The following is a 115,343-nucleotide window of genomic DNA, read 5'->3' as shown; positions in this document are numbered from 1 at the left end:
ATCCTCCTGTATACCAGCCCCTTCATTTCCCACTATAAGGGCGGCTTTTTCAGGGAAGGTTATTTCATGATATGGTTTGGCGTTTTCCAAAGTGGAAGCAAACACTGTCAGCCCTTGATGCTTCAACAGTGGGATCCATTCATACAGCTCCCCTTGAATAATAGGCAGGTGAAACAGAGAACCCTGCGTTGCCCGTATGACTTTTTCATTGAAGGGGTCGACGGAACCTTTTCCAATGATGACGCCATCAAATCCTGCCGCATCTGCTGTTCTTATCAGCGTACCCAGATTTCCCGGATCCTGGACAGCATCAATAAGTAAGACATGGTGAAAAGAGCGCGTTTCAAAATCCTTCATTTCCACAACTGCTGCTATTCCTTGTGGTGTTTCCGTTTCAGAAAGTGCAGCGAAGACCTCATTAGAAACTCGTGTAATCCTTTCTCCTTCTATCCAGTCAGGAAGATCAGCCTCTTCTTTGACAATCACTTCTTTGATTTCCCATTTACTTTGGATTGCTTCTTCCACCAAATGGTAGCCTTCAACAAGGAACGATTGCAATTTTTCTCGTTCGCGTTTCTTTTTTAATTTTATCCATTGTTTAACTCGTGTATTCTGTAGGGATGTTAGCATTACTTTACCTCTTTTTCTTAGCTTCTTTGACTATCATACATATTTTAAGGAAGAAAGGTCAAACTAACCAAAGAAAAAGTTAAAAAAAGGAGTGCTATCCAATGAACTTGAACTTACGTGAAGCTATTTTGTCTAATATTTCAGGAAATAACAGAGAGCAACTGGAAGCAACCATTGTGGATGCCATTCAAAAAGGAGAAGAAAAAATGCTCCCAGGTCTAGGTGTGTTGTTTGAATTAATTTGGCAGGAATCCAGCGAAAGTGAAAAAGATGAGATGCTTGAAGCCTTGGAACAGAGTGTCCAGCAGCAATAATCAGAACAAAAGCGCAAACACTTTGCTCACCCCCGACCAGCTTAAGCCAAGCCTCGCCGTGACGTTTTTTGTACTTTTAGATAAATCAAGTTGGTTTAAAGTATAAGTAAAACTAAGGCTTTCGCAATAAATTCCCGGCGATAAGCCAAGTTTTTCTAATCACAGCGAGGATTGACTTAAAACCTCGAGCGGTAGGCGCTGGCCGCTGAAAACCGCACATCCTTAAAAAAGACTTTGTATTTTTCTGCGAAGTACTTTCAATGAAGTAGTTATAGTGTGGCGACATCAGCACTTGCATGTCCTATGCGTCGGAGCTGGAGGCCATCCGCATAAATTCCTGAATAAGTACAAAAAAGCTCTGCCACGAATGGCAGAGCTTTTATAGTTAGTTGAAAGTAATTTGTTTGACAGTATCGGCATCCAGCTTTTTAATGACCTCTACAATCAATTTGACCGCATTTTCAAAATCATCACGGTGAAGCATAGCTGCATGTGAGTGAATGTAGCGGGTTGCAATGGTAATAGATAAGGCCGGTACTCCATTTGCAGTCAGATGGATAGCTCCTGAATCCGTACCACCGCCTGCAATAGCATCAAACTGATAAGGGATTTCTTTTTCATCAGCCGTATCTACTACAAAATCACGCAGTCCTTTATGGGAAACCATAGAAGCATCATAAAGAATGATCTGTGGACCTTCTCCCATTTTACTGGATGCGTCTTTGTCTGACACTCCTGGGGTGTCTCCTGCAATCCCTACATCAACACCAAAAGCGATGTCAGGGTTGATGGCATGAGCAGAGGTACGTGCACCACGTAAACCTACTTCTTCTTGTACGGTTCCTACGCCGTAAACGACGTTTGGATGCTTTTCATTTTTCAACTGCTTCAATACTTCAATTGCAATAGCGCAACCAATACGGTTGTCCCATGCTTTAGCAAGCAGCATCTTTTCATTTTTCATCTGGGTGAATTCAAAATAAGGAACGATTGAGTCTCCAGGACGTACCCCGAATTCCTTTGCTTCTTCTCTGCTGGAAGCACCGATATCAATGAACATATCTTTAATTTCAACTGGCTTCTTACGAGCTTCAGCCGGTAAAATATGAGGTGGTTTAGAACCGATCACACCAGTGACAGTACCCTCGCGAGTCACGATCGTCACACGCTGTGCAAGCATTACCTGGCTCCACCAGCCTCCTACTGTTTGAAAAGAAATAAATCCATTGTCATCAATACGGGTAACCATAAAACCAACTTCATCCAAATGGCCGGCTACCATAACTTTTGGACCGTTTGCTTCGCCTGACTTTTTCGCAATCAGGCTCCCTAAATTATCGGTATATACTTCATCAGCGAAAGGTGTAATATATTGTTTCATTACATCTCTAGCTTCTTTTTCATGACCAGGAATGGACTTTGCGTCGGTCAAGTCCTTCAACATGGTCAATGTTTCATCTGTTTTTGCCATATGTAATTGCCCCCTCCAAAAATTTTGACTATTTTATTATATCGTTTTTTTCTGTAATAAACAAAATATTTAAAAAAACGCTTTCAATACCCTTCATCCTGCCTCTGGTGATTTCGTGCATTCTTCTTATGATAGGCAGACTGAATGGCTTGTTCTGAAAAGCCCAAACCTGCTCCAAGACTTAAAAATGTTGAGAACATCTGTTGAAAGTTTTGTTTATCAGGAACAGATTTGAATTTGATTATATTCTCGTAAACCTGATGAAATCCTTCAGTCAAATCATACACTCTTTCAATTGATTGTTTCTCATAACGAAGATCTTTTTCTAACCCCAGAGAAAGCATGAAGTGAAGACCGTCTACATACTCTTCCAGAATAACCCCTTCCGGACTTGCTGATTTTTGACTCCAGAATTTGAAGCACCTTGTTTCATTAGCCAGCTCTCCGACCTCTACCAGGAGTGCCAGCACTTTATTTTCGAATAAATCAGCTTCTTCCAGTTTGTGATTTGCTTCAATATAACGATCCAACTGTAATTGTGTGTGAAATAGTTCGTCCCAATTCATCGTAGATTCATCCTTTTTAATAAATTTCTATCATAAATGTATCATTTCATGAAACGTTTGAGTATTTTCAAACGTAAACAAGTTAATTAATTCCTATTTCAGGAGGAAACCCTTATGATTGTCATTTTATTCCGGCTGCTAATATTGCTTGCAATCATTTCCATTTTTTATACCATTTACTCCTATATGTCGAGTCCGGGGAGAAAGCTGGAGCTGGCAAAACAGAGCAAAACGTTCTACATTTATGATGACCCGGATAATACAAAACAAAATTTCCTGATGACCTATAAAGGGGTCCTATTCGAAGGAGAAAAATATTTAGGCACAACTGAAAATGCCTTTGAGGTGGTTAATATCAATGTTTCGGCAAGGCAGCCGAATCAATTGAAGGGGATCGAACGTGACGACATTTATTTTCTTGAAAAAGAAATCCTGATCCGCTATCCTTACGCCGTAATTGAGTGGAAATATCCCCTTAATCGTCTGTTTATTCATCCACCAAAAGAAGAAAGCGAACACCCTTCCTAAAGGGCTGATGTTCGCTTTCCTCGTTTTAGCCATTCAGCTGGAAGAATTCATTCAAGGTGAGACTGTATTGTTTTTTGCGGAACAAATAAGTAATGATGGCAAGCATAAAAAGAAATAAGATCATCAAAGGCAGGGAGATTCTAGACAACCATTGACCGACAGTGGTATATACAAAGGCCAAGGGGATATTGGATAGGAAGGAAGCCTTTACGTAATCTTTGAAATCTACACAAATCTCAATCAGACAAAGGGATAAGAGATGAAAATGTATGAATGGCACTAAACGCAATACAGCCACCTGGCTAACCGTCAGCGAACTTTCCTGTTTCCATACTTTGTTTTTTAGTCGCTGTAATCGTTTCAGTATACTGGGTACACTCTTTATTATCCGGTAAAACACGGTGCTGGACAATGTGATTCCGACAATAGAATAAACCGTCCCTGCTACGGCTCCGAATAATACCCCTCCCGTAATGCAGATCAGCACCACCGGTAAAAAGAACAACGGCCGCAACACGTGAAACATAATGAATAATAACGGGGCGTACCAGCCACTCACCTCCATTACATCTACAAAGCCAAGCGTAAACTGTTCCATGCGTATCCCCCCTATCCTATACTATGACAAGATTAGGGTTGATATAACTCCAGGACAAGGTATCCGACAATTATCGCTTCTAACACCACCAGTAAAGGAAAACCGAATTTAAATGCTGCATGCTTTGTCTTATGGCGAAAATGCCGCATCCCAAGACTGCCACCAAGCGCCCCTCCAAGAAGCGCAACACCCCATAACTGTTTTTCCGGAATTCTCTGCTTTTGTCTACGAGCTCGGTTCTTGTCGAAGCCCATCATGACAAATGCCAGCACATTGACTGTACATGCATAAACTATAATATAAGTAATCAGATTCATGACTGCTCTTCTACCCCTTCTCCTTTAAGAAAAACTTTGTTCCCTATATGAAAGAGGCCACTCCCGGCGTACGGAAATGGCCTCTTAATTTCAAGCGATATTACTTAAGTGCTGTTTTTGCTTTTTCAGCAAGGCTGGCAAAACCTTTTTCATCAGTAACAGCAAGGTCAGCAAGAATCTTACGGTTTACTTCGATACCTGCAAGCTTAAGACCGTGCATCATACGGCTGTAAGAAATATCGTTCATACGAGCTGCAGCGTTGATACGAGCGATCCATAGCTTACGGAAGTCGCGCTTTTTCTGACGACGGTCACGGTATGCATATTGACCTGACTTCATCACTTGCTGTTTTGCAGTTTTGAATAATGAATGTTTTGAACCATAGTAACCTTTTGCTAATTTAAGGACACGTTTACGACGTTGGCGTGTCACTGTTCCACCTTTTACACGTGGCATGATAAATCCCTCCTATTTTGGATCCTATATCTCAGTTGTCTTATTTTTTTGGCAGCATTTGAGCGATACGTTTCAAGTCTCCCTTAGATACAAGGGTAGCCTTACGCAATTTACGCTTTTGTTTAGTAGACTTGTTAGCGAACAAGTGGCTTGTGAACGCATGGGAGCGTTTCACCTTTCCACTACCTGTCTTTTTAAATCGTTTTTGAGAACCTTTATGGGTTTTCATTTTTGGCATGAGTTGTTCCTCCTTCTGCTTAATTCAATGTGTGCTTATTTTTCAGCCAATGGAGCCAGCATCAAGAACATGCTTCGGCCTTCCATCTTCGGCTTCGTTTCGACTTGTGCAACATCTTTGCACTCTTCAGCCATACGCTCAAGAACTTTTTGACCAAGCTCTTTATGCGTAATGGCGCGTCCACGGAAACGTACAGAAGCTTTCACTTTATCGCCTTTTTCCAGGAATTTGCGAGCATTACGCAACTTCGTGTTGAAGTCATGCTCTTCAATACCAGGGCTCAAGCGAACTTCTTTGACCTTGATGGTCGTTTGCTTTTTACGCGCTTCTTTATCTTTCTTCTGCTGCTCAAAACGGTATTTACCGTAATCCATGATGCGGCAGACCGGTGGTTTTGCATTAGGAGCAACCAATACCAAATCAAGATTGGCATTTTGAGCAATCTCAAGTGCTTCCTGACGTGATTTTACTCCTAGTTGATCACCGTTGTTATCAATGAGACGTACTTCACGTGCTCGGATTTTCTCATTAACGTTCATGTTATCTTTGCTAATAACCAGCCACCTCCAAATTATTTTAGGAAATATAGAGATCTGTCATCGACAAGTGCTTTTAAACCAATAAAAAAAGTGTCGGCACATCACGATGCACCCACACGTATCCCATTCGAATTCAAAAGGATTAATGACCTGCCAACTGCTTTACGCGTCGATCAGGTGAGAAGCGGGTGCTTCTACTTGTCTCAGATCCGTTCTTTTGTTGTTCACCTAAAATATAATAGCACGGGATGGGTAACATGTCAACCATCCACCAGGTATCCATCAGACTGACTATATAAGAATATCGGAAACAGCAGTAAAAATCAACTGCAATTATAAACTGTCTCCTCAAGAAAGGGCCCTTGTTATTAAACAAAAATGACTTTGATTCCACCTGAGGGATGCTATAAAAACACTCCAACCTATATGCTGATTGGAGTGTTTTTATATGCTATTTCTTATTTATCCATGGCAATAACTTCGTCAATGATCCCATATTCCTTTGCTTCGGAAGCGCTCATGAAATAATCCCGATCAGTGTCTACAGCAACTTTTTCTATTGGCTGCCCTGTTCTTTCGGCAATTATTTCATTAAGGTGGCTTCGGAGCTTCAGGATTCGTTTTGCTGTGATTTCGAGGTCGGTTGCCTGCCCTCTTGCACCTCCTAGAGGCTGGTGGATCATAATTTCACTGTTGGGGAGGGCATATCTTTTCCCTTTTGTACCAGCTAGTAAAAGCATCGCACCGAAAGATGCGGCCATGCCGGTACATATCGTCCGTACATCCGGTTTAATGTAATGCATTGTGTCAAAAATTGCAAAGCCGGAGGTAGTAGAACCTCCAGGACTATTAATATATAAAGAAACATCTTTATCAGGATCATCCGCTGCTAAAAATAACAGCTGGGCTACAATACTATTTGCCATATTGTCATTAATTTCATCACTAACCATAATAATGCGGTCTTTCAGTAATCGTGAAAATATATCGTAGGAACGTTCCCCTTTGCTCGATTGTTCGATAACGTAAGGGATAGTATTCATAACCATTTCCTCCTTCATTCATGTCATTTATGACGCTAATGAGAGGACATTGGAAGGAGACTTATGAAAAGCTTTGTAAGGATGAGCGGAATGGGTAAAGATTTTTGAAACCACCCCGATAAGATCCGTAGGGTCCTGCAGTGTAATCGATCGGCTCAAAGCAGGGTATAAGATTTCATTAGCCTCCTCCGGCCAGCAAGATTCCTTATTGTTATCCGGAAGCCGTTTAATATTTACACGTGCACGATTCAACAGGGATTTGACCCCTGTCTCTGACATATCCATAACATCAGCGATTTCTGCTATTTTATATTGAAAAGCTTCCTTAAGAACAAATGAAACAAGCTGCTTAGGGGTAAGCTGCTTTGACAACTCTTCTACTAAATCGGAGCATATTTCGCCATTACTATTATCGGCCTTTTCCGGCAATTCACCATGAGAAAGGAGCGATTCTTTCTCATGTTTTCGCATGCGGTCGATCCATAGATGATACGCAATTTTCTTTAGCAGCGAAGCACTCCAATCCTCTTGATTCTCGTAATGTTTCAGTGCTCTTACTATTGTTTCTTGTGCGATATCTTCCCCATCCCACTTATCCTTTGTCAGAAAGTGACAATATTGATTCAGCTTTGGAACTAGTTCTTCTAACGGATCAGGCTTCCGTTTATGTTCCATTTTTGTGCTTGGGCCCATGCGCACATGCATCACTCCTTTTATCCTCTCAACCTTATAACGGATAAACACCGAAAAAAGATACGGGTGAAACAAAACTTTTCCACCTCGACTAATAATGTGGCCGTGTGCAGTTTCTTTAAGATTATGTATTGTTAGTGCTTATTATATCCCAATAATTAAAGAAATGGCTTCATCAATTCAGTTAATGCCGAATATCTTCATTAACTCTGGTATAACAAAAAACGAGTATAAAACCTTAGCGGTTTCATACTCATTTATAAATTCGATTGCTATTGTTCCCTTAGGTTCTGAACTACACCTGCTACTTTCTATTTAACAGCTTTTGCTCAATTTCATTTTTTATTTCCGCTTTGAAGGTATCTAATGGCTTAGTCTCTGAGTCTTTCTCTCCGTAACGGCGTACGTTTACAGAGTTGTTTTCGATTTCTTTGTCTCCGATAACAAGCGCAAATGGCACTTTTTGAATCTGTGCCTCACGGATTTTGTAGCCAATTTTTTCATCGCGCTCGTCAACTTCTACCCTTACCCCTTCCTCACGTAGTTCATCTTCCAGTTTCTTAGCATGATCCAGATGAGCATCGGCAGAGACAGGTATGATTTTTGCCTGTACCGGAGCAAGCCATGTAGGGAATGCTCCTTTATATTCTTCGATCAAGAATGCGACAAAGCGTTCCATGGTAGAAACAACACCACGGTGTATAACGACGGGGCGATGATCTTTTCCATCTTCTCCTACATAAGTAAGATCAAACCGCTCAGGCAGGTGGAAGTCCAGCTGTACAGTGGAGAGTGTCTCATCTTTTCCTAGAGCAGTCTTCACCTGTACATCCAGCTTAGGACCATAGAAGGCCGCTTCTCCTTCAGCTTCCACATACTCTACACCAAGGTCTTCCATTGTTTCTTTCAACATGGCTTGCGCTTTGTTCCACATCTCATCATTGTCGACATACTTTTCTTTGTCTTCAGGGTCACGATAGGATAAACGGAAATAATAATCGTTGATCCCAAAATCCTCATAGACTGCCTGCACGAGGCGTACGACACGGATGAATTCATCTTTCAACTGATCAGGACGGCTGAAGATGTGAGCATCATTTAATGTCATGGCACGGACACGCTGCAAGCCAGCTAATGCACCGGACATTTCGTGGCGGTGCATGGTTCCTAATTCTGCAATACGAACCGGAAGATTACGGTAACTGTGCAATTGATTTTTATAAACCATCATATGGTGAGGACAGTTCATCGGGCGAAGTACAAGGTCTTCGTTATCCATCTCCATAATTGGGAACATATCATCTTTATAATGATCCCAGTGGCCGCTTGTCTTATATAAATCGACACTTCCTAATACTGGAGTATAGACATGGTCGTAACCGAGACGTTCTTCTAAATCAACGATATAACGTTCGATTGTACGACGGATGGTTGCACCCTTCGGAAGCCAAAGCGGCAGCCCCTGTCCAACTTTCTGATTGACCGTAAAGATTTCAAGCTCTTTTCCAAGCTTACGGTGATCTCGTTCCTTTGCTTCTTCCAGGAGACGCAAGTATTCATCCAGCTGTCCCTGCTTTTCAAATGCAGTACCATAGATGCGTTGAAGCATTTTGTTATCACTGTCACCACGCCAGTAAGCACCGGAAATACTGAGTAGCTTGAATATCTTGATTTTGCTTGTCTTCGGAACATGGACACCACGGCATAAATCGAAAAATTCACCTTGTTTATAAATTGTAATCGGCTGATCTTCTGGAATATCATCGATTAGTTCAATCTTCAGCTCATCCCCGACTTCCCGGTACATTTCTTTCGCTTTTTCCCGACTGACTTCTAATCGTTCGATTTCAAGGTTCTCATCGACGATTCGCTTCATTTCTTTCTCAATTTTAGGAAGATCCTCCGGTGTCAATGATTCTTCCATATCAATATCATAATAAAAGCCGCTTTCGATAACAGGACCAACACCAAGTTTGACATTTCCATACAACCGTTTGAGCGCCTGGGCCATCAAATGGGCTGTAGAATGGCGAAGAACCTCCAGGCCTTCAGGATTTTTATATGTTACGATTTCAATAGCTCCATCCTCTTCAATCGGACGGCGTAAATCATACATTTCCCCATTCAGCTTGATGGCAAGGGCTTGTTTTTTCAGTCCTGAAGAAATATCACCTGCAATATCCTCCCCTGTCGTACCCTTCGAAAATCCTTTGACATTACCGTCCGGGAAAGTGATTTGAATTTGTTCAGACATGGCCTTTCACTCCTATCTTTTTGTGTAAATAAAAAACGCCCATCCCTCTGCTCTATTGGCAAAGGGACAAGCGTTAGCTCGTGGTTCCACCCTAATTCCCGCTAAAATCATGCGGCTCTTTGACATCTTTAACGCAGACCATACGCTTTCTGTTACTGTGGTTTTCACAGAAAGGGTTCAGAGGTGGTGAACGGAAGTTCGTATGCAGGAAGCTTTCAGCCGGTGGCTTCCCTCTCTTATGCATCGGTGACTTGCGTCCGTGTCCTCATCGTTACCTTGATGTTATAGGATATGTACGTATTATAGCGATAGTGCAAAGAGAAATCAAGCCCATTTTCAATGAACATGAGACGGATGATCGAATGGAAACGCATGAACAGGTTTACAAATCACTCTTTCTTGAAAGATATTTATGATCGTTTGAATCTTCGGTTCAGCTGGATCCCCATATACAAATATTCTTTTCGGCGCGTATACCAGGGCTGCCGTGATACTATGATCGTCGACTTCCCCCGAAAATATACGTAGTGGTTCTTTTTTTAATAATGATTTTATTTCCATTTTCGACAGCAGCTTGCCATCTTCTAAATAATAATGAAGTTGGCTGCGTTGCAGTAAATAGAGCTCTTCCACTTTGGATGGTTTATCTTGCATGTAGTGCCGCAGAGATTCCACCCATAGCAAGTAATCTTCCTCCCGTTTGAATTCATCAAGTGCTGCACCGATATAGCTAAGTAATAGCGTGCGTACATGCTGGAAGCAAAAAGGCATCATTTCATTAAAATTAACCACACTTTTAAATTGAATTCTTTTTCGAATGAAAACTTGTATACTATCTTCAAGTGAAGGCAGTCTGACGCCCAGTTTTTTTCTCTGTTCTGTATTATTCAGCCAATCACAAATTTCCCTTATCCTATGAATTTCTTCATCGTCCTGATAATAGAATTTTTGACGGATCAGCTTATTTTGCCATAATGGGAGGCGATATTTGAAAACTAATGCTGAGAGGATATTGACCAGAATATCTTTCTCGCCCTCCCCCCACTCTTCTCCGATGAGAGAGACCTGGTTACCACCCTGGTCATCACCTTCCCACTGGACCTGGAACTTCGCCCCCTCCTGCATGATGGCATCACAAAAAGTAATCGTCTCTTGCCTCGAAATAAAAAAGAAACGTATCATATTGGCCCCGTTCCCCCTAACAACAATCAATCTATTCTATCTATATGGACAAGGGGATGAAAAAATGCCCACACAGTTCGATAACTGCATGGGCATTTTTTAAAATATATCCTATTAACTTCTACGGTTCTCGCCATATAAGGGTATGACTTCGCTGACTTGCTTAATCCGTTCAATGATCCTGGATGCCTTAACGCTTTCCACATCTCCCCGGTTTGTTGTGGTAAACACCTCTTGCAGTTCTTTTAAATTATAATTGGAGCTGAAAAAGACTGGAAGACGCTCCATCATTCTGTATTGGAGTATGGAGCCGAGTATTTCATCACGGAACCAGGCAGACTGTGACTCCGCACCAATATCATCAAGCATTAAAACTGGCACGGTCTTAAATGCCTGGATTTTCTCATTCAATGTATCATCCTTTATCGATGATTTCATTTCCCTGACAAATTCAGGCATATAAATGATCATCGAAGGTATGTTCTTTTCACTCAGCCTATTGGCAACAGCACCTAGAAAATACGTCTTCCCTACACCGAATGGGCCGTGAAAATAAAGGCCTTTTTGCGGTAGTTCCTCTTGAATATCTTCTAAATATCCAATCATTTTTGCTATAGCATCCGACCGATCGTCATCGGACAAATCGATGCGTTCCAGGTTTGCCTCTAAAATTTCTTTAGGCATATAGAGGCTCTTCACAAGCGACTGCTGTTTTTCCTGATGCTCCTGCCGCAATTTTCGAGGACATTTATCATAAGAAAGGTGCAATTGCTGTCCTTCTACATCAAGATTCGGTGTATATCCAGAAAGAATATTGATACACCCCTCTAACGAAGGACATTTTTCACATTTTTTTGATTGACTATGATATTCATAAAGCTTCATCAGTTGTTTTTCTAACGATTGTTCATCCAATTCAGGATGTTTGCGTAAGAGTCTGGAGACCTCCGCGGAGGATAACAACTCTTGTTTTATCTTGGTAAAATGCCCTTTAAAATTTTTATTTTCACGCATCCATTTCTTTAAAGAGGATTGGATCGGTTCCATCTTCCATCACACCCTGTTTATCAATTTCCGTTATTGGTAATCCGCTTAATACGGGCTGCAATTTCTTCTTTATCAACTTTTTGAGAACCCTTTTTTACTTCTTTCTGTTCTGTATCATTTTCCCGCTCTTTGAACCAATCCGGAATAATTTCTTTCGATTGTTTTTTACCTCGTCCTTTATTATTTTTACCCCATTGCTGATATTTTTGGTGTTCTGCTTTAGCCATTGTCATTGCCTGGCGCACCGTAGTGACATTCTTTCTCGCCCAATGGCTGGCGATCTTCTCCAAATAAGCTTTGGAGAGTTTCATATCCGTTTTCAATAATACGTAGTGGACGAGGACGTTCATTACCCCAGGTGATAATCCCTGTTCTGTCATAACATCGCGAATCAATTTCAAATCCTGGGCAGAAGCTTCATTACCTGAAGATAAGTCCTCGAGCAATTCCCTGGGAGACTTTCTTTCCAGCATAGCGATAAACTGATCTTCCTTTGTAGCATTCCCATCTACCTTTGGATCTTCGATGACTTTTTCCTTTTTTTCTATGGTTTTAAGAGAGGTTACTACGCCTTTTTTTGGCGAAAGGTCATGACAAGCTTCTTTCAATTCCTCCACGATCAATTGATTCTCTTCATTCAAAGCCCAGCCAATAGCTTTTTCCAGCTCCTGGGAAGAAAGGTCGTATAAAGAAGCAAGCTGCATCATAATCCGTTTATGGCGTACAGTCAATATCTTCTCAGCGGGATACATCTTTTCTTTGAGTGACTGGTATATCCAGGTAAAATCAATCCGGTCATTTTCAAGGTATGGGCCAGAAGCTGTTTGCAGCTTTACAATATTAGTTTCTTTTTCTGGCATTCTTGCAGTGAAAGCTGGACCGGATTTCTGGTAGCCATGAAAAATTTCATCGAACGATGCAGTAACATTTTCACATTGTTCCAAAGGATATTTCTCTTTAAGGAAACGATCACGTAAGCGACTATATTTGTCAGCTCCCAATTCGTGGTTCAGCAATAAGGACAACATGTCATCATAAAAAAATTGTTCTGGTGAAAATGGAGGCTGCAATTCATAAATATAGCAGGTACGTGCTTCCTCTTCTGTGGAAAACGTCTGCATAAGACCGATTGCTTCCAACTTTCTGCGTGCTTTATAGATATGATCCAAAGGGAGTGCCAAATAATTCATCAGTGTGTGGTGCGAATGGATTTCAGGCTTTGAGGATAAATCATGCTCACTCAACAATGTTTGGTAAAGCGTAATTGCTTGCATACCTATGATGGGTTGATATAAATGAGATAAAGACATGCCAAAATCTCTCGGAACCACGCCATTCAACTGCACACTATATCCATCTACAGGCAATATCTTACCGATTGATTGATTCATCTCTCCACCCCCGTTTTTCCGTACTTAGAAGAAAAAAGAGCCCGGTTGTATCTCCGGACATCAATCCTCACGTTTAATTAAATCTTTCAACTCATCTAAAAAAACATTTATATCTTTGAACTGACGATACACCGATGCGAAACGGACATAAGCAACATCATCTACCTTAGAGAGTCGCTCCATCACCATTTCCCCAATATCCTCACTCAACACTTCAGCGTTACCCTGATTTCTTAATTCTTTTTCTACTTCCAAGGCAATTTTCTCGATTTCTTCTAATGCGACAGGCCTTTTTTCACAAGCTTTAATCAACCCGCGCATCAGTTTCTCACGACTGAATTCTTCCCTTGCCCCCTCTTTTTTAACAACTATCAACGGGACCTCTTCAATCCGTTCAAAGGTAGTAAAACGAAAGCCACATTGTTCACATTCCCTGCGTCTGCGAATCGCTCTTCCTTCCTCTATCGGACGTGAATCCAGTACTTTTGTATTCTTGAATTGACAATTTGGGCATCTCAATTACTATCATCTCCACCGCTATACAACAAGCATTTATTCTATTGATTCAATTTATTAGCCATCGAAGATTCAATATAAGTCAAACGTTTTTTCAACTTTTCATTTAATTGGATAATCAGATTACGGCTAAAGCCGAAGTCTACCGGACCGCCTGATTCCGTGGTCACAGAAAAGTCCACCGCTGTACGGAACGGTTTTACCATTACGATACTAGCTACGATAAATGCTTTCTTTTTGTCTGTATAATTAACACTTATCTCCCCATGCTCTTTTGAAGTAGAAAGGATTGTGAATGTTTCACTATCGAAAATTTCCTCCACAGCTTGCAAGGCTTTATCTTTAGTAGTCTTAAAATAGTGTGTCTGTAATGCTTCATCCTCGTGATGTTCTCTTGTCTCCGAATGGCTGGTGAAATATTTCGAAACAAACTTTTTCATGGTAATCTCCTTCTCTATTGACCTTTCCCGAACGTATACTTATTTCATTTTAACATGTTTTTTGGTCGAGCATAAACGGCGACAGCAAAAAATGTCGGATATTAAGTAGTAAACCATATAAAAAAGCCACCGGACACGTAGGTCTGTGGCTTTCCCATTTTATTACAAAGCTTTGGATTGTTTGACTTCAACTGGACCCATTCCTCTGGGTACTTCAACGCTCTCGTTTGTTTGGGCTTCTAATGCTTCGACAATATAATCGGCTGCTACATTAGGGTCAATACGATCCCCACAGGTATAAACATCAATACTAGCATAGCCATGTTCAGGAAAGCTGTGTATCGTCAAGTGTGATTCTGATATAATCACTACCCCGCTTACTCCATGGGGTGCGAATTTGTGAAAAGCTACCTCTCTCACTTCAGCTCCAGCCCTTAGTGCAGCATCTACAAATACTTTTTCAATATAGTTAATATCGTTCAATTTATCCATATTGCAGTTCCATAATTCTGCAATAACATGTCTTCCCATTGTATCCATAATATGAAATCCCCCTTTTAACGGTTAAAAATCGACTTCCAAATACTTCGGAAATAACTACCACGGGGGAAAGTTAGTCCAGAGAGGTCCTAACCCTTTGAGTAGCCATCTGATTACTAGAATTCAGAAGTTCAAAAAAATTATATACGGTTTGCCCCTATTTTGCAAGATAATTATTTAAAGGCAGGAGACAAACCAATTGTTGATTCATATTATAAATGACTTGCGGAGGATTTGGCTAATTTTATGATACCCTTGCTTCTTTCTTTTGAAGCAATTTGCTTCCGACATGCTTAGCAAGATCGACAACACGGCAGGAATAACCCCATTCATTATCGTACCAGGCCAGCACTTTGACTTTTCTGTCACCCATCACTATTGTAGACAAACCGTCGATAATAGAGGAGTATTCAGATGTCGTATAATCAATGGAAACCAGTGGTTCATCACTGTAATGCAATATGCCCTTCAAATCACGATCAGCTGCATTCTTGAACGTTTCATTGATCAATTCAGCAGTTACATCTTGTTCTAAATCGACTACCAAATCGACAAGTGAAACATTTGGTGTTGGTACACGTAAAGCCATCCCATGCAATTTTCCATTCATATGGGGAATCACTTCTCCAAGCGCCTTGGCAGCCCCAGTTGAGGTAGGGATGATCGATTGCGTACACCCACGGGCTCTACGCAAATCTTTATGTGGGTTATCGACATTTTTCTGATCGCCGGTAAATGCATGGACGGTTGTCATCAATCCATTTTCAATACCAAATTCATCATCGAGCACTTTCACTACTGGAGCAAGGCAGTTTGTTGTACAGGATGCATTAGAGATGACATCATGTTCGGCGGCATTATATTCTTCATCATTTACCCCCATGACAATCGTAGCATCTACATGCTTGCCTGGTGCAGTAATAATTACTTTTTTAGCACCAGCTTCCAAGTGCAGTCCTGCGTCTTCTTTTGTTTTGAATTTTCCTGTAGCTTCAATCACTACATCTATGTCAAGTTCATTCCACGGCAATTCACGAGGATCGCGTGTAGAGCAAAGTTTGATTTCTTTCCCATCTATTTCCAAGCTATCTTGAAGCGCTTTCACTTCTTTCCCAAAGCGCCCATGTACACTATCATATTTGATCATGTGAGCAAGTGTATCTGAAGGATAGCTCGCATTGATGGCAACGACATCTAAAGTTTCATCCATCACTGCTCTGCGGAGTACCATCCTTCCAATTCTGCCTAGACCATTAATAGCGATGCGCGTTTGTTTCATAATAAGAGCCTCCCATATATATGATATACTTTTAATTACGATTAATCACAAATAGTATAACACATTGTAAGCAATTGTGGTCAATAAAGTTCGTGTTTTCATTAAAAAACGACGCTTTAATAGCGTCGTTCCCTAAAATTCTACTATATATTCATGAAATTACATTCCATTTTCTCAGGATGGCATTAAGCTGCTGATAGGATTCATGTTTTGTTCCATTATTGTCGATGACCTCATCAGCCATTTCCGCTTTCTGCTTGACAGGCAACTGGGCATTTATTCGTTGAATAGCTTCTTCTTGCTTAGATCCGTCTCTTTTCATCAGTCGTTCCAACTGGACATTCTCGTCTGCATACACCACTAACGTCTTATCTACCAAATGAGTCAGTTCACTCTCAAATAGCAAAGGTATATCCATTACTACAGCCGGCACTTCCTGGTTACAAAAATGATCCCTGCGTTCGATCATTCGCTTACGCACCGCAGGATGGACAATATTGTTCAATCGTTTCCTTTTTTCTTCCTCTTTAAAAACGATGGATCCTAATTTTTTGCGATCGATTGACCCATCTTCCCGCAAGATGGATTCACCGAATTCCGTGACAATTTCATGATAGGCTTTTTCTCCAGGAATGACGACTTCCCTGGATATCTTATCCGCATCGATTACTGGTATATCGTAGTCATCAAACATTAATGAAACGGTACTTTTTCCACTGGCTATACTTCCTGTAAGTCCAATTACTAGTGTCACCGAATTCCTCCTTATACTAACTTCGACATCCCTAAGAGTATTAACATGACCCCTGGTACAACAACAGCTTTATCCACCCATTTACTCCCGCTGAAACGATTGCCGATTTTAAGACCGGCATAAAGCAAGAAACTCGTCATAAAACCGATGGATAAAGCGGTGGCTATAGCGGGAAGGTCCATGAAAGCAGCACTGATTCCTGCTCCTAACGTGTCTAATGACAACGCCAAAGCCAACAGTACTGCCTCCCATCCCTTGATTGAACCTGAATTGTCCATATCTGCCAATACCGGATCCTTCAATATATCTGCCGGGGCGGACCAGGTGGACATACTATCTTCTTCTGAAGATTTTGAAGGCATGATCAATTGAATTAAGAACCATGCCCCAAGTCCGATCAAAATAAAAGCACCTAAGTTTGCCGCTAAATGTTCTGGCAGAAGACGACCCAATAAATTCCCAGCCGTAATAGCTCCATAAAAAATCATAGATGATAAAGCGGCAATCAGTGCTAATGGCAGCAAGGATAAGCGAATCTGCTTCAGCCCGTAAACCACTCCTAGTCCCAGGCTATCCATACTGACAGCCATCACAAGTAAAAATAAGGTAGTGTAGACTCCCATGGTACGATCTCCTTCGCTATCTGGATATGAGATAGTATATGGGAATCTCTTCTGAGTGTGTTACTGCTGGCAGTTTCTGCAATAATGAGTACCCCTGTTGCTTACCTTTATTTTTTCAATCGGTGTCCCACAATATTTACATGGCTCCTCTTCTTTACCATATACGAACAAACGTTGCTGGAACATTCCAATTTGACCCTGACTGTTTACATAGGAACGGATAGTAGTGCCCCCCTGTTGGATCGCCTCCTCAATTGTTTCGATGGCTGCTTGCCTGACCTTTTCTACTTGCTTCCGGCTAAGCAGATTGGCTTTACGTTCCGGGTGGACACCTGCTCTGAATAATGTTTCATCAACATAAATATTTCCCAGACCTGCAACAATACTTTGATCTAACAATACTGCCTTTATGGTACGCTGCGTTTTTTGTAATCGATTATAAAAATAGTCAGCGGTAAATGAATCATCAAACGGATCCGGCCCTAACAAAGAGAGCGGTTTCTGGTTGATTTCTTTCCCCTTTTTAAAAATATGCATGGTACCGAATTTCCGCACATCGTTATAACGCAGCTCGGTACCATCATCTAATTGAAAAATCACATGCGTATGCTTTTTCATTGGTTCTGCAGCAGGGTAAACGCCGTATTTCCCTTCCATTCGCAGATGGGAGACCATAGAAATATCGTCAAATTCAAGAATTAAAAATTTTCCCTTTCGATTAATCTCCTGTACAGTTTGTCCGATCAGTTCCTGTCTGAACGCCTCTGGTTCTAATGGCAGTTTGATGATATTATCCCATAACACAGTGACATCCGTTATCTTTTTATTCAAAACCAATTGGCGTAATGTTTGTCGTACTGTTTCGACCTCTGGCAGTTCTGGCATTTGATTCTTCCCCTTTATTATTTTGCATCGTACCAGGTCGGCCCGTAGGAGGAATCGACCTTTAATGGTACATCAAGTTCTACAGTGTTCTCCATTACCTCAGCCACTATTTTCTGCAATTGCTTAATTTCATCTTCCGGAGCTTCCAATATCAATTCATCGTGCACCTGCAGTAATAAGTTGGCTTCTAATTTCTCTTCTTTCAATCTATGGTGCAAGTCAATCATTGCTTTTTTGATGACATCCGCCGCGCTTCCTTGAATCGGTGTATTCATTGCGGTTCGTTCTGCTGCATTTCTTCGATTGAAATTCCGGCTGGCCAAGTCTGGTAAGAACCTTTTTCTGTGCATGAATGTGGTGACATAGCCAGTCTGTTTGGCTTCACGCACCGTTTCTTCCATATATGTTTTAACACCTGGATAACTTTCTAAATACCGGTCAATAAACGCTCTTGCTTCTTTCCTCGTAATTCCCAGACTTTGGGACAAACCGAATTCACTGATCCCATAGACAATGCCAAAATTGACGGCCTTTGCCTGTCTTCTCATTTCACTTGTCACTTCATCAGCTTTAACTTCGAATACTTCCATTGCTGTCTGGGTATGAATATCCCTGTCTTCTTTAAAAGCCGCAATCAACTTCTCATCTTTCGCAATATGAGCTAATACCCGAAGCTCAATTTGCGAATAATCACTCGCGAACATAACCCAGCCTGGTTTAGAGGGTATGAAGGCCTGGCGTATTTTGCGCCCTTCTTCTAAACGGATAGGTATATTCTGGAGGTTAGGATCGGTAGAACTCAACCTGCCCGTTTGGGTCAAAGCCTGGTTAAAACGAGTATGGATTTTTTGCGTATCCTTATCCACTACTTTGAGAAGTCCTTCGATATAGGTCGATTGCAACTTTCCCAGTTGACGATAAGCAAGCAGCTTAGGGATGATTTCATGTTTTTCCTGTAATTGTTCCAGGACATCTGCGGAAGTGGAATAACCTGTTTTGGTTTTCTTGATGACAGGTAGTCCCAGCTTTTCAAACAAAATCGGGCCGAGTTGTTTAGGTGAATTCAGATTGAACTTTTCACCTGCCAGCTCGTAGACCTGATCTTCAATTTCCTTAAGGCGCCCCTGAAGCTCTTCTCCCATTTGCTTCAAGCGGTCCACATCAACCTGGACTCCAAGATGTTCCATTTTCCCTAAAATCAATGCTAACGGCATTTCTAATTCTTTATACAGCTCCAGCTGAGTGTTTTGTTTTAACTGTTCTTCTACTATATCTTTCAATTTATATAGGAGGTAAGCTTTTCTGGCCATATGCTCTGCCAGCGCCTCATCATCAGGGCGCTTGATTTTGGCCCCTCTTCCGTAGACTTCTTCGTCATATTGTACTGATGTTTCTCCCATTCTATGGGCAATGGAAGGAATATCATGGTTGTTTTCCGATGGGTTGATTAAATAGGAAGCCAGCAAGAGGTCAAAATCAACCCCCTTTAATTCCACACCTTTTCGCAATAATGCTACCACTGTTTTCTTGGCATCAAATACCCACTTTTTCTTTTGTTCATTCTTTGCCCACTCGCAAAAAACTTTAGAATCAGCAGCTATTTCAACTGGTATGAAATACTTCTTGTCTTTATTAACTACTGTAATTCCTTCGATATCAGCATGATGGTAATTTTCATGAAGCATTTCTACAAAAACTGATTCCGTGCCTGTAAACATATCGGGTGTTATATCTGTAACATGCTCCACGTTTATCTCGGGTAACTCTTCAGCTGCGTCTTCCGCATCCTGATCAGAACCAGACACTCTTCCAAGCAAAGATTGGAAACCAAGATCTTTAAAAGCATTGCTCACATCGCGATTGCTGTAACCCTCATAATTCAGATCTTCAAGTCTGATGGTTACTGGCGAATCTCTCTTAATCGTGACTAACTGTTTACTCATGAAAGCATCGTCTTTATGTGTTTCAAGTTTTTCCTTTAGCTTGCCCTTAACATCATTGATATTTTCGTAAAGACTCTCTAAGGTATCGTATTGTTTCAGTAATTTCACTGCAGTTTTTTCTCCAACACCAGGCACACCGGGGATGTTATCGGAACTATCTCCCATTAATGCTTTTAGATCAATGATCTGATCCGGCCGTATTCCCATCTTTTCCTTCATGAAAGATGGGGTGTATTTTTCTACATTGGTAATACCCTTTTTCGTCAAGGTCACATCCGTATGTTCAGAGACCAGCTGGAGAAGATCTTTATCTCCTGAAATCACATTGGTCTCCCACCCTTGTTTTTCCGCTGAACCGCTTAATGTACCGATGATGTCATCTGCTTCATATTTTTCAAGTTGGTAGTGAGGGATCTGGAAGGCGTCCAGCAGTTCTTTCAAGACAGGGAACTGCTCAGAAAGTTCAGGAGGTGTTTTTTGCCGCCCTCCCTTATATTCTTCATATGTTTTATGACGAAATGTAGTCTTGCCTGCATCGAAAGCCACCAAAATATGGTTCGGCTTATCTTCTTCTAATATGCGGAGCAGCATAGTGGTGAAGCCATAAACCGCGTTTGTATAAACCCCTTTATCATTGTTCAACAAAGGCAAAGCAAAAAACGCCCGATAGGCGATACTATTTCCATCAATCAGTACTAGCTTGTCTGCCATAATTCCACTCCTTCAAAAGTTATTCTTTTTCAAGTCCCAGCTTTTGATATGTTAGTTAGTATGTCTGATTTTCTAAGTAAAAAGCTTGTTCACTTAAGATTGATATGGTTTTAAAAAAGTATTCTCCATTCTCAATGCCTTACAAATAATGAACTGCCTTCTCTATTCTACCATGTTTGAAACAGAGAAGAAAAAAGACGCTTTTATGACAAGTATTTTCCATAATCGTATGTGGATATTTAGTTATCGTTTTGACCAGCTTACTCAAGCATTAATAAAAGAAAAAAACGGCAGCTATTACAGCTGCCGTAAAAAGAGAAACACCCTGGATGAAGGGGTCAGTATTTATCATATCAATGGTATATAAAGGAAAAATTAAGCGATTGTTAATTTTGTGTTAAGTCTTTAGGTAGTGTCACGTGAAAAGTAGTCCCTTGACCAGCTTCACTTTCTACTTCCAGCGAACCATGGTGAGCTTCTACAATATGCTTTGCGATTGCCAGTCCCAATCCGGTCCCACCGGAATTACGACTTCGTGCTTTATCCACTCGATAAAACCTTTCAAAAATTCGAGGTATTTCCTCTTCAGGAATACCAATCCCTGTATCTGCTATAGACACGTTTACATAGTCTTCCTCGTTAGAAAGCGAAACATTGACTTCGCCTCCCTCGGAGCTGTAATTTACCGCATTTGTCAACAAATTGAGAAAAAGCTGTTTCAACCTGGCAGAATCCCCCCGAATGAATGTTGTTTCAGAGATATCGCTGAGAATACGAATGTTTTTCTTCTCAGCATTTTGGTCAATGATAATAATTAAATCCTGCATCAGCTGCTTCAAATTCACATTTTCAAAATTCAACTCAAAATCTGCTTTCTCTAATTTAGACAACTCCAATAAATCTTTAATAAGAGATTGCAAACGTGTACTTTCTTTATGAATGATCGTCAGAAACTGCTCAGCTAAAGCCGGGTCGTTCATAGCTCCATCAAGCAAGGTCTCCGAAAATCCCCGAATAGAAGTAATGGGGGTTTTGAGTTCATGGGAAACATTAGCAACAAAGTCTTTTCGCATCTGTTCCAGCCGTTTTAGATCTGTAATATCGTGAAAAACCAGTACTACACCTTTCCATTTTCCCCCTTCATTAAAAATGGGCGCTCCGGTTATTTCGATGTGCTTACGCTCAATGTTGATTGGTAGTACAAAGTTTTCTCTTACAGTTTCCTCCAGCATAAATACAGATTTAATCGCTCCATGAATGGAAGTGTAAGGGATGGCATCATAATAAAGACGCCCTATATAATCCTTAGAATTTCCTGTGAAACTTTGCAAAAAGGCACGATTGACTAAATGGATATAACCTTTCTCATCAATCATTAACAGGCCGCTCCCCATATTATTGATAACTGCTTCCAATCGATTATCCTGCATATCTTGTTCTGTAGTCATCTCTTGCAGGTTGCGGGCAAGTATATTGATCGATTGACTTAATTTTCGAGCTTCTCCAAAATAACCTTCATATGTCCTGGCTTTATAGTTACCTTCAGCCAATTCAGAAGCCACGTCTGCGGCAGAGCGGATTGGCTTTACGTACTTTTCAAATATTTTATATCCGATAATCAGGACAATTATTAACCCAAGGAGCACAGTGAACAATATTAACAGCCATATATTTTTTGTCACGTTTTCCAGAGAGTCCACAGGTGTAGTTACAACTAACTTTCCGGTTATCCCATCTGTTTCAATAGGAACCGGAAAATAATAATCATTCCTGACGAATTGTCCTTCAGCCCCGTCGTGGTTGATCGCTGATGCTGTAGCAGCCATCTTTTCCTCATCAACTTGGTCCGAATGGATTACACCAGCGGTATTTATTAAAACTTCATCATTCGCGTTAAAAAAAATAAATGCAGTATTCATTTCTCTACTGAACTGTTCCAAAGCTCCCCTATTCAGATCACCATTATTGATATGCTCTTCAAAAACCCTTGAATAATAAACACTTTCATCCTCTATGCGTTCCTCGAATAAACTGACAAAATAACCATGTGTAAGCTGAGCCAGTATAATCCCAAGCCCTAACATGATAATCAAAACAAGGATGGTATAAGTAACAAGGGGACGAGAGTAAACCCTCATTTATTTCGGCTCCTCCATCTTATATCCCAAACCACGGATAGTTTTGATATAAACAGGTTTTTTCGTATCCGGTTCAATTTTTTCTCTTAAATGGCTGACATGCACATCAACAATACGGGTATCTCCAACAAAGTCATAATTCCAAACCGCACTTAATAACTGATCACGAGCTAGTACCTTCCCTTTATGCTGGGCAAGATACAATAATAATTCAAACTCTTTAGGTGTAAAAGTTAATTGTTCGTTCTTGATAGATGCTTCATATTGCTGTGGATAGATGGTCAAATCAGCGATTTGGATGGATTCGAAATTATCTTCCTTCATTACCCGATTTGATCTTCGTAATATAGCCTTTATCCTGGCAACTACTTCTCTAGGACTGAAAGGTTTCGTCAAATAGTCATCTGCACCTAATTCCAATCCTAACACCTTATCGAATTCATCATCTTTTGCAGTCAGCATTAAGACAGGTGTATCCATCTGATTCACTCGTAGTTGTTTACATACCTCCATGCCATCCATTTCGGGAAGCATGACATCTAACACAATCAAATCGAAATCATCGGATTCAGCTTTATGTAAGGCTTCTGAACCTGTATAGGCAACTTCTGTCTTAAAACCGGCTTGTTCAATGTTGTATTTCAACAGGGTCACGATAGACTCTTCATCATCTACAATCAATATTTTTTCTGCCATTTTGATCACCTCACAAAGAAACTATCTTTATCATACAATTAACCCTCTTGTTTGAACACAGGAAGAAATTAAATTTACATAATCTTTAGGTTCTGGCAAACGTTTTTGTTGATTTTTATTAAGGGAATAATTCAATTATAGGGCCGTAAAGTAGAAGACTTGATTTCGAGATTGTTGGATTTTAGGGGATCCGGGAAACGATTCGTTTTCCGTGGGCGTGTGCTGAGTCTCCTCAGGCTTCGCCTTGCGGGGCCTTACCTATCACTCAGCTCCCACAGGACTTCGAATCTCACCTTGCCTTAACCCACGCACGAAGGAAATGCGTAGCATTTTCGAGGAGTCTCACCGTTTCCCTACGCCCCTAGTCATGGGAAGTTCTCGAAATCATCCTTATGGGTGGAATCGCCCTATGATGTTGAAAAAAGGCGTTGGCCTCTTTATATCCTTTATAAATGCGTCTAGATGAAAATTTTAGTTGTGCGTTCTCTTTTTGAAGGGTCCGTTTAGTACAAAAGCGGCTGGATGAGCAGGGAAACGGCGAGACTTCCGCGGGAGAAGGGGCTAGGCGAGATCCCGTGCGCAGCCCGAGAAAGCTTGCCAGCTCCCCCGCAGGAAAGAAATGAATGCGTAATCGCCTTGGGAGACACGACACGCATAAGCAGAATAGCAAAAGGGAAGGGCTCTTTCTTCCCGTTAATGGACTGCTTATGTCGCGAGTGTCTAGGCGATGAAGCTGGAAAGCGAGTTGTTTCCCAGACCTTCCCACTCCTCTCATGGTAACGGATCCCACTATCTCGAAACTTAGTCTTCATGTAAAGGGAGCTTAACTGTAAAATCAACAGTGAGTTTTAAAAGAACAAATAATTAAAAGATTTTCCTTTATAGTTAAAGGTTTTCCTTCTATTTGATTCCTATTCCAAACAAAGTGTCGTCACCCTTGAGCAAGCGAGCTGTTACTCCAATATAACCTATCCAATCCCAATGCCTTTTATAAAATACTGAATATAAGAGAAAAAAGGAAACCACGCCTGAACCAGGCTTGATTTCCTTTTCTGTTTCACCTATCAATAAAAGTTTTCTAATGATTTAGCATTCATGGACTCAGGTTCATAAGGAGGAGAAACCACCATTATCCCCTTAATCACTTCATCCCCTTCAGAGTCCTCAGCATGTATGGATATCGTTACTTTATGTTGGGCTATATCTTTTTCCACTACCTCTAAACGAAACGAGATGTCTGCATAATGGTAGACCGGCTTTGGAAAATCAAGCTCCTGGCGAAGAATATGACTGCCCGGTCCAGGTAGATGCATGGATATCATGGAAGAAACCATCCCCTGCAACATAACGGTTGGAACTACCGGCCGCTTGAATGGTGTTTGAGATGCATAATCATGTTGGATATAAAGAGGATTAGCATCATCAGACAAACCTAAATACATGAGAAGATCACGATCTTCAATTGTCTTCTCAGCTGTATAATAGTCACCAGTCTTCAGTTCATGGATTTTTTTCCCTAGCTTTCGTTTTTTCCCTATCATTCCATCGCCCCCTCTGATGTAAACGCTTTCTCGAATGTTGATAAAAGGGATTCGAGGTAAAACCCCGAATCCCCGTCAACCTTATCTTTTATTGTAATATATTCAGTACATTTTTAACAGAATCAGCTGACTTATCTAATTGAGCTTTTTCTTCTTCTGTCAAATCAAGTTCGATTATTTCTTCAATCCCATTTCCGCCGAGGATGGTTGGGACACCAAGATAAATACCCTCGTAGCCATACTCACCTTCTAAGTAAGCAATCGAAGGAATAACACGGCGCTGATCCTTCAGAATAGCCTCAGCCATTTGTACTAAAGATGCTGCTGGCGCATAATAAGCACTTCCGTTACCTAGGAGGTTGACGATTTCACCGCCGCCTTTTCTAGTACGTTCTACGATTGCATCGAGGCGATCTTTGGAGATCAGCTTCTCAAGTGGGATACCACCTGCAAAAGAGTAGCGGATTAATGGAACCATATCATCACCGTGACCGCCTAGCACAAAACCGGTAATGTCTTTGACAGACAAATTCAATTCTTGTGCTACGAAAGTACGGAAGCGTGCTGTATCAAGCACTCCGGATTGACCGATGACACGGTTTTTCGGGAATCCAGCTTCTTGAAATACAGAATAAGTCATCGCATCAACCGGGTTCGTCAGAACGACGATGAGGCAATCTGGTGAGTACTTGACGATTTCTTTTGTAACACTCTTCATGATCTTAGAGTTGGTACTTACAAGATCGTCACGGCTCATACCAGGCTTACGAGCAATCCCAGCAGTAATAATGACTAAATCAGATTCTTTAGTATCTTCATAGTTGGCTGTACCGATAATATTGGAGTCAAAACCCTGGACCGGGCTTGCTTCAAGCATGTCCAACGCTTTTCCCTTAGTTGGATCTTCCATATCAGGAATATCTACCAATACTACATCTCCAAGTTCCTTCTGAGCTAACATTAGTGCTGTCGTAGCTCCTGTAAAACCACCGCCAATAACTGAGATCTTTTTACGCTTGATTCCCATAAAAATCCCCTTCCCTATCGCTTGATTAGTCCATATTTTTGATTAGTGCATCGCCGAATTCAGAGGTCTTAACTTCTGTAGCACCTTCCATCATGCGTGCGAAATCATACGTTACTGTTTTATTGCCGATAGTCTTATCCATGGATTTGGTAATCAAGTTAGCTGCTTCTCTCCATTCCAGATGTTCAAGCATCAAGACACCAGAAAGGATGACAGATGATGGGTTGACTTTATCTTGTCCAGCATACTTCGGTGCAGTACCATGTGTCGCTTCAAAGATAGCATGTCCAGTTTCCTGGTTGATGTTTGCCCCGGGAGCAATACCGATACCACCGACTTGTGCCGCAAGTGCATCGGAAATGTAATCTCCGTTCAAGTTCATCGTAGCTACAACGTCAAATTCTTTTGGACGAGTCAGGATTTGTTGAAGGAAGATGTCGGCAATCGCATCTTTGACGATAATCTTACCTGCTTGTTCTGCTTCGTCTTGTGCTTTGTTTGCAGCATCTTTGCCATCTTTTTCTACAATGTCATCATATTGGCGCCATGTGAATACTTTATCGCCGAATTCTTCTTCCGCAACTTCATATCCCCATGCTTTGAAGGCACCTTCTGTGAACTTCATGATATTTCCTTTGTGTACCAAAGTAACGTTCTTGCGACCTTCGTTCAATGCATACTCAATAGCTGCACGGACGATACGCTTGGTACCTTCTTCTGAAACAGGCTTGACACCGATACCAGATGTTTCAGGGAAACGGATATTATGTACACCCATTTCATTTTGAAGGAAGTCGATGACTTTCTTCACTTCCGGTGTACCTTTTTGCCATTCGATACCCGCATAAATATCTTCTGTGTTTTCACGGAAAATGACCATGTCTGTATCTTCCGGATGCTTAACAGGGGATGGTACACCTGTGAACCAACGTACTGGGCGTAAACAAGTGAACAAGTCAAGTTCTTGACGAAGTGCAACGTTCAATGAGCGGATACCACCCCCGATTGGTGTTGTCAAAGGGCCTTTGATGGCAATTTTATAGTCACGGATTGTATCTAACGTTTCAGAAGGCAGCCATTCGCCAGACTTATCATAAGCCTTTTGACCAGCTAAAACTTCTTTCCATTCGATACTTTTTTCTCCGTTATACGCTTTATCAACTGCTGCCTCGATTACACGGCTTGCAGCTGCCCAGATATCAGGGCCAATTCCGTCACCTTCAATGAATGGGATTACCGGACGATCGGGTACGTTTAGTACTCCATTTTCTACTGTGATTTTTTCAGCTTGTGTCAATCTCATTACCTCCTAATGTGTTGTTGGTATGTGGATTACATAATTATCATACGATAAATAAAGATTAATAAAAAGGAATAGCCATATGAATCCACGGGTAAAGGGAGTCTTCTCTTTATGACTCCCTTCCTGCTAAAAAATTATAACTTTCTAATTATCGCTGGTCCAGTGATTTATATGTTTGACCTTTCGGACCTACATATTCAGCACGAGGACGAATCAGGCGATTGTTGTCATATTGCTCAAGAATATGGGCCAGCCATCCGGAAACACGACTCACTGCGAAGATTGGTGTGAATAGGTCATGATCCACTCCCAGGCTGTGATAGACAGAAGCAGAATAGAAATCCACGTTGGCAGGCAGGCCTTTTTCCTCTTTGATGTAATCTTCGATTTTAATAGACATCTCATAATATTTAGAGTGACCAGTCAATTTAGTCAATTCTTTGGACATCTCTTTCAAAAATTTTGCGCGCGGATCGCCTTTTTGGTAAACGCGGTGCCCCATACCCATGATTTTTTCTTTGTTGGCTAGTTTTTCTTTGATATATGGAACAGCGTTGTCCACTTCACCAATTTCAGTAAGCATCTTCATTACACGTTCGTTTGCTCCGCCGTGAAGAGGTCCTTTCAACGCTCCGATTGCAGCCGTAACTCCGGAATACACATCAGATAATGTGGCCACACAGACACGTGCTGTAAAAGTAGAGGCGTTCAATTCGTGGTCAGCATGTAGAACAAGTGCTTTATTAAATGCTTCCACCTCAATATCCTCAGGTTCTTTACCGTTAAGCATGTAAAGGAAATTCGCTGCGAAGCTCAACTCTTTCTTCGGGCTGATAGGATCTTGTCCTTTACGAAGACGCGCAAACGCAGTAACGATGGTAGGGATTTTAGCCTGTAAACGTACAGCCTTACGTTTATTTGCCCCTTCTTCCATTTCATCTGCCTCTGAATCATAAAGGCCAAGCATGGATACGGCCGTGCGAAGTGCTGCCATTGGATGGACAGTAGATAAATCGTACGATTTCAGATGATCGATAACTTCATTAGGTAGCTCCATGTTGGAAGCAAGATCCTCTTTGAATGATTTAAGTTCTTGCTCATTAGGTAACTTTTGATTCCATAATAAATAAATAACTTCCTCAAAACTCGAATTTTCTGCTAAATCATCAATATCATAGCCGACATATGTCAGTTGATCATCGATGATAGAACTGATTGATGATTGTGTTGCAATAATACCTTCTAGACCTTTAGTTGCTGTCATACCCATTCTCTCCTTTATTTTTGATGACGCTTTCTAAATATACATTTATTCGAGAAAACGCTTTACCAACAAGCTTTTAATGTGAATAGGAAATCATCCCCACTGCCAATTATAAAACATTCTAAAAAATATGTGAATTGAAACCGGTTAATTTGAATAGATTTTATCATTTTTATGTATTTTAGCGAAATCCAATTGTCATCGATGGTGTTTATCTATGTAACGTTTTGAATTTTCATACAAACCTGAGTAAATATTCGACCGCTCGCATGACGATTTGCGTGTCCCCGTTCCAATCAACAAACCTACGGCAATTCCACTGAAAACACCACTGCAAGATTTCCATGAACAGCTATAGGAAACAGGACAGCTATTATTATGATGGTTATTTCGATATTCATTCCCTTAGCTTCAAAGAAAGGGAATATGCTTTTATTCAGAGGAAGAGAACTTAAGTATTAGAAGGACCAGCAAGAAGTCGTAGATGGAATGATATTTACCAATATTTTGTCTCCGGGTGAAAGACTCTTATTATATCCTATCACAATTAAGAATAAGTATGGTAATAGACCTGGTTGAAAGCTTGATTTGAGGCTTATTATTACAAGGAAGGATCATAAATATGGACATGTCATCCCTAAATAAATTATTTCGCTTTTTAATCGTTTTGTCGATTATATCGTTCTCTCTCATGCTTGCCTATTATGTATTTCAATATGCTTATCCATTTTTGATTGCTTTTGGCCTTGCATTCCTTATGAATCCGATTGTTAATTTTCTTCATCAGCGACTCCATTTGCCAAGAGGAATGTCGGTATTTAGTGTTATCCTTCTGATCGCTGGTATATTCATTGGAATGCTGATTTTACTGGTGGTAGAAATTGCAAACGGAACTACCTATCTGGCGGCAGAAGTACCGGAACATTTCAAATCCCTTGTAAATTATATTCAACTATTCATCTCTTCCACTATTATTCCACTTTATCAACGGCTGCTCTCTTTAATTAGCACACTTGATCCCTCTCAGCAAGATGCCATTACAAGTAATATTCAAGATCTTGGAGAAAAAACCGCACATCAGGGGGCTGCAATACTACAAGACTTACTTCAACGCATTCCACTTGTGCTAAAAGAATTGCCAAACTATGTTTCTGTTTTAATTTTTTCCTTGTTAGGTACATTTTTCATCAGTAAAGACTGGAACAAATTTTCGTACAAGCTATCTAAGAACTTGCCAACCAAAGTAGTATCTTCTTTCTCTGAAGTTCTGCAGGGATTAAAGCAGGCTTTATTCGGCTTCTTCAGAGCACAAGTAATCTTGATTTCTATCACCGGAATAACAGTATTAATCGGTTTACTTCTTTTAAATGTTGAACATGCTCTCACCATTGCACTGCTGACTAGCGTCGTTGATTTAATGCCTTATCTTGGGACTGGACTTATATTCATTCCATGGATCATTTATATGTTTGTAACCGGCAACCATTTTTTAACAATCAGTCTGTCTCTACTTTACATGCTGGTAATCATTCAACGTCAGATGATAGAACCGAAAATACTTTCCACAAATATCGGTTTGGATCCGCTGTTGACACTGATCGCATTGTTTGCCGGCTTTCAGTTGTTCGGATTTTCCGGGCTGATTATCGGTCCTGTAACACTGGTCATTCTCCATACGCTTTATCAGGCAGGTGTTTTCCAGGAAATTTGGCGGTACATTAATGAACATAAAGAAAGTTCCTGAGAATGCTTAAAAAGTCTTACCTTATAAATAAACCTTATAACTTTTTGTACTCGCTACTAGTGATTTAGCATAGCAATCACTTTGGGTATATCGTGATGGTCCCACGATCCATCATCCTTTTAATCAATTTGCGGATCAAACGTTTAATCGGAAGACGCGTTGGTGGTAGTAATAAAAGGAAGCCGATTGCATCTGTGATAAATCCTGGTGTAAGCAGTACAGCTCCGCCTACCAGTATGCAGGCCCCATCCAGAAGTGCATCTTGAGGCACTTGGCCATTCGCCATAGATTGCCGGAAATTATTGATCGTTTCCAATCCTTGTTGTTTTGCCAGCCATGCCCCTATGACACCAGTCAGTATAATCAATAGGACCACCCATAACGGCCCGATGATATTCCCCGCCCACACGAGCAACCCGATTTCTAATGCCGGAACTACTAATATGAATAATAATAACCAACGAAACATTGGCATAATCCTTTCTTGTTCAGTCTTCTTCTCTATTATACGATAAGCTGACTCCAAACCAAAAAGAAAAGGATGATACTGCTCACGTTCTGCAGTATCATCCTTCATGATATTTATAGTACTCCAGCGTGTCCGCTGTAAATATCACCACGTGAACTATCGATGGTCAGGTCGTCTCCGTCTTTAATCAGAGCAAATGCCTCTTCAACCCCAACAATCACTGGTATCCCGATACTCAATCCAACTACAGCAGCATGAGACGTCAAACCGCCTTCCTGCGTAATCAGTCCACCAGCTTTTTCTATTGCAGGCATCATATCTTTATCTGTTCCATAAGTGACTAAAATATCGCCTTCTTCTACTTTGTCCAATGCTTCCTGGGTGCTTTTAGCTACAACTGCTCTACCGTAAGCAGAGCTTTGACCAATACCCTGGCCCTTCGCTAACACGTCACCAATAACATGAACTTTCATCAAGTTTGTTGTGCCACTTTCTCCAACTGGTACGCCAGCGGTAATGATGATACGGTCTCCACGCTTGACAACGCCAGAAGTAAGACCGCGATCAATTGCTTCTCCCAACATATCATCTGTGGTAGCCGCTCTTTTACCTAGTACTCCATGTACACCCCATACCAGTGAAAGCAGGCGCAGCACACGTTCATTGGAAGTGATAGCGACAATGGGAGCCTGCGGGCGATATTTCGATATCATTCGAGCCGTATGTCCGCTTTCTGTTGGTGCTACAACCGCATTAACAGATAGGTTAATTGCTGTATGCGTAACGGATTGGCTGATAGCATCCGTAATCGTCAAATCACTCGTTTTCGAACGTTCTTGGAGAATTGCTTTATAGTCAAGTCCTGTTTCTGTTTTCCTGGCAATATTATTCATCGTTTGCACAGCTTCAACTGGGTAATTACCGGCTGCAGTTTCGCCAGATAACATAATAGCGTCAGTCCCATCAAAAATAGCGTTAGCTACATCTGATGCTTCTGCTCGTGTCGGACGAGGGTTACGTTCCATTGAATCCAGCATTTGCGTCGCAGTAATGACCGGTTTGCCGACTTGATTGCATTTTCGAATCAATTTCTTTTGCACCAATGGGACATCTTCCGCTGGAATTTCTACGCCAAGATCCCCACGGGCTACCATCAGCCCATCACTGGCAGCAAGAATTTCATCAATATTGTCCACCCCTTCTTGATTCTCAATTTTAGGGATGATTTGAATATGGGTAGCATCGTGTTTTTCAAGAAGCTCTCTGATTTCCAGTACATCGGAAGCCCTGCGCACAAAAGATGCAGCAATGAAATCAACATCCTGTTCAATACCAAATTCGATATCTTTAGCGTCTTTTTCAGTAATGCCAGGCAGGTTGACACTGACATTAGGTACGTTGACACCTTTTTTCGTTTTCAACAAGCCGGAATTCAAGACAGTTGTTTTGATTTCATTATTTTCTTTATTCACTTCTTCCACCTGAAGTTCAATTAAACCATCATCCAACAGGATTTTAGAACCTTGATGGACATCATCTATCAGGCCTGGATAGGTTACAGAAATGCGGTCGTTGGTTCCTTCAATTTCATCCATACTGACGTAAAGGGTCTCACCCTGTTCTAATTCCACGCCGCCACCTTGCATGACGCCTGTACGAATTTCAGGACCTTTCGTATCCAAGAGGATCGCTATATTTTTATTGGTCTTCCCGGCTGCCTCACGAATATTTTTAATCCGCTGGCCATGCTCTTCGAAATCCCCATGTGAAAAGTTAAGGCGTGCTACATTCATTCCAGCCTCAATCAGCTTGGTCAACGTTTCTACCTTTTCGGATGCTGGCCCAATCGTCGATACGATTTTTGTCTTTCTAATCATGTTTTTCCTCCTCATTAAAAGCTTCTTTACTTTAGTACTGGCAAATTATGCTTTTCTTTATATAGAAAGTTCTTGAGAAAGCTGATACATTTCCATATCGATGGAGTGTTTTTGATCCAACACTTCAATGATGTCATGATCGACAAGCTTATTATTTTGAATACCTACCATACGTCCCGCTTTACCTGATATCAGAATATCGACAGCTTTAGCACCCAGCCTGCTCGCTAAAACACGGTCAGCAGCCGTAGGAGAACCGCCTCGCTGCGTATGCCCTAAGACAGTGACACGTGTCTCCAGATCAGTTGCTTCTTTAATACGTTGACCAAAATCAAAGCCGCTTCCAACCCCTTCTGCTACAATGATGATACTGTGTTTCTTGCCACGTTCATGCCCCCGCTTCAGGCGCTGAACTACGTCTTCGAAATCTTCATTACGTTCAGGAACAAGAATCGTTTCAGCTCCATCCGCCAAGCCGGCCCATAATGCCAAGTCTCCAGCGTCTCTTCCCATAACCTCAATCACGTATGTACGCTCATGAGAGGTTGCTGTGTCACGAATTTTGTCAATCGCTTCAATAATAGTATTCAGGGCTGTATCAAACCCTATAGTAAAGTCTGTGCCTGGAATATCATTATCGATGGTGCCTGGTACTCCAATACATGGATAACCTTTTTCCGTCAGCTTTTCGGCTCCTCGGAATGAACCGTCACCACCAATGACGACCAAACCATCAATCCCATGTTTCTTTAATTGCTCAATTCCTTTTTGTTGCCCCTTTTCTGTTTTAAACTCTTCACACCGAGCTGAATAAAGTTTGGTTCCACCACGCTGAATGATATCCCCAACAGATCCAAGCTCCATTTTTTCTATATTGCCTTCAATTAGACCTTGATACCCGTATTTAATACCATATACTTCAACATCATGATAGATTGCTTTTCTTACTACTGCACGAATAGCGGCATTCATGCCTGGTGCATCTCCACCACTGGTCAAAACTCCGATTTTTTTCATAACCAATCACCTCTTATTATAGGTTCCATTGCTTCTTTTTTCCCTATCTCAAAATAAATCTAAACTTAACTAATAGCAACATCGTTTCTGTGACAATTTTATGTTTATGCAGCCTACACAAATAAGCTTGACTGTTTGCGAAAAAGATTATACGTGATGCACAAGCGGTTGGCAAACAAGATGACACATAGAGAATAATCCATGGTAAATGAAAGCGCTACCCACCCCTAAAGATACGAAAAGCCGCACATTTATACTAAAGTGCGACTTTTCCCCTATAAGGCAATCTAGTTCAATTATAATGGAAGATCTGTATAATCTCCAATTTTCTTGTATTTTTTCCATCGAGCTTCTAATAATTCTTCTTTACTCAACTTCTTTAAACTGTCCATAGACTTTTGGAGCACTTTATCGATGTTAGCTGCCTGAGCTTCGATATCCCGGTGTGCTCCTCCTCGTATTTCTGTAATGACTGTGTCGATAATCCCTAATTTTTTTAAATCATAGGAAGTGATTTTCATCGTCTCTGCTGCATGCTGCGCCAAGTTTGAATCTTTCCACAATAAAGCAGCCGCTCCTTCTGGAGAGATTACCGAATACGTGGAGTTTTCCAACATATGGATATGGTCACCAACACCAAGTGCCAGGGCACCACCGCTGCCACCTTCCCCGATAACAATACAAATAATTGGAACTTCAAGGCCGGCCATTTCCATTAAATTACGTGCGATCGCCTCGCTCTGGCCTCGTTCTTCTGCCGCTTTACCAGGATAAGCGCCTTTCGTATCAATAAAGCAGATAATCGGACGATTGAATTTATTTGCCTGCTTCATGAGCCGCAATGCTTTACGGTAACCTTCCGGATGAGGCATGCCAAAATTACGACGGAGGTTTTCTTTTGTACCCTTCCCACGCTGATGTCCTATGACTGTAACAGGCATACCTTTATATTTAGCTATCCCTGCCACGATCGCTTCATCATCTCCATATAACCGGTCGCCATGCAATTCGATGAAATCCGTGAACATCGCATGGATATATTCCGAGGTTGTCGGTCGCTCAGGGTGCCTGGCTAATTGGACCCGATTCCAAGGCGTCAATCGATCGTATACGTCCTCTTCCAGGTTTTCCAGACGCTGCTCTAAAGTTTCGATCTCCTGACTGAGATCCATTTCACTTTCTTCTGTGAGCCTTTTCAATTCTTCAATTTTCCCTCTGAGTTCGACCACCGGTTTTTCAAAATCCAATACTTGTTTCACGAAATTTCACCTCCCGGTTGATGAATACTTAAAATAGTTGCTAACTTACTTTTAAGTTCATGACGGTGAATCACACCATCTAATTGACCGTGCTTCAACAAAAATTCTGCCGTTTGAAAATCTTCGGGCAGTTTTTCACGGATGGTTTGCTCAATAATTCTTCTGCCAGCAAATCCGATCAATGCGCCAGGTTCCGCGAAGTTAAAATCCCCAAGAGAAGCAAAACTGGCAGATACTCCACCTGTGGTCGGGTGAGTCATGACTGAAATCATCAGACCGCCATCAGCATGGAGCCTTTGAATAGCGACAGATGTCTTTGTCATTTGCATTAAACTCAGCACGCCCTCCTGCATTCTGGCTCCACCTGATGCAGTGAAAATAATAAAAGGGATTTTTTCTTTGCGAGCCTGTTCGATTGCATTGGCAATTTTTTCACCAACTACCGATCCCATACTGCCCATACGGAACCGGGCATCCATGACAGCGACAGCTGTTTCATAATTTCCAACCTTTCCTTTCCCTGTAACAACCGCTTCATTCAAACCTGTCTTTTTGCGGTCCTTTTCAAGCTTAGCTTCGTATTCAGGAAAGCCCAGAGGGTTGGTGGACACCATATACTTGTCCCATTCTTCGAAGGAATCCTTCTCAAAAAGACTTTCGATTCTTTCATACGCGTTTTGCTGGTGATGATGGTCACAATGAGGACAGACATTCAAATTTCTTTCTAATTCTTTCCGATAATATATTTTGTTGCATCTTGGACATTTTTGCATCACCCCTTCAGGTACTTCCTGTTTCCCTTCCTGGCTTGGGATGGATGCGTACTTGCGTTTTTTGTTAAATATATCTCTAAGCATCAAGGCTATTCCTCCTTTGGGACAAAACTTCTTTAATCCAATGTAGCGGAAAACGCTCAAAAAATTTGTCGTTCTATGTCAATTTTCATTCGACAAATTAAGCTCTTTTTCATACCAGCTCCTAAAGCCGTGGAGATTTTTCTTCTCCATTCCCTCGGTCACATTATGGTAAAAGGATGCCTGGAAATTGAACTCATGTACCGTATTGGCAAATCCATCAATCAACTGCCACATTCGATTCAATAATTCATTACCTGATAACTCAAACAAATATTGAAAAAAAGCATGGTGCAGCATCGCTTTATTTTGCTCATAATCACTTAAAATCTTATTCAGATCTTCTATATGATCTTGTTCCAAGTCTGCCATCACCTGGTGGGTGACTTCAATTTCGAGCATCATCTTAGCCGTGGCTAATTCTTCTTTAGTCCTGGCCTCATGCAATATAAAGGTCGATAGCAGTTCCACCATATGATACGGCCGGTAGTTACGCATAAAGGTACCTTCGCCCCTTCTGGTTTCAATCAACCCTAACAGTTCCAAAGCGCGAAAGGCTTCCCTGATAGAAGAACGACCGACATTCAGAAGCTCACTCAATTCGCGTTCAGAGGGAAGTTTGTCTCCAGGGCCTAGCTGGTGTTGTTCAATATACATTTTTATTTGGTGTAATACTTCTTCATATACCTTTACTGTTTGAGACCCGGACAATGTGATGCCACCCCTTTACTCCAACACCTAACTGCTATTATTCCCAAAATAGAGAAATAGGTTCATTTATGTAAGTGGGAGAAAGGCAGCATACTCTCTCCCTTCCCCTTAATTTTATTCATCAATCATGGTAAGTTTTCTCGTTTTCTCAGCTACTTCTTCAGGATCTACGTGAAGACGCGCTACTCCGGATTCCATAGCAGCTTTCGCAACACTTGCTGCCACTTTCGGTGCCACACGTGCATCGAAAGGAGCCGGAATGACATAGTCTTCGTTCAATTCTTCAGCTGTTACAAGAGACGCAATCGCTTCAGCTGCCGCTATCTTCATTTTTTCATTGATCCGTGTCGCTCTTACATCAAGCGCACCACGAAAAATACCTGGAAATGCAAGGACATTATTTACTTGGTTAGGAAAGTCGGATCTGCCTGTTCCAATCACACGTGCCCCGGCAGATTTTGCATCCTCCGGCATAATCTCCGGGTCAGGATTGGCCATCGCAAAAATAATCGGGTCCTCATTCATGGACTCAACCATTTCTTTCGATAACAAACCACCGACAGACACACCGATGAATACATCAGCATCCGTCATTATTTCCTCTAGGGATCCCTCTTGCTTATCTTTATTGGTGATTTTTGCAATTTCATCTTTTACATCGTTCATTCCATAATTACGCCCTTCAAAGATGGCCCCTTTAGAATCGCACATAATTATGTCGCGTACACCAAAATGATACAGCAGCTTGATAATGGCGATGCCCGCAGCTCCAGCACCATTAGCTACTACTTTTATATCGGAGAACGACTTTCCCACGATTTTTAAAGCATTCATCAACCCCGCCACGGTTACAATGGCTGTCCCATGCTGATCATCGTGGAAGATTGGAATATTCGTTTCTTTTTTTAATTGTTCTTCAATAATGAAACAGTTAGGAGCGGCGATGTCTTCTAGATTCACGCCCCCGAATGTCGGTTCCATCAGTTTGACAGTATTTACGATTTCATCCACTTTATTGGTATCTAGACAGATTGGGAAAGCATCTACTCCGGCAAAACTTTTAAATAATGCAGCTTTCCCTTCCATGACGGGCAACGAAGCCTCCGGGCCGATGTTTCCTAAACCCAGTACAGCTGACCCATCACTTACAACAGCCACCATATTCCCTTTCATTGTATAATCATAAACCGATTCTTTATGGTCATAGATCTCTTTACATGGCTCTGCTACTCCCGGGGAATAAGCAAGGCTAAGATCTTTAGCGTTTTTAATAGGTACTTTTGAATGGGTTGCTAATTTTCCTTTATTGACACGATGGATATGTAAAGCCTCATCTCTTAAATTTGACACCTGAAACCGCTCCTTTATAAACAATAAATATGGATAAATTCATAGATAAATTCGAGTGGTCTGACCACCATGGTTAGACTCCTTAATTATAACAGATGATATATAGGTGTAAAGCAACACCCTTTACATCGACTATTATTAACTTTAAAACCCAGCTTCCTTACCCTTTGAAGCTGATCTTACGACTGTGTTGCAACCCTGCTGCAGGGAGAATTGAGGTGAAAACGAGCTCAGCATACCATAGCCTGGACGCTGAGCTTCATCAAGTTATTTGGTTTGAGCTGGAACAACGGAATCTTTACCGAAATAATCATGTAATGCATGCAGACATTCCCTAGAAAGGTTTAGATAATAGTCACTGGATAATCGATAGGTTTTCCCCTTTTTTGCATTATGAACAATAACAGGCGTATTGCCTGGGAAATGATCGGCAACTTGTCGAATCGCCTGTAAGGCGTCAAATTCTTCTTGTTCTGACAACCGGATGAACAGCTTTCTGGCCGTATCATCCCCATCTTCGATCATATTTTCAGAAAACGGCTCAATAGCAGAAAGCAGCCACTGCAACTGGTTTTTCCTATTTTCAATATTCCCTTCAAAACAGATCAGCATCTCTTCTTGCAGCCATGGTCTTACTTTCCGGTATAATTCGGGAAAGATGACGGACTCCGCCTCTCCTTGGTCGTCACTTATGGTCATGAAAGCCATGGGGTCGCCCCTCTTTGTTCTAATTTGTTTAATATGATCAACAACCCCGCAGGATTTCAAATGCTTCTTCTGCTTTAACGATTCCATTTGGTTCAATGAAATAAAACCGTTTGCGCGGAGCTTATTACGATAATCTTCCAAGGGATGGCTTGACATGTATGTTCCGAGAACTTCTTTTTCCAAGGTTAGTTGTTTAAGCCGAGTAAATGGTTCGGTTTCTACATAGTTAACATCTAAGATCAGATCATCCTGAAAAAAAGAAGGCTGGTCATCAAACTCCTTGAACAACTCACCTTGTTCTATTGCCTGATCGATACTTGCAAGCAAACTGGCGCGGTTAGGATGAGTTTCATCAAAAGCACCTGCCAGGATCAATGACTCAATCACTTGTCGATTGACAGCTTTTAAGGGAACTCTTAAACAAAAATCAAAAATATTTTTAAACGAAGCTTGCTTTCGTGCATCTATTATCTCTTGCACCGCTTGATACCCTACACCTTTAATCGATAACATCCCCATCTGGATGTTTCCCTTTTTCACTCGGAAACCGGCATAGCTGTTATTGATCGATGGCGCTGTCACCTTCACACCAGACTCTTTTGCTTCCCGGATGTATGCTGCCAGTTTTTCGTGATTGCCTGCATTGGAATTCATGAGCTCTGCCAGGAAGTAGGCGGGATAATGAGCTTTCAAATAAGCAAGCTGATAGGAAATCATACTGTAAGCTACAGCATGGCTGCGGTTGAATCCATAGTTAGAAAATTTAACGATCCAGTGGTAGATTTCTTTAGCAACTTCATCCTGATACCCCTTTTTCCTTGCCCCATCCAGGAAAGCAGCTTGCTGCTCAGCAATCAACTCCTGCTTTTTTTTACTGACAGCCCTTCTTAAAACATCGGCCTGCCCAAGCGAAAAACCTGCGATTTGATTGGCTACCTGCATAATTTGTTCTTGGTAAACCAGTACACCAAAAGTTTTCTCTAAAATTGGCTCCACATCAGGGTGAGGGTATTCCACAGGAGCTCTACCGTGCTTACGCTCGATATAAAGTGGAATATATTCCATCGGACCTGGTCGGTACAAAGCGTTAACAGCTATAACATCTTCAAAACGATTCGGTTTTAATTTTTGAAGCACGCCCTTCATCCCCTGGGATTCTAATTGGAAAATACCATTCGTCCTTCCTTCCCTCAATAATTGATAAGTCGCCTCATCTTCGTAAGGAATCGAATCAAGAGAAAAGTCACGCCGCAGAGAGCGGACTATATTGGCTTCAATTCGTTCTAAAAGAGTCAGGTTACGCAACCCTAAAAAATCCATTTTCAACAAACCGATGGTTTCTAAATCTCCCATGGCAAACTGAGTAAGAGGAACGCCTTCATGTCCAGCCATTAATGGAACATTTTCTGTAAGTGGAACTTCACTGATTACCACTCCAGCCGCGTGGGTCGATGTATGCCTGGGCAAACCTTCCAGCTTGGCGGCAATTTTGAATAGCAATTGAAGCTTTGGCGATTGACGTATATACATAGCCAGTTCTTCCGATTGCTTAACGGTGCCTACTATTGTTTTGTCGCTGCTTACGGAAAACTCTTTTAATATGAAAGCTGCATCCTGTTGATCGATACCAATGGTTTTGAATAATTCACGCAACAGACTCCGTGCCGCAAACGTACCAAATGTGATGATTTGGGCAACGTGGTCCGAGCCATATTTTTGAGTGACGTACTGAATCACTTCATCTCTACGGTGATCGGAAAAGTCAATGTCGATGTCGGGCATCGATATGCGCTCCGGGTTAAGAAACCTTTCGAACAGCAAATCGTAACGAAGCGGATTCACTTCTGTAATTCCGAGTAAATAAGCAACCAATGAACCAGCGGCTGATCCACGCCCTGGCCCTACCTTGATATTTTGCTGCTTCGCATAAGTGACGAAGTCCCAAACTATCAGGAAGTAATCACTGAAGTTCATGGAAGTGATAACCTTCCATTCATATTCCAGTCGCTTAACTGCCTGTGCTTTTTCACTGTCTTCTAATTGTTCGATTGCCCGATCACAGATTTCTTTTAAGTACTCATCAGCGGTCTTACCTTCAGGGACTGGAAAAGAAGGGATTCGTTGCTCATTCAAGGGCAATTCTACCTTGCATTGATCAGCGATTTGTTCGGTTTCTTTTAATATTTCAGGCCACCATTCTGAAAATAACCGTTCCATTTCCTGGGCTGTTCGTAAATGCCGCTCTTTACTTTCCCCATCCCTATCTCCAGGAGACCATCTTCTGCCTTCCCTCATTGCTGTTAAGCAATCAAAAGCCTCGGCATCTTCTCGTTGGAGATAACGCACATCCTGCAACGCGACAGCCCGGGCACCATGGTCTGCTACGAACTGTTTCAATCGGTCATGCAGCTTGCGCTCCCGCTCCAAATGATGATCCTCAATTCCTAAATAAACACTTGAGTCCTCAAAAGCACCAGTCCATTTAGTCAGGAAGTCATGAGCTGCGTTCTCATTTCCGACTTCAAGATATTGGGCTACTGGTGAATCGACAGCAGGTAAAATTGAAATTACCCCGGCCGTATAGTTATGTAAAGACTCTACATCTACAGCTTTATTTTCCCCTGATTGTATGTAGCTGCTCAATCTAAGCAAATTTTTGTAGCCCGAAAGGTGCTTGGCTAATAATACGGTGGAAAAAGTCTGATCATTTATTTCCACTTTGACTATCATACCAAGAATCGGACTGATTCCTTCTTTTATACAGGCCTGGTAAAATTCTACGGCGCCATGCATGACCCCCTCGTCTGTCAAAGCTAGAGAGGTGAATCCATTTTGTTTCGCCGACTGAACTAATTTATTGATGGTTATACTGCTCTTCATCAAACTATAGCCACTGCGGACTTGTAAATGCGTAAACGACATTCTGATCACCTTTCTTCCCTATCTATTATTATAGCTGATTGTCAAAGGGGAATGAAACCACACCGCATACCTTGTCTTATGATTTCATATATTTAATAGAACTATGTAAAAGGTCAGGACGGGAAGAATCGCAAGAGAGGGTTGGTAATTGTGGAAGAACGTTTGATTGTTTCCATGATTCATGTTTTTTTTATTGCTTTTGGAGTCATGGTTGGTGGAGCTTTTATCGGGAGTCTGGGCAGCCTTTTAACTGGTGAAGCTCCGTATACCTCCATGGTGAGAATTTCAAAAGGATTGAGGATTTGGGCGATAGTAGCTGCGATCGGCGGGACATTTGATACGATTGCACGTTTTGAAAAGGGGATATTAGATGGTTCTACGTTTGATATGTTCAAACAAATAATGGTCATTGTTGCTGCCATGGGTGGCGTAAAAGCAGCGCTGTTATTTTTTCAATGGATTTTGCAAGAGGATATCACCTAATGCATATACCCACATATTATAAACGGAAAGGCTGGCAGCGCTTTTTCGCCGGGATGATAGTAGGTGGAATTATAGGTTATGGACTTTTACTGTATGTAAGCGGAAGCCTGCTGGAACATTGGGTGGAGGAGAACATTCGTTTAAGAGGGAAATTGACAGAGCTTGAATCGGCCTATGAAGGTCTGTTGGAAACACAGGAAGAGAAGCAAGAACAGTTCACCATCCAGCAGATAGAGATAACCTTTACGAATGACAAACGATTACAGATGGACCGATTGACAAAACATCAATTAGAAACATTGATTAAGGCAGAGATTGAGGATGTGATAGGAAAGGACGTTGAAGAAATCGGTAAAAATCGGGAATTTTTAATCAAAGCAATCGAGAATAAACAATATCGAATTGATGACTTTACCTATCAGGTGGAAGTTATTCAACTTATTATTTACAGACAACTTAGCTTAGAATTAAGTATTTCCATTGATACTTGACCATGGAAAATGAAATTATGACAAAATGATGAAATTTTCAGAAAAATGTAGCGGATCTCTGCTGAATTTTATACAATAGAGTTAGATAAATAGCAATCCAAATCAAAGGGGTGAGTGATATGTTGATCATGGACCGTCATCGCCAGGTGGAGGAAAAGATTTCACAGCTTATGAACGGTTACACCGCATACGCAGAAACTGATGAACTCATCCGGCTAATGAAAAGGGATGTAGCCAGACGCCAGCTCAATGTCTTTTTCGACCGCACCGATACGGGCTGCTGGTTCATTCCGGTTGATCCAGGTGAGTCGAAACATTAAAAGGTTGAACCCTCACGAACCTATATCAGGCTCGGAGGGTTATTTTGTGTACATTACCCCTGTTGATTTTCCCGCTTATACTTCCTGCATACTTCTTCCAATTCATTTGTTATTGCTTCCGTTTCTTCCCAGGAATGTGCAGAAGCACCAGCTGCCATTGGATGTCCCCCGCCATTATGATTGGCGGCCACGCCATTGATAATTGGACCTCTTGAGCGTAATCGCACACGGATTACATCGTCTTCTTCGACGTAAAATGCCCAGGATAGAACTCCTTCAACATCCCCAAGGATACCTACTAACTGGCTGGTTTCCAATACGGTCACCCCATACTCTTCCATGACATCTTTTGTAATACGGATAGTACTCAACCCGGACGATGATACCGTGAAGTGCTGGAGAATGTAACCCTTCAGCCGGACGACATTCATCTTAGTGTTATACATACCGTCATATAAATCCGGACGGTCAAAAGGATAACGAACCAGATCAGCAGCATACTTCAATGTCTTTGTTGTTGTGCTTGGAAATAAAAACCTTCCAGTATCTCCTACAATTCCCGCATACAAAAGACGAGCACCCGCCTCTGTCAACTTCAACCCTTGCTTTTCAAATTCCAGGTAAAATTCATAAATCAACTCACTCGTTGAGCTGGAATCTGTATCGACCCACTGGATATCCCCGTACTGATCGACATTCGGGTGATGGTCAATTTTAATTATTTCTTTTCCCTGGGTATAACGTTGATCGTCCACCCTTGCCTGATTGGCAGTATCGCATACAATTACAAGGGCTTGTTCATAATCCTGATCCGCCACTTCATCCATCCCTATCAGGAAATTTAAAGAGGGATCTTCTTCCCCGGTGAGCAGCACCGTCTTCCCCGGAAAACTTGCCTGGATGATCTCCTTTAAGCCACCGGTAGAACCTAGGGCATCAGGATCCGGTCTTACATGCCTGTGAATAATGATTTTCTCGTATTCTGTGATCTTTTCCAATATCTTTGTTTTGCACATATAATTACTCCTTACCTCGCATGGTTACTTACTATTTAATCATAGAAATCCAATAACAGGTAGCATATTTGATTAAAACAAGCTACAATAGTATTGATTTCAGACAACATTAGGGAGTAGATTTCATGCTGATATTTTCCACTTTGATTCTTGTTTCACTAATTTTATATATTTATTATAAAGTAAATATAACCCGGACCCGTGACAGATTGACTCAGCTTTATTTCAATGGAAAAGCCAGGATTTGCCTTGGAAGCTTTGTATTCTTTTTTGGTATCAATCAATATCTCTTCTATGAAACAAAACTATCGCTTTATATAGGCATCGTGTTCCTTGTATTAGGTGGCATGCAGATGTACTTCGGCTTTAAAAGCTCTCGCCATTACAAAAACGAGTACCAGAAACAAGAAGCAGCTTCCAACTGAACAGGATAGGAAAGGCAGCGCATAAAAGCGCTGCCTTTTTAGCTGTCTCACCGGTCGATCAGTTGTGCCATTAACAGGGCTTTACCCACCAGTGTCTTTTCATGATAGAGCTCAACGTCTACCTTAGCGAATTTACGACCGACTTCCATGATTTCCGGTTTGATTTCAATGACACTCTCAATCTGAACAGGTTTGATAAAATAAACCGATAAGTTTTCTACCACCAGGTCACCTTTTTTGTACTTTCGAAGCAGCCGGCTGCTTGCTTCCGTTACTAGTGAAGTGAATACCCCATAGGAAAGGCTTCCCAGCTGATTGGTCATTTGTGGGGTGACAGCAACCTGGAACAGCATATTATTACCTTCTTCTCCGATTACTTCCACCTGTTTGCTTACCAGATCATCTATTGTTTCTCCAACCTGTGGCTGCCGCTGAATGTGCTGCAGGGCTTTCAAAACATCCTGCCTGGAAATCAGCCCTTGCAGTTTATGGTGCTGGTCAACTACTGGCATGATTTCAATTCCTTCCCAAACCATCATATGAGCAGCATTGGCCAGAGATGTTTTGGTTTGCACCGTCATTGGATTTTTTGTCATTACTTTATCAATGACTATACTCCTGTCTTTTCCAATGACATCTTTCGAAGTTACCATCCCCACTACACGGTTGTTTCCATCGACGACTGGATACCTGCTGTGTGAAGTAGCTTCATTCAATTCATGCCAATTTTCAACGGTATCTGTTGTTTTCAAATAATAGGATTGCTCAAAAGAAGTATAGATATCCTCGACCAGCACAATTTCTTTTTTGATGAGCTGATCATAAATCGCCCGATTGATCATAGCTGCTACAGTAAACGTATCATAACTCGTTGAAATGATCGGCAATTTCTTTTCATCAGCCAGCTTCTTGACACGCTCTTCTGTGTCAAATCCACCGGTAATCAAGACAGCAGCTCCTTCTTTCAATGCTAATTCATGAGCATTCGTCCGGTTTCCGACTATCAGTAATGACCCTGCTTCTGTATAGCGCATCATCGCTTCCAGCTTCATCGCTCCGATAACGAATTTATTCAATGTCTTATATAAACCTTCTCTGCCCCCAAGTACCTGACCATCAACAATATTGATAATTTCCGCAAATGTGAGGCGTTCAATGTTTTCTTTCTTCTTTTTTTCAATTCGAATAGTCCCGACACGTTCAATCGTACTTACCAGGCTTTGATTTTCAGCTTCTTTAATAGCTCTGTATGCGGTTCCTTCACTGACATTCAGTTCTTTTGCTATTTGGCGTACGGATATTTTATTGCCCACGGAAAGTGATTCAATAAATTGCAGGATCTGTTCATGTTTCGTAGCCATTGTCATTCACCATTCTTTCTAACTGTACTAGTGTTTATGTATCTAATTGTTATTATACAGATGATACAGTCTTCCTGCAATTTTTTACAGAAAATCCATCTTAGGGCTGCTTGCTTTTATTGGCAAAAATTTCAATTTGCATTTTTATTGGCTAATTATCAGATTCAACTTATTAGCCGAATTGTGGAAGACTCAGTTTCCAGGTGATTAGGTCCGTTTCCGAGACAGTGGAAAGAGTGGCTGGGAAACGGTTCGCTTTCCAGCTTCATCCCCTAGACACTCGCGGCATAAGCAGTCCATCAACGGGAAGAAAGAACCCTTCCCTTTTGCTGGTCTGTTTATGCGTGGCGTGTCTCCCAAGGCGATTACGCATTTATTTCTTTCCAGCTTCATCCCCTAGACACTCGCGGCATAAGCAGTCCATCGGGAAGAAAGAGCCCTTCCCTTTTGCTGTTCTGCTTATGCGTGGCGTGTCTCCCAAGGCGATTACGCATTCATTTCTTTCCTGTGGGATGAACATGAGCGGTGAGATATCGCAAGGTGAAGTCTGAGAAAGCTCACCACATTCCCACGAAAAGCGAGTGTTTTCCCTGCCTTCTAAACGCTCTTCACCATACCGGAATAGCTTCTCTTGAAACTGAGTTTTCAATTAAAGGGAGCTTTAATTGTGAAATTAACAATAGGATTTAACAGTGCCATTCCTATAAAAAAACCGTCACTTTTGGAAGTGACGGTCAGGATAAACTATTATAATTCGATGGATTCACCTACTTCTAACGCTTTACCTGTCCCAGGGCTCACTTTGTCAGCGAAGGCTTTCCCATCCTGATTGATCAGATCGAAGGTGTTATAGTGGATAGGTACTACCTGTTTAGCATCCAGCCATTTTGCAGCGACCAATGCGTCATCTGGTCCCATCGTGAAATTATCCCCAATCGGTATGAATGCCAAATCAATTTTATTTAGTTCACCAATCATCTTCATATCACTGAATAAGCCGGTATCCCCAGCGTGAAAAATGGTTTTACCACCTACCGTCAATAAAATCCCAGTAGGCATACCAGTGTAGACGGTAGTTCCATCCTCTTCGGTGTAAGAAGAACCATGAAATGCCTGGGTAAACTTAACTTTGCCAAAATCGAACTCATGAGATCCGCCGATATACATTGGATGAGCATTCACGCCTTTATTGCCAAGGTATTCCGCCAACTCGAACGGAGCTACCACTAGCGAATCATTACGCTTGGCGATATCGACTGTATCACCGACATGATCATTATGACCATGGGTCAACAGGATGACATCTGCTTTAACTTCATCGGCGTTGAGATCCGTATTTCCATTCCCGGAAATGAATGGATCGAACAAAATTGTTTTCCCATTCACTTCCACTTTTACGACAGAATGACCATGGTAAGTTGCTTTCACACTATCCTCTCCTTCACAGAAAAATTACTTTCTCATTTAATAATTATCCCAAGCTTGCTCATATTTTTCAATTAAATGAGGATTGATCAATGTATTGGGTTCCAAGGAAACCCTATTCCCTTTCCGGTTGATTATTTCCCTGTCTTCATCTTTTCCAAACACCGTGAAAGCACGGAGAAGATCCCCGGTGAGGTAAGTTGTTTCAACAGAGATATCGAGATTTTTCAGTTCAATTCTTTCCCGTGACGCCATGATAAACCCCCAGTTACCGAAGCTCGGAATATCGAGGTGGAAGTTTTCCGTCTCTAATCCAGTGGAGCGGATGGTTTCATCAATCGTCCAATAGACTTCCGTAGCAAAGACGGGGCTTGTCGCCTGAATCATTGCTGCTCCTCCTGGGCGAAGATGGTTCCTAATAAGTGAATAAAATTCACGCGTATACAATTTATTCAGGCTCTCATTGTTCGGGTCAGGAAGATCGATAATGATAACATCGTAAAATCTATTCCCCTTCTCCAGAAACTCGAAGGCATCCTTGTTGTATACCGTTACTTTTTCATCTTTCAACGCCCCTTCATTTAGCTGTAGTAAATGATAATTGGTGTTGGCCAAATCAGTAACAGCAGGATCCAAATCAACCAAAGTGATATCTTCTAACTGTTTGTATTTCAATAATTCCCGGACTGCAAGGCCATCTCCTCCGCCGAGGACCAAAACATTTTTCGCCTCCTCGGCCTCTGACATCGGAGGGTGGACGAGTGTCTCATGATAACGGTACTCATCAGAAGAACTGAACTGCAGAGAACCATCGAGGTACAAACGAGTGTCTCCTTGTTCTTTGGTGAGTACTATTTTCTGATAGGCACTATTTTCGTTAAAGATAATTGGATCTTTATATAACTTCTGTTCAAAGGAAAACGCCATTTCTTCCCCAAAGAACAGTCCTGTCAGCAAAAGCAGACCGATGACAGTTCCAGCCAGAATATGTATCTTTAACTTAGCAATTTCTTTACGGAATAAATAAAGAACAACCAATGCTACTGACAAATTGATTAATCCAACGAAGAATGCACTTTTCACCATGCCGAGCTGCGGGCGGAGCAAGAAAACGAACAAAAGCCCGCCAATAAGCCCTCCAGCATAGTCAGAAAACAATACACGAGCCGTACTGCGATTTAATCCTACTCCGATTTCGTTCGCTTTCCGGATAAGAATAGGAAGTTCCAGCCCAGTCAACGCCCCGATTAGCAATGTCACCGAATACAGAAACAATGCATCTGTGCCATCTGGTGCGAATGCTGTCATGCCAAACATCATGAAGCTTGAAAAACCACCGATTAAAGCTACCATGAACTCAATCCAGATAAAAGCTAAGATCAACCGCTTCATCACTCTTTCACTGATAGACGCACCAATCCCCATCCCTGTCAAGAACAGGCTGATTGTCAACGTATATTGTTTTACGCCATCCCCCAGTATGTAAGAGCCCAAAGCTCCAAATAACACCTCAAAAATAATTCCACAAATAGAGACGATACCTGAAGCCCAATAAATGAAATGGCTCTGTTTGATAGCTTCTTGTTGCATAGTTGATCACTCCGATAAACAAATATGAAGAAAAAAGGGGTGTCTCCGCAGGGCAGAGACACCCCTTTCTAGGGTTTAACTTATGTAATGGAAGCGCCAATTACGAAAGCTAAACCAATGGAAACTCCAATTGAGATGATTCCGACAGCAATATTGTTATCTTTCAGCATTGTTTCAACTGAAAATTTCCTTGTGAACATTTCAAATAGGAAGTAGGCAAGCATTTGGAGGACTACCCCATAGGCTCCCCAAATCAAAGTGTCCCACAATGTCAAACTATGATAGATAGCAAATGAGAGAATGATACAAATCCCGATTATTTTTCCAGCAATAGATAAAGCAACCGCAGTATTGCCCTGTCTAACTTCTTCCCAATCCTTATATTTCGTAGTTATCACTTCAAATACTCCCAGGCCGATCAATACGACAATGACAGCAATAACAAAATAAGCAAAAGTAGCAATGAATGGTCCCATACTATCAACCTCCTAATAGATTATTTTCCTGCACCGGGTCCTCCGCCACGCCCTGTAGAGCCCCGGAATGTACCTGTATCTCCCGAACGATAACCCCCGTACATAGTGTAACCGCCATAGCAATCATTCGACGCCCGGCAACGCCCAGCCTGATTTTTAGCCCAATTACTTGAATTAAGCATTCTGTTCAATACAGCATAAGTTAATAGGCCATTAAAGAATCCAGGTGTATAGTGATTGCGGACAAATTGATCATTCGACAGCTCAATGAAGACTACGCCTGGTTCTTCTTCGCTTTCCTTCATAATTACAAAATGATCGGGATAAACAAGTACTTGTTTATTATTGTTGTAGTCACTTTTCTCATCCGGCTTTAGTGTTTCAGCTAACAGATCTGCCAGTTCTGGTATCCTGAATTCCCTCGTGACATAAACTCTGGAAATACCTTCGTCTGTACGAACCGTATCTATTAAAGGAAAATGATTGCTTACAAGTTCTTCTGCATCAGAGGGCTCAGATTGCTGCAAAGAGGAGATGATACTTTCTTTTGATGGCTCTTCTGGTAATTCGTCATATGTAATAGCTGGATCTGAAGACGAGCTTGAAATCCCTCTTGATCTGTCATCATTGCCGCCAAAAACATTCATGAACAGGACGATAATGATGATTCCAAAGCCAAATAAAACAAGATAATCCTTCATATGGGTTCCTCCTTCCTGGAGAAAGTTTCATGAACTCATGGATAAGGGCCTGACATTTAGTCAGACCCTCCCTCCATAGCTCAAATATCTCTTTTAACTATGATCAGCTGACAAGTTATTCTTTACCCATTTTTTTCTTCAATGCCGCCAATTCGTCGTCCACTCCGTTCTTTTCCAGAGCTTCGAATTCATCGTCAAGAGATCGGCTGGCCTGCGACATGTCTTCGCTTGTTTCAGCTTCAGCTTCATGTTGAAGAACTTTTTCTTCCATACGCTCGAAACCTTTACGTGACTCATCGCCTCCAATACCGGACATTGTTCGATTCATTTTTGTTCTTGTTTTTGCCGACTCTGCACGTGCCTTCAGGGAATCTTTCTTCAACTTCATTTGCTGGTATTCCTTTTTCATTTCATCTAACTTTTCACGTAGACTGTCTGCATCTGATTTTGCTTTTTCCCACGATGCCTGCAATTGCTCCGCTTGCTCCTGCTGGCTATTTTTATCCTCAAGCGCACGACGGGCAAGATCTTCGTTGCCTGTCTCTATCGCTTGCTCTGCCTGCTTCATTCGCTTGTCGACAAGTGCCTGGGCATCATCGAACTTACGCTTCAGCATTTTTTCATTGGCAATCTGCTTGGCGACAGCACTTTCCGCCTCGCGAATATCATTCTCCATATCACGCATGAATTGATCCAGCATTTTCACCGGGTCTTCTGCTTTATCCAACATGGAATTCAATTCCGAATTCACTACCGTTTTGACGCGTTTAAAAAATTGGAACATATCTAATTTCCTCCTTTAAATTAATGAGAACCTGCTATGATCTTAATATCATAAGGTTCAATATCGTAACCATGACTAACTTCCGTATCACTTCCCCAAGCTTCTACACTGAGATAATCAGTTTCATCGTCAGCGATATAATCCGCATAGGAAATACTCTGGCCATTGACATTCGCGCTTCTTCCTTCACCGACTACTCTTGCATCCCCTTCGCCATCTTTATGATAGGTTTTTCCTTCATATTCCAAAGTATCGGGAAAAGGCTTAGACACTGGAAGCTTGATGGTACGGTATATTCCTAACTCTAACTCATCGTCCATCTCCGCTGAGAGCCAAATCGTCGAGTGGCCTTCAAGCAATTGATAGCCGAACCATTCATAGGCATGTTCCCTGTAAGTAATTTTTCCAACCACTTCATAATCCACCAGGTCATAGTTTACAATGTCCCCTACTTGAATGTTCAACGGGGTACGTTCCTTCACTGCTGGTGCCTTTGCTTTTTTATTTGAAAATAAACGTGAAAACAGTCCCAGGACCGGTCACCTCTCCTTCCTGATAACGCTGCGTTACTTTCTTATACGATATAACGAAAAGAAAGTTTCATTTTTCATTATAATTTTTCCGATGCTATCAAAAACAGCGAGGAAAACTCTAGCTGCCCTCGCTGTTTCATTATCACTCATATTCTAGTAAGGTTTCAACATCTGAGTATTCAAGCTGGTGTGCTTCTGCGACAGCACGGTAAGTTACAAAACCATTCAATGTGTTGATTCCTTTACGTAACGCTATATTATCCTGGCATGCCTGGCGGTAGCCTTTGTTAGCCAGTTGCAGCGCGTATGGAATCGTCACATTCGTCAGGCCAATGGTCGAGGTCCGTGGTACAGCACCCGGCATGTTTGCAACGGCATAGTGCACCACACCATGCTTTTCATACGTAGGATTGTCATGGGTAGTAATCCGGTCGGTGGTTTCAAAAATTCCTCCCTGGTCGATTGCCACATCCACAATGACTGAACCTTTCATCATGGACTGTACCATCTCATCGGTGACAAGCTTCGGGGCTTTAGCTCCAGGAATTAAGACAGCTCCAATCACTAAGTCTGATTCTGCCAGAGATTCCTGAATATTCAATGGGTTCGACATGAGGGTATTAATTTCTGAACCGAAGATATCATCCAATTGACGCAAACGTTCCGGGTTCAAGTCGATGATCGTGACATCCGCACCGAGACCCATCGCTATTTTCGCTGCATTTGTCCCGACAACTCCTCCGCCGATAACAGTGACTCTCCCGCGTCGAACCCCAGGAATTCCTCCCAGCAGGATACCTTTCCCTCCATGAAGCTTCTCTAAAAATTGCGCCCCTATTTGTGTAGCCATCCGGCCTGCAACCTCACTCATCGGTGTCAATAAAGGAAGCGATCCATTATCCAATTGGACTGTTTCGTAAGCAATGCTGACTACTTTACGGTCAATCAATGCTTTTGTAAGTTCTGGCTCTGGCGCCAGATGGAGATACGTAAATAAAATAAGTCCTTCATAAAAATAATCATACTCGTCAGGAAGTGGTTCTTTTACTTTCATGACCATTTCCTGGCTCCACGCCTCTTGAGCTGTGTCTACGATAGTAGCCCCTGCTTCTATGTATTGGGTATCCGTAAAATTCGAACCTACTCCCGCATTGGTTTCCACATACACATCATGACCTGCATTGGTCAAAGAAATAACACCAGCCGGAGTCATGGCCACACGGTTTTCATTATTTTTTATTTCTCTAGGTACTCCGATTTTCATATTCATAACCTCCCAATCCATTGTTCTAGGACGCTTGTCCTCCCCTTCTCACAACCACTATACCATTATTTCTGAAAAGGGGATAGATAACGCAAATGTAAGCCTTTACATTGTAACAAAAAACTCGTTTTTTCACATTTAATTTCGACAAAGAATATACGAATCACCGGTGACGATGAATGACATCCAGGCCGCCTGTGACTTCGTAAACTGCTCCAGTGATCATATCGCTGTCTTCTTCACATAAGAATTCGATCGTGCGTGCGATATCTTCTCCGGTACCTGATCTTCCGATGGGTGTATGTTCATCCCGGATTTTTTTACTTTCCGCAATGGTCGCTTCCTTCATCTCCCCCATAATATTTCCAGGGCAAACCATGTTTGAGGTTATTCCATTCTCAGCTTCCTCAAAAGCAATTGTTTTCGTTAGCGAAACCAGCCCAACTTTGGCTGCTGCAAAAGCAGATCGGTAGATCCATCCGGAAGCTGCCCCGGCCCCCTGGAAGCCGTAATTGATAATACGACCGAATTTCTGCTTTCTCATATAAGGAGCTACCAGCTTGAATAAATGAAAAGATGCATCCAGATTACCGCGTATCATGGCATCCCATTCTTCCTGAGTATAATCCAATAATTTTTTTCTTTTAAAAATATAAGGGCCGGCATTATTGATCAAGTAATCAATTCTGCTGAAGCGGTCGATGGTCTGCTCAACAAGCTCTATCAAATCCTTCTTTTTAGTCACATCTACCTGGATGATTTGAATGCGATCATGATGTTCGGGCCAATCTTCCAATAGTTGTTCCGCTTTATCACGGTCCGTTCGATACGTAACGGTGACAGAATGTCCCATTTCTAAAAAGCGGGTGGTCACCATTTTACCTAGCCCTTTAGTTCCTGCGGTAATGAGGGCATGTCGCACAGCTATTCCTCCTTCAGTTTTTACAATTGCGATTATTTTATGTAATGATTCTATTCTTGTAGCAGTAAAGCTTTACACTCCATCTCTACTTTACTACAGATAATGATATCGGTTCACACCTAATGCTTTTTCTGTCGCTTAATTCTGCTTTGGCTTCGGGCTTGAGGAACCGAGGAAAGAAAGTGAATTCCCTCACCATCATTGCAGCTTGTTTATTCTTAGGATTTGTTAAACGTTGGTGTTGATCTTTCATAAAAGCCTTATTCAACTATTGGGCCTAATTATGGAAGACTCAGTTTCGAAATGTTTGACTGAATACCGGTCCGGAGGGGAACGACTCCCTTTCCGCAGGCATGCGCTGAGCCTCCTCAGACTTCGTCTTCCGGGGTCTCACCTGTCATTTTCATCCCGCAGGACTTTGAAATTTCACCCTGAATTAACCCACGCACGAAGGAAATGCGTAGCATTTTCGAGGAGTCTCGCCGTTCCCCTCCGAACCTGGCCGTAGAAAGTTCTCGAAATACCACTTGTGTAAACCGCGCTATGATAATTTTGAAAGAAGACTTTGCCCCCTTTAATAAATGGCTCAAAATAAAGCTACACACACGAAGAGACCGTTTATTACTAAACTGGTTGGATGGGAAGGGAAACGATGAGACTCCTGCGGGAGAAGGGGCTAGGCGAGATCCCACAGGGCTTTAGCCCGAGGAAGCTTGCCAGATCGCAGGAAAGCGAGTCGTTTCCCGGACCATCCCATTACTCTTATGGTAACGGACCACACTATCTCGTAACTGAGTCTTCAGCAAAAGAGAGCTTAACTATAAAATCAACACGGAGAGCAATAGGACTTCATAGAAAGGCAGCAAGGAGAAAAGCTTTTCCTTGCTGCTTTCCCAATGAGAAAGTACCTTATTCCTCCCTTTTATTCTTTTTCTCTTTCATCCGCGGAAATTCGACACTCCCTGACTGATAACTTTCATTGATTCCTTCCAGAGAGTCTTCCTCAACTTTAGGACTTTTCTGCTGGTCTTTATCCATGTAGGCACCTCCCTTTATAATGTTCACAAAAATGTATGTTTTCATGTTTGACAACGTTTACATTAACAACATTCCGCATGTTATAATAGAAGTATAAATAAGGAAGGGAGCGTTCCATATGTCATTCGAATATAGTCACATTGTAGTGGCAATTGATGGTTCTAACGCTGCTGAATTCGCTTTTAAAAAAGCAATTGATATTGCTAAAAGAAATGATGCCCAATTAATTCTATCCCATGTCGTGGATACCCGTGCGTTTGCTACGGTTGAAGCTTATGACAGATCTCTTGCTATCCGCGCGGAGGGCTATGCTAAGGAGTTATTGGATGAATACCAGGATAAAGCGAAGGAAGCTGGGGTAGACAATGTCACCATTGACATTGAATATGGTTCACCTAAAATAAAAATTGCTAAGGATGTAGCCCCGAAATACAAAGCAGACTTGATTATCTGTGGGGCCACCGGTCTCAATACAATGGAACGCTTCTTTATCGGCAGTGTTTCTGAACACATTACCAGATATGCTAAGTGCGACGTACTTGTAGTGCGGATGCCAGAACAAAAATAACCGCTGCAGGAGGTTTTATGGAACAATATTTCACTTATGATCCAAGGCTTCACCTTTCTATCCCGGATCTACCTCGTCCTTTTTATACGTTTACTCAAAGGGAACAAGCTTTGATTTTAGCAGTATGGGAAAATCACCGTGGGGAAATTCCTGATAAAATCAAGAAGCTGGAAAAAGATATAGAAAACTGTCTTGCACGGCTCAATAATGAAGAAGACTTCGAAGCATCCTGCCGGTTGAACGACCGGATCAGCCAGCTTGCTTCGATGATCAATGACTTATGGATCTGGTACAGGACAAACCCTGTCATCACTGCTAAAACCAGTTAGAAAGACCCTGCCGCTTAGGTATAAGAGGCAGGGTTTGTTTATTTTAAATATCTTTTTGTATTTCCCGGATTACATGGCTGAGCTCTGGGAGAATCAATTTATTCATCGCAAGTTTAACTGCCCCACTTGAACCAGGCGTGGAGAAAATTGCCGTATTTCTGCTGACACCTGCTATCGCCCTGGATAAAATGGCTGCTGATCCGATGTCTTCTGTATAACTAAGCATTCGGAAAATTTCCCCGAAGCCCGTTATTTCTTTATCAAATAGTGAAGCGACCGTTTCAATAGTCACGTCCCGCTTCGCGATTCCTGTACCTCCATTGGTAAGTATCGCTTCTACCTCCGTGTTATTACATCCAGATTCTACTGCTTCCTGAATTGCTTGTTCTTCGTCTTTTACGATACGATGGTCCACGATGTGATGACCTTTGGAAGTCAATAATTCAATCATCAACTTCCCGCTCTTATCCGTTTCTTTTGTTCTCGTATCACTCACCGTGATAATCATGCATGCTATTGATTTTTTTGCTTCTTGTTTATGCTCCTCAACGGACATCTTCCCCCTCCTCTTCCTTTGCTAGTAAATATCGATATTGGTAAAATCTCAACGCGAATTCTGAAACCCGGCGTGTCAAACGGTAATTGACAGTGGCTCCTACTGTCATGCTGACTAAAGGTAGTCCTTGGATCAGCTTTTTGCGAAACATTACGATAAACAGTGATTTGAGAATTTGCTTAAGAGGCTGCTCCAGCCAGGATTCATCAGTAAGGTCATCTGCACCCTCAAACACATAGGGGTGGTTGTCATTCCGTACTTCCTCCACCAGCTCTTCCCATGCCTCCTCTTGCATCCTTTTGGGCAAGGTAGCTGCGTGGAAGACACGCAACGACAGCATCATCTCATAAGGATGGTTCATTTCGTGACCGAATGACAAACCGATCATTTGGACCGCACGCAAATTCATTCCCATCATCAATGGAAAATCCAAACCAAACAAAAGCAGGCCGCCAGTTCCAGTCAACCCTCCCTGGGCAAAAGAATACAGCCTGATCCGTGATATTTGCTGCTGGGCGATATATGTACGTCGGTCGATAGATAAGACCTTCAAATCAGAAATATTTTCTATTTGATTATCAAAAACTCTGCCGACCGTGATGATACGTTCCCTTGCTTCATTTTGAAAAGAAGTGCCTTGAATAAAAGCATGAGTATGAAATAAGTAATTATCTAAATTACGGAAAAAGACCTGTTTCCATTTAGAATCGAGACCATCAAACATTTGATTGACCCACGCATCATACATACGCTCAAAATCATTGGGCTGGTAATCAGTATGGTTCCTTCTCCATTGCTGGATATCCCTGCTCACTTTATTTCCATCGCTCATCTTATTGCCTCCCATTCTCCTCTTATGCCTATTCTTATTCTAGCTCGAATAGGAAAAAAATAAAATCCATTCGCAAACAAAAAACCAAGCGTCCCGTGCGTTTATAAACGGAACACTTGGTTTTATTATTAACTGGATAGACGTACCGTATCTCGTGCGATCATGACTTCCTCGTTAGTTGGAATGATCATGACTTTAACAGGAGAATGCGGATAGTTTACAAATGCTTCTTTCCCACGTACCTGATTTAAAGATGGATCCCAGTAAACCCCCATGAATTCTAAGCCTTTCAAGACACGTTCACGAATGGATGTACTGTTCTCTCCGACACCTGCGGTAAAAACTATGGCGTCTACACCGTGCATACGCGAAGCATAAGACCCAATGTATTTATGAATGCGTGCTGCAAATACTTCCAGGGCCAGCTCCGCACGCTCTTCTCCTTCTGAAGCTTTTTCTTCGATATCCCGAAGGTCACTGGAGAAGCCGGAAAGTGCCAGCATACCACTTTCTTTGTTCAACACATTCATGACTTCAGCAGCAGACTTCCCTGTTTTATCCATGATGTAAGGAATCAAAGCAGGGTCGATATTACCGGAACGTGTACCCATCGTTACACCGGCTAATGGTGTGAAGCCCATGGATGTGTCGATCGATTTTCCGCCTTCAATAGCTGCGATGCTCGCTCCATTACCAAGGTGGCAGGAAATGAGGCGCAGCTGTTCAACCGGAAGACCTAACATTTCAGAGGCACGTTCAGATACATACTTATGAGAAGTACCATGAAAACCATATTTACGGATGCCATATTTCTCATAGTATTCATATGGCAGGCTGTATAAATAAGATTGTTCTGGCATGGTTTGATGGAAAGCAGTATCAAACACAGCAACAGATGGCACCTCAGGAAGTACTTGCTTGAATGCCCGGATACCTGTCAGGTTGGCTGGGTTATGCAAAGGAGCCAATTCCGACACCTCTTCAATTTCCTGAATGACTTCCTCAGTGATCACAACAGAGTCACTGAAACGCTCCCCTCCATGGACGACACGGTGTCCTACTCCATCAATCTCATCCAAGGATTCTATGATGCCTGTAGAAGTTAATTTATCCAACAGCATTTTAACTGCTTCCGCATGATCAGGAATATCTTGTGTGGTCTTAACTTTTTCTCCGCCCACTTCTATTGTGAAAATAGAATCGTTGATTCCGATTCTTTCTACTAAACCTTTAGTTATTACTGTTTCTTCCGGCATTTCAATCAGCTGAAATTTCAAAGAAGAACTGCCGGCATTGATTGCTATGATTTTACTCAAGGTATTTCATCCCCTTAAATTAGGCTCTCTAGTTTCATTCCATTACCATTTAATCACCCGGCGTTGACATTTTCAAGGTGCAAGGGTAAATGGTAACGTTTACGCAATAAAATCTTTATTTTCTCATAATTACGAAGAATGATTTTTTTCGAACCACTGGTTGATTTGTGCAAGAATATCAGCCATAGCATTATGATTTTTAAATGATGGAAGCTTGGCCAGTAGCGCTTCTTTCGGTGCTTCAGTACCTTTCCCTTTCTTTTGCAGGACCAAAATACTTTTAGCATGTTTTTCTTCTTTAAATAGAGCCTCTGGCAGCTGCAACATTCCTACAATATGTGCATGCTCTCTCAAAAAGGCATTCAGCTGAGTAGCCTGGTCACTCTCGAATAAAAAGTTAGGGATGACAAACATCAAATAGCCTCCCTGCTTTGTATAACGTAAGCTTTGTTCAATGAATAAATGATGGGCGTAGGAATATCCCTCTTCTGCTTTCAGATTATATTCTCCCGCCTGGACATCATCCGGGTAGTAGCCGACAGGCAAATCAGCTAAAACGAAGTCTACCGGCTCTAATAAAAATGGACGTAAGCTGTCCTGATGAAAGAATTCGATTTCTGTTTTTTGCAGATTGGCGTTAGCAAGAGCTAGTTTCATTAACGTTTCATCAACATCACTGCCATACGCAGCAACCTGCTTGTCTAACTGATTAAGTACAGCTGTCAAGAGGTTGGCTGTACCACAGGCAGGGTCGAATATCCGTATCTCTTGTGCATCTTTGAATAACCGTTGGGTAAGATACCCCATAAACATGGCCACCGTATCTGGAGTGATAAGGTGCTGTTGCTGGGTAGCGCCTTTCATTCCTTTTAAAATGGCCAACTGTGTCGCTTTTCGGATTTCTTCTTTCTCGAATTTGTTCAAATCGATGTCTTTCAGGTGCTTTTCCAGTTGCTGTTTCAGTAGATCAGCCATATCATCAAATGGTGCATGGTGGTACAGAACATCCAAAGCATCTGCCACAGATTCTAAATATGTGGTGTTTTCTTGGTATTCTATTGCTGTAGCAGCTTCGTCAATCCATTCAAATAATTCTTCTACATGTGTTTGTTGCATCAAACTGTTCCTCCTTACTGTTCCCCTGTACGTCGCTGTGATTCAAAGTATAAAAACAAGCAAATGGCGCATTCACTTTAAGAAATGCGCCATGTTGGTCTCTACGATATCTTATTTACTATCCGATCATACAATTTAGCTGTAAGCCAGTCAACTTACTTGGCTTGTTCTACTGCAGCGATCGCTGACTCATAATCCGGATGGTTCGTTGCTTCACTGACATATTCAACATAAGTGACCTTATTTTCTGAATCGACAACGAACACGGAACGCGCCAATAGACGAAGTTCTTCAATCAACACACCATATGCTTTTCCGAAGGAAGCATCACGATGATCAGACAATGTGTCTACATTTTCAATACCTTCAGCACCACACCAGCGCTTTTGAGCAAATGGGAGGTCCATACTGATAGTCAAAACTTTGACATTACCCAGCTTTGTTGCTTCTTCATTAAAACGACGTGTCTGCTCGGCACAAACGCCAGTGTCAAGAGAAGGAACTACACTGATCAGTTTAACGCTGTCTTTGTAGTCGTTAAGGGTCACTTCACTAAGATCATTGGCAAGCACCTTGAAATCTGGAGCCTTGTCCCCTACCTTAACTTCTTCCCCTACAAGTGTAACTGGATTTTCCTTAAAAGTGATTGAAGCCATTTCCTCGTCCTCCTTGCTTTTTTAAAACTTATCAAGCCCAAAAAAAAACTGCCTATCTTTATTATGAAGGCAGTTTCTAAACTTGTCTAACGTTAACCTATAAAAGATCGGAAGAAGGACGTCTGGATTGTTGCTGACTACTGCTATTGCCACCCTTTTGAAGCAGTTCTTGAATTTTTTCAATGACAGGCGGTGCTAAATCCAACATTCTCTCGTAAAGGTGGGTTTGTTCGTTCAGATGGATCATCTGAACTCCCTGTTTTCTGACAACTAAAAAGGCGATTGGAGTAATGGAAACCCCGCCACCGCTGCCACCGCCAAATGGCAATTCTTCTTCTGATTGCTCCTGGCTTTGACCATCCTGACTTTGTTGCCCGCCGTTTTTCGCTTTGAATTCGCTGCCCCCGGCAGCAAAGCCGAATCCAACTCTGGAAACCGGGATGATGATACTGCCATCGGGCGATTCAACCGGCTCTCCGACAATTGTATTGACATCAATCATTTCTTTCAGACTATCCATTGCTGTGGTCATCAGACCTTGAATCGGATGCTCATTCATGCTATTACCTCCTGCTTATCATCTGGCTTTTTCAGGCTATCTGTTCACGTATCGTAACCACACATATATAGCCTTACCAAGCCGGAAAGAAAATATACCATCTGCAAGTATATGAAAGCATGGCACTTGAAAGGAAGGCTCAACCCGGAAATGGGCAGGTTTCTTTATGATGAACAATTGGTTGATCAATTGTTCCAGGAGGGAAGCAACCGCCATCAATCCACCCGCAATGGAACCAGTCGACGAAGCGTTTCCTGTACCTACACGCATGACACTATTCATTTTATGTACCGTTACCGCTCTCCCCATTTGCAAGAACTGATGCACGCCTAACTTCCTCTTCTTAACGTCTGTCGATTTTTGTTTCCATAACTCTTCTGCTTTTTTCTCTACTTTTGCCAACTCCGTTTCACTCTCTACAATACGGTTGAAATCGATATATTTGCGATATACAGGTAGAAAACCCAAATAAGCGACTAAAGTAAGCCGCTTGTCGATAGGCAGGATTTCTAATTGAAACCGGAGCGATATTTTAATGAATAACAACCCCACCAGTATGATCATCAACAATAATAAGGCAATCCAAATCCATTTCATGAGGCCTCACCTGCTTACTAGTATCAGCATTAGCCCAAACGAATAAACATTTTTCTATAATAATTTCCATACAATAGGTGGCTTCGTAGCATTTCCCCTTACTAGCTGGAGATGATAAAATAAAGAGTACCAAATAGAGGGAGGCATACATATGTCGAATAACAGACAGAACCTTTTTTTCTATTATCCACCAAACGAAGAGCTTGATACAAAGCTCCAGCCATTATTTGAGCTTGCTGAAAAAAATGGTTTTACCATATTGAATGATGCGAAAGATGCAAATATCATTATCAGTGTTGGAGGAGACGGAACATTCCTTCAAGCTGTCAGAAAAACAGGATTCCGCCAGGATTGCCTGTACGTAGGTATCCGAAGAGAAGACGAAGCAGGTCTATACTGTGATTTTAATATTGACGACTTTGACACGATGGTCGACTCCATGGTCAATGCCGACTTGGAAGTCAGAAGATTTCCGGTTATTGAAGCGACCGTCAATAATGAATCCACAATGCTCTGTTTAAATGAATGCAGCCTGCGTTCAACATTAATCAAAACAATTGTGGTCGACGTTTTTATCGACGATCGTCCATTCGAGACATTCCGTGGTGATGGTTTAGTGGTAGCCACACCAACTGGAAGTACTGGTTACAACAAATCAACCAAAGGTGCTGTGATCGATCCGAAGCTCCCTTGTTTCCAGGTAAGTGAAGTCGCGTCACTGAATAATAATCGTTACCGGACACTTGGCTCCCCATTTGTATTAAGTGGAGAAAGGACACTGAAGTTACATGTCCAGCAGGATGGTAATGATTATCCAATCATTGGTATGGATAATGAAGCGTACTCCATACGTAACATTAAAGAATTGTCCATTAATCTGAGCGACCGTGTCATCAAGACTGTCAAAATGAAAGATAATACTTTCTGGGATCGCGTTCAACGAACCTTTTTATAATACAATAAAGGCCTGGCACTAACTAAACGTGCCAGGCCTTTATTATTCACTCTGTTAAACGTTGTTGGATTTTTATAAGAGCTTATTCAAAGTCCTATGGGATTAAAGTACATGGTAAGATCCCGCAGGGCTTTAGCCCGCGGAAGCCCACCGTACTCCCATGGAAAGCGAGTGATTTCCCGGACCTCCTAAGGCTCTTAACCGTAACGGAAACAACTTATCTCAAAACTGAGTCTTCATGTAAAGGGAACTTAACTGTAAAATCAACTTTAAGATTTAACAAAGCCTTATTACTAAGTTCTTTGATATACAACCTCTCCATCTACTACCGTCATCGACACATTCGTATCGACAATTTCATGGGCTGCAAGCGTAAATAGGTCTCGATCTAATACAGTGAAATCTGCAGTGTACCCCTCTTTTATCTTGCCTCGGTCGTGTTCATGTTTGATAGCAAATGCACTTCCGCTTGTATACAGGGAAATCGCTTCATACATAGACAGCTGCTGGGAAGGATTATAGACTTTCTGATCATAGCTTGCCCGCCGTTCGACTGCGGCTCGAATTCCCAACAGGGGATTGATCTCTTCGATCGGCGCATCTGACCCTCCTGCGCAACGAATACCTTTATCTAATAAGGTTTTCCACGCATAAGCATCCTTCAGACGATGCTCACCGATCCGGTCGATTACCCAAGGGAAATCTGAAGCGACAAAAGTTGGCTGTAAATCCAATATGACATTCAAGCCGGCCAATTTCTCATATAATTCATCGCGCATTATTTGTGCATGAATAATACGGTCCCTTTCGCCGGTAGACAAAGGGTTTTCCCGGAGAATATCTGCAATTGTCTCAACTGCCTGGTCCCCAATTGCATGTACGGCTACAGGCATTTGTTTGTCCCTGGCCTGACGGATAAGTGTTTCTAGTGATTTCTTTTCATGGATGGCTACACCGCGATTCAGTGGATCATCTGCATAAGCTTCTGATAGCCAGGCTGTCCTTCCTCCAAGGGCCCCATCTGAGAATATTTTCATGGCACCTAGTTCAACAAAATCCGTTCCACTTTTAAACTTATATCCGTTGTCATGCATATCTTCCACGACTTCATGATGTACCAATAAATGAGCCCGAAACTTCAATCGCTTCTCATCGATGACTGTCCGAAAGGCATCAAAAGTTTTTTGAAAACCACCATAGTAATTTAAGTCTTCACTATGGCCGCCAACCAGACCATTCATGTGCATATCATTTACCGCTAGTTTCAACGCCCGTTCCAGGTATTGGGGAGTCACTTCCGGCATCGCTTGTTTGATTAGCTCCTGTGCTTGATCATGAAAGTAGCCAAGCGGTTCTCCGAGTTCAGAGCGAACAATCAGTCCACCTTGAGGATCGGGGGTAGCAGCAGTTACTCCGCCGAACTCCATCGCCTTTGAGTTGGCAAGCAGTGCATGTCGGCAAATCCTTGTCAGCATCATAGGATGATCGGTAGTGATCTCATCCAGTTCATCTTTATAAATAATCCGCTGGTCTTCCCATTGATTTTCATTCCACCCCTCACCAATGATCCATTCTCCTTTAGGAATCTGCTCGGCATGCTGACTCAATGCCCATTTCACTTCCTCGGCAGATTTCATAAAAGACAAATCCAGCCGTTGAAGACGCTCGCCATGGCCAATGATATGTAAGTGACTATCCACAAATCCCGGATACATGACGTGTCCCATCAGGTTATATTCTTTCGTCAACTGTTTTTCATATGTATGATACAGCTGCTGGCTGTTTCCTACTGCGATAATTTTTCCATGATCTGTAACTACTGCCTCTACCCATTCGCCTTCCTTCTCCATTGTATATATTTTGCCACCATACCATAATTCCGGCATAATATCGTCTCCCTTCTTAATAAAGCATGTTTGCTTTCCCGGTCAAACTAAGAGTAAGCATAACCGTTTTACAGACTTAATAGTTAAAACACCATATACTTATCATAAAGAAAAGCCTTGCTGAAGAACAGCAAGACTTTAGCCATACATATAATTTTTTAGTTATTGTTGTCCACCAAATTGTTGCTCAGCTTGTTGAACCAAGCGTTTAGTGATTTCACCACCAACAGAACCGTTGGCACGGGAAGTTGAATCTGGACCAAGTTGAACGCCGAACTCTTGAGCGATTTCAGTTTTCATTTGATCCAAAGCTTGTTGTACACCAGGTACTACTAATTGGTTTGAGCTATTGTTGTTCGCCATGTTGTTTCACCTCCTCGTTACTTCTATCATGCGTAACGAGGATTTTTTTCATTCAAATCTTACACTGGTATTTGTTTCTAGTAGGCTGAATGTCGTCATAGCGCACTTTTAGAACAAATCTTCAAATTCATTTTCTGTTTTCGTCTCTGTTTGAAGTTTAAGCTTGATTATTTCTCTTTGCTCTACTGCCTGTTTGATATCTTCAGAAAAATCAACTGCCGCTTCGTAATACTGAGCTTTTTCTTTACTCGGTCTGGTTTTAGGAGATTTTGGTACAAAAACTGTACAACAATCTTCATAAGGCCGGATGGAAATATCATACGTACCTATTTGTTGAGAAATCGATATGATATCAAGCTTATCCATGGCGACCAACGGGCGGATAACTGGATAGTTGGTCACATCGTTGATAGCGCTCATACTTTCCATTGTTTGACTTGCTACCTGGCCGAGGGATTCCCCAGTGGTCATGGATAGAATATCTTGTTCTTTTGCCACAGCCTCACTGATTCGCAGCATTAGTCTTCTCATAATGGTCATACTGTAGCCTTCCGGCATTTCTTGATGGATTTTTTGCTGAATATTCGTAAACGGTATGATATGCACTTTCAATTTAATACCAAAGCGTGTCATTTCCTGTGCTAAATCCATCACTTTCTGTTTTGCCCGCTCACTTGTGTAGGGTGGTGAATGAAAGTGAATCGCTTCGACTTCGACACCACGCTTCATGGCGAGATAGCCGGCAACCGGACTATCAATCCCTCCGGATAAAAGCAATAAAGTTTTGCCTGTAGTACCTACTGGCAAACCACCTGCACCAGGATACTTTTTAGAAGTAATATAAACTGCGTCCTGGCGGATTTCTACAGTAATCTCAACATCAGGGTTGTGCACATCCACCGTCACATCTTCTGTATTTTTTAGGATATAACCGCCCAAACGCTGATTCATTTCCTGCGATCCCACCGGGAAGGTTTTATCCGTGCGCTTGGCAGATATTTTGAAAGTCTTTGCATTGTCTGCCTCATTAAAAGCAAACAGCGCTGCTTCTTTGATTTTGTCTTCATCTTGTTCGGTCCGAACCGCAAAGCTTAAACTCTGAATGCCAAACACTTCCTGACACGTTTCCATGACTTTATATGGATCTTCTCCATTCAACATGACATACATACGATCTCTTGTTTTCTTGAGCCTAGTAGCCGGATATCGTTTCAATTTATGTGTCAGATTACTTTGCAGCTTTTGTTCAAACTTATGACGATTTTTCCCTTTTAGCGCCATTTCACCATAACGCACCATGATTTGATTGAATTGCATCGTTTATCTACCCCATCACTTTGTTTAATTCCATTAGTACTTTTTTCAATTCACTTACAAATGTATCAACATCTTCTTGCGTATTTTCAAAAGACATACTGACTCGCAATGCACTTGTGGTCCTGTCTTCTCTCAGTCGGCAAGCAGCCAAGACAGCACTTTCATCTGATCGCTTCGAAGAGCAGGCAGACATAGTTGAAATGTATATATCATTTTCTCCGAGAGCATGGATAATAACTTCCGGCTTAAAGCCCGGGACAGAAATATTAACAATATGGGCTGCCGCATCCGTCGGCGAATTGATAATGACGTAAGGAATAGCAGCTAACCTTTCTCTCAACCGCTGATTCAAAGTTTCAAGCTTTTTTACTGCTGTTTGTTTTTGTTCCATAATCATACGCAATGCTTTTACAAAAGAGACGTTGCCTGCCAGATTTTCTGTTCCTGCCCGGTAAGCCCCTTCCTGGCCGCCACCGTGATGAAGAGGAAAGAGTGTCGTCCCCTTTTTCACGAATAAAGCTCCAGTACCATTCAAGCCATGTATCTTATGACCAGACATGGTACATAAATCGATTCCACAGTCATAAAAGTCGATATCTACTTTCCCAAGTCCCTGGACATGATCGACATGGAAAAATATTTTTGGATATTGCTTAACGACGTGACCGATTTCACCAATCGGCTGGACAGTCCCCAGCTCATTATTCACAGACATGATACTGATTAATATCGTATCCGGCCGTATGCTTGCCTTTATATCATCAATCCGCACGGAACCAGTCTCCGTCACAGGCAGATAGGTAACTTCAAATCCTAACGACTCCAAAGCCCCGCATGCTTGTATAACAGAAGGATGTTCAATTTGGGAAGTAATAATATGCTTCCCTCGATTCTGATGTTCTAATGCAATCCCTTTAATCGCAATGTTGTTCCCTTCTGTGCCTCCTGATGTGAAAATCACCTCTTCCGGAGATACCTTCAGAAGCTGAGCTGCTTGTTTTTTTGATTGTAGCAATAAACGCTCCGCTTCACTTCCAAAACGGTGAATGGAAGAGGGGTTGGCATAATATTGTTCTGCTACTTTTTGAAAGCTCTGGACTACTTCCGGAAATGGTTTCGTCGTTGCACTATTATCTAAATAAATCATCGGGATGTCCCCTTCGGCGTTATTTTGCAATCTCATATATTATCATAACTTATGTTAAAAATAAACAATACAGGAACTGTCACTAAGTCATGACGGTCCCTGTATCCTAACAATTCTATTCTGTTGGATCTTGGTCAACTTCCAATGATGCCAATAACGTATCAATCGAAAGACGTCCGTCTTCTGCAACGTCATCTACCCAAGCTTCTGTAATCGCCATTTTTCCCATAATAGTTTCACCTTCTGCTGTACCTTTATTCTCTACTTCCGATTCATACAACCTTGGAATAGGAGGCACACTGCGTTCTTGGATCACTGCGCTATCCTTAACACTATGCGGCCTTGCAGGATATAACTCACCTTGCATCTTGGTGACTGCAATGAAGATGACTGTTGACCATAGGGTAATGGTCAATAGGCCTAACAAAACGACTAACCATTTTCTCATTGGTCCCATCCTAAACTAAAACGTTTTGTTGTGTTTCTAACCGGCTTAATACATCCGGGTCAATCTCTTGAATAGCTTCCGTGGCTTGTTCAAGCGCGGTATCATAGTGATAAGACCGAAATTCCCGTTCTGCTTCTGATAGCCTGGCAGCAATCAATGGATATTGGCTGCGATATCGATTTCCGTATTGAATCACGTATTCTGCAAGCTGTGCTTGATCCATCGTGTTACTTGCAGCTTCTGTTACATTAGAGATTTTTGCCGAAGCATCGTCAAGGGCAGCATTCACTTTTGTCATTTCCAGTGGTTGCTGCTCTAAAGTCATGAAGACCTTATTCAACTCCTCGTGCGCTTGATTCAATTCAACCGCCAGTTCCTCCGGAATTCCAGGCATATTACTTTTATTTAATTTCCTATTTATATCCAATAAAGATTGTTGCATAGTGACAAGCTTTTCCTTTGCTTCATTTTCATCTTTGCGTAAGGCTCTAATTCTGTCACTGAAATCTTTATGTTCCCCTTGCAGTTCTTCTAATTGTTTTTGGCAATCCTCCAGCTTCGCTTGTAATTCGGTGTACGAAGTTGTATCATCTTCCAATTTTTTTTGAAAATCAAGAAATTGCTTCTTGATCTTAATCATCCATTTTTCCAACAGTTGTTGTTTTTCCACATCTTCATTTTCAAAGTGATAGGTCCGCTGTAATTCTTTTACCTCTTCTTTCGTTGCAAGCAGAATCTGTTCTGATTCTTCCAGCACTCTCTGATAAGGCTCATATTGTTTTTCGATATTGTTTCGAGCAATTGCTTCTTTTTCAAGTAACTGATATATCTCTTGAATACGCTCCTCGATTTCGGTGATTGAATTTTCCACACCATCTATGCTGCTTTGTTCCATTACAGTAAGACAGCCAGCAAGGGTTTCCCTGTGATTATGTATTTCTTTCTCAAACCCAAGATGGTTCAGGCGAAATCCTTCTTCTTTCATCTCCGCCATACCAGCAAGGATTTCATCTAACTGCGTCGGTACTTCCTGCCGGCATTTTTTATATAATAACGGGAATGCAGAGATCCGATGTTGAAGCTCCTCCAGACTAATTTTCAGTTGGTGGACCAGCTGTTTTGCTTCCATGTAATCCCCTTGCTCTACCAGCTGTTGATAATCGTTAAGCATTTGCTGAATCGCATTTACTTCCTCATCAAAACCACGATATGCTTTGCCATATTTATGGCGGTTTTGAATCAATTCTTTTTTCAGCTGTTTTATTACAGGCTCAATTTGTTCGACTTCCTGGCGGCTTGACTCCTCTGATTCCAATAATTGTTCAAGTTCGTTGAATATTTTTTCTATGTCCATTTCCGTGTTTTCCAGCTTCTTTTCTACCAGCTGAATTTTTTGCTTCGCTTTCCGGAACCGGTAACGGTCTGCTGCTTCTTCCACATCGAATAAATCTTCTTCCAGATTCGGGAGTTCTTGCGTTAAAATACTGTCCCAGCGTTCCCGCCATGTTTCAAACTTCTCGTGTGTTTCTCCGGATAAATTCAGATTCTTCACTTTTGACAGTTCTTCCGTCACTTTTCGATTCATGATGTCCATTTTCCAATTTTCCAGTCGATCGACCTCATCATATATCTTTTTACGAGCAATCAACCCATATATGATGATCCCGATAACCACTAAAATTATCCCGATCAAATACTCCATAAACAGCCTCCTAACAGATGACACCTTTCAATAGAGGAAAATAGGCTCCAAAATGATAAATTGTTGTAATTATGATACCATGAGAACGATCATTTTGGCTAAAATATTTCAAAATAATTAACAATATGACATATTTTTCTACACTACAGGGGGAGTTTGATGATTACTGACGGTCACGTCCATACACCTTATTGTCCACACGGTTCTTCTGATTCGTTTAAAGCCTATGTGGAACAAGCATTGAAACAGGGTTATCAAACAATCACATTTACAGAACATGCACCATTACCAGAATCGTTCCATGACCCGGTACCTGATAAAGATAGTGGCATGAAACGTTCATTAATGGAAAGTTATATCAGAGATATACAAGAAATAAAAAAAGAATATCAAGAGGATATTGACATTCTTCTCGGACTCGAAGTCGACTATATCGAAGGGTATCAGCAGCAAACATCCCGTTTTCTATCTGATTATGGCGACGTTCTGGATGACAGTATCCTTTCCCTCCATTTTCTAAAGGGACCAAGCGGCAGGTACCACTGTATTGACTTCAGTGAGTCGGCGTTTCAAAAGGTGGTCGAAGATTTCGGCTCGGTTGATAAGGTATATCAAGGTTATTTTTCCACATTAGAGAAATCTATACAGGCTGATCTTGGTCCTTATAAACCAACCAGAATCGGGCACATGACTTTGATTAGGAAATTCCACCACCTTTTCCCATCTCCGGCAGGCTGGGATGAGTCAATCCCCGAGCTGTTAAAGCTTATCAAGCAAAAAAATTATCAACTGGACTATAACGGGGCCGGCTATTACAAGCCTGCCTGCAAGGAAAGCTATCCACCTCACCCGATAGCCACACAAGCTTATCAAGCAGGCATTCCACTCGTCTATGGATCCGATGCTCATACCAGCTCAGCTATTGGTCAGGGGCTTGACCAAATCGATCAGACACTGATCACTGACTGAGCACAAAGCATTTTGACCCACTTTTTCACCGTACGGCTGTACTGTTGAGCGAAATAGCTGTGTGATTGATCGAAAGTCACGAAATCCTTCCAATCATGTGGCATTGCATATGGCGCCTGAAGCATACCTTTGAATTGCAGGAACAGAAATTTCGTATCTCTTTTCTCTTTCACCACTGGTGTCACAACCTGTTGAAACAGAGCATATAGTAAATGGTTTTCTTTGGACAGGTAAGTGACGAGCATTTCACGCACAAATTGGTTATCAAGAGAAAGTTCCCGTTGGATAAGACAGGTAAGTTGATGACGGTCCTGTTTATAATGTAAAATTACTTCAATCAGACGACATAGGCGGTCAATTGGTTCTAATTCATCCAGGGCTTCCGTCTGTTGCTCAATCAAATCGATATAATCTTCATAATAATCGATAATCAACGTTTCCAAAAGCCCTTGCTTGTTGGTGAAGTAGTAACTGATCAATGAGACATTCACAGCTGCCTCGCCTGCAATATCCCTGACCGAGGTACCATGGTACCCCTTGAGGAAGAATTGCCGGCAAGCGACATCCATCACTTTTTGTCTGGTCGTGGTCTTTTTCATCAGGACATCAGCTCCTCTCTGTATTGATAAGAATTTCGCCGCAAATAAGCAAGAATCCTGTTAAAAACGTTCGTCAATTCCTGCGCTGGCAGGCTCGAAAAATATCGAATTAAGAAACTGGAGGGGTATCAGATGTTCCACACCATCCACTATAATGGAACCCGCGAAGAAAACTATCAACTATTAATCAAGCAGCTGGCTGCCTTGCTCGAAGGGGAAACTGATCAAATAGCTAACCTTTCCAATGCTTCTGCCTTACTGAATCAATTTTTGGCGGATGTCAACTGGGTTGGTTTCTATATCTGGAAAGAGGAAGAAAATCAGTTGGTTTTAGGCCCATTCCAAGGCCTTCCTGCCTGTGTACGGATTCCATCTGGCAAAGGTGTCTGTGGCACAGCAGTTGCCGATAAACAAACCCAGCTCGTAGATGATGTGCATGCATTTCCCGGGCATATCGCCTGTGATGCCGCCAGTCAATCTGAAATCGTCGTTCCCCTGCTTAAAGAGGGAGAAGTTTTTGGCGTTTTGGATATCGACAGTCCTTCTAAAAGCCGCTTCGACGACTCGGATAAAGAGTACCTGGAAAAATTCGTACGTACTCTGGAACTCCATCTATGAATTTCACCTGCTGCTTCGGTCCTCCTGGAGCAGCTTTATTAATGCTGAGCCTCAAATCTTCAATTCTTCCTTGACTTCTATATCTGTAGAGCCTATAATAGCCTTTGTGTAAAATAAATGGCAGCCTATGTGAACCTGCGTTGTCATCATTTTGTTCCTCTGGATATGAGGTGCATCGTGTAACTCTCTGCTGCTGGAGCGATGGTGCATGAAAACAAAATGAGCATCGTGTGTGGGACACACTGTTTTTATTTTATGCAAATAAAATAAAAAGGAGGAAATACCTATGGCACGCTATACAGGTCCGACTTGGAAAAAGTCACGTCGCCTTGGCATTTCTTTAAGCGGAACAGGTAAGGAGCTTGACAAGCGCCCTTACGCTCCAGGACAGCATGGTCCAAACCAACGTAAAAAACTTTCAGAATACGGTCTTCAACTACAAGAGAAGCAGAAGCTTCGCTTCATGTATGGACTAACGGAACGTCAATTCCGTCGCCTATTCGAAGAAGCTGGTAACATGAAAGGTATCCATGGTGAAAACTTCATGACTTTACTAGAATCTCGTTTGGATAACCTTGTTTACCGCTTAGGCTTGGCTCGTACTCGTCGCCAAGCTCGTCAATTGGTAAACCACGGTCACGTGACTGTTGATGGTGGACGTGTTGACATTCCATCTTACCGCGTGAAGCCTGGTCAAGTTATTGGCCTACGCGAAAAATCCCAAAATCTTGACTCTATCAAAGAAGCGGTAGAAGTGAACAACTTCGTTCCTGAATACCTTACTTTTGATGAAGACAAAATGGAAGGTACTTACAGCCGTCTTCCAGAACGCGCTGAGCTTCCTTCTGAAATCAACGAAGCACTTATCGTTGAGTTCTACTCTCGTTAATATGCTTCCACTAAAAGCCATCCGTTTTTCGGATGGCTTTTTTTATTACCCTCGAATTAGCGACGATGCCATTTCACTTGTTAATCCGACAGTGGAAACAGGATTTCCTTTTCCTATTAATTTAACAAAGAAGCGAGTATAAAACTTCTGAGGTTTCATACTCGCTATAAGCTACCATTTATAATGTTTTTCCTGGTTATCTCAACTCCTTAGAAAAAACAGCATTTTTTTCTTTTATTGAAAACGAACCATGAAATATTTCTTCTTACCACGGCGGATGATCGTGAATTTTCCTTCGATACGATCTTCCTCCTCCAATGTGTGGCTAAGCTCCTGCTGACGCTCACCATTGATGTAAATCGCACCGTTCTTGATATCTTCACGAGCCTGCCGCTTGGAAGAGGAAATGCCTGCTTCTACCAACAGCTCCACTAAACTGATTTCTTGATTGTCTACAGTATGGGTAGAAACATCTTTGAAGCCTTGTTCGATTTCTTCTCCGGTCAATGACTTGATATCCCCGCTGAACAATGCTTCTGTAATACGCTGCGCTTGCTCTAATGCTCCCTTTCCATGTACCATCTCGGTCATTTCTTCAGCCAAGCGGCGCTGTGCCGCACGTTTTTCCGGCTGTTCTTGTAAATCTTTTTCCAATTCAGCGATTTCTTCCATCTCCAGGAACGTAAAAGACTTCAAGAACTTGATGACATCACGATCATCGGTATTGATCCAGAACTGGTAAAACTCGTATGGAGAAGTCTTTTTCTCATCAAGCCAAATCGCACCACCAGCTGTTTTTCCGAACTTACTGCCATCTGCCTTTGTCACCAGCGGGACAGTGAGTCCGAATGCCTTCACTTCTTCTTCTCCACCAGTACGTCTACGTATGAACTCAAGACCGGCGGTAATATTCCCCCACTGGTCGCTTCCTCCGATTTGTAATGTACAATTCTCTTTTTGGTACAAGTTGTAGAAGTCTAGCGATTGCAGGATCATGTAACTGAATTCTGTGTAAGAAATCCCCTGTTCAATACGGGACTCGACAGAATCTTTGGCTAGCATGTAGTTGATTCCAAAATGCTTTCCGGTGTCACGCAGAAACTCTATAATATTGATGGAAGAAAGCCATTCATAGTTATTGCGTGCGACTGCCGCATTCTTCCCCTTATCAAAATCCAACAGCTTGGCAAGCTGTTTCTTAATACTTTCGCTAAAGCCTTCTACTATATGGGCTTCATTCAATTGCCGCTCTGTGGAACGTCCGCTCGGATCTCCGATCATCCCTGTGCCTCCGCCTACTAAGGCTATTGGACGATGCCCTGCACGCTGGAATCTTTTCAACATCAAGATTGGCAACAGATGTCCGATGTGTAAGCTATCGGCAGTTGGATCGAACCCACAATATAATGTCACCTGGTTTTCCTCCAGATGCTTCTTCAATCCTTCTTCATCTGTAATTTGATTAATTAAGCCTCTCTGTTCTAAATCCTGTAAAATATTCATTCTTTCACTCCTCCATTTAATACGGTTGAACCAACAAGCCTTATGGTAAATTTATCCATAAGGCCAAATAAAAAAACCCGTCCTTAATAAAAAGGGACGAGAATTGTCGCGGTACCACCCTTGTTGCACGTAAAACATGCCACTTGTATCGATAACGGCTTGGTTCAAACCGTCTTCTGTCCATACAGAAGAAAGCTCCGGATCGTAATTCGCAGGATAAATGTGTACCGCCTCACAGCAGCCGGCGGCTCTCTGGAATACAGGGATTCTCTTGCTACTTCAATCGTTCATTGCTTTTGCTATTTAACTTAATAATATTTTTACCATAGTCATTTCAAAAAAGCAATCTTAAATTCAATTTGTCCATACCTGACCCTGGCAGATTGTGTTATAATATAGACTGGAATTTTAGGAGGTCTTATTATGTCTAATAACCCATTAAAAGGTATAAATAAAGAGAAAATCAAAGAATTTTGGCAAAGCGGTAAACTGCAAAAGTCCAGCCGCATCACCTATGATGTTGCCTGGAATATCATTTTGTTCTTTATTATCCTTGGTGTCATCGGTCTGTTTTTTGCCGGTGGGGCAGGCGCAGGATATTTCGCATCACTTGTCAAAGACGAAACAGTAAGAAGTGAGGAAGAAATGAGTCAGGATATCTATGATTATTCTTCCACATCAGAACTTTATTTTGCAGATAATAAATACTTAGGAAAGATACGGTCCGACTTACACCGTGAGGAAGTCACCCTGGAAGAGGTAGCTCCATACTTAAAAAATGCCATCGTCGCTACAGAGGATGCTAATTTCAATGAACACGATGGTGTAGTACCTAAAGCGATTATGCGGGCTGTCGCACAGGAAGTAACCAACGCTTCCGTCAAAACCGGTGGTAGTACGCTGACACAACAATTGATAAAGAACCAGATTTTGACAAATGAAGTATCTTTCGAACGTAAAGCTAAGGAAATTCTCCTTGCCCTTCGCTTAGAGCGTTTCTTTGAAAAAGACGAAATATTAGAGGCATACTTGAACATCGTACCGTTCGGTCGAGATGCGAACGGCCGCAATATAGCTGGTATTCAAACAGCAGCCCAGGGAATTTTCAATGTGGATGCAAAAGATCTCTCCCTCCCTCAAGCTGCATTCATAGCAGGACTCCCTCAAAGTCCTACCTATTACTCTCCTTTCACTAATGGAGGAAAGCAAAAAGAAAACATCGAACCAGGTCTTAGCAGAATGCGTGAGGTTTTGTCCCGGATGCTGGAAGCCGGCTATATTACCCAGAAGGAATACGACAAAGCGATCAACTATGACGTAAAAGCTAACCTGGCAAAACCGGAACCATCCTCAGTCAATGAATACCCTTGGCTGATCTTCGAAGTGGAAGACCGGGCAAAAGAGATTCTAACTAGGAATCTAGCAAAACAAGCTGGCTACACGATGGAAGATTTAAAGAATGATGAAGACTTGAGAAAAGAATTCCAGCAAAATGCCGAACGTGAACTTCGTTCCGGCGGTTACAAAGTGCATACGACAATAAATAAAGATATGTATGATGTCGTCCAAAAAGTCAAAAATGAATATACCAATTATGGCCGAGATAAGACTACTCAATTGGAAGATGCTGATGGCAACATGGTAAATGTCACACTGCCTGTACAAGTAGGAAGTGTGATCATGGAAAACAAAACCGGCAAAGTACTTGCCTTTATAGGGGGGCGTGATTTTTTTAATAAAGGTGAGTTGAATCACGCTACTCAAGCACGTCGTTCTGCTGGTAGTACCATGAAACCAATACTGGCTTACGCGCCGGGAATCGAAGAAGGCGTACTTCACCCTGGCTCTGTGTTTGCTGATGTTCCTTATAAATATGAGAATACTAATACAACATTGAGCAACTATACTGGAAGATACCACGGGTTCACTTCGGTACGTTACGCTTTGGCGAAATCTTATAACGTCCCTGCCGTTAAAGCTTTTACAGAAGCCAAAAAGAGTGTAGATATGAAAAAGTACGGCAAAGGCATGGGTTTCACTACTATTTCTGACAATGGTTATTCATGGCAGACTACCGCTATTGGTACCCATGAAGTGACAATTGAAGAAAACACCAACGCTTTTGCAACATTGGGGAATAACGGGAAGTTTGTCGATGCCTACATGATTGAGAAGATTGTCGATAAAAACGGCGAAGCAATTTACGAGCATGAAAGCAAAGCCGAAAAAGTCTTCAGTCCTCAAACCTCTTACTTGACGCTGGATATGATGAGAGATGTGCTTAAATACGGAACAGCCGCTGGCATTAAAGGACAGCTTACCAATCCAGGTGTCGACTGGGCTGGTAAAACGGGTACCTCCAATGATTATAAGGATACATGGTTCATCGCTACGAACCCGAATATCACCGTAAGCATGTGGATGGGTTATGATTACAAACTTAAACTTGATAGTAATGGTTATAGCAGCCGTAATACCACACTATGGGCGCGTGTCGTTAATGCTATCTCTGAGGTCAATCCGGAAGTCGCTGTTCCTAACCAGGGCTTCCAACGCCCAGAAGGTATTGTCCAGCGATCTTATTGCGCTACATCAGGACTATTGCCATCAGACTTATGTTCGAAAGCAGGGCTAGTAGAAACAGACATCTATAATGCTAAGTTCGCACCATCTAAGAAAGATGACAGCTTGATCAATGGCGGTAATTTCGTAAAAGTGAAAGATAAAACCGTGGTTGCAGGCCCTAATACACCACGCGAATTTGTCAACGAAAGCTCAAGCGGAGTTATGTTAAATCCTGAATTCTTAAAAGAAAACAATCTGAATACTGCAGAAAAGCTTCGCCATCTGATACCTTCTTCCGGGAAATGGAGCAATGTCGCTTTACCAAGTGGAACTGCCTCCAACGTTTCCGAAGGTATTGCTAATGACGGTCAAAACCCAGCCGCACCTGGTGGAGTTTCAGCAAGCGGATCCGCTATCAGCTGGTCTGCTTCATCCAGTAATGATGTGGTAGGTTACCGTATATATCGCGCTTCTTCTAAAGGTGGTCCGTTCAGCCTGATTGGCAGTACCATAAACACGCAGTATGGATTTTCTGGATCTGCCGGTTTCTATGCAGTTCGTGCTGTCGATTACTTTGGAATGGAATCTTCCTTGTCTTCTTCAACCAAGGTAGGATCTCCTGGACAGCCTAGCGAACCGGATGAACCAGCTGATACTTCTCCAGAAGAGCCTCAAGAGGAACCAGAAGAAGATCCGCAGGAGCAGCCTGAAGAACCACCAGCTGGTGAGGAATCGGATGAACCGACAAACACGGATGGTTCTGACACTAGTGACTCAGGCAGTACCGATAACGACAGTGGAAACGATTCAGGCAGCGAAGATGGAAATACGAATGAAAACACGGAAGAAGAGACTACCGATTCCACTAATCAAAGCAATAACGGATGATATATTGTCAACTCCCCACTCTGCCTTAATCAGAGCGGGGAGTTTTTGATTACATGGAAGGTTCGTGCCAGCTGATAAATTCAATTTAGATAGATTTCATGTATAATGGAAAACAACAGTGATAATAACCTTTATAGCAGGTGGTGTATCGATGAAGCATGTAAAGACGTATCATTCCAAGGAACTAGATACGGAAAATGGACCTTTGGTGATTGAAGGTCCCCTTACCTCTGAAGAACTCTCCAACTATGAATTTCACCCAGATTTGAATGCCTTTCGTCCAGGCCCAAAGCAATTCGAAGCAATCAAGAGCATTGCTGACTTTGAAGAAGGCCGTATTATCATTGCAAGACATGAAAATACCATAGCTGGCTATGTAACTTATCTGCATCCAGATCCTCTGGAGCGGTGGTCAGAGTTTCAAATGGAAGACTTGATTGAACTTGGCGCCATTGAAGTCATTCCAGACTTCCGGGGTGCCCGGGTTGGTTCTCATTTGCTGCAAGTAGCGATGATGGACGAATTTATGGAGAATTATATTATCATTTCCACCGAGTACTATTGGCATTGGGATTTGAAAGGTACTGGGCTTAGCATATGGAATTACCGAAAAGTGATGGAAAAGATGATGGCGGCAGGCGGACTGAAACCTGCTCCGACAGATGACCCTGAAATTGTATCTCATCCGGCAAACTGTTTGATGGTACGTCTCGGCAAGCATGTTCCCGAGTCATCCATAGAAAAATTTGATGAACTGAGATTTTTGAACCGTCACAGACAACGAAAATAAGGGAGGTAATCCAATGCTTGTAGAAGAAATCATGAAAATAGATGTAATCACTATGGCACCTTCAGAAACTATCGGCAAAGCACTCCAGCTGTTGAATGACCATCATATCCGGCATTTACCGATTGTTGACGATGAAAATCAGGTGATCGGGATTGTTTCCGATCGTGATGTCCGTGATGCCCGCCCATCAATTTTTGATGATTCGGAACCGGAAGAGTTTGAAAATGAAATACAAACCATCATGTCCCATCCTGTCATCACTGTCCACCCGCTCGATTTTGTCGAAGAAGTGGCAAGCATATTTTATGAACACGAGATAGCTTGTGTACCAGTGACGAAAGAAGATAAGCTGGTAGGGATCATCACAGAAAAAGACATGCTATATACGCTGATACAATTGACAGGAACCAATGTACAAAGCTCTCAAATCGAAATCAAAGTTAAAAATATACCTGGCATCCTTCCGAAAGTGACACAGGTATTCGGGAAAAGAAAAGTCAATATCAGTTCCGTGTTAATTTATCCCTACAAACCTGATTCCAGCTACAAAATACTTGTCTTCCGTATTCAAACCATGAATCCGATGCCTACGATCGAGGACTTGAAAGAAGCAGGATATGAAGTGTTATGGCCGAACATGCCGGGGATGTCATCATGAAATGTCAGGCAGGATTCGTTTATTCCGATGCTTTCATCCAGTATCATTTTCGAGATGATCATCCCTTCAATCAATTGCGAGTACAGATGACCAAAGAATTACTCGAAGCTGAAAAAGTATTGGAATCTGAACATTTTCTCTCTCCCCGGTTAGCTACAGAAGAGGAGTTGGCGCTGGTACATAGTCCTACCTATATAGAGGCTGTTAAAAAGGCCAGCAAAGGAGCACTAACCGAAGAGGAAGGTATGGAGTTTGGCATCGGTACCGAAGACACTCCTATGTTTACTGGCATGCATGAGGCTTCTTCCCTTTTAGTTGGTAGTACATTGACTGCCATTGATGCTGTGTTAGAAGACAACTATGAACATGCCTTGAACCTTGGCGGCGGCCTGCATCATGGTTTTGAACGAAAAGCTTCCGGCTTTTGCATCTATAATGATGGGGCGGTCGGTATAGAATATATTAGAAAAAAATATAACTATAAGGTTTTGTATGTGGATACCGACGCCCATCATGGGGACGGCGTCCAATGGTTATTCTACGACGACCCTAATGTATGTACACTGTCTATTCATGAGACTGGACGGTACTTATTTCCCGGCACAGGAAATGTGACGGAGCGGGGACTTAAAGAAGGATATGGCTATTCCTTCAACCTTCCTATCGACGCTTTTACAGAAGACGAATCCTTTCTTGATTTATATGAATCCGCTCTCAAAGAAATAGTAGAATATTTCCAGCCTGATGTTATTTTGACCCAGAACGGAGCAGATGCTCACTACTTTGATCCATTGACTCATTTATGTTCTACTATGAAAACATACGAACGTATACCTCAACTCGCTCATGAATTTGCCCATAAATATTGTGGAGGACGTTGGATTGCGCTTGGCGGAGGCGGATACGATATGTGGCGGGTAGTACCGAGAGCATGGGCTCAAATTTGGAAGACAATGATATCTGGTCAACCTTTTCAGGGAGAATTACCGGAGGATTGGAGAAATAAATGGCAAAAGCAAGCCCCTGTTGAACTTCCGACAACCTGGCATGATCCTGAGGGTCTTTATAAACCTATTCCAAGAAAAGCTGAAATTACAGAAAAAAATAAAAAAGTATTAGCCAATGCGTTACAATTTATCCATAATCAAAAAAAATACAACCATTTATCCCCTTGATAAAAAACCACCTGTGTGCTGGTATCCCAGCGCAATCAGGTGGTTTTTTATGGTTAAAATGTAGTATTTTCACGGCTTTATGCAGGGTCTAAAATAACAATTTCTACCCGCCTGTTTTTACCCCAATTTTCAGGAGAATCATTAGGGGCAGCCGGACGTGTATCTCCATAGGCTACTGCAGAAAAACGTTCCCTTTCCAGACTGGTTTCTCCTATAATATAGCGAATGACACTGCTCGCCCTGGCACCGGATAGCTCCCAGTTAGATGGATAGCGGAACGTCGAGATCGGACGGTCATCGGTATGTCCCTCTACGGTAATATCGTTCGGAATATTCTTCAGCAATGTTCCTACCTTACTGAGGAATGGTTTTCCTGACTCTAATACTTCTGCTTCAGCTGACTCAAATAATAATTGCTCTTGAAGGACCAGTACCACTCCACGGTCTGTGCGATTAGCGGATATGACATCATTCAGCTGATTATTATCTAAAAAAGTATCCACTTCTTCAACTAATTGATCAAGTTCGTGTTCTTTTTGAGAATGATCATCTTCAGCGTCGTGTTCCGTGGTATTGACTTCATTAGTTGGGTTTTCAAATTCATTCGATTGTTCCCCATTCTCCTCCGGGTCTGTCTTTTCTGTGGGGTTATCCATTTCCACAGGTGAAGGGTAAAAATCGAAGATCATCCTGTTACGGAAAGATTCAGAGATTGCTTCAAACTTAACTAGGTCAATTTGTGACATCGAGAATAATAAGATGAAGAAAACAAGAATCAGAGTCATCAAATCAGAGTATGTAACCATCCAGCGTGGTGCACCTTTTTCTTCCCGCTTTTTTATGCGATTCCTACGCCTCATTGGCTGCTTCCCCCACAAAGGCTTCTTCTTCCTGACTCTCTTGTTTTTCTTCCTCTGAGAGGAAAGCACTTAATTTCTCTTCCAGGATTTTAGGGTTTTGTCCTGATTGTACCCCAATGACTCCTTCGATGATGATTTGTTTTATAAATATCTCTTGTTCCGTCTTATTCTCAAGCTTACCTGCCATTGGAATAAAAACCAGGTTAGCCATTACTGTGCCATAAAAAGTAGTTAAAAGAGCGACAGCCATTTTCGGACCCAAAGTTGTAGGATCCGTCAGACTGTTCAGCATAAGAACAAGACCGATCAATGTCCCAATCATACCCCATGCTGGAGCATATTCTCCTGCTTTTTCAATAATGGACCTTCCTCTTTGATGCCTTTCTTCTAAAGCAGTAATCTCCGCATCCATAATATCCTGAATGACCTCAGGCTCAATACCGTCGACAGCTAACAGGATTCCTTTTCTGATAAAAGGATCCTCGACCTCCTCCAGCTCTGATTCCAAGGCTAGCAGGCCTTCTCGTCTGGCTCTCTCTGAAAGCCGTATAAATAGCGTAATCAGTTCACGAAGATTCAAATCACTTTGATGAAATGATTCTTTGAACACTCGAAAAGTAAGCTTGATCTCGCTTATATTGAAATTAATGATAAGTGCTGCCATTAATCCCCCCAGGACAATCACGACCGAGGAAACTTGAATGAATGATTGAACCCCGGAGGTCCCACCACTCGAAAGAATCCCGAACATGATCATAATCGTACCTAAAGTAATGCCGACAGGAGTTAAAATATCACGCTTTTTCATACTCTCTCTCCCTAACTAACACGTATATATTCTACTCCTAATATCGACACCATTTTTACTTTGTTGAGTTTCTTTCAATAATTCGATGCGGAAGTACTACGTTTTGTTCCGTTACTTCTTCTTTGTTCATATACTTTGTCAATAAACGCATAGCTACTGCTCCTATATCATACATCGGCTGAACGACAGTAGATAACGTCGGACGTACCATTGTTGCGAGACGTGTATTATCAAACCCGAATACTTCAATATCTTCCGGCACCTTCAAACCAGTATCCTGAGCTCCGTGTATGACTCCCAGTGCCATTTCGTCAGAAGCGACAAAAACTGCAGTAGGGGTCTGTCCCCCGGAATTTAACTGCTCGAAGGCTTCAATGCCAGAGTCATAGGAATAATCACCAGTTACAATTAACTCTTCAGAAACTTCTCGTCCTGCCTCTTTTAAGGCGCGTTTATACCCATCCAGTTTCTGGTTATTTATTTCTGTATTTTCAGGTCCAGAAACAAAAGCTATCCGCTCATTGTTATGTGAAATCAATAGTTCTGTCGCTTCAAAAGCTGCTTCTTCATAGTTGATATTCACAGATGGCGTACTTTCCGTTTCATCGATGGTGGCGGCCAAAGCTACTGGCACAGATGCGTTATTGAATTCCCGGATATGGTCATCGGTTATTTTACCGCCCATGAACACAAGACCATCCACCTGCTTCCCTAACATCGTATTGATTAAATGTATTTCCTTTTCTTTATTTTGGTCTGAGTTGCTTAAAATGATATTGTAATTATACATCGTAGCGATATCTTCAATCCCTCTTGCTAACTCTGCAAAAAAGATACTAGAAATATCCGGAATGATGACACCTACTGTTGTTGTCTTTTTACTTGCCAAACCTCTAGCTACCGCGTTTGGACGATACCCCAGATTCTCAATCGCCTCCAATACCTTTTTCCTTGTTGCCGGCTTGACGTTCGGGTTGCCGTTGACAACCCTGGAAACAGTTGCCATTGAAACATTTGCTTCTCTTGCTACATCGTATATAGTTACATTCATGCAAGATTCCCTCCTCTAATTCTCTATCAAGTTTAATTTCAATAAACCAATCATATTATACTATTTTTACAACCGCAATAAAGACGAATATCGATTGTCCCTATATAAATCATACCCCAAAAGAAATCCTTGTAAAATTAGATTATACTAACGAATGAAGTTTGTAAAACTCTCTCCACTCAGTTTTCCTCAAGGTAGCTATTTTATTAATTGCCGATTAACATTTGACAAAACGGAACCGGACTGAGATTGCCTCAGCCCGGTTCTTTTGTTTCTTCTTTGTTTACTTGGTCAATTCCTTCATGAAATCGTTGAACATATCAATATCCATTTGCTGAGCAGAATCAGATAGTGCTACTGCTGGATCTGGATGAACCTCTGCCATTACACCATCGGCTCCAATCGCAAGAGCAGCTTTAGCAGCCGGCAGCAATAGATCACGGCGGCCAGTGGAATGCGTGACGTCCACCATGACCGGCAAGTGTGTCTCCTGCTTCAAGATTGGTACTGCAGATATATCTAATGTATTTCTTGTCGCTTTCTCGTAAGTCCTAATTCCCCGTTCGCAGAGCATGATATTAGCATTGCTGCGTGAGATGATGTATTCAGCAGCATTAATGAATTCTGAAATGGTAGCTGACATTCCGCGTTTCAATAACACCGGTTTATCAACAGAACCTGCAGCCTTCAATAACTCAAAGTTCTGCATGTTACGGGCTCCAATCTGAATGATATCGACGTAATCAACAGCTTTATAAACGTCAGCTGGATTAACGATCTCACTGATTACTGCTAAGTCGTATTCATCAGCCACCCGTTTTAAGATTTTGAGGCCCTCTAGACCAAGACCCTGGAAATCATATGGAGAAGTCCTTGGCTTGAACGCTCCTCCTCGTAGGATTTTAAGCCCTTGTTTCTTGACAGCTTCTGCCACAGCAGCCACTTGTTCGTAACTTTCAACCGCACACGGTCCCATAATGAAATGAGGATTGCCATCTCCAATTTTTTCTCCATTGATATCGATAATCGTATCTTCAGGCTTTTTCTTTCTGGAAACCAGCAGTGCCTTCCGATGATCGTCTTCCTGCAGCTCCAGGCTGGCTTTAAAAATCTCTTTGAACAATTGCTGAATGGTCGATTCTTCGAAAGGTCCATTATTATGTTCATTAATTTGGTCCAGCATTTTACGTTCACGTACTGGATCAAAACGATTGACTCCTTGTGTATTCTTAACTTTTCCAATCTCTTGAACAAGTTCACCTCGTTTGTTTATCAGGTCGAGGATTTCTAAATTCAAACTATCCAGTTCATCACGTAGTTGATCCAATTGTTCATTACTCATGATAAAGCCTCCATTCCGTTTTACTTTGCTGAAAAAATTGATAATTTCAAATGATAATTACGGAACATTATATATGACTTCGGCTTTATTGTCACCCCTTTAAAGCGATAAAATCTCAAAGAATTTTCTCGTTGATTTTTGTAACCGTTTACAACAAAAACACAAAACGAGAGGTAGGATTTACCTCCCGTTGCTTACCTGTTGATTTAGAGAAATCAAGTCAGCCGATTTGTGCTTTCTTCTAAGGCTTCTACAGTTACTGCCCCGTGCGAATCGTGCCAAACTACTTCTTTATCATGAAATAACATTGCTTGGGGTGATTCGTGCCGAACATCAAACTTTTCTGCAATTTGATTAGAAAGCGGGCGTGCTTCCTGGACATGAAGCATATAACATGGGATATCCGTTTTCTCACTGAACTGGTCGTACTGCCTTTTAACAAATGTACTGACAGGGCATGTCAGGCTGTGCTTCAGGAGATAAAAATCGTTTTTCTCATCTAATAAACGGTTGAATTCTTCTTCATTGGCAATTACTTGTATATCCATCTGTATCCTCCTATATATCATAAACTAAAATGACGAGACTGAAGGCAGCCTCGTCACTCTTATTTATTTTGCATTAGTTGAAGTCGTAGTTTCCTGCTGCTTCTCCAACTCTTCTGCTGCTTCCTCAATCGCTTCTGCGACTTCCTGAGCTGCTTCCTCTGCTTCTGCGTCATCCTGGCCACGGAAGTTTCTTACTTTGTCACCAATGTTTTTAGTAGAATCTTTGAAACGGGTACCAAATTCTTGGGATTTTTCTGAGAAATTTTTAGATAATTGGGAAGAAGATTCAACGGCGCGTTCTTTCCATTCGCCACTCTTTTCTGTAGCAACTTCTTTCCACTCCCCAGCGCGATCTTTCAAGTAATTGGAGCCTTGATTAAGGTCATCGCGGAACTCCCTACCCGCTTTCGGTGCGAATAATAGTGCCACGAAAGCACCTACTACTCCGCCGATTAATGAACCGACAATAAAGTCTCTTCCGTTTTCCTTGTTGTTTGATTGGTTTTGCTTTTTCTGTTCACTCATTATTAAATTCCTCCCTCTGTTTTTCTTGCATCTTCTCTTCTGTATTTTTTATACAAATTGATGGCTACCTGTCCCCATTTCATTGCCTGGGCTGCTGAATCCTCATCATTTATCTTAGAAGACGTCAAACTTCTTGATACGGATCGGATAGACTGGTTGAATTCCTGTACGGAGTCACCTATACCTTTGACGCCATCAACCAGTGAATTGAGCTTTTGGGATTTTTCCCCTACATCCTCCGCCAATTTATTGGTCTTATTCAACAGCGCAGTCGTTTCAAGGGTGATCCCTTCCATCTGTTCCTCGACCCCTTCTAGTGTATCAGCTACGTTGTTCATTGTCCGGGAAACCGACTTCAAGGTGATACTCAGGTAAATCACCAAGACTGCAAATGCTACCGCCGCTATAAGCGCAGCAATGTATAATAGAATTTCCATTCCCGCTGTTCATCTCCTTTACTATGTATTTTTCATGTTAAGGTAAATACCCTGTCTCGATTAGAGCTAAACTAAGATATAGGGACTATGGTTCTATTATTGTATTATTCGTTTTTAACCTCGGAATATCCTTTTTTTTCGTGTTAAACTGTAAAATTTTTTTCAAGGGCTTCAAGGTAGCAATCCGTTGCTATTGTATGGGAGAAAAAGACGGCGGTTGATTGAATGACGTATCGAACTTATGAACCTAATCGCGAAATCCAGAAGACCGTTACTCCTAAAGTTACTCGTTGTTTTTCTTCTAATGCAAACCTTTATCTGGTAACAAAGCCTAAATAAAAAAGCTGTTCCAAGAGCATGCCCGCCTAAAAATAGCAAGCATCCTCTTGAAACGGCAGCCTCTTTCCATCAGCTATTCAATTGACCTTCATAAGCCTGTTGATATTTTTGAATATCACCAGCGCCCATGAATACTAACACACTATTATCATATTCCTTTAAGACACTTGTATCTTCTGCCATAAGTAAATTCGATTCCGGGATTAGTTCTTGCAGATCCTGTATGGTCAAATTGCCGTTTTCTTCTCTCGCAGAACCGAATATATCACACAAATAGATGGCGTCCGCTTCCTGTAGACTCTCGGCAAATTCCTTCAGGAAGGTTTTAGTTCTTGTGAAGGTATGCGGTTGAAAAATTGCCACAACATCCCGTTCAGGGTATTTTTTACGGGCAGATTCGATTGTAGCAGAAATTTCAATTGGGTGATGGGCGTAATCATCTACTAACACCTGGTCCCCGACCTGTTTTTCAGTAAACCTCCGCTTAACACCCTCAAAAGTTTTGATTTTCTTGATTTCTTCTGCTGACATATCTTCATAATGACATAACGCAATGACACTTAAAGCATTTAATACGTGATGATTCCCGTATCCAGGGATTATGAACGTATCATAATAGGTGTTTCTTACAAATACATCGAATGAGGTACCTTCAGGACTTTCATGAATATTTTGTGCCTGAAAATCATTCGAATCCGCCAGACCATAATATAAGACAGGGACGTTCGCCTGGATATGCTGTAGGTGTTCATCATCTCCACATGCAATAATCCCTTTTTTTACTTGCTTCGCCATTGCTTGAAAAGCCTGGAATACATCCTCGATACTGGTGAAATAATCAGGATGATCAAAATCGATATTTGTCATGATGGCATAGTCAGGGTGATAAGATAGAAAATGGCGTCTGTACTCACATGCTTCAAATGTAAAATACTGGCTGTTTCTATGCCCTTTTCCGGTCCCATCTCCAATCAAATAAGAGGTAGGGTAATTTTCAGAGAGTACATGTGCCAATAAGCCGGTCGTAGAGGTTTTTCCATGCGCTCCAGTCACGGCAATGCTTGTATATTTCTGCAGCCACTCTCCTAAAAACTCATGATAACGATAATAAGGCAGACCCTGCTCTTTTGCTGCCATTATTTCTTCATGTTCATCATTAAAAGCATTCCCAGCGATAATGGTCAAACCTTCTTTGATATTATCTCTGGAGAAAGGCAATATTGTAATGTTTTTAGCTTCCAATACATCTTGTGTAAAAAAGCGTTTGTCAACATCGGACCCTTGGACATGCTCGCCCGAGTCATGCAAAATTTGCGCAAGGGCACTCATTCCCGTCCCTTTGATACCAATGAAATGGTAAGTCGTCATAAACAAGTACCTCCAAAATTATTGAGTCACTTTTACTTAGTATATGTATCATACTAAAACTTGCGATTTTCAAATCTGCCAGTCAGGCCACTATTATAGCAAAGAAAAGCAGCAGATGAATGAGCAATTAGACATTTTTATACTTCCCTATTTTAGCACGGAATAACAGGAAGTAAAAAGAAAGAAAGTTTTTTTGTCCATACCTTCCGAATCATTAGTTAAGCTTGGCTTGTCGCCAAGTACTTGTGGGGAAGTCTTAGGAGTTTCTTATACATTAGTCCTTTAGCAAATAATTTTTTAATTATACAAAAAAACTTACTTCCCTTCCAGGAAGTAAGTCTTTTGAATTATTTCAGATTTCTTCATCTATCGTTTGTGGCTGGTATGGAACTTTTTCCAGCCGAGGGTTGGGGCTATACCGGCGCCCTTCTTTCGCTTCCGGTTTTCCGTTCAAAAGAACATTATCCCCTGTGAATCCAATGTCTATTTTCAATAAACTCCCACCAACACCGTACATGTCGACAGGCACCTTCAATTCTTCAAACATACGGATTCTATCTTCTGTAAAACCTCCGCTAACTACGATTTTCACATGATCATAGCCTTCTTTATCCAGCGTTCTTCTTAAAGCGAAGATTAGTTCAGGATTTACTCCTCGCGGATCGAAAGTACCCATTAAGTGTTGATTACGCAAGAAGTATTTATCAACCATACTACGTGAGGTATCAACACGGACGGCTTTCAACTCATCTCCAAACTCACGGGCCACTTTCAAAGAATCTGTAATAACATCATTATTGTAATCTACAAGTGCCATTACCTCATCCTCAGGGAACTGCTCATGATAAGCCCTTGTGGCCGCCACGACATCGCCCTTGAACATTTGAATCAAAGCATGAGGCATCGTGCCCATACCTTCTTTTCCCCACCATTCATTCATAGCGTGGGTAGCTTGAGCAGTCGAACCACCGATAAAAGAAGCATATCCATCCCCTGCTTGCTGGGTATAATGATCATCGCGATCACCCATAAAGATAATCGGCTTCTGTTTACCATTCGTCCGTGCTGCTTTTACCACATTATAAACATTCGTTGCTACAGAAGTGCGACGCGCGAAAATTCCATCTATAATTCCCTCTAAATAGCCGAAGTTCTGGTAAGGACCGGAAATAGTCATGACCGTTTCATACGGGCTGATCTTATCTCCATCCTTCAATGAATGAATCTCTAATTCTTCCGGATGGTCAGCAAAGGTATGAATCAAAGCGATTACTTCATCCGTACCACATAAAACAGCATCATTCTTCTGGAAAAATTGCATGGTTACATGGTTATCCTTCAAGTGATTTTGTACTATTTCTTTCGTTTTCAAGAAATAGACGGCAGAAAACCAGCCTTCCCCCACCCGTTCATCAAACTTGAATGTCTTATTAGTCAACCGATCGATTTCGCCATTTAACTTACGTGTGATTTCCTTCATAATTCTGCTCCTTATATAAGAAAAAATCCTTGTCCGAATAAAATCATTCATCTCTAATCATATAAAATCTAGTTAGCTAACACAAGCTATTTCTAAAACAGACTAAAAAAGCAGCTGTCCTAACGCCTCAGGACAGCTGCTTTATAAAATAGGGACCGTTATTTCAGTTCGGCAGATTCACCTGGGTGAAACAACTCGTCCACTTGTTCTTTATTCAATAATATATCTCTTGGTTTACTGCCTTTTTGTTCCGATATAATTCCGTATTCTTCCATGTGGTCGATCAGTCGGGCAGCACGGTTGTAACCCACTTTGAATCTTCTTTGGAGCATGGATGCACTGGCCCCGTTATGTTCGATGACAAAAGATACAGCTTCTTCAAATAATTCATCTTGCTCACCAGCTTCCGAGCTTGCTTGCATCATCAGTTCCTCTTGTTCAAAAAGGAAGTTAGGTGGAGCTATTTTCTTTACGTTGCCTGTAATACGTTCAATTTCATCATCCGAAACGAACGCCCCCTGAATTCTTACTGACTGACCAGAACCATTTTCCACAAACAGCATATCCCCTTTTCCAAGCAGTTTTTCTGCTCCTGCCGTATCAATGATCGTACGGGAGTCTACTTGTGATGATACGCTGAAGGCTATCCGGGTCGGAATGTTTGCTTTGATCAATCCGGTGATGACGTCCACGGATGGGCGCTGTGTTGCCACTAACAAGTGAATGCCACAGGCACGCGCTTTTTGAGCGAGTCGGCAAATAGCATCTTCGACATCCTGTGGGGATACCATCATCAGATCAGCAAGCTCATCGATGACGACAACCAGGTAAGGCATTTTTTCTTTGGAACGGTCCTGCTTGTTCATTTTCTGATTATAACGTTCTACATCTCTGACGCCTTCTTTGACGAACTTTTCATAGCGGTCATCCATTTCTTTGACTGCCCATTTAAGTGCCTTCGTTGCTGCTTTTACATCTGTGATTACTGGAGATACTAAATGCGGCAAATCATTATATGGTGCGAGTTCCACCATCTTCGGGTCGATCAATAGAAATTTAACTTCCTCATGGTGGGCCTTATATAACAGGCTGATCAGAATCGTATTGATACAAACACTCTTTCCTGAGCCTGTCGCCCCAGCAATTAACCCGTGGGGCATTTTTTGCAGGTTTGTCACTACAGGTGTACCCCCAATATCCAATCCAAGCGCTACGGTTAATGGAGAAGGGTTTTCCTTGAAGTCAGGAGATTCAAAAATCTCTTGTAAACCAACTAAGTCTGATTTTTCATTAGGAATTTCAATACCGACCGCTTGCTTACCTGGTATTGGTGCTTCGATACGTATCGCTTTTGCTGCCATACTAAGCTTAATGTCATCGGCGAGGTTTGTAATCTTACTCACCTTCACACCAGGCTCCGGCTGAACTTCAAACCGTGTAACCGATGGACCACGCATCGCATTAACTACCTTTGCCCGGACATGGAAGTGGTTTAGTGTAGTCTCCAGTAATTCCATCCGCTCCTTTATCCGCTCATCGTAATTATGGGATTTTCTTATGGGATCATCCAATAAATGGAGCGGTGGTTTGCTATAAGCTGCTATTGGAGAATCCGCTTCTTTTTTCTTCTCTCTTTTTTCTTCTGTATTTTCAGCCACCGTATTTTTATTTCTGCTTCTTTTGTCCCGCGGAGTCATAATGACATTGAAGGGACCACTTTGTTTTCCGTTTTTGGAGTGGTGTTTTGCATGATTTCTTTTCTTATGTGGTTCTTTTTTCTTTTCTGGCTTCCCGACAGGTTTTTGAGCTTCCACCCTTTCCTCATCATTAGAAGCAGGAACTTTTGGAAGCGTATCTTCTTCAACAGTTTCAACTGAATTTGACTGTTCTTCGGGTTCCAGCTGCTGCTCATATTCAATCGCTTCCTCATTCTCAATTTCGTCTATCTGAGGTGTTGCAGCTTCCGTATCTTCTACATATTCTGTTTCCTCTTCTTTTATCTCTTTGTCAGATTTACCCGTTGTTTCATCTTGGACCGGAGTTTCTAAAGTTGCTGCGATATAACCCTCTGCACTTACAAAGGAATCCTCTTCACTCGTTGAAAGCTCTTCTTCCCTGCTATCTTGCTGCTCCACTTGATCATCAGCAAGTGTTTTCTCTTCATTTGTCTCCTCAGAAATCCCTTCGACATTTTCTTCTCCGTGATCCACCGGAATATCTTCAAAAGGAGTAACGATTTGCGAACGGGGAGAAGCATCTTCCCTGTGGCGGGCCAACAGTTCTGATAGGCTCTCAGCCTGTGGTCGATGATCTTTTTCAGAAGAAGCTAAGTCATCCATTACCTTACTGTTGCCTGTTCTCGGATGGTAGCCATAAATCGGTGAAGGTACTTCAGAAGGTTGAAAAGGAACTTTGTTTAATTCTTCCTTGCTGCTTTCTTCTTTTTGGTAACGTCTTTCATTCTTTGGTTTAGTGTTGTTTTTCCGGTTATGCAGGTCAGGCGTATACTCCTTTTTCGGTGTATAGCTTCGCTTCTCTGCGCTTTCCCTACCAGGGCTTTTAACCGGTTTAGCTTGATATTCTTGCGATGGAGTTTGAGCAGGACGACGACTACTTTTTTGTTCTTGCTGCGTTGAACGATGATCCGGAATTACCGGAAAACGGAACTCGCCTTGCTTAGGATATTTATATGCCATTTTAGTTTTTACATAAGGGTCGTTATTTTCTTTGTGCTTTAACGTGTTATCAGCCTGCACCAGCTGTTCAGATGTCTCGTTGGCAAAAAGATCTTTCAGTTTTTTCTTCATCTGATCCCACATTTATATCACTCTCTTCTTAACAAAGGTTTACCTATTATTTTAACAGGTTTTTCAATCATACAGGTTGTTTTTTATAATAAAAAAAGACTGTAGCGTGAAAATAGTGCTACAGTCATCTAATCTGATTTCTATATTTCAAAAACCTGACCGATTTCATATCCGTCTTCCAGAACAAGGATACCCTTTTCTTTAGGAGCATCCGGGATACCTAATTCTTTCGCCGAACAGATCATCCCCCGCGAATCCACCCCTCTTAATTTGGCGGGCTTGATCTTCATACCACTTGGCATAACCGCGCCAACCTTGGCCACAACCACTTTTTGGCCGCTATCGACATTAGGAGCACCACATACGATTTGCAGCTTTTCATCCCCTACATTTACCTGGCATACACTCAACTTATCTGCATTTTCGTGCTGATCTTTTTCTTCAACATATCCAACGACAAATTTGGGAGACAAATCTATATCCAACTTTTCGTCTAGGCCATTCTTTTCAAAGACGTCTTTTACTTTATCAAGCAACGAATCCGTAAGCCTTATCTTCCCATGCTCAGACAAATTCATATAGGAAGAAAGATTAAAAAGATTATACCCAAGCAAACTTCCATCACGTTGATCAGTAATCTTCACCACATCTCCATGATGCTGTTGGTTAATATAGTTGCGATCTCCATCTTTGATTGGAAAAATCAGTACATCTCCGATTCCTTTGGGGTTATAAAATACATACATGCCTACTCGCCCTTTCCTTCATCTTTAGGTTTGTTTTGAGCTAGAATGAATATGGGTTCCAGCTGTTTATCTTCATATAAAAATGATAATGAAGTGACTGGTGTACGTCCTTCTGCAAAGAATTTCATCGCCATTTGAGCTAAGATGTCATAGCCGGTGGGGTTTTGGACGTCAGCAAATATCAGCACATCTTGATGTGGTATACTCAGTGCCAGTTCCCCTTCTGCCTTCGCTTTCATTTCTTCCAGTAATGCCTCATTCAAGACCCGACTAGCATCGTACCCGTCATTCGTCGATAGAAAGTAAAATGTATTCCCATACACTTCATCTTTTTTCAAATCTACGGATAGTGAACGGACATTAAAGCTTGCAATTTCCCTTACGCGATCCGCCGTCCAGCCTTCGCTCTCCAGCATTTCTTCATCAATCAGCTGGTAGGACTTGCCGAGATCAAGGGCATAATAAATCCTTGTTTCAGCTGTGTGTTCGGAATACAGCAGTTGTTTCCCTGAAGAAGTCTCAGTCGGAAACGAGCCAGCACGGATAACAGGGAAAATATGTTGTTCTTTCCCTTCCAAATGGGGCGTCTCATTCATAATCCGTAACGCCTCTTTGATATGCTCCTCTAATTCATCCAATGCTTCTTCTCCGCGATTTTCCCACTTAGAGATAACATTAGGCAAGGTAATGGTTATCCCCTGGCCTGATTCCTTCCATTCTACCCGGAATGTATCTTTATCACGGTTGAAAGAAGTACGCCACCCTTCCACTTGCAACCGATCTTCGAGTTTTCTTTTCATTTTGATGCTTGTCATTTTCATACAGTTTCCTCCTTTATTTTGGAGAGAAATCAATTACTTTGTCTATTTTAGCATAAAAAAACTGCGCTTCAACAATCGCGCAGTTTCTGACTATTTCTCTAATCCGTCAATGAATGCCTCGATTTGATCTCTTTTTTTCCGCTGCTTACTGACAAAGCGGCCGATCTCTTCTCCCTGATGGAAGGCAAGGAAGCTCGGAATACCAAGAACCCCATTTTCTATGCAAATATCCAGGAAGTCATCTCGATCAATATATACAAAGTTATATTCCGAATATTTTTCTTCAAGCTCTGGAAGGAAAGGTTCAATGAAACGGCAATCCGGACACCAGTCAGCTGAGAATAACATAATTACCTTTTCTTTGTTTCGCCATTCCTGAAATTGTTCTTCTGTTTTCAACTGTTCCATCTCTACACCTCCGCTTCCATCCTAACATAGCACCTGGTAAATGTGGGTCATGCTTGATCAAATTACCTATTCATAATCAATTTTCATATCACCCGGCTTGAGCCATCCCTTTTTCCGAAACCACTCTGCTATCAATAAACTGATGATTGCAGGTGCGATGATATGAAGTATCAATATTACCCAAAAAATCTCCCAACTGAACGCCATTGACTCAAACGTCATTATTTGCCCTACGAACCCACTGGTGCCCATTCCAGCTCCCATTGGGTTGTTTTCCATTTTGAGCCAAACAGTAGCAATAGGTGCCAGCACAGCCCCTGCTATCGTAGGGGGCAGAAGGATGATCGGTTTTTTTATAATATTAGCCACTTGGAGCATCGATGTACCAATCCCCTGTGCCAGCATACCACCTAGACCGTTATCTCGATAACTGATGGTCGCAAATCCGATCATTTGTGCAGCTCCTCCAACGGTAGCCGCACCGGCTGCAATTCCATCTAACGATAACATTAATGTAATGGCCAGACTTGAAATTGGTGCGGTCAATGCTAGTCCTAACAATACAGCGACAATTATCCCCATAATGAATGGTTGTTGGTCAGTCGCCCAAATGATGACTTCCCCAAACCACACCATGAAATTTCCAATTGGAGGACCGATGAAAGAACCGACGATAAAACCTGTAGCAATCGTAAGAAAAGGGGTTAAAATTATATCAATGCGAGTTTCTTTACTAATTAATTTACCTGTTTCAGTAGCAACTAATGCTGTCACATAACTTCCAGCCGGACCCCCGAGTTCAGCACCGAACGCGCCACTGAATAAAGCAGCGAACATAACAAGTGGCGGAGCCTTCAACCCATAAGCGATTGCTATACCAATCGCTCCTCCCCAAATTTTCACATCCATGGCGAATTCGCCCATTTCAATGAATGAAGCAGATAAGTATGGCCAGAAATCCAGCTGCTCCCCCACAGTCTTTATAATTAACCCAATAATTAGCGATGAAAACAACCCAAGAGCCATGAAACTCAATGCAGTTATAAAATATTCCTTCGCACTAAGAGTTACTCCTTTTTTCTGAAAAAAACGCTTCATTCTTTTCCCTCCCTAAGGCATGCAACCATTATATTTTACAAAAATATTTTACATGTGTAAAGACATTGAGTCAGCGCTTTTTTGGGTATAAAGTTTTATATTTGTCAAGTTAAGTTGTTTTGGTGATTCAAAAGCTCTATAATTTCAATAGTATTGATTGAGTCTATTTTCACATAATTTGAGGAGGGGAAAATGTGAAGACCATACGTAACAGGGTGAGGTTGATCCTTATCTTGTCTTTAGCTAGTATCGCTATACTAATCGGGTTCTCTGTTTATTTTTTTAATCAGCAAGCTGAAATGATTGAGGAAAGAGAACATTTACAAGAAGCACTCATTCATAGTAAAGAAATCAATTATAAAATGATGGGGACCACAAATAGCCAGCAAGCATTTTTTGCGGAACCAGGTGAAGCTAATGCAGAAGCAATGAAAACAGCTATTATTAACCTGAAACAAACAGCTAAGTCCCATGCAGAATCCTATAAAAATTACCCTGCTATATCTGAAAAACTTTCAGCAATCCACCAGAGAACTGTGACATACGAAGAAAAACTGGATACTGTGGTCAACATGTATCGGATGATCGGTTTCAACAATGATAGCGGCATGTATCAATACATTGATGATGCATATAAAGAATTGACTAAACTAATTGACGAATTAGATGATTCAAGTTTGTCCAATCATTTACTATCTCTCCGTTTATCAGAAGCACGTTTCTTACATAACCCGACAGATGAAACATTCCATGACTTTGATGGAAGTAAACGAGCCTTTAAGGAATTAGGAGAAGAAGCGCAGTTAACAGCTAAACAAAACAGTCTCTTCAATACGAACTTACTAAAATATGAACAGACCGTCCGTTCCATGAACAATTCATTTGCTTCATCTGACAAAATCCGTACCACATTCGAAGAAATATCCGCTGAAGTTGCTAATCAAGTCGATCAAGTAGTTTCTACGGTCAATGAACTTCACGGGCAACTTCTGGCAGAACAGGAACAAGCTAAGAATTTACTTTTTCTGCTATTGATATTGATCGGAACATTAGGTTTATTGATTACTCTTATCACTGGTTTTATTTTAATCAAATCCATATCCCGATCTTTATATACACTTAAAGAGGGAGCAAAGATTATCGGTGAAGGGAACCTTTCCCACCGAGTATCTGTCAGGACCAGGGATGAAATGGCTGAATTAGGTGATCAATTCAATCAAATGGCAGAAAAGATGGAACAATCAGTCAAAAAGGTACGACACGCCTCAGGTGTTTTGAGCGCCTCTTCTAACCACCTCACATCAGTTGCTGAACATACCAACCATCAGGGAGAAGAAGTAAATGAAGCCATCAACCAAGTAGCAATCGGGTCCCAGGAGCAAGCACAAAAGATAGAGGAAAGTACCAATATGATTGAGCAAGTTTCCCAGGCCATAACTGGTACAACCAAAGCTACTGAGGAAATTTCAGGTGCCTTACAGGAAGCGGACAGAGAAGGTAAACAAGGGTTACAGACAATCAATAAGTTGGAGGACATTTCTGATTCCTTTATTTCTCTCGCTTCGCATTTGACAAAAGAAGTACAGTCGACTACTGAGCAGTCGAAGCAAGTAAATAAAATTGTCACCACCATTGAAGAAATTGCAGATAACACCAACCTGTTAGCCTTGAATGCAGCTATCGAATCTGCACGTGCAGGTGAAGCTGGCAAGGGATTTGCGGTTGTAGCTGATGAAGTAAAAAAGCTTGCAGAACGATCCAAGCAAGAAGCAAAAAGCATTCAGAAACTTGTAGATCGTATGTCACTGCAAATGACCAACTTATCTGATGAAGCGGAAAAATTTGCGACTTACCAGCAATCCCAAAACCTTGCAGTAAAAGACACCAAAAATGTGTTCCATCGTATTGCTGAGCAAGTTTTAGCGATGAATACGCAAATTCAAGACGTCAATACAGCCATCACTGATGTAGATGACGTCAATGATATTTTGAAACATAAGTTGCAGGAAATCAGCATTATCTCCGAGCGAGCCGTCGCTACAGCTGAGGAAGTAGCTGCTTCAAGTGAAAACCAGGTGAACTCTTTCAGCGAAGTAAATCATGCTGCAAATGATCTACAAAGCCTTTCCCAAGAGCTGGAAGCAGAGGTCAGCCAGTTTACCATTTTATCAGAAACGGCTTCCTATGAAGAATTCGATAACGATAATAATGAAGAGATAAGGACGCACGAACTATTAGAGGAAGAAACTACTCCTGAGAAACAACCTGCCCTGGAATCAGGCGATGAGTATTTATCAGAAAGGAAAACCTCTTAGGTCATCAAGATAAAAACTCCCTGGCCGGGTTTCCTTGGCCAGGGAGTTTTTATAACTAATAAGCAATTGAATTAGCAATCTTCATCATTTTTTCTACATCCTTCTTTAAACTGTCCTTTTCAGCATAGGTAGTGACCTTTACCCCGCCTACGCCTACTTGAAGTTCATATTTTTCTTCCTCATTTATAGGCAGTACCCTTACATATCCAAATCGGCCTTCATCTTCAAAAGATTCCAACAACAGATGCTCATCTTTTTCAGAAGCGGCCTGATAATTCAATTTACTTTTCCGTTCTTCTTTAGGATTATAAAATAATATAAATGTCTGCTCACCTTCGTTAAGTATCAAATTACTATTTGACTCTCCAGAAATTTTCATGCTGTCTGGGAGATATAAAGAAAATGAACCAGCCTCATGATTTGTATCCGTTTCATTTTTCTCAAATGTCGTTTTTGCGACTTCATAAGTTTGCGTGATTGTATCTTCTTCGGACATAAAAAAACTACATCCCCCTAGCACAAAAGCAAGAATAGTAAGTAATGTACCAATCGTCTTCTTCATAGAATATTCCTCCTGCATCTCCCTCTTTTTACTTTCATGATACTATTGTTTGTTGATTTGACAAGTTCCATTTCGTTCCATCACCTATCAATGGACAACTTCTTATAAATTGTACATAATGGAAATGTAGGAACAAAGGTAATGAATGGGAGGAATTTATTATGGAACTGACCGTATATTTAGCCGGACAAATTCATGATGATTGGAGAAACGAAGTCAAAAGTAAAGCAAAAGTAAAAGACTTGCCACTGACCTTTGTTGGACCCCAAGAAAACCATGACCGCTCGGACAATATCGGCGAGGATATTCTCGGTGAACAGCCAGGCGGCCTCTACAAAGATGATGCTGCATCCAGCATCAATAATTTAAGAACACAAGTACTACTGCAAAAATCTGATGTAGTCATCGCCTTGTTCGGAGAGAAATATAAGCAATGGAATACTGCCATGGATGCCAGTGCAGCTATACACCTGAACAAACCGACAATTATCGTACGCCCTGATTCATTGATCCATCCATTGAAGGAATTGACCAACAAAGCCGATGTTACCGTTGAGACTGTCGATCAAGCATTGGAAGTATTGCAGTACATTTATGAATAAACCATGAAAATAAAAAAAGCTGCCCCCATGTCTGTAATAGACATGCTGGGGCAGTTTTTCGATTATTGTTGAGACCAGAAAAATGGGACTGAGACACGACTAGCTATCCAGTTCCATCACGTCCTTAACTATTGCTTTCCAATTTAACTCTTATTTTTACCTTAAAGTTAAGCTTGTTCCGCTTTATGCTTGTTCGCGAATTCATATTGTCCTTTCAAGAGACGGGTAATATGAATGAACATTTCTTTACGATCGACTGCGGCATTAGTAAAAATACCAATCGCTCCTTCGTTTCTTCTTACCTCTTGCTTATCTGCATATTCATCCATTACATCGCCTAATTCTCTACCCTTTTCTAATTCTACCTTAATCTCTTCCGGTAATGGGATTCTTGCTCCACTGGCCAAGTACAAGTTTTCACGTTCATCGACTAACGCACCCCAGTTACATAGGTAAAGTTCATCAGCTATTTCCATAACTCCACCTTCTAAGCCAAGTCCCATAGCGCCTTTTTTCATTTTTGCACATTCTCTTGCCCGGTTTATTGCACCTTCCTGCGTTTCTTCATCAGAAAAAGGTTGAGCGGACACTTTAGATTCAACTTCTACTCCTTCTATATCATAACTAGAGAATACTTCTTTTACAGATTCTATTTTTGTAGGGTTTTGCGATCCAGTATATATGCGAACCATTCTATTCACCTTTCTATCGAACAATTACTTCCTTACACTATACATCATTATCCCCGTTCAGGTCTATGGTTAAAAAGTCAACGTTGATAAGAGGCATCTCATCACGAAAATAGAAATAAAATCACGCAGACTTTCCCAGCCTGCGTGATTTGTATCTATTACTTATCCATTATTACGAATTTGTGCGACCGTATTTTGATCTGTCGTTTTCACTAATTTGACCAACAGCTCTTTTGCTGCAGCATAATCATCCACATGAATGATAGAAGAGGACGTATGGATATATCGCGAACAAATCCCTACCACTGCAGATGGTACCCCATCATTGGAAATGTGCACTCTTCCTGCATCTGTACCACCTTGCGAAATGAAGTACTGATAGGGGATGTCGTTGCTTTCTGCCGTATCCAAAATAAAGTCCCGGATACCGCGGTGTGTAACCATGCTACGGTCGAATATACGAAGTAACGCCCCTTTGCCAAGTTGGCCGAACTCTTTATCATCACCACTCATGTCATTGGCTGGAGAAGCATCCAGGGCATAAAAGATATCCGGTTGTATCATATTGGCTGCAGTTTGAGCACCTCGCAACCCGACTTCTTCCTGAACAGTAGCACCAGAGAAAAGCTGATTAGGTGTATTTTCCCCTTTCAATTCTTTCATTAGCTCTACAGCAAGCCCGCAACCGTAACGATTATCCCAGGCTTTTGCCAGGATTTTCTTTTCATTTGCCATCGGAGTAAACGGACATATTGGAACAATTTGCTGACCTGGTTTAACACCAATCCGTTTTACATCCTCTTCATCATCTGCACCAATGTCGATTAACATATTTTTTACTTCCATCGGCTTTTTACGCTGTTCTGGTGTTAAATTATGAGGAGGTATAGAACCAATCACCCCTGTGACGGGACCATTATCCGTAATCACTTGTACTCGCTGAGCAAGCATCACCTGGTTCCACCATCCCCCAAGTGTCTGAAATCGAATCATCCCATTCTTGGTAATTTGCGTAACCATGAATCCAACTTCATCCATATGCCCAGCTACCATTACTTTTGGACCTTCACCCTTTTTGACCCCAAAAACCCCTCCAAGGCCATCTTGAATTATTTCATCTGCATACTTCTCTAACTCTGATTTCATAAACTGACGTACCAGATGTTCATTACCCGGTGCACCAGGTAGTTCCGTCAATGTCCGGAATAAAGATTGTGTCTCTTGATTCATTATGTATCGAACTCCTTTCCACTATAGTAACCATTTTACCGAAACTTTCGACTACTTTCTACTTTTCAGACTGATTTTAGTTTTCATTATGAAGTACATTTAGTATACTAGTGGGAAAGAATACTTATTGAGGTGAATAGTGATGGATTGGAAAAAAGTCGCAATCGCGGCAGGTGCTGGTGCTTTAGCTGGCTATGTCGTCAAAGAACAAGTCTTCAACAAACAGGGGGTCACTCCTGAAAAAGCATTGAAAATCGCAAAAGAAGCATTCAAAAAACAAGGACCTATCAGTGGCTCCTGGATTTACATGAAACCAGAAGAATTGACCAAAAACGGTATGGATTATGAAGTTTATCGTGGAGGCGTTTCGAAGAGCCAAGACGGGGAAACCTCTCAATACGAATTCTTCATCGATGCACAAACAGGAACCATCGTTGATGTGGCTGAAGCAAATTAATAACAAAAGCCGTGCTGGTTTAATAAACCAGCACGGCTTTTGTTATTATCTAGGAATTTATAAAAATGGATGGTTGTGGGCAACATTTTGCGTCGGACTGCATCCAGCTCCAGCGCCTATCCCCTCGAGGTCTTAAGTCAATCCTCTTTGTGACAAAAAACGTCACGCCGAGGCTTGGTTTAAGCTTGTCGGAGGTGAGCAAGGCGCTTGCTCTTTTGTTCTTTAGTAAGCATAGCGGTGGCGTTTTACCTCATCTATTCTGTTTCCATCCTGGTCGAATTTGATCGCCCGATAATGGGCATCATGGTAAAACGTATACCAGGCATTCCGCTCATAGCCATAGTTCATCCATTTTTGTTTTTCATGGACCGACGTAACAGGGTAATCGTCATATGCAAGGACCCACAATGGATTTTGGTGTCCATGTGTCGGCATGATATCCGCCATATGAATGAATTGTTCTTCGCCATCTTCAAATATAATGATACAATGACCATCACTATGCCCGCCTGTATGGATTATTTTCAAGCCTGGCAGCAATTCCTTTTCTTCTTGAAACGTATGTACCTGTGTTTCTATAGGCTTCCAGTTTTCTTCCCAATACGTATTAGCAGAACGAAGATTAGGCTGCCTCATTTCATTCCATTCCACTTCAGAAGTAATAATCTCTGCTTCAGGAAACGTAGAAACAAGTTCATCTTCTTGCCAACGCGTCAATCCACAAGCATGGTCAAAATGAAGGTGTGTCATCAAAACGATATCAATATCTGTTGTAGTCAAGCCTAACTTTTCCAGAGACTCATCGAGCTTCGATTCTTCCAGAACACCAAAGTTTCTGATTTGCTTCTCGGAAAATTTTCCATTGCCTACGCCAGAATCAATCAAAAATCTACGGTCATCAACTTCCAACAAAACCGGATCAGACCGGAGCTCAATTTGGTTCTTATCATTAACCGGGTATTTTTTCGTCCATAGTGGGCGTGGAACAACTCCGAACATCGCTCCTCCGTCCAAATGGGTAACTCCACCTTGAAGCCAGGTCAGCCTGGCTCGTCCTACTTGCAATGTTTCCATCTGTTCCCCTCCTTTTGCTTACACATTAAAGTGTACCATAACAGATGAAAGGTTTGGAAATGGTATCATTACTTGAAGGAGACACGGCAACGATAAATCGGCTGACCTTTTTCAGCAAATTTCTCCTCATATTCGGTAGGAACATTCAGCGGATCATCCAGTTGGTGTAAATCAAGTTCTACCTCTTCTAATCGCATACCAAATTGAGAGAAGCTGACTAGCGAATATTCGAAAAGCTTTTTATTATCGGTCTTCATGGTTATTTTTCCATTCGCTTTTAAAATACTATGATATTGTTCTAAAAACGTATGGTAAGTTAATCTTCTTTTTTCATGACGCGTTTTCGGCCATGGATCCGAAAAATTCAGGTAAAGGTGGTCTACTTCATTTTCACCGAACAATTCCCTCAAATCTCTGGCATTCTCGTTCACCATCCGTACATTGGCAGTATCTGCATCAATCACTTTCTTGACTGCACCAACAATGACACTTTTGACACGCTCGATCCCCACAAAATTGATATCAGGATGCTGTTTCCCCATCCCGGCAATAAATTGTCCTTTTCCGGAACCTATTTCCAAATGTAATGGCTGTTTTTCGGGAAAAAGTGCTTGCCATTTATTTTTATGTTCAAATGGCTCCTGGACGACGATGTGGTCGTTCTCACGTAGAAAATCATCTGCCCATGGTTTATTACGTAAACGCATATATTATTCCTCCTCTACCGTCTAAACTTTATCACGAAATCACTCTCTTAGAAAAGTTTTTAGCGAATTTGCAGGAAAACGACGTATACTTCCATCTACCCCCATATATGTAGCTATACAAAAGGTATATGACTTTTATCACCGTTCACCCTTTCTCAAGAGCTATCAATACTGACTTCCTCATTTGGATTGTAAGCGTTTACTGGGATATGATTATTATCGTATGATTAATACTACAAACATGGAGTGAGTATTTACTGATGAAACTACTGACTAGTATGATTGAAATGAGCGTAATTGCTGTATTTTCTGTGCTTTTCGCTGGATATGCACTTTTCATATATCCATTTGAAAAATTGACACAACTGGTAAATCCTGAAGTTCGCAAAAATCAAATTAAGTATGCACCACAGGCATAAAGATTTGATAACGACATCATGAATATATATTATCCCTAAAAAAATGGGCTCCTTTTGAGGAGCCCATTTTTTTTGTATAGGAAACAGCATTTTTCAGCACTCTAAATAAAAAAGGGTGATCATGATGCCATTGACGATAAATGACCAGCTGAATGTTTTATACGATTTGCTTACAGAACAAAGTGAGGATGGCTGTGGCACAGTTGCCGAATGTCAGCAGATTGCACGTCTTGTCCATTCCCTTCAATCAAAGCTGGCTAATCAGCCTGAGCAAAATTTACAGGATTATTTACCTGGTATTTATGATTATAGTCAACAAAGCTTGTCTGACGAACAAATGACAGAACATATCTATAATAATCAAGCTAATTTAAAGCACTGGGTCAGTGCTCTGGCAGAGTTCAAGGACACCAGATACCATGATTAACCATCAGTCGCTTCAGTGATTCCGTTCGCTGAGCGGCTTCTTCTATATCTCCTCGCATGCGGTGCCATTGAATGAAAGTCAATGATTGAGCTATCGCATACCAGGTCATACGTGTATATAAATTTTCTGTTTCTTCTACGCCGTACCTTTCCAGCCAAGGCTTCCAATCCTCTTTAGGAATATACCAGTGTAACAGCATCCCTAAGTCCATGGCAGGATCTGCCACCATCGCATTGTCCCAATCGATCAAATAAAGTTGATCATCCCTGGATAACATCCAATTATTATGATTCATATCGCAATGACACACTACATGCTTGGCAGCTTTCACTTCCCCCAGTTTTGCTTCCAAATAATCAATCGCTATATAAATTTGTTTCCATGGATCGATGTCCTTAAAGAGACGTTCGTTCTCTTTGATATCCTCAAGGATGTCTTCTGGAAGCAACGGATGTTTGCTTATCCGCATCAGCATGTCTAACAACTCGGAAGAATGATGAATCTTACTCAACAGTTTAGCCACTCTTGGATGTTTCATTTCTTCCTGTTTGAGTTCACGGCCTTCCAGCCATTCCTGAGCAGTGATAACATCACCATTTTCCAACCTTTTTGTCCATACGAGCTTAGGTACGATTCCTTCTGCAGACAATACAGCCAGGAAAGGGGATGAATTCCGCTTCAAGAATAGACGTTTATTATTATTTTGTGCATAATAGGCCTCACCAGTCGATCCACCGGCTGGTGTAATGGTCCATTCTTCTCCAAGTATGTGTTCCAAGCGTTTCACCTTCAATTCCTCAAATCTTTAAGTATTGCCGTGCCATAAGCGGTATTATAAGTATACATGATTTTCTTTCCATAGCCAGTAAAAGTTTTATACTGCAGTATGATACACGTTTTATAGAATATCTTATCTCCCCGTCCAATTTCAAGAACAAGCTTCCTTACCCAAAATAAACCATTCGTTTTTGCTCTGGTATTTCCATTTTACAAAAACGGCATGAGCCGGCTTCCCCATCGACCTGCACAGGAATCGTAGATAGCGACTCTACAGTGATCGCTCTGCCCTTATATTGTTTAACTTCTCTTAAAGATGTGTGTTTCCCCCAAAATACGGTGATAAACAATAAAAGTATTTTCCACTTAGGCATCGATTCGACAACGATGACTGAATAAAAGTCTTTTTTCAAACTGGCTTGTGGAGCGATTTTCATTCCTCCCCCATAATAAGGGTGTCTGGAAACAGTTATCATATAAGCACCCTTTACCTGTTTTACTTTGCCATCAATAGTAAGGGTGATATCTAATGATTGATATGTTGGAAGTACTGTAAAAAAGGCAAGGACGTAACTCATAAAACCGATTCTCATCCTGTTGAATACTTTTTTGAAGGATGAGTTATCCGCTTTATAAGCAACTTCAGCGTCCAGACCAAATCCGATGCTGTTCATAAAATGCCGGCGGCTCTTAACATCATTATGAAACAGGTAAGCCCCTGGTTTAAAGGATAAGGTTCTGGGATGGTCTATAATTCGCTTGAATAAGGTAACTGGATTTGTATGTATGCCTGCACCTCGCGCAAAGTCATTTCCAGACCCTGCGGGTATAAAGGCAAGAGGAATTTCAGGATAGTGCTTCATCCCGTTCAGGACTTCATGTAAAGTTCCATCTCCACCAATGATAATCACGGTTTTTATCTTTTCGTGATAAATTTCAGTTACTTGTTTCACAATCTCTTCCGCATGTCCTTTATAATCGGTGATAAATGATCTGCATTGATTCGCTTGAAATGAATGATCATGCTGAATCTTCTCTAATATATTCAAGGCTCTGCCATTACCAGCAATCGTATTTACAATGACAATATGCATGTCTTCCCCCCTAGGTTACCAGCAAAGCCTTTCGTGAGTCTATTATACTACAAATAATGCAAAGGTAATACTTACAGACTCAGTTGCTCGAAAATGGTCAAATATTCACTCTCCGCTCACGAACCCCTGATCTTCCTGATCCCATTCAGGACGCCTTATGGCAGTAGTCTGGCTGTGTTTAACAAGAGCTTCAGCTGCCTTCAATTGCGAATACTTTAATGGTGAACGCAAGTTCCTTTTATTTTCAAACCATTTTTGGTAGTCAACTTTACCAATATAACTCGTATGAAAATTTTCTTTTGCAGATTTAAACTCATTTTCAGGTGCGATTATCACTTTTTTATATGAAAATTCAATGCCATATTTGGAAAGAACACTTTTTACGTAGGTTTCACTTCGATTCAAAGCAACCAATGGGCTGATGATCTTTGAACTGCTATGCGCATCTTCGATATGCCAGGTTCTGTTATCTACTGGTACGATCACAGAATTAGCAGAAGCCTCCATGAAATGAATTATTTCAATCCCTGTGGGGCCAATCAGGATTGTATTTATTTCCATTGATGCTTGTTTAATTTTGACTAGCGGGCAGTACATAATAAGAAACGTGTCGGGAAACCGCTGTAATAAGTATTTCAATTGCTTATCGTGTTTATAATCTGGGTCCAAAAATGACTTTTCCCACAAAGTCGATGATGCCCACTTCAATTGAACAGAAAATAGATCATCAAGAAAAACCTGCTTTGCTTCATCTACGGAGGTTGGAGGATCAGGAGAAGGATGCTGATCAGCTTCTCCTTTATCTTGTCTTTTAAAAAGGCGTTTCCATTTAGAAAGAGGTTCGTCTTCTTCAGATGGTGGAGGCGGTTGCTCCAATTCCAAACGCTGTTCTGTCCACTTTTGTTTCATTGTCTTCCAGTGCTGCTTTTTAGCACGGATATACTGGCCGGGATATTTATACATATCTGTTTCATACCGGGAAATATAGTCCTGAAGCTTAATCAACTGTGCCATAATGTCACCCCAATTCGATGGTCTCGACAATTTCATACTTAGGCGCTTTTGCCGGGTGGATACGGAAGACATGAAACCGGTCGACCGGTAAAATCAGTGTTTCTTTCAAGTTCTCCAGTTTCTCATTCGTAAATGTATCTTTCTGCTCTTCCTTCCACTTTTTCGCTATGGTGATATGAGGCCGGTATGGTCGTTTCTCTTCCTGAAAACCAGCACGCTTCAGTCTTGTTTCCACAATTTCTTTCAAATTCAATAAAGAAGTATGCTTCTCAACTTCCATGAATAAAACCCTCGGCTTTTGCTTTTGACCAAAAAATTTCAGATCTGACGTCTCAACATGGAAAGGAGCAGGGTAAGATGCTGTCTCTTCCTTCAGCAATTGCAGCACCTCATTAATATTTTTTGTATCTACCGCTCCGAGAAATTTCAATGTAATATGAAAGTCTTCTGGATGTGTCCAAGTTTTGTATTGTACCACCTGTTTCAGTTCTTTTTGCCAGCCTCCCAGAACCTGACGTATTTCCTCGGAAATAGGTACGCCAATAAAATAATGAGGCGTTCCTGTCATGTAATCATCCTCCTTCTATATAGATTTGCTTACCTTCCCGTTTACTCACCACTACTATCAAGATCACCCCTGTAAAAGTCATGGCGGAGAAAAAGCCATACATCCCAAATACATGTAGAGCATCAATCCATACCCCGCCTATAAACGTAAAAAATGCGTTCCCCAACCCATTTCCTACAGCGGAGTATAAACCTACTGCTGTTGCAATAACACCTTTAGGCGCAAGTTCCCTTACCAGAATCAAAGCGGCAGGTATATAAAGTCCGACTGATACACCTTGCATAATTGTCGTTGTGTAAACGATCCCGCTGGATGGTTCAAAGGCATATATAAGCCAACGGATAAATGAAACAGAAGAGCTGATAATCAATACTCGAAAAATACCCAGCTTATCAATAATAAATTGGGATATTTTCATAAAGGGGGCTTCACTTCCAGCAGCAAACAAAAACGCTATTCCTACTGCTGTTAGTGTTCCACCGACAGTTAAAATGAATGTACCGAAATAATAATTGTTTGCTAATACCGGTCCAAATACTAAGAAATTAGAAATTAAAAAAATCATGAAGCTTTTTTGTTTAGTTAACACCTTTAAGCCTTCACGAAAAGATACGGCCACACCTTCTCCATGTTTCGGAAATTGAGAGAGCGATAATAGAGCCAGAATAAGTCCTCCGCTAAAAAATACGAATACCCAATTCAGAGATCCGGCTACCTCTGTGACACGCCCTAATACAAAAACAGCCACAGCAAATCCGATTGCTCCCCATAACCGGATATTCCCGTATTGTTTCCCATGTTGCTGCACATAACTTAGAGACAAACTATCGGATAGCGGTACAATAGCTGATTGAAATACTGCGATGACCAGCATGCCTGCGTATAATACTATAAAACCTTGCCAAAGGGGGTAAAGTAAGGCCAAAATAGCAGCCAAGAATGTCGCAATTGCCAGCAGCCTTCTTGTCCGTTTGGTGTGATCACTAATCATCCCCCATATGGGTTGAATGAAAATAGTGACTAAAGGCAATGCCGCGATAATCAAACCAATTTGAGTATGGTTCAATCCTTTTTCTTCTTCTAAAAAGATGGACAACAGTGGGAAGAGGGCCCCGAAACCGAAAAATGTGAAGAAATAGTAGATTTGGAAAAAACGATAAGTCTTATGTTTGTACTGCTGCATTGGGTCTTCCCTCTCTTCTTATAGGTGTCTGGTTATTTTGTCAGTTGATAAATCGCTTCTGCATAAATAGCAATCGCTTTTATCATGTCACTGATACGAACGTGTTCATCTTTTTGGTGAGCCGTGTCCGGACTGTCTGAAAACATTGCACCGTATGCTACCCCGGTTTTTAATGCTCTTGCATAAGTAGCCCCTCCGATTGATGCTACGCTTCGCTCACTTCCTGTCTGTTTGTTGAATATTTCTAATAACGTCCTTACGTCGGGATGGTCTTCATCTATATATAAAGGCAAGAGATGATCATATAGTTCATAGTTTCCTTTCTGAATAGCTGCCATTTCTCTCATTTTGTTGATAATCGCTTCACCGTCACTGGTAACTGGATAACGGATATTGATACCGGCAGAGATATCACCATTTTTATAAGTAAGAGATCCAAGATTGATCGTCAAGGCACCTGAAGCTTTATCCTGCGCGTATATTCCGAGATTTGCACCTGACGTTTCACCGTATTGATCGACTAACCAGGAGAAAATAGTCTTTGCTTCGGGCGATAAAGGCAGCTGAGTCAAGAACTTTGCTAACTCAACAACAGCGTTGATACCTTGTTCCGGTTTGCTGGCATGAACACCTTTGCCTCTAATATTCATTTCCACCTTGTTTCCGTGACTATTTATTTCCCCTGTTAACTCACGATCAACAAGAAAACTCTTAAACTGTTCTTCAAGATTAGCAGGCCCATTCACCTGTAGTTTTGCTTTTGCAAAGTCTGGTACCATATTCAGGCGATCTCCACCTTCCATAGTCTCTACTCGCATAGCATTATCTGGAGGTTGAGAAACTGAAGGAAGCTGTAAAAATCCATCGATCAAACCTTTTTCAGCATGAATGACAGGAAATGCAGCATCAGGAGAAAATCCGAACTGTGGCATTTCTTCCTGTTTGAAATAATAATCGATTCCCTGCCAATCCCTTTCCTCATCCGTCCCTAAAATAAGCCGCACTCTTTTTTTCGGCTCAAAACCTTGATCTTTCAATAGTTTCATGGCAATATATGCAGCCATTACAGGACCCTTATCATCCTGCGCCCCCGGGCAAACAGATGGCCGTCCCTGATAACAGGATCAAAAGGGTTATTGCTCCAGCCTTCACCAGCAGGTACGACATCAAGATGACCGAGGACTCCTATAATATCTTTACCCTGGCCGTATTCAATGTGACCGGCGTAGCCTGAAATGTTCTTTACTGAAAAACCATCCTCCTGGCCGATAGAAAGCATTTCGTTCAATACATCATCTATCGGCTTTCCAAATGGATAGCGCTCATCTTCTTGATACACGCTGGGCATCCTTAAAATTCTTTTTACTTTCTCTTCAAATTCTTTCTGGTAGGTAGAAGCTAGCGTGGTAAAGTTCATTTTACTTTCTCTTCAAATTCTTTCTGGTAGGTAGAAGCTAGCGTGGTAAAGTTCATTTTCCTCCCTCATTTCCAATGATTTTTTTATACGTGACATCATCGCATATAGCAAAAAGCCTGGCTTCTTCCGGGATTTGTTCATTTAACCTCCGGTTGATGTTCAAGTCATTGCCATCCGCAATTAATGTCGCTCCTCTTTGCAACAAAGAGTCAAAGGCATCACGATAAGTCTTCCAGTCCTCACGTTTCGGTATCAAATATAAATCATCTCCATGTGAGCGACTTAATAACTGACCGTATATATTTGATACTCCATTCATAAAGGCTGACCTTACAGCCAACGAGGATACAGTCTCATTTGAGATAATGAACTCGTCTACCCGGACATGTTTGAAATTTTTTATATGAGCTTCTTCCATCACTTCTACAATCGTATGGACATCTGGTGCCAATGCTTCTACAGTGGAGGCGATTAACAGGGATTTCCCATCAATCAACTGATCGTCTTTAATCCGGTCATCTGCAAATATCATCACAGCTTTAGCAGCTGCTGCATTGGCGTTTAATAACGTTTCTTTTTGGGAAGCATTCCCTTTTATGTAGTGAATGTTGTCTTTTAAGAATGGAGCTTCTTTTAAGTCATCAATAATGACGATCTCAGCATTTTCATAAGTATCCATGATTTCTTTAATCGCAAAAGAGGCCTTTTGTGACCAGCCGATGATAATATAATGATTTTTATCTTTATACACGATATCACCTTCCAAACGTTTTTTTCGAAAACTAGCAAAACCATCGACCACTTTCCCTATAACGACACCAATCAAGCCGATTCCTAAGATATAAAGTGCAATAGCTATCATGCGTCCAGCTATGGTAACCGGATAGTAATCCCCATAACCTACCGTAGTGACCGTAGTCATTACCCACCAGAATCCGTCAAAATAAGTAGGGAAGTTCTCCTTTTCCACATTGACTATCAAAATCGTACTCAATATTACGAGCATTCCGCTCGATAAAAATAATACATAATTATTAATATTGACCATCTTGGCGAGTAACTTGCGAAGTATGTACATTTCCTGCTCCCCTTTCAAAAAGTAATAGTCATGTAAATTTAGTGAAATGTCTGTAAATTCCACTATATTTTGTAGCATATATCATAATTTTTAGTGTAAACTATAAATAACTTCATAGCGTCACCCGCACATACAATTCCAACGAATGAATCTAAGGAGTGGTTTTTTGAATCATTCATCATCCCGTATGCTTAACCGTATTAAATCTGTCTATCTGTATATCAGAGAGAATGGGATAGTTACGACGTCACAGCTAGCGGAAGAGTTCGGCATCACCGACCGGACAGTCCAAAGGGATTTGACAATTCTGGAATATAATGGTTTAGTGGATAGTCCAAATCGCGGAAAATGGACGACAACAGAAAAGAAAGTAAAAATTTCCTAAATAAATTACAAAGTCACCCGTGCCAATTGGCCGGGTGCTTTTTTCATCCTTCTTAGAGGTTGGTTATTTCTTTCAAGTAAGTTATTTCTTCTTGTGATAATTCACGGTACTCTCCAGGCGCTAGATCCTCGTCCAACTGGAGCGTTCCCATGCTCAGCCGTTTCAGGTAGGTAACGCGTTTTCCTACAGCTTCAAACATACGTTTCACTTGATGATATTTTCCTTCTGTAATTGTAAGTTCGATTTCCGATTCAGAACCGGAGGTTAATATTTCAAGCTCGCCCGGTTTTGTGACATATCCATCGTCAAGCTTGACCCCTTGTTTGAATGCCTCGACATCTGAATCCGTCACTTCACCATCTATGGTCGCGAAATAAGTTTTACCTATGTCTTTTTTTGGTGAAGTAAGTCTATGGGCGAGTTGACCATCGTTCGTGATCAACAGCAGCCCCTCTGTATCTTTATCTAAACGCCCCACTGGGAATGGGTGGAATATAAGATCTTCAGGCTGCAATATCTCAATCACAGTTTCTTCCACTGCATCTTCCGTCGCTGATACCAGCCCATCTGGTTTATTCATCATTAAATAAATATATTCCCGGTATTCAACCGTTTCACCATAGACAGTTACCTGATCTTTATCAGGATCGACATGTGTTTTGGGACTATTAACCGTTTCTTCGTTGACCCTGACATTACTGGACTTCAGAAGCGACTTCACTTCTTTTCTTGTCCCATAACCCATATGAGCCAACAATTTATCAATGCGCATCATTTCCCCTCCTAGCTATTTTTCTTATTCAGGAATCGATCAAGCACTCTCACTTTACCTCCAAGCACCCGTTCCAGCAAAGTGGATTTATAGGCAAGCCAGAGATAGCTCACTCCACCAATAACTACACCAGTAATCAAAACAATCAAAGCATCTAAGCGGCTTTCTTCCGGATTTATAAATATACCCAGGAAGAACTTAACTATCCATAGTACGAGTGCCATAATGGTTGTAAAAATTACAACCAGTAACGCACGTTTGAATAAAGGCTGCATGGGGAAGTCTGCTTTTCTTCTTACTCTCCATAAGTTTAGTAGAACAGCTGTAGTTACAGCAAGCAGGGTAGCAAAGATGGAACCTTTGGCTCCGAATACTAAAATCAACGGGATATTCAACGAAGCTTTTACAATCATTCCCACAGTCAGACTGATAACCGTAAAGTTTTGTTGATTGATTCCCTGCAGTACTGCGGCACTGACAGAAAATAGACCAAATAACAGGGAGGCAGGAGCGTACCAAGCCAACCACATACCTTTTAATTCTACGCCTTCAATGCCATATAACGCTCCATAAGCTTCTCCAGAGAGTACAATCAGCCCTACCACCGCTGGGAAAATTAGTAAGATAACAATCTGAAAAACCTGGTTTATCTGCTTATGAAGCAGCTGAATTTTTTGTTCCGTGAACGATGCGGTTACCGCTGGCAGCATGGATAAGGACAATCCTGTAGCAAGCGTCATTGGAATAATGACAAGCTTGTGTCCATACATCACAATAGCTGCATATGCGGTATCTGCAAGGTCGCCTTCACCAGCTACAAACATGGCATCCTGGAACGTCAAATTATCAATGAATTGATAAAGTGGAATCGCAATCCCTACCAGTACAAACGGACCAGCATAACCAAGCAGCTCTTTGAACATTTTCTTTTGTGGAATATCATAGGAATACTCCTGCTGTTCCAGGTGTCGGTCCAGAAATGGTTTACGTTTTTTCCAATATACATAAAGCACAACTACAGACGCAATGGCACCGACAAATGCAGCAAAGGTAGCGAACCCGACGGCCAACTCAATAGAACCTTTGAATATTTCCCTAACGACAAATACTGCAATCAAAAGAAATGCAATCCTCGCCACCTGTTCAATCACCTGGGATACGGCAGTTGGTGCCATCGATTCGTGCCCTTGGAAGAAACCGCGAACAATACTCATTCCAGGGATAATCAGGAGGGCAAAACTTACCATTTGAATGACCCTTGTGGCGTCCTTTAAAGCAATTTTACTGCTTTCCTCATTCATAAATGATTTTGCCAGCAGCTCAGCTCCAAAAAACATAATCAGGAATGCAACCAAACCGCTAAATGCCATCAACTGCATCCCGGACTTCAATATCTTCCTGCTTGTTTCATAATCTCCGAGCGAATTATACTTTGAAACGAATTTCGAAACGGCTAACGGGACCCCTAATGTGGATATACTGATGAATATCGTGTATGGTATATATGCAAAACCATATAACGTACCACCCGTGTCGCCTACCATTGCCTCAAAAGGGATAAGATAAATCATCCCTAAAAATTTTGATAAAAATGTAGCTCCGGTCAGGAGCATGGTTCCTTTAACTATTTTCGACATTTCTATTTATTCCACCTTCAATGATTGTAGAGTCGAACGAATCTATTTTACCATAAATGAAGATGATTCAAATCAAATAACATCAGGATTGAAAGGAATGACTACATTGTCCTATGAAACAGCCATCATTGGCGGTGGCCCCTCAGGCTTAATGGCAGCAATTGCTTCTGCAGAGCAGGGTGTCTCCACTATATTGATCGATAAAGGAAAAAAACTCGGCAATAAACTTGCTATATCAGGAGGAGGGAGATGTAATGTGACAAATAGACTTCCTCAAGAAGAAGTAATTAAACATATTCCTGGTAACGGCAAGTTCCTATACAGTGCGTTTTCAGTGTTTAATAATTATGACATCATTGACTTCTTTGAAGGATTAGGAGTGGCATTAAAAGAGGAGGATCACGGACGGATGTTCCCGGCAAGCAATAAAGCAAAGGACGTGGTCAACGCCTTGCTCCACCGACTGGATGAGTTAGGAGTTGAGATAAGAACAAACACTCCAGTTGAAACGATCGACTATGGAGAAAACAGCCATACGATTATTTTAAACGGGAAAGAAAAAATTACAACTAAAGCGATAGTGCTTGCGGTTGGAGGAAAATCAGTTCCTCATACAGGCAGCACAGGTGATGGCTATGCCTGGGCCAAAAAAGCGGGACATACGATTACAGAGCTGTACCCAACTGAAGTACCATTAATTTCTTATGATCATGTTATTAAGCAAAAATCCTTGCAGGGTTTATCTCTAAGAGATGTAGCTGTATCGGTTTTCAACCAAAAAGGGAAAACGATTATCACCCATCAAATGGATATGATTTTCACCCACTTTGGACTTTCCGGACCTGCTATATTAAGGTGTTCACAGTATGTAGTAAAAGAATTCATGAAAGGGAATCGCCCAGTTAAAGTAGAAATCGATACACTCCCTGAGAAAAAAGAAGTTGAATTAATAGAACAGCTTCAAATTTTAGTAAAAGAGCATGCGAGGAAAAGTATGCGTAACTTGGTAAAGGGCATTGTCCCTGAACGGCTGATAGACTATATCTTGGACAAGGTGGGGATCGAATCAGAGGATAAAGCAGCAAATATATCCAATGAGCAAATAAGAAAGTTCGTTACTGAATTAAAACATTTCCCCGTTAACATACATGACACACAATCGATTGAAAAGGCATTCGTAACGGGTGGTGGAGTATCTATTAAAGAGGTAGTGCCAAACACCATGCAATCAAAGTTAATGGCTGGACTATATTTCTGCGGAGAAATCCTTGATATCCACGGATATACAGGAGGGTATAATATTACATCCGCCATGGTGACTGGAAGGGTAGCCGGGATGCATGCCGCCTGGGAAGCAATGGGCAGGTAAAAAAAAGAAAAACGAGAGGCCTTCTAAGAGAGGCTTCTCGTTTTTCTTTGCAGGTAGGCCTGTTCCCTACCCAATTCTCTATTAATCAATATATTAATTTCTTCCCGATGTTCCTCGGTTATTTCCGGATCAGACTTACTCCAGTCAACCGCACAAAGAAAATAGTAATTCCGTATCCGTTTTAAATAAAAGGTAGTATTCGGAAACTGGTCAAAGTACCCTCTGACGACTCCTCTTCTATCGTATGCCCAGCGAATTAATTTCATACACACCACCCGAACATATATTCTGTAACGCATTATATAATATCAGATAAGTCTGTCGGGAGCAACAATTGTATTTGTAGTTCTAAGGCTCTGTTAAACATTATTAGTGATTTTTCAGAAGAGGCTTTTTCAACTAAAGGGCCGTACGGTCGAAGACTTGATTTCGAGATATTGGGGGAGCTTAGGGGCGTTGGGGAAGGATTCGCTTTCCACGGGGAAGCCCGGCAAGCCTCCTCGAGCTAAAGCTCTGCGGGGTCTTGCCTGTCTATCTCGCAGGAGTCTCCACCTTCCCCCACACCCATTCCCACATAATATTATCGAAATCGCCTTGAATGTACTGTTTAAAAAACACACCATTCTTGAAAGGAGTTTCGAGATTATAACACTTGTATGGTGGCTGGGAAAACGGTGAAGCTCCTCGAAAATGCTACGCATTTCCTTCGTGCGGTGTGTATTCAAGATGTTTATTAAAAGTGCTGTGGGATGAACATGAGCGGTGAGATCCCGAAAGGCGAAGCCTGAGGAAGCTCACCACATGCCCATGGAAAGCGAGTGATTTCCCGGACCTCCAAACGCTCATCACCATAACGAAAACAGTTTCTCTTCAAGTTAAGGGAGCTTAACTGTAAAATCAACACGGAGATGTAACAATAACATTTCTATAAAAGAAACCCGGAAGCCTTGGAAGACTTCCGGGTTTCTTGATTGCCTAGCGGCGTCCTACTCTCACGGGGATAAACCCGACTACCATCGGCGCTGGAGAGCTTAACTGCTGTGTTCGGCATGGGAACAGGTGTGACCTCTCCGCTATCGCCACTAGACCTTGATTATGCAATTGAGGTAAACCCTCAAAACTAGATAAGCAACATTCAACGATTCAACTGCTTCACGAATTGTATTAGTTAAGTCCTCGATCGATTAGTATCCGTCAGCTCCACGTGTCACCACGCTTCCACCTCGGACCTATCTACCTCATCGTCTCTGAGGGATC

Annotated in this window: 117 protein-coding genes, 2 rRNA genes and 2 other annotated features (1 of these 121 running past the window's edge); of the genes, 25 read left to right on the top strand and 94 right to left on the bottom strand. The window is 41.6% G+C overall.

The window, feature by feature from the left end; all coding sequences use genetic code 11:
• Positions 1-630: the 5' portion of a TrmH family RNA methyltransferase gene (locus tag BLV00_RS08010; protein ID WP_093044240.1), read on the bottom strand. It extends 108 nt beyond the left edge of the window; only the first 630 of its 738 coding nucleotides appear in the window; the start codon lies at positions 628-630; its stop codon lies off the left edge, out of view.
• Positions 631-731: 101 nt separating this feature from the next.
• Between BLV00_RS08010 and sspI the strand changes: the two genes are divergently transcribed.
• On the top strand, positions 732-944 hold the full coding sequence (gene sspI / locus BLV00_RS08005) for a small acid-soluble spore protein SspI (protein ID WP_093044238.1): 213 nt from the start codon (positions 732-734) through the stop codon (positions 942-944).
• Positions 945-1,329: 385 nt separating this feature from the next.
• Here the strand turns inward: sspI and BLV00_RS08000 are convergent, their stop codons facing one another.
• Together BLV00_RS08000 and BLV00_RS07995 are read right to left on the bottom strand one after the other, a co-directional pair.
• A complete protein-coding gene (locus tag BLV00_RS08000; protein ID WP_093044236.1) occupies positions 1,330-2,415 on the bottom strand; it encodes a M42 family metallopeptidase in 1,086 nt (361 codons plus the stop codon).
• 83 nt (positions 2,416-2,498) lie between these two features.
• Positions 2,499-2,981: a dUTP diphosphatase gene (locus BLV00_RS07995; protein WP_093044234.1), complete on the bottom strand. Its 483-nt coding sequence runs from the start codon at positions 2,979-2,981 to the stop codon at positions 2,499-2,501.
• A gap of 114 nt (positions 2,982-3,095) precedes the next feature.
• Between BLV00_RS07995 and BLV00_RS07990 the strand changes: the two genes are divergently transcribed.
• The gene (locus BLV00_RS07990) at positions 3,096-3,509 is read left to right on the top strand and encodes a sigma-w pathway protein ysdB (protein ID WP_093044232.1); all 414 of its coding nucleotides are present in this window, start codon (positions 3,096-3,098) and stop codon (positions 3,507-3,509) included.
• A 25-nt stretch (positions 3,510-3,534) separates the two neighbouring features.
• On the opposite strand, the gene BLV00_RS07985 is transcribed toward BLV00_RS07990, so the two are convergent.
• The 19 genes from BLV00_RS07985 to polA all read right to left on the bottom strand — a co-directional run bounded on the left by BLV00_RS07985 (position 3,535) and on the right by polA (position 20,959).
• Positions 3,535-4,107 carry a TVP38/TMEM64 family protein gene (locus BLV00_RS07985; RefSeq protein WP_093044230.1) on the bottom strand — a complete coding sequence of 191 codons (573 nt, stop codon included), beginning with the start codon at positions 4,105-4,107 and terminating at the stop codon, positions 3,535-3,537.
• Between the two features lie 32 nt (positions 4,108-4,139).
• Complete coding sequence (locus tag BLV00_RS07980; protein ID WP_093044228.1) at positions 4,140-4,424, bottom strand: DUF1294 domain-containing protein; 285 nt, start codon at positions 4,422-4,424, stop codon at positions 4,140-4,142.
• Positions 4,425-4,524: 100 nt separating this feature from the next.
• On the bottom strand, positions 4,525-4,881 hold the full coding sequence (rplT, locus tag BLV00_RS07975; protein WP_093044226.1) for a 50S ribosomal protein L20: 357 nt from the start codon (positions 4,879-4,881) through the stop codon (positions 4,525-4,527).
• 40 nt (positions 4,882-4,921) lie between these two features.
• Entirely contained in the window at positions 4,922-5,119 is a 198-nt protein-coding gene (gene rpmI, locus BLV00_RS07970) for a 50S ribosomal protein L35 (RefSeq protein WP_028783413.1), read from the bottom strand.
• Positions 5,120-5,154: 35 nt separating this feature from the next.
• Positions 5,155-5,658, bottom strand: a complete 504-nt coding sequence (infC, locus tag BLV00_RS07965) for a translation initiation factor IF-3 (RefSeq protein WP_143030699.1) — start codon at positions 5,656-5,658, stop codon at positions 5,155-5,157.
• A gap of 78 nt (positions 5,659-5,736) precedes the next feature.
• Positions 5,737-5,864, bottom strand: a sequence feature (ribosomal protein L20 leader region).
• A 252-nt stretch (positions 5,865-6,116) separates the two neighbouring features.
• Positions 6,117-6,701, bottom strand: coding sequence for an ATP-dependent Clp endopeptidase proteolytic subunit ClpP (clpP, locus tag BLV00_RS07960; protein ID WP_093044222.1), 585 nt, complete (start codon positions 6,699-6,701; stop codon positions 6,117-6,119).
• Between the two features lie 27 nt (positions 6,702-6,728).
• A complete protein-coding gene (locus tag BLV00_RS07955; RefSeq protein WP_176791399.1) occupies positions 6,729-7,376 on the bottom strand; it encodes a sigma factor-like helix-turn-helix DNA-binding protein in 648 nt (215 codons plus the stop codon).
• A gap of 322 nt (positions 7,377-7,698) precedes the next feature.
• Complete coding sequence (gene thrS / locus BLV00_RS07950; RefSeq protein WP_093044218.1) at positions 7,699-9,648, bottom strand: threonine--tRNA ligase; 1,950 nt, start codon at positions 9,646-9,648, stop codon at positions 7,699-7,701.
• Between the two features lie 336 nt (positions 9,649-9,984).
• Positions 9,985-10,830: a sporulation protein YtxC gene (ytxC, locus tag BLV00_RS07945; protein WP_093044216.1), complete on the bottom strand. Its 846-nt coding sequence runs from the start codon at positions 10,828-10,830 to the stop codon at positions 9,985-9,987.
• Positions 10,831-10,944: 114 nt separating this feature from the next.
• Complete coding sequence (gene dnaI / locus BLV00_RS07940; protein WP_093044214.1) at positions 10,945-11,877, bottom strand: primosomal protein DnaI; 933 nt, start codon at positions 11,875-11,877, stop codon at positions 10,945-10,947.
• Positions 11,878-11,897: 20 nt separating this feature from the next.
• Positions 11,898-13,268: a replication initiation and membrane attachment family protein gene (locus tag BLV00_RS07935; protein WP_093044212.1), complete on the bottom strand. Its 1,371-nt coding sequence runs from the start codon at positions 13,266-13,268 to the stop codon at positions 11,898-11,900.
• 60 nt (positions 13,269-13,328) lie between these two features.
• Entirely contained in the window at positions 13,329-13,787 is a 459-nt protein-coding gene (gene nrdR / locus BLV00_RS07930; protein ID WP_093044210.1) for a transcriptional regulator NrdR, read from the bottom strand.
• Positions 13,788-13,825: 38 nt separating this feature from the next.
• Entirely contained in the window at positions 13,826-14,224 is a 399-nt protein-coding gene (locus tag BLV00_RS07925; protein WP_093044208.1) for a cytosolic protein, read from the bottom strand.
• A 162-nt stretch (positions 14,225-14,386) separates the two neighbouring features.
• Positions 14,387-14,764 carry an adenosylmethionine decarboxylase gene (gene speD / locus BLV00_RS07920; protein WP_028783421.1) on the bottom strand — a complete coding sequence of 126 codons (378 nt, stop codon included), beginning with the start codon at positions 14,762-14,764 and terminating at the stop codon, positions 14,387-14,389.
• 244 nt (positions 14,765-15,008) lie between these two features.
• Complete coding sequence (locus BLV00_RS07915; RefSeq protein WP_093044206.1) at positions 15,009-16,043, bottom strand: glyceraldehyde-3-phosphate dehydrogenase; 1,035 nt, start codon at positions 16,041-16,043, stop codon at positions 15,009-15,011.
• 151 nt (positions 16,044-16,194) lie between these two features.
• Positions 16,195-16,797 (bottom strand): dephospho-CoA kinase, encoded by a 603-nt coding sequence (coaE, locus tag BLV00_RS07910; protein WP_093044204.1) that lies wholly within the window; start codon positions 16,795-16,797, stop codon positions 16,195-16,197.
• A gap of 11 nt (positions 16,798-16,808) precedes the next feature.
• Positions 16,809-17,420, bottom strand: a complete 612-nt coding sequence (gene ytaF / locus BLV00_RS07905; RefSeq protein WP_093044202.1) for a sporulation membrane protein YtaF — start codon at positions 17,418-17,420, stop codon at positions 16,809-16,811.
• Positions 17,421-17,480: 60 nt separating this feature from the next.
• Entirely contained in the window at positions 17,481-18,305 is an 825-nt protein-coding gene (gene mutM / locus BLV00_RS07900) for a DNA-formamidopyrimidine glycosylase (RefSeq protein WP_093044200.1), read from the bottom strand.
• A gap of 17 nt (positions 18,306-18,322) precedes the next feature.
• A complete protein-coding gene (polA, locus tag BLV00_RS07895; RefSeq protein WP_093044198.1) occupies positions 18,323-20,959 on the bottom strand; it encodes a DNA polymerase I in 2,637 nt (878 codons plus the stop codon).
• A 172-nt stretch (positions 20,960-21,131) separates the two neighbouring features.
• Between polA and BLV00_RS21660 the strand changes: the two genes are divergently transcribed.
• The gene (locus tag BLV00_RS21660; RefSeq protein ID WP_143030697.1) at positions 21,132-21,326 is read left to right on the top strand and encodes a hypothetical protein; all 195 of its coding nucleotides are present in this window, start codon (positions 21,132-21,134) and stop codon (positions 21,324-21,326) included.
• A gap of 19 nt (positions 21,327-21,345) precedes the next feature.
• On the opposite strand, the gene pnpS is transcribed toward BLV00_RS21660, so the two are convergent.
• From pnpS to citZ, 6 genes are all read right to left on the bottom strand, one after another.
• Positions 21,346-23,097: a two-component system histidine kinase PnpS gene (gene pnpS, locus BLV00_RS07890; protein WP_093044196.1), complete on the bottom strand. Its 1,752-nt coding sequence runs from the start codon at positions 23,095-23,097 to the stop codon at positions 21,346-21,348.
• Positions 23,098-23,793, bottom strand: a complete 696-nt coding sequence (locus BLV00_RS07885; protein ID WP_093044194.1) for a response regulator transcription factor — start codon at positions 23,791-23,793, stop codon at positions 23,098-23,100.
• Between the two features lie 1,064 nt (positions 23,794-24,857).
• Positions 24,858-25,334, bottom strand: coding sequence for a MaoC/PaaZ C-terminal domain-containing protein (locus BLV00_RS07880; protein WP_093044192.1), 477 nt, complete (start codon positions 25,332-25,334; stop codon positions 24,858-24,860).
• Positions 25,335-25,422: 88 nt separating this feature from the next.
• Positions 25,423-26,361: a malate dehydrogenase gene (gene mdh, locus BLV00_RS07875; protein ID WP_093044190.1), complete on the bottom strand. Its 939-nt coding sequence runs from the start codon at positions 26,359-26,361 to the stop codon at positions 25,423-25,425.
• A gap of 25 nt (positions 26,362-26,386) precedes the next feature.
• Positions 26,387-27,658 (bottom strand): NADP-dependent isocitrate dehydrogenase, encoded by a 1,272-nt coding sequence (icd, locus tag BLV00_RS07870; RefSeq protein ID WP_093044188.1) that lies wholly within the window; start codon positions 27,656-27,658, stop codon positions 26,387-26,389.
• A gap of 154 nt (positions 27,659-27,812) precedes the next feature.
• Entirely contained in the window at positions 27,813-28,928 is a 1,116-nt protein-coding gene (citZ, locus tag BLV00_RS07865; RefSeq protein WP_093044186.1) for a citrate synthase, read from the bottom strand.
• A gap of 628 nt (positions 28,929-29,556) precedes the next feature.
• Here citZ and ytvI point away from each other — a divergent pair.
• Positions 29,557-30,672, top strand: coding sequence for a sporulation integral membrane protein YtvI (gene ytvI / locus BLV00_RS07860; protein ID WP_245728898.1), 1,116 nt, complete (start codon positions 29,557-29,559; stop codon positions 30,670-30,672).
• Between the two features lie 76 nt (positions 30,673-30,748).
• Here the strand turns inward: ytvI and BLV00_RS07855 are convergent, their stop codons facing one another.
• The 8 genes from BLV00_RS07855 to dnaE form a co-directional block, all read right to left on the bottom strand.
• On the bottom strand, positions 30,749-31,249 hold the full coding sequence (locus tag BLV00_RS07855; RefSeq protein ID WP_342722272.1) for an FxsA family protein: 501 nt from the start codon (positions 31,247-31,249) through the stop codon (positions 30,749-30,751).
• A gap of 5 nt (positions 31,250-31,254) precedes the next feature.
• Complete coding sequence (pyk, locus tag BLV00_RS07850; protein ID WP_093044182.1) at positions 31,255-33,018, bottom strand: pyruvate kinase; 1,764 nt, start codon at positions 33,016-33,018, stop codon at positions 31,255-31,257.
• Between the two features lie 57 nt (positions 33,019-33,075).
• Positions 33,076-34,035, bottom strand: coding sequence for a 6-phosphofructokinase (gene pfkA, locus BLV00_RS07845; RefSeq protein WP_093044180.1), 960 nt, complete (start codon positions 34,033-34,035; stop codon positions 33,076-33,078).
• Between the two features lie 296 nt (positions 34,036-34,331).
• Positions 34,332-35,294: an acetyl-CoA carboxylase carboxyl transferase subunit alpha gene (accA, locus tag BLV00_RS07840; protein ID WP_093044178.1), complete on the bottom strand. Its 963-nt coding sequence runs from the start codon at positions 35,292-35,294 to the stop codon at positions 34,332-34,334.
• A complete protein-coding gene (gene accD / locus BLV00_RS07835) occupies positions 35,291-36,151 on the bottom strand; it encodes an acetyl-CoA carboxylase, carboxyltransferase subunit beta (protein WP_093044176.1) in 861 nt (286 codons plus the stop codon). Before accD ends, accA begins: the two co-directional genes overlap by 4 nt.
• A gap of 78 nt (positions 36,152-36,229) precedes the next feature.
• On the bottom strand, positions 36,230-36,859 hold the full coding sequence (locus BLV00_RS07830) for a FadR/GntR family transcriptional regulator (RefSeq protein WP_245728896.1): 630 nt from the start codon (positions 36,857-36,859) through the stop codon (positions 36,230-36,232).
• 114 nt (positions 36,860-36,973) lie between these two features.
• Positions 36,974-38,209 (bottom strand): NADP-dependent malic enzyme, encoded by a 1,236-nt coding sequence (gene ystJ, locus BLV00_RS07825; protein WP_093044174.1) that lies wholly within the window; start codon positions 38,207-38,209, stop codon positions 36,974-36,976.
• Positions 38,210-38,476: 267 nt separating this feature from the next.
• Positions 38,477-41,839: a DNA polymerase III subunit alpha gene (dnaE, locus tag BLV00_RS07820; RefSeq protein ID WP_093044172.1), complete on the bottom strand. Its 3,363-nt coding sequence runs from the start codon at positions 41,837-41,839 to the stop codon at positions 38,477-38,479.
• A 150-nt stretch (positions 41,840-41,989) separates the two neighbouring features.
• Here dnaE and BLV00_RS07815 point away from each other — a divergent pair, with 150 nt between their 5' ends.
• The 3 genes from BLV00_RS07815 to BLV00_RS07805 all read left to right on the top strand — a co-directional run bounded on the left by BLV00_RS07815 (position 41,990) and on the right by BLV00_RS07805 (position 43,133).
• The gene (locus BLV00_RS07815; RefSeq protein WP_093044170.1) at positions 41,990-42,322 is read left to right on the top strand and encodes a YtrH family sporulation protein; all 333 of its coding nucleotides are present in this window, start codon (positions 41,990-41,992) and stop codon (positions 42,320-42,322) included.
• Complete coding sequence (gene ytrI, locus BLV00_RS07810) at positions 42,322-42,813, top strand: sporulation membrane protein YtrI (RefSeq protein ID WP_093044168.1); 492 nt, start codon at positions 42,322-42,324, stop codon at positions 42,811-42,813. The genes BLV00_RS07815 and ytrI overlap by 1 nt, the downstream gene beginning before the upstream one ends.
• Before the next feature lie 128 nt (positions 42,814-42,941).
• On the top strand, positions 42,942-43,133 hold the full coding sequence (locus tag BLV00_RS07805; RefSeq protein ID WP_245728893.1) for a YtzJ family protein: 192 nt from the start codon (positions 42,942-42,944) through the stop codon (positions 43,131-43,133).
• Between the two features lie 53 nt (positions 43,134-43,186).
• Here BLV00_RS07805 and BLV00_RS07800 read toward each other — a convergent pair whose 3' ends face one another.
• Positions 43,187-44,149 (bottom strand): DHH family phosphoesterase, encoded by a 963-nt coding sequence (locus BLV00_RS07800; RefSeq protein WP_093044164.1) that lies wholly within the window; start codon positions 44,147-44,149, stop codon positions 43,187-43,189.
• A 125-nt stretch (positions 44,150-44,274) separates the two neighbouring features.
• Between BLV00_RS07800 and BLV00_RS07795 the strand changes: the two genes are divergently transcribed.
• Complete coding sequence (locus tag BLV00_RS07795; RefSeq protein WP_093044162.1) at positions 44,275-44,574, top strand: YtpI family protein; 300 nt, start codon at positions 44,275-44,277, stop codon at positions 44,572-44,574.
• A 47-nt stretch (positions 44,575-44,621) separates the two neighbouring features.
• Here the strand turns inward: BLV00_RS07795 and BLV00_RS07790 are convergent, their stop codons facing one another.
• From BLV00_RS07790 to BLV00_RS22520, 10 genes are all read right to left on the bottom strand, one after another.
• Positions 44,622-45,935, bottom strand: coding sequence for a CBS domain-containing protein (locus tag BLV00_RS07790; protein ID WP_176791397.1), 1,314 nt, complete (start codon positions 45,933-45,935; stop codon positions 44,622-44,624).
• 747 nt (positions 45,936-46,682) lie between these two features.
• Entirely contained in the window at positions 46,683-47,363 is a 681-nt protein-coding gene (locus BLV00_RS07785) for a metal-dependent hydrolase (RefSeq protein ID WP_093044158.1), read from the bottom strand.
• A gap of 36 nt (positions 47,364-47,399) precedes the next feature.
• Positions 47,400-48,950: a polyamine aminopropyltransferase gene (locus BLV00_RS07780; RefSeq protein WP_093044156.1), complete on the bottom strand. Its 1,551-nt coding sequence runs from the start codon at positions 48,948-48,950 to the stop codon at positions 47,400-47,402.
• 80 nt (positions 48,951-49,030) lie between these two features.
• Positions 49,031-49,426 (bottom strand): DUF350 domain-containing protein, encoded by a 396-nt coding sequence (locus BLV00_RS07775; protein ID WP_093044154.1) that lies wholly within the window; start codon positions 49,424-49,426, stop codon positions 49,031-49,033.
• 20 nt (positions 49,427-49,446) lie between these two features.
• Positions 49,447-50,127 carry a DUF4247 domain-containing protein gene (locus BLV00_RS07770; RefSeq protein WP_093044152.1) on the bottom strand — a complete coding sequence of 227 codons (681 nt, stop codon included), beginning with the start codon at positions 50,125-50,127 and terminating at the stop codon, positions 49,447-49,449.
• A 115-nt stretch (positions 50,128-50,242) separates the two neighbouring features.
• Positions 50,243-50,911 (bottom strand): PspA/IM30 family protein, encoded by a 669-nt coding sequence (locus BLV00_RS07765; RefSeq protein WP_093044150.1) that lies wholly within the window; start codon positions 50,909-50,911, stop codon positions 50,243-50,245.
• 20 nt (positions 50,912-50,931) lie between these two features.
• The gene (locus BLV00_RS07760) at positions 50,932-51,444 is read right to left on the bottom strand and encodes a DUF4178 domain-containing protein (RefSeq protein ID WP_093044148.1); all 513 of its coding nucleotides are present in this window, start codon (positions 51,442-51,444) and stop codon (positions 50,932-50,934) included.
• Positions 51,445-51,586: 142 nt separating this feature from the next.
• Complete coding sequence (gene ald / locus BLV00_RS07755) at positions 51,587-52,708, bottom strand: alanine dehydrogenase (protein WP_093044146.1); 1,122 nt, start codon at positions 52,706-52,708, stop codon at positions 51,587-51,589.
• Between the two features lie 163 nt (positions 52,709-52,871).
• Positions 52,872-53,663: an SDR family oxidoreductase gene (locus BLV00_RS07750; RefSeq protein WP_245728900.1), complete on the bottom strand. Its 792-nt coding sequence runs from the start codon at positions 53,661-53,663 to the stop codon at positions 52,872-52,874.
• An 876-nt stretch (positions 53,664-54,539) separates the two neighbouring features.
• Positions 54,540-54,668, bottom strand: a complete 129-nt coding sequence (locus tag BLV00_RS22520; RefSeq protein ID WP_281242996.1) for a hypothetical protein — start codon at positions 54,666-54,668, stop codon at positions 54,540-54,542.
• Between the two features lie 118 nt (positions 54,669-54,786).
• Here BLV00_RS22520 and BLV00_RS07745 point away from each other — a divergent pair, with 118 nt between their 5' ends.
• The gene (locus BLV00_RS07745) at positions 54,787-55,236 is read left to right on the top strand and encodes a universal stress protein (RefSeq protein ID WP_093044142.1); all 450 of its coding nucleotides are present in this window, start codon (positions 54,787-54,789) and stop codon (positions 55,234-55,236) included.
• Positions 55,237-55,253: 17 nt separating this feature from the next.
• The gene (locus BLV00_RS07740) at positions 55,254-55,565 is read left to right on the top strand and encodes a hypothetical protein (RefSeq protein WP_093044140.1); all 312 of its coding nucleotides are present in this window, start codon (positions 55,254-55,256) and stop codon (positions 55,563-55,565) included.
• Between the two features lie 43 nt (positions 55,566-55,608).
• Here the strand turns inward: BLV00_RS07740 and BLV00_RS07735 are convergent, their stop codons facing one another.
• The 7 genes from BLV00_RS07735 to BLV00_RS07705 all read right to left on the bottom strand — a co-directional run bounded on the left by BLV00_RS07735 (position 55,609) and on the right by BLV00_RS07705 (position 61,197).
• Positions 55,609-56,121: a MogA/MoaB family molybdenum cofactor biosynthesis protein gene (locus BLV00_RS07735; RefSeq protein ID WP_093044138.1), complete on the bottom strand. Its 513-nt coding sequence runs from the start codon at positions 56,119-56,121 to the stop codon at positions 55,609-55,611.
• Positions 56,111-56,953: an EcsC family protein gene (locus BLV00_RS07730; protein ID WP_093044136.1), complete on the bottom strand. Its 843-nt coding sequence runs from the start codon at positions 56,951-56,953 to the stop codon at positions 56,111-56,113. Before BLV00_RS07730 ends, BLV00_RS07735 begins: the two co-directional genes overlap by 11 nt.
• Before the next feature lie 128 nt (positions 56,954-57,081).
• A complete protein-coding gene (locus tag BLV00_RS07725) occupies positions 57,082-58,269 on the bottom strand; it encodes an acetate kinase (RefSeq protein ID WP_093044134.1) in 1,188 nt (395 codons plus the stop codon).
• 129 nt (positions 58,270-58,398) lie between these two features.
• A complete protein-coding gene (locus tag BLV00_RS07720; protein WP_093044132.1) occupies positions 58,399-59,385 on the bottom strand; it encodes a class I SAM-dependent methyltransferase in 987 nt (328 codons plus the stop codon).
• A gap of 155 nt (positions 59,386-59,540) precedes the next feature.
• Positions 59,541-60,041, bottom strand: a complete 501-nt coding sequence (gene tpx, locus BLV00_RS07715) for a thiol peroxidase (protein ID WP_093044130.1) — start codon at positions 60,039-60,041, stop codon at positions 59,541-59,543.
• Between the two features lie 97 nt (positions 60,042-60,138).
• On the bottom strand, positions 60,139-60,600 hold the full coding sequence (ytfJ, locus tag BLV00_RS07710) for a GerW family sporulation protein (protein ID WP_093044128.1): 462 nt from the start codon (positions 60,598-60,600) through the stop codon (positions 60,139-60,141).
• A 36-nt stretch (positions 60,601-60,636) separates the two neighbouring features.
• Positions 60,637-61,197 (bottom strand): DUF2953 domain-containing protein, encoded by a 561-nt coding sequence (locus BLV00_RS07705; protein ID WP_093044126.1) that lies wholly within the window; start codon positions 61,195-61,197, stop codon positions 60,637-60,639.
• A 151-nt stretch (positions 61,198-61,348) separates the two neighbouring features.
• Here BLV00_RS07705 and BLV00_RS07700 point away from each other — a divergent pair, with 151 nt between their 5' ends.
• Positions 61,349-62,152 carry an NAD kinase gene (locus BLV00_RS07700; RefSeq protein ID WP_093044124.1) on the top strand — a complete coding sequence of 268 codons (804 nt, stop codon included), beginning with the start codon at positions 61,349-61,351 and terminating at the stop codon, positions 62,150-62,152.
• A gap of 293 nt (positions 62,153-62,445) precedes the next feature.
• On the opposite strand, the gene BLV00_RS07695 is transcribed toward BLV00_RS07700, so the two are convergent.
• From BLV00_RS07695 to ezrA, 6 genes are all read right to left on the bottom strand, one after another.
• A complete protein-coding gene (locus tag BLV00_RS07695; RefSeq protein ID WP_093044122.1) occupies positions 62,446-64,038 on the bottom strand; it encodes an amidohydrolase in 1,593 nt (530 codons plus the stop codon).
• 162 nt (positions 64,039-64,200) lie between these two features.
• On the bottom strand, positions 64,201-64,401 hold the full coding sequence (locus tag BLV00_RS07690) for an alpha/beta-type small acid-soluble spore protein (protein WP_028783467.1): 201 nt from the start codon (positions 64,399-64,401) through the stop codon (positions 64,201-64,203).
• A 108-nt stretch (positions 64,402-64,509) separates the two neighbouring features.
• On the bottom strand, positions 64,510-65,718 hold the full coding sequence (gene thiI, locus BLV00_RS07685; protein ID WP_093044120.1) for a tRNA uracil 4-sulfurtransferase ThiI: 1,209 nt from the start codon (positions 65,716-65,718) through the stop codon (positions 64,510-64,512).
• 7 nt (positions 65,719-65,725) lie between these two features.
• Complete coding sequence (locus BLV00_RS07680) at positions 65,726-66,865, bottom strand: cysteine desulfurase family protein (RefSeq protein WP_093044118.1); 1,140 nt, start codon at positions 66,863-66,865, stop codon at positions 65,726-65,728.
• A gap of 115 nt (positions 66,866-66,980) precedes the next feature.
• On the bottom strand, positions 66,981-67,313 hold the full coding sequence (locus BLV00_RS07675) for a hypothetical protein (RefSeq protein ID WP_093044116.1): 333 nt from the start codon (positions 67,311-67,313) through the stop codon (positions 66,981-66,983).
• A gap of 10 nt (positions 67,314-67,323) precedes the next feature.
• Positions 67,324-69,015 carry a septation ring formation regulator EzrA gene (gene ezrA, locus BLV00_RS07670; RefSeq protein ID WP_093044114.1) on the bottom strand — a complete coding sequence of 564 codons (1,692 nt, stop codon included), beginning with the start codon at positions 69,013-69,015 and terminating at the stop codon, positions 67,324-67,326.
• Positions 69,016-69,174: 159 nt separating this feature from the next.
• On the opposite strand from ezrA, the gene hisJ reads away from it, so the two are divergent.
• Positions 69,175-69,984, top strand: coding sequence for a histidinol-phosphatase HisJ (gene hisJ, locus BLV00_RS07665; protein ID WP_093044112.1), 810 nt, complete (start codon positions 69,175-69,177; stop codon positions 69,982-69,984).
• Here the strand turns inward: hisJ and refZ are convergent.
• Positions 69,963-70,583 (bottom strand): forespore capture DNA-binding protein RefZ, encoded by a 621-nt coding sequence (gene refZ / locus BLV00_RS07660; protein ID WP_093044110.1) that lies wholly within the window; start codon positions 70,581-70,583, stop codon positions 69,963-69,965. The genes hisJ and refZ overlap by 22 nt on opposite strands.
• A gap of 132 nt (positions 70,584-70,715) precedes the next feature.
• On the opposite strand from refZ, the gene BLV00_RS07655 reads away from it, so the two are divergent.
• Both BLV00_RS07655 and rpsD read left to right on the top strand, forming a co-directional pair.
• Positions 70,716-71,201: a GAF domain-containing protein gene (locus tag BLV00_RS07655; RefSeq protein ID WP_093044108.1), complete on the top strand. Its 486-nt coding sequence runs from the start codon at positions 70,716-70,718 to the stop codon at positions 71,199-71,201.
• Between the two features lie 286 nt (positions 71,202-71,487).
• Positions 71,488-72,090, top strand: a complete 603-nt coding sequence (rpsD, locus tag BLV00_RS07650; RefSeq protein WP_093044106.1) for a 30S ribosomal protein S4 — start codon at positions 71,488-71,490, stop codon at positions 72,088-72,090.
• 234 nt (positions 72,091-72,324) lie between these two features.
• Here the strand turns inward: rpsD and tyrS are convergent, their stop codons facing one another.
• Positions 72,325-73,593, bottom strand: coding sequence for a tyrosine--tRNA ligase (gene tyrS / locus BLV00_RS07645; RefSeq protein ID WP_093044104.1), 1,269 nt, complete (start codon positions 73,591-73,593; stop codon positions 72,325-72,327).
• 89 nt (positions 73,594-73,682) lie between these two features.
• Positions 73,683-73,893 (bottom strand) — a binding site (T-box leader).
• A gap of 123 nt (positions 73,894-74,016) precedes the next feature.
• On the opposite strand from tyrS, the gene BLV00_RS07640 reads away from it, so the two are divergent.
• The 4 genes from BLV00_RS07640 to BLV00_RS07625 all read left to right on the top strand — a co-directional run bounded on the left by BLV00_RS07640 (position 74,017) and on the right by BLV00_RS07625 (position 79,669).
• Positions 74,017-77,046 (top strand): transglycosylase domain-containing protein, encoded by a 3,030-nt coding sequence (locus tag BLV00_RS07640; protein ID WP_093044102.1) that lies wholly within the window; start codon positions 74,017-74,019, stop codon positions 77,044-77,046.
• Between the two features lie 151 nt (positions 77,047-77,197).
• Positions 77,198-77,836 (top strand): GNAT family N-acetyltransferase, encoded by a 639-nt coding sequence (locus tag BLV00_RS07635; RefSeq protein ID WP_093044100.1) that lies wholly within the window; start codon positions 77,198-77,200, stop codon positions 77,834-77,836.
• Between the two features lie 13 nt (positions 77,837-77,849).
• On the top strand, positions 77,850-78,494 hold the full coding sequence (locus BLV00_RS07630) for an acetoin utilization AcuB family protein (protein ID WP_093044098.1): 645 nt from the start codon (positions 77,850-77,852) through the stop codon (positions 78,492-78,494).
• Positions 78,491-79,669, top strand: a complete 1,179-nt coding sequence (locus tag BLV00_RS07625; RefSeq protein ID WP_093044465.1) for an acetoin utilization protein AcuC — start codon at positions 78,491-78,493, stop codon at positions 79,667-79,669. Before BLV00_RS07630 ends, BLV00_RS07625 begins: the two co-directional genes overlap by 4 nt.
• Before the next feature lie 77 nt (positions 79,670-79,746).
• Here BLV00_RS07625 and motS read toward each other — a convergent pair whose 3' ends face one another.
• The 14 genes from motS to BLV00_RS07555 all read right to left on the bottom strand — a co-directional run bounded on the left by motS (position 79,747) and on the right by BLV00_RS07555 (position 94,307).
• Positions 79,747-80,529: a flagellar motor protein MotS gene (gene motS, locus BLV00_RS07620; protein ID WP_093044096.1), complete on the bottom strand. Its 783-nt coding sequence runs from the start codon at positions 80,527-80,529 to the stop codon at positions 79,747-79,749.
• Positions 80,519-81,337, bottom strand: a complete 819-nt coding sequence (motP, locus tag BLV00_RS07615) for a flagellar motor protein MotP (protein WP_093044094.1) — start codon at positions 81,335-81,337, stop codon at positions 80,519-80,521. Before motP ends, motS begins: the two co-directional genes overlap by 11 nt.
• 55 nt (positions 81,338-81,392) lie before the next feature.
• On the bottom strand, positions 81,393-82,388 hold the full coding sequence (ccpA, locus tag BLV00_RS07610) for a catabolite control protein A (RefSeq protein ID WP_093044092.1): 996 nt from the start codon (positions 82,386-82,388) through the stop codon (positions 81,393-81,395).
• 283 nt (positions 82,389-82,671) lie between these two features.
• Entirely contained in the window at positions 82,672-83,730 is a 1,059-nt protein-coding gene (locus tag BLV00_RS07605; protein ID WP_093044090.1) for a bifunctional 3-deoxy-7-phosphoheptulonate synthase/chorismate mutase, read from the bottom strand.
• A 215-nt stretch (positions 83,731-83,945) separates the two neighbouring features.
• Complete coding sequence (gene ytxJ, locus BLV00_RS07600; protein ID WP_093044088.1) at positions 83,946-84,278, bottom strand: bacillithiol system redox-active protein YtxJ; 333 nt, start codon at positions 84,276-84,278, stop codon at positions 83,946-83,948.
• 63 nt (positions 84,279-84,341) lie between these two features.
• Positions 84,342-84,803 (bottom strand): YtxH domain-containing protein, encoded by a 462-nt coding sequence (locus BLV00_RS07595; protein ID WP_093044086.1) that lies wholly within the window; start codon positions 84,801-84,803, stop codon positions 84,342-84,344.
• A gap of 2 nt (positions 84,804-84,805) precedes the next feature.
• Entirely contained in the window at positions 84,806-85,240 is a 435-nt protein-coding gene (locus BLV00_RS07590) for a DUF948 domain-containing protein (protein ID WP_093044084.1), read from the bottom strand.
• 408 nt (positions 85,241-85,648) lie between these two features.
• Positions 85,649-86,947: a UDP-N-acetylmuramate--L-alanine ligase gene (gene murC, locus BLV00_RS07585; protein ID WP_093044082.1), complete on the bottom strand. Its 1,299-nt coding sequence runs from the start codon at positions 86,945-86,947 to the stop codon at positions 85,649-85,651.
• Between the two features lie 352 nt (positions 86,948-87,299).
• A complete protein-coding gene (locus BLV00_RS07580) occupies positions 87,300-88,427 on the bottom strand; it encodes a nicotinate phosphoribosyltransferase (protein ID WP_093044080.1) in 1,128 nt (375 codons plus the stop codon).
• 158 nt (positions 88,428-88,585) lie between these two features.
• A complete protein-coding gene (locus BLV00_RS07575; RefSeq protein ID WP_245728891.1) occupies positions 88,586-91,234 on the bottom strand; it encodes a DNA translocase FtsK in 2,649 nt (882 codons plus the stop codon).
• Positions 91,235-91,374: 140 nt separating this feature from the next.
• Positions 91,375-91,980 (bottom strand): YtpR family tRNA-binding protein, encoded by a 606-nt coding sequence (ytpR, locus tag BLV00_RS07570; RefSeq protein ID WP_093044076.1) that lies wholly within the window; start codon positions 91,978-91,980, stop codon positions 91,375-91,377.
• 2 nt (positions 91,981-91,982) lie between these two features.
• Entirely contained in the window at positions 91,983-92,801 is an 819-nt protein-coding gene (locus BLV00_RS07565; RefSeq protein ID WP_093044074.1) for a DUF1444 domain-containing protein, read from the bottom strand.
• A gap of 90 nt (positions 92,802-92,891) precedes the next feature.
• On the bottom strand, positions 92,892-93,209 hold the full coding sequence (locus tag BLV00_RS07560; RefSeq protein ID WP_093044072.1) for a thioredoxin family protein: 318 nt from the start codon (positions 93,207-93,209) through the stop codon (positions 92,892-92,894).
• Between the two features lie 66 nt (positions 93,210-93,275).
• Complete coding sequence (locus BLV00_RS07555) at positions 93,276-94,307, bottom strand: PTS sugar transporter subunit IIC (protein WP_093044069.1); 1,032 nt, start codon at positions 94,305-94,307, stop codon at positions 93,276-93,278.
• A gap of 194 nt (positions 94,308-94,501) precedes the next feature.
• On the opposite strand from BLV00_RS07555, the gene BLV00_RS07550 reads away from it, so the two are divergent.
• Positions 94,502-96,622, top strand: coding sequence for a methyl-accepting chemotaxis protein (locus tag BLV00_RS07550; RefSeq protein ID WP_093044067.1), 2,121 nt, complete (start codon positions 94,502-94,504; stop codon positions 96,620-96,622).
• A gap of 55 nt (positions 96,623-96,677) precedes the next feature.
• On the opposite strand, the gene BLV00_RS07545 is transcribed toward BLV00_RS07550, so the two are convergent.
• A complete protein-coding gene (locus BLV00_RS07545; RefSeq protein ID WP_093044065.1) occupies positions 96,678-97,184 on the bottom strand; it encodes a hypothetical protein in 507 nt (168 codons plus the stop codon).
• A 161-nt stretch (positions 97,185-97,345) separates the two neighbouring features.
• Between BLV00_RS07545 and BLV00_RS07540 the strand changes: the two genes are divergently transcribed.
• Positions 97,346-97,786, top strand: a complete 441-nt coding sequence (locus tag BLV00_RS07540) for a YtoQ family protein (protein ID WP_093044063.1) — start codon at positions 97,346-97,348, stop codon at positions 97,784-97,786.
• A 167-nt stretch (positions 97,787-97,953) separates the two neighbouring features.
• On the opposite strand, the gene BLV00_RS07535 is transcribed toward BLV00_RS07540, so the two are convergent.
• Both BLV00_RS07535 and BLV00_RS07530 read right to left on the bottom strand, forming a co-directional pair.
• A complete protein-coding gene (locus tag BLV00_RS07535; protein WP_093044061.1) occupies positions 97,954-98,478 on the bottom strand; it encodes a DUF84 family protein in 525 nt (174 codons plus the stop codon).
• A 162-nt stretch (positions 98,479-98,640) separates the two neighbouring features.
• Positions 98,641-99,708: a M42 family metallopeptidase gene (locus tag BLV00_RS07530; protein WP_093044059.1), complete on the bottom strand. Its 1,068-nt coding sequence runs from the start codon at positions 99,706-99,708 to the stop codon at positions 98,641-98,643.
• A gap of 142 nt (positions 99,709-99,850) precedes the next feature.
• Between BLV00_RS07530 and BLV00_RS07525 the strand changes: the two genes are divergently transcribed.
• Positions 99,851-100,165, top strand: coding sequence for a PepSY domain-containing protein (locus BLV00_RS07525; RefSeq protein ID WP_028783498.1), 315 nt, complete (start codon positions 99,851-99,853; stop codon positions 100,163-100,165).
• Positions 100,166-100,387: 222 nt separating this feature from the next.
• On the opposite strand, the gene BLV00_RS07520 is transcribed toward BLV00_RS07525, so the two are convergent.
• Positions 100,388-101,239 carry a YtnP family quorum-quenching lactonase gene (locus BLV00_RS07520; protein WP_093044057.1) on the bottom strand — a complete coding sequence of 284 codons (852 nt, stop codon included), beginning with the start codon at positions 101,237-101,239 and terminating at the stop codon, positions 100,388-100,390.
• Between the two features lie 68 nt (positions 101,240-101,307).
• Positions 101,308-101,946 carry a tRNA (guanosine(46)-N7)-methyltransferase TrmB gene (gene trmB, locus BLV00_RS07515; RefSeq protein WP_093044054.1) on the bottom strand — a complete coding sequence of 213 codons (639 nt, stop codon included), beginning with the start codon at positions 101,944-101,946 and terminating at the stop codon, positions 101,308-101,310.
• A 260-nt stretch (positions 101,947-102,206) separates the two neighbouring features.
• Here trmB and BLV00_RS21925 point away from each other — a divergent pair, with 260 nt between their 5' ends.
• Complete coding sequence (locus tag BLV00_RS21925; RefSeq protein ID WP_176791389.1) at positions 102,207-102,365, top strand: hypothetical protein; 159 nt, start codon at positions 102,207-102,209, stop codon at positions 102,363-102,365.
• A gap of 121 nt (positions 102,366-102,486) precedes the next feature.
• Entirely contained in the window at positions 102,487-102,792 is a 306-nt protein-coding gene (locus BLV00_RS07510) for a YtzH-like family protein (RefSeq protein WP_093044052.1), read from the top strand.
• On the opposite strand, the gene BLV00_RS07505 is transcribed toward BLV00_RS07510, so the two are convergent.
• The 8 genes from BLV00_RS07505 to BLV00_RS07475 form a co-directional block, all read right to left on the bottom strand.
• A complete protein-coding gene (locus BLV00_RS07505; protein WP_093044463.1) occupies positions 102,767-103,570 on the bottom strand; it encodes a phosphotransferase family protein in 804 nt (267 codons plus the stop codon). The two genes, BLV00_RS07510 and BLV00_RS07505, sit on opposite strands and share 26 nt — an antisense overlap.
• A gap of 166 nt (positions 103,571-103,736) precedes the next feature.
• Positions 103,737-104,663 carry a diacylglycerol/lipid kinase family protein gene (locus BLV00_RS07500; RefSeq protein WP_093044050.1) on the bottom strand — a complete coding sequence of 309 codons (927 nt, stop codon included), beginning with the start codon at positions 104,661-104,663 and terminating at the stop codon, positions 103,737-103,739.
• A gap of 105 nt (positions 104,664-104,768) precedes the next feature.
• Positions 104,769-105,677 (bottom strand): hypothetical protein, encoded by a 909-nt coding sequence (locus BLV00_RS07495; RefSeq protein ID WP_093044048.1) that lies wholly within the window; start codon positions 105,675-105,677, stop codon positions 104,769-104,771.
• Between the two features lie 4 nt (positions 105,678-105,681).
• Complete coding sequence (gene thpR / locus BLV00_RS07490; protein WP_093044046.1) at positions 105,682-106,245, bottom strand: RNA 2',3'-cyclic phosphodiesterase; 564 nt, start codon at positions 106,243-106,245, stop codon at positions 105,682-105,684.
• Between the two features lie 4 nt (positions 106,246-106,249).
• Complete coding sequence (locus tag BLV00_RS07485; RefSeq protein WP_093044044.1) at positions 106,250-107,428, bottom strand: MFS transporter; 1,179 nt, start codon at positions 107,426-107,428, stop codon at positions 106,250-106,252.
• Positions 107,429-107,460: 32 nt separating this feature from the next.
• Positions 107,461-108,492, bottom strand: coding sequence for a Sapep family Mn(2+)-dependent dipeptidase (locus BLV00_RS07480; protein ID WP_342722243.1), 1,032 nt, complete (start codon positions 108,490-108,492; stop codon positions 107,461-107,463).
• Positions 108,492-108,845: a zinc-binding metallopeptidase family protein gene (locus BLV00_RS22665; protein WP_342722241.1), complete on the bottom strand. Its 354-nt coding sequence runs from the start codon at positions 108,843-108,845 to the stop codon at positions 108,492-108,494. The genes BLV00_RS07480 and BLV00_RS22665 overlap by 1 nt, the downstream gene beginning before the upstream one ends.
• Before the next feature lie 52 nt (positions 108,846-108,897).
• Positions 108,898-109,923, bottom strand: coding sequence for a potassium channel family protein (locus BLV00_RS07475; protein WP_093044042.1), 1,026 nt, complete (start codon positions 109,921-109,923; stop codon positions 108,898-108,900).
• Between the two features lie 187 nt (positions 109,924-110,110).
• Here BLV00_RS07475 and BLV00_RS07470 point away from each other — a divergent pair, with 187 nt between their 5' ends.
• Positions 110,111-110,308, top strand: a complete 198-nt coding sequence (locus tag BLV00_RS07470) for a DeoR family transcriptional regulator (RefSeq protein WP_425441654.1) — start codon at positions 110,111-110,113, stop codon at positions 110,306-110,308.
• A gap of 52 nt (positions 110,309-110,360) precedes the next feature.
• Here the strand turns inward: BLV00_RS07470 and BLV00_RS07465 are convergent, their stop codons facing one another.
• Complete coding sequence (locus BLV00_RS07465; protein ID WP_093044038.1) at positions 110,361-111,080, bottom strand: pseudouridine synthase; 720 nt, start codon at positions 111,078-111,080, stop codon at positions 110,361-110,363.
• Between the two features lie 11 nt (positions 111,081-111,091).
• Positions 111,092-112,717 (bottom strand): putative polysaccharide biosynthesis protein, encoded by a 1,626-nt coding sequence (locus tag BLV00_RS07460; RefSeq protein ID WP_093044036.1) that lies wholly within the window; start codon positions 112,715-112,717, stop codon positions 111,092-111,094.
• Between the two features lie 106 nt (positions 112,718-112,823).
• Between BLV00_RS07460 and BLV00_RS07455 the strand changes: the two genes are divergently transcribed.
• On the top strand, positions 112,824-114,086 hold the full coding sequence (locus BLV00_RS07455) for a BaiN/RdsA family NAD(P)/FAD-dependent oxidoreductase (protein ID WP_093044461.1): 1,263 nt from the start codon (positions 112,824-112,826) through the stop codon (positions 114,084-114,086).
• A gap of 23 nt (positions 114,087-114,109) precedes the next feature.
• Here BLV00_RS07455 and BLV00_RS07450 read toward each other — a convergent pair whose 3' ends face one another.
• The 3 genes from BLV00_RS07450 to BLV00_RS07440 all read right to left on the bottom strand — a co-directional run.
• Positions 114,110-114,352 carry a hypothetical protein gene (locus BLV00_RS07450; RefSeq protein ID WP_093044034.1) on the bottom strand — a complete coding sequence of 81 codons (243 nt, stop codon included), beginning with the start codon at positions 114,350-114,352 and terminating at the stop codon, positions 114,110-114,112.
• Positions 114,353-115,059: 707 nt separating this feature from the next.
• Positions 115,060-115,173, bottom strand: a 5S ribosomal RNA gene (gene rrf, locus BLV00_RS07445).
• Between the two features lie 77 nt (positions 115,174-115,250).
• Positions 115,251-115,343, bottom strand: a 23S ribosomal RNA gene (locus BLV00_RS07440); the annotation flags it as partial.

Origin of the sequence: Thalassobacillus cyri (genome assembly GCF_900107755.1) — a bacterium.
Taxonomy (GTDB): Bacteria; Bacillota; Bacilli; order Bacillales; family Halobacillaceae; genus Thalassobacillus; species Thalassobacillus cyri.
Note: the sequence above shows the minus strand (reverse complement) of the source record. Positions and strands in the feature narration are given on the sequence as shown.

Excerpts from the sequence above, each read along its gene's own strand:
- sspI (WP_093044238.1), top strand. The coding sequence starts at position 732 with ATGAACTTGAACTTACGTGAAGCTATTTTGTCTAATATTTCAGGAAAT.
- BLV00_RS08000 (WP_093044236.1), bottom strand. The coding sequence starts at position 2,415 with ATGGCAAAAACAGATGAAACATTGACCATGTTGAAGGACTTGACCGAC.
- BLV00_RS07995 (WP_093044234.1), bottom strand. The coding sequence starts at position 2,981 with ATGAATTGGGACGAACTATTTCACACACAATTACAGTTGGATCGTTAT.
- BLV00_RS07990 (WP_093044232.1), top strand. The coding sequence starts at position 3,096 with ATGATTGTCATTTTATTCCGGCTGCTAATATTGCTTGCAATCATTTCC.
- BLV00_RS07985 (WP_093044230.1), bottom strand. The coding sequence starts at position 4,107 with ATGGAACAGTTTACGCTTGGCTTTGTAGATGTAATGGAGGTGAGTGGC.
- BLV00_RS07980 (WP_093044228.1), bottom strand. The coding sequence starts at position 4,424 with ATGAATCTGATTACTTATATTATAGTTTATGCATGTACAGTCAATGTG.
- rplT (WP_093044226.1), bottom strand. The coding sequence starts at position 4,881 with ATGCCACGTGTAAAAGGTGGAACAGTGACACGCCAACGTCGTAAACGT.
- rpmI (WP_028783413.1), bottom strand. The coding sequence starts at position 5,119 with ATGCCAAAAATGAAAACCCATAAAGGTTCTCAAAAACGATTTAAAAAG.
- infC (WP_143030699.1), bottom strand. The coding sequence starts at position 5,658 with ATGAACGTTAATGAGAAAATCCGAGCACGTGAAGTACGTCTCATTGAT.
- clpP (WP_093044222.1), bottom strand. The coding sequence starts at position 6,701 with ATGAATACTATCCCTTACGTTATCGAACAATCGAGCAAAGGGGAACGT.
- BLV00_RS07955 (WP_176791399.1), bottom strand. The coding sequence starts at position 7,376 with ATGGAACATAAACGGAAGCCTGATCCGTTAGAAGAACTAGTTCCAAAG.
- thrS (WP_093044218.1), bottom strand. The coding sequence starts at position 9,648 with ATGTCTGAACAAATTCAAATCACTTTCCCGGACGGTAATGTCAAAGGA.
- ytxC (WP_093044216.1), bottom strand. The coding sequence starts at position 10,830 with ATGATACGTTTCTTTTTTATTTCGAGGCAAGAGACGATTACTTTTTGT.
- dnaI (WP_093044214.1), bottom strand. The coding sequence starts at position 11,877 with ATGGAACCGATCCAATCCTCTTTAAAGAAATGGATGCGTGAAAATAAA.
- BLV00_RS07935 (WP_093044212.1), bottom strand. The coding sequence starts at position 13,268 with ATGAATCAATCAATCGGTAAGATATTGCCTGTAGATGGATATAGTGTG.
- BLV00_RS07925 (WP_093044208.1), bottom strand. The coding sequence starts at position 14,224 with ATGAAAAAGTTTGTTTCGAAATATTTCACCAGCCATTCGGAGACAAGA.
- speD (WP_028783421.1), bottom strand. The coding sequence starts at position 14,764 with ATGGATACAATGGGAAGACATGTTATTGCAGAATTATGGAACTGCAAT.
- BLV00_RS07915 (WP_093044206.1), bottom strand. The coding sequence starts at position 16,043 with ATGAAACAAACGCGCATCGCTATTAATGGTCTAGGCAGAATTGGAAGG.
- ytaF (WP_093044202.1), bottom strand. The coding sequence starts at position 17,420 with ATGGGAGTCTACACTACCTTATTTTTACTTGTGATGGCTGTCAGTATG.
- mutM (WP_093044200.1), bottom strand. The coding sequence starts at position 18,305 with ATGCCAGAACTGCCAGAGGTCGAAACAGTACGACAAACATTACGCCAA.
- polA (WP_093044198.1), bottom strand. The coding sequence starts at position 20,959 with ATGGCAGACAAGCTAGTACTGATTGATGGAAATAGTATCGCCTATCGG.
- BLV00_RS21660 (WP_143030697.1), top strand. The coding sequence starts at position 21,132 with ATGTTTGAAACAGAGAAGAAAAAAGACGCTTTTATGACAAGTATTTTC.
- pnpS (WP_093044196.1), bottom strand. The coding sequence starts at position 23,097 with ATGAGGGTTTACTCTCGTCCCCTTGTTACTTATACCATCCTTGTTTTG.
- BLV00_RS07885 (WP_093044194.1), bottom strand. The coding sequence starts at position 23,793 with ATGGCAGAAAAAATATTGATTGTAGATGATGAAGAGTCTATCGTGACC.
- BLV00_RS07880 (WP_093044192.1), bottom strand. The coding sequence starts at position 25,334 with ATGATAGGGAAAAAACGAAAGCTAGGGAAAAAAATCCATGAACTGAAG.
- mdh (WP_093044190.1), bottom strand. The coding sequence starts at position 26,361 with ATGGGAATCAAGCGTAAAAAGATCTCAGTTATTGGCGGTGGTTTTACA.
- citZ (WP_093044186.1), bottom strand. The coding sequence starts at position 28,928 with ATGACAGCAACTAAAGGTCTAGAAGGTATTATTGCAACACAATCATCA.
- ytvI (WP_245728898.1), top strand. The coding sequence starts at position 29,557 with ATGTCATCCCTAAATAAATTATTTCGCTTTTTAATCGTTTTGTCGATT.
- BLV00_RS07855 (WP_342722272.1), bottom strand. The coding sequence starts at position 31,249 with ATGAAGGATGATACTGCAGAACGTGAGCAGTATCATCCTTTTCTTTTT.
- pyk (WP_093044182.1), bottom strand. The coding sequence starts at position 33,018 with ATGATTAGAAAGACAAAAATCGTATCGACGATTGGGCCAGCATCCGAA.
- pfkA (WP_093044180.1), bottom strand. The coding sequence starts at position 34,035 with ATGAAAAAAATCGGAGTTTTGACCAGTGGTGGAGATGCACCAGGCATG.
- accD (WP_093044176.1), bottom strand. The coding sequence starts at position 36,151 with ATGCTTAGAGATATATTTAACAAAAAACGCAAGTACGCATCCATCCCA.
- dnaE (WP_093044172.1), bottom strand. The coding sequence starts at position 41,839 with ATGTCGTTTACGCATTTACAAGTCCGCAGTGGCTATAGTTTGATGAAG.
- ytrI (WP_093044168.1), top strand. The coding sequence starts at position 42,322 with ATGCATATACCCACATATTATAAACGGAAAGGCTGGCAGCGCTTTTTC.
- BLV00_RS07805 (WP_245728893.1), top strand. The coding sequence starts at position 42,942 with ATGGACCGTCATCGCCAGGTGGAGGAAAAGATTTCACAGCTTATGAAC.
- BLV00_RS07800 (WP_093044164.1), bottom strand. The coding sequence starts at position 44,149 with ATGTGCAAAACAAAGATATTGGAAAAGATCACAGAATACGAGAAAATC.
- BLV00_RS07795 (WP_093044162.1), top strand. The coding sequence starts at position 44,275 with ATGCTGATATTTTCCACTTTGATTCTTGTTTCACTAATTTTATATATT.
- BLV00_RS07790 (WP_176791397.1), bottom strand. The coding sequence starts at position 45,935 with ATGGCTACGAAACATGAACAGATCCTGCAATTTATTGAATCACTTTCC.
- BLV00_RS07780 (WP_093044156.1), bottom strand. The coding sequence starts at position 48,950 with ATGCAACAAGAAGCTATCAAACAGAGCCATTTCATTTATTGGGCTTCA.
- BLV00_RS07775 (WP_093044154.1), bottom strand. The coding sequence starts at position 49,426 with ATGGGACCATTCATTGCTACTTTTGCTTATTTTGTTATTGCTGTCATT.
- BLV00_RS07770 (WP_093044152.1), bottom strand. The coding sequence starts at position 50,127 with ATGAAGGATTATCTTGTTTTATTTGGCTTTGGAATCATCATTATCGTC.
- BLV00_RS07765 (WP_093044150.1), bottom strand. The coding sequence starts at position 50,911 with ATGTTCCAATTTTTTAAACGCGTCAAAACGGTAGTGAATTCGGAATTG.
- ald (WP_093044146.1), bottom strand. The coding sequence starts at position 52,708 with ATGAAAATCGGAGTACCTAGAGAAATAAAAAATAATGAAAACCGTGTG.
- BLV00_RS22520 (WP_281242996.1), bottom strand. The coding sequence starts at position 54,668 with ATGGATAAAGACCAGCAGAAAAGTCCTAAAGTTGAGGAAGACTCTCTG.
- BLV00_RS07745 (WP_093044142.1), top strand. The coding sequence starts at position 54,787 with ATGTCATTCGAATATAGTCACATTGTAGTGGCAATTGATGGTTCTAAC.
- BLV00_RS07740 (WP_093044140.1), top strand. The coding sequence starts at position 55,254 with ATGGAACAATATTTCACTTATGATCCAAGGCTTCACCTTTCTATCCCG.
- BLV00_RS07735 (WP_093044138.1), bottom strand. The coding sequence starts at position 56,121 with ATGTCCGTTGAGGAGCATAAACAAGAAGCAAAAAAATCAATAGCATGC.
- BLV00_RS07730 (WP_093044136.1), bottom strand. The coding sequence starts at position 56,953 with ATGAGCGATGGAAATAAAGTGAGCAGGGATATCCAGCAATGGAGAAGG.
- BLV00_RS07720 (WP_093044132.1), bottom strand. The coding sequence starts at position 59,385 with ATGCAACAAACACATGTAGAAGAATTATTTGAATGGATTGACGAAGCT.
- tpx (WP_093044130.1), bottom strand. The coding sequence starts at position 60,041 with ATGGCTTCAATCACTTTTAAGGAAAATCCAGTTACACTTGTAGGGGAA.
- ytfJ (WP_093044128.1), bottom strand. The coding sequence starts at position 60,600 with ATGAATGAGCATCCGATTCAAGGTCTGATGACCACAGCAATGGATAGT.
- BLV00_RS07705 (WP_093044126.1), bottom strand. The coding sequence starts at position 61,197 with ATGAAATGGATTTGGATTGCCTTATTATTGTTGATGATCATACTGGTG.
- BLV00_RS07700 (WP_093044124.1), top strand. The coding sequence starts at position 61,349 with ATGTCGAATAACAGACAGAACCTTTTTTTCTATTATCCACCAAACGAA.
- BLV00_RS07695 (WP_093044122.1), bottom strand. The coding sequence starts at position 64,038 with ATGCCGGAATTATGGTATGGTGGCAAAATATATACAATGGAGAAGGAA.
- BLV00_RS07690 (WP_028783467.1), bottom strand. The coding sequence starts at position 64,401 with ATGGCGAACAACAATAGCTCAAACCAATTAGTAGTACCTGGTGTACAA.
- thiI (WP_093044120.1), bottom strand. The coding sequence starts at position 65,718 with ATGCAATTCAATCAAATCATGGTGCGTTATGGTGAAATGGCGCTAAAA.
- BLV00_RS07680 (WP_093044118.1), bottom strand. The coding sequence starts at position 66,865 with ATGATTTATTTAGATAATAGTGCAACGACGAAACCATTTCCGGAAGTA.
- BLV00_RS07675 (WP_093044116.1), bottom strand. The coding sequence starts at position 67,313 with ATGAGAAAATGGTTAGTCGTTTTGTTAGGCCTATTGACCATTACCCTA.
- ezrA (WP_093044114.1), bottom strand. The coding sequence starts at position 69,015 with ATGGAGTATTTGATCGGGATAATTTTAGTGGTTATCGGGATCATCATA.
- hisJ (WP_093044112.1), top strand. The coding sequence starts at position 69,175 with ATGATTACTGACGGTCACGTCCATACACCTTATTGTCCACACGGTTCT.
- refZ (WP_093044110.1), bottom strand. The coding sequence starts at position 70,583 with ATGAAAAAGACCACGACCAGACAAAAAGTGATGGATGTCGCTTGCCGG.
- BLV00_RS07655 (WP_093044108.1), top strand. The coding sequence starts at position 70,716 with ATGTTCCACACCATCCACTATAATGGAACCCGCGAAGAAAACTATCAA.
- rpsD (WP_093044106.1), top strand. The coding sequence starts at position 71,488 with ATGGCACGCTATACAGGTCCGACTTGGAAAAAGTCACGTCGCCTTGGC.
- tyrS (WP_093044104.1), bottom strand. The coding sequence starts at position 73,593 with ATGAATATTTTACAGGATTTAGAACAGAGAGGCTTAATTAATCAAATT.
- BLV00_RS07640 (WP_093044102.1), top strand. The coding sequence starts at position 74,017 with ATGTCTAATAACCCATTAAAAGGTATAAATAAAGAGAAAATCAAAGAA.
- BLV00_RS07635 (WP_093044100.1), top strand. The coding sequence starts at position 77,198 with ATGAAGCATGTAAAGACGTATCATTCCAAGGAACTAGATACGGAAAAT.
- BLV00_RS07630 (WP_093044098.1), top strand. The coding sequence starts at position 77,850 with ATGCTTGTAGAAGAAATCATGAAAATAGATGTAATCACTATGGCACCT.
- BLV00_RS07625 (WP_093044465.1), top strand. The coding sequence starts at position 78,491 with ATGAAATGTCAGGCAGGATTCGTTTATTCCGATGCTTTCATCCAGTAT.
- motS (WP_093044096.1), bottom strand. The coding sequence starts at position 80,529 with ATGAGGCGTAGGAATCGCATAAAAAAGCGGGAAGAAAAAGGTGCACCA.
- motP (WP_093044094.1), bottom strand. The coding sequence starts at position 81,337 with ATGAAAAAGCGTGATATTTTAACTCCTGTCGGCATTACTTTAGGTACG.
- ccpA (WP_093044092.1), bottom strand. The coding sequence starts at position 82,388 with ATGAATGTAACTATATACGATGTAGCAAGAGAAGCAAATGTTTCAATG.
- BLV00_RS07605 (WP_093044090.1), bottom strand. The coding sequence starts at position 83,730 with ATGAGTAATGAACAATTGGATCAACTACGTGATGAACTGGATAGTTTG.
- ytxJ (WP_093044088.1), bottom strand. The coding sequence starts at position 84,278 with ATGGATATACAAGTAATTGCCAATGAAGAAGAATTCAACCGTTTATTA.
- BLV00_RS07595 (WP_093044086.1), bottom strand. The coding sequence starts at position 84,803 with ATGAGTGAACAGAAAAAGCAAAACCAATCAAACAACAAGGAAAACGGA.
- BLV00_RS07590 (WP_093044084.1), bottom strand. The coding sequence starts at position 85,240 with ATGGAAATTCTATTATACATTGCTGCGCTTATAGCGGCGGTAGCATTT.
- murC (WP_093044082.1), bottom strand. The coding sequence starts at position 86,947 with ATGACGACTTACCATTTCATTGGTATCAAAGGGACGGGAATGAGTGCC.
- BLV00_RS07580 (WP_093044080.1), bottom strand. The coding sequence starts at position 88,427 with ATGAAGGAAATCACACGTAAGTTAAATGGCGAAATCGATCGGTTGACT.
- BLV00_RS07575 (WP_245728891.1), bottom strand. The coding sequence starts at position 91,234 with ATGAAGAAAAAACTGAAAGATCTTTTTGCCAACGAGACATCTGAACAG.
- ytpR (WP_093044076.1), bottom strand. The coding sequence starts at position 91,980 with ATGTATGTATTTTATAACCCCAAAGGAATCGGAGATGTACTGATTTTT.
- BLV00_RS07565 (WP_093044074.1), bottom strand. The coding sequence starts at position 92,801 with ATGAAAATGACAAGCATCAAAATGAAAAGAAAACTCGAAGATCGGTTG.
- BLV00_RS07560 (WP_093044072.1), bottom strand. The coding sequence starts at position 93,209 with ATGGAACAGTTGAAAACAGAAGAACAATTTCAGGAATGGCGAAACAAA.
- BLV00_RS07555 (WP_093044069.1), bottom strand. The coding sequence starts at position 94,307 with ATGAAGCGTTTTTTTCAGAAAAAAGGAGTAACTCTTAGTGCGAAGGAA.
- BLV00_RS07545 (WP_093044065.1), bottom strand. The coding sequence starts at position 97,184 with ATGAAGAAGACGATTGGTACATTACTTACTATTCTTGCTTTTGTGCTA.
- BLV00_RS07540 (WP_093044063.1), top strand. The coding sequence starts at position 97,346 with ATGGAACTGACCGTATATTTAGCCGGACAAATTCATGATGATTGGAGA.
- BLV00_RS07535 (WP_093044061.1), bottom strand. The coding sequence starts at position 98,478 with ATGGTTCGCATATATACTGGATCGCAAAACCCTACAAAAATAGAATCT.
- BLV00_RS07530 (WP_093044059.1), bottom strand. The coding sequence starts at position 99,708 with ATGAATCAAGAGACACAATCTTTATTCCGGACATTGACGGAACTACCT.
- BLV00_RS07525 (WP_028783498.1), top strand. The coding sequence starts at position 99,851 with ATGGATTGGAAAAAAGTCGCAATCGCGGCAGGTGCTGGTGCTTTAGCT.
- BLV00_RS07520 (WP_093044057.1), bottom strand. The coding sequence starts at position 101,239 with ATGGAAACATTGCAAGTAGGACGAGCCAGGCTGACCTGGCTTCAAGGT.
- trmB (WP_093044054.1), bottom strand. The coding sequence starts at position 101,946 with ATGCGTTTACGTAATAAACCATGGGCAGATGATTTTCTACGTGAGAAC.
- BLV00_RS21925 (WP_176791389.1), top strand. The coding sequence starts at position 102,207 with ATGAAACTACTGACTAGTATGATTGAAATGAGCGTAATTGCTGTATTT.
- BLV00_RS07510 (WP_093044052.1), top strand. The coding sequence starts at position 102,487 with ATGATGCCATTGACGATAAATGACCAGCTGAATGTTTTATACGATTTG.
- BLV00_RS07500 (WP_093044050.1), bottom strand. The coding sequence starts at position 104,663 with ATGCATATTGTCATTGTAAATACGATTGCTGGTAATGGCAGAGCCTTG.
- BLV00_RS07495 (WP_093044048.1), bottom strand. The coding sequence starts at position 105,677 with ATGGCACAGTTGATTAAGCTTCAGGACTATATTTCCCGGTATGAAACA.
- thpR (WP_093044046.1), bottom strand. The coding sequence starts at position 106,245 with ATGACAGGAACGCCTCATTATTTTATTGGCGTACCTATTTCCGAGGAA.
- BLV00_RS07485 (WP_093044044.1), bottom strand. The coding sequence starts at position 107,428 with ATGCAGCAGTACAAACATAAGACTTATCGTTTTTTCCAAATCTACTAT.
- BLV00_RS07480 (WP_342722243.1), bottom strand. The coding sequence starts at position 108,492 with ATGGCTGCATATATTGCCATGAAACTATTGAAAGATCAAGGTTTTGAG.
- BLV00_RS22665 (WP_342722241.1), bottom strand. The coding sequence starts at position 108,845 with ATGAACTTTACCACGCTAGCTTCTACCTACCAGAAAGAATTTGAAGAG.
- BLV00_RS07475 (WP_093044042.1), bottom strand. The coding sequence starts at position 109,923 with ATGTACATACTTCGCAAGTTACTCGCCAAGATGGTCAATATTAATAAT.
- BLV00_RS07470 (WP_425441654.1), top strand. The coding sequence starts at position 110,111 with ATGCTTAACCGTATTAAATCTGTCTATCTGTATATCAGAGAGAATGGG.
- BLV00_RS07465 (WP_093044038.1), bottom strand. The coding sequence starts at position 111,080 with ATGCGCATTGATAAATTGTTGGCTCATATGGGTTATGGGACAAGAAAA.
- BLV00_RS07460 (WP_093044036.1), bottom strand. The coding sequence starts at position 112,717 with ATGTCGAAAATAGTTAAAGGAACCATGCTCCTGACCGGAGCTACATTT.
- BLV00_RS07450 (WP_093044034.1), bottom strand. The coding sequence starts at position 114,352 with ATGAAATTAATTCGCTGGGCATACGATAGAAGAGGAGTCGTCAGAGGG.